This is a genomic window from Amycolatopsis ponsaeliensis (assembly GCF_030182635.1).
Classification (GTDB): Bacteria; Actinomycetota; Actinomycetes; order Mycobacteriales; family Pseudonocardiaceae; genus Amycolatopsis; species Amycolatopsis ponsaeliensis.
This window is the reverse complement of sequence record NZ_JAPZLD010000018.1, coordinates 1-112475: the sequence shown is the minus strand read 5'-3', so window position 1 is coordinate 112475 and position 112475 is coordinate 1. Positions and strand designations below refer to the sequence as shown.

General features: G+C 71.8%; 110 protein-coding genes (1 of these 110 running past the window's edge). 56 read left to right on the top strand and 54 right to left on the bottom strand.

Annotated features, from left to right (window positions below; genetic code table 11):
• From QQ657_RS26230 to QQ657_RS26185, 10 genes are all read left to right on the top strand, one after another.
• On the top strand, window positions 1–777 hold the final stretch of the coding sequence (locus QQ657_RS26230; RefSeq protein ID WP_284744908.1) for a hypothetical protein. The gene continues 2775 nt to the left of window position 1, outside the view; the window shows 777 of its 3552 coding nt (coding positions 2776–3552); its start codon lies beyond the left edge, outside the window; it ends in the stop codon at window positions 775–777.
• Entirely contained in the window at window positions 774–3482 is a 2709-nt protein-coding gene (locus QQ657_RS26225; protein ID WP_284744907.1) for a glycoside hydrolase family 78 protein, read from the top strand. The genes QQ657_RS26230 and QQ657_RS26225 overlap by 4 nt, the downstream gene beginning before the upstream one ends.
• Window positions 3483–3517: 35 nt before the next feature.
• Complete coding sequence (locus QQ657_RS26220) at window positions 3518–4303, top strand: DeoR/GlpR family DNA-binding transcription regulator (protein ID WP_284744906.1); 786 nt, start codon at window positions 3518–3520, stop codon at window positions 4301–4303.
• Window positions 4304–4420: 117 nt separating this feature from the next.
• Window positions 4421–5866, top strand: coding sequence for an FGGY family carbohydrate kinase (locus QQ657_RS26215; protein WP_284744905.1), 1446 nt, complete (start codon window positions 4421–4423; stop codon window positions 5864–5866).
• Window positions 5863–7302, top strand: a complete 1440-nt coding sequence (locus QQ657_RS26210) for an FGGY-family carbohydrate kinase (protein ID WP_284744904.1) — start codon at window positions 5863–5865, stop codon at window positions 7300–7302. Before QQ657_RS26215 ends, QQ657_RS26210 begins: the two co-directional genes overlap by 4 nt.
• A gap of 2 nt (window positions 7303–7304) precedes the next feature.
• Window positions 7305–8312 carry a 2-hydroxyacid dehydrogenase gene (locus QQ657_RS26205; protein ID WP_284744903.1) on the top strand — a complete coding sequence of 336 codons (1008 nt, stop codon included), beginning with the start codon at window positions 7305–7307 and terminating at the stop codon, window positions 8310–8312.
• The gene (locus QQ657_RS26200; protein ID WP_284744902.1) at window positions 8309–8911 is read left to right on the top strand and encodes a histidine phosphatase family protein; all 603 of its coding nucleotides are present in this window, start codon (window positions 8309–8311) and stop codon (window positions 8909–8911) included. Before QQ657_RS26205 ends, QQ657_RS26200 begins: the two co-directional genes overlap by 4 nt.
• A gap of 22 nt (window positions 8912–8933) precedes the next feature.
• Complete coding sequence (locus QQ657_RS26195; protein WP_284744901.1) at window positions 8934–9983, top strand: ABC transporter substrate-binding protein; 1050 nt, start codon at window positions 8934–8936, stop codon at window positions 9981–9983.
• The gene (locus QQ657_RS26190; protein ID WP_284744900.1) at window positions 9983–10756 is read left to right on the top strand and encodes an ATP-binding cassette domain-containing protein; all 774 of its coding nucleotides are present in this window, start codon (window positions 9983–9985) and stop codon (window positions 10754–10756) included. Before QQ657_RS26195 ends, QQ657_RS26190 begins: the two co-directional genes overlap by 1 nt.
• Complete coding sequence (locus QQ657_RS26185; protein ID WP_284744899.1) at window positions 10753–11997, top strand: sugar ABC transporter permease; 1245 nt, start codon at window positions 10753–10755, stop codon at window positions 11995–11997. The genes QQ657_RS26190 and QQ657_RS26185 overlap by 4 nt, the downstream gene beginning before the upstream one ends.
• A 356-nt stretch (window positions 11998–12353) precedes the next feature.
• On the opposite strand, the gene QQ657_RS26180 is transcribed toward QQ657_RS26185, so the two are convergent.
• Complete coding sequence (locus tag QQ657_RS26180; protein ID WP_284744898.1) at window positions 12354–13742, bottom strand: KamA family radical SAM protein; 1389 nt, start codon at window positions 13740–13742, stop codon at window positions 12354–12356.
• Window positions 13743–13874: 132 nt separating this feature from the next.
• On the opposite strand from QQ657_RS26180, the gene QQ657_RS26175 reads away from it, so the two are divergent.
• From QQ657_RS26175 to QQ657_RS26165, 3 genes are read left to right on the top strand one after another with little or no spacing between them, the layout of a single operon-like run.
• Complete coding sequence (locus QQ657_RS26175; protein ID WP_284744897.1) at window positions 13875–15467, top strand: amidohydrolase; 1593 nt, start codon at window positions 13875–13877, stop codon at window positions 15465–15467.
• Window positions 15468–15478: 11 nt separating this feature from the next.
• Window positions 15479–17110 carry an apolipoprotein N-acyltransferase gene (gene lnt / locus QQ657_RS26170; protein ID WP_284744896.1) on the top strand — a complete coding sequence of 544 codons (1632 nt, stop codon included), beginning with the start codon at window positions 15479–15481 and terminating at the stop codon, window positions 17108–17110.
• A 26-nt stretch (window positions 17111–17136) separates the two neighbouring features.
• Window positions 17137–17904, top strand: coding sequence for a polyprenol monophosphomannose synthase (locus QQ657_RS26165; protein WP_284744895.1), 768 nt, complete (start codon window positions 17137–17139; stop codon window positions 17902–17904).
• Here the strand turns inward: QQ657_RS26165 and QQ657_RS26160 are convergent.
• Complete coding sequence (locus tag QQ657_RS26160; RefSeq protein WP_284744894.1) at window positions 17891–18637, bottom strand: class I SAM-dependent methyltransferase; 747 nt, start codon at window positions 18635–18637, stop codon at window positions 17891–17893. The two genes, QQ657_RS26165 and QQ657_RS26160, sit on opposite strands and share 14 nt — an antisense overlap.
• A gap of 35 nt (window positions 18638–18672) precedes the next feature.
• Here QQ657_RS26160 and QQ657_RS26155 point away from each other — a divergent pair, with 35 nt between their 5' ends.
• Window positions 18673–19467 carry a PIG-L deacetylase family protein gene (locus QQ657_RS26155; protein WP_284744893.1) on the top strand — a complete coding sequence of 265 codons (795 nt, stop codon included), beginning with the start codon at window positions 18673–18675 and terminating at the stop codon, window positions 19465–19467.
• Here the strand turns inward: QQ657_RS26155 and QQ657_RS26150 are convergent.
• Window positions 19400–20149 carry a DeoR/GlpR family DNA-binding transcription regulator gene (locus QQ657_RS26150; protein WP_284744892.1) on the bottom strand — a complete coding sequence of 250 codons (750 nt, stop codon included), beginning with the start codon at window positions 20147–20149 and terminating at the stop codon, window positions 19400–19402. The genes QQ657_RS26155 and QQ657_RS26150 overlap by 68 nt on opposite strands.
• A 48-nt stretch (window positions 20150–20197) precedes the next feature.
• On the opposite strand from QQ657_RS26150, the gene QQ657_RS26145 reads away from it, so the two are divergent.
• On the top strand, window positions 20198–20809 hold the full coding sequence (locus QQ657_RS26145) for an NUDIX domain-containing protein (RefSeq protein WP_284744891.1): 612 nt from the start codon (window positions 20198–20200) through the stop codon (window positions 20807–20809).
• Between the two features lie 185 nt (window positions 20810–20994).
• Here the strand turns inward: QQ657_RS26145 and QQ657_RS26140 are convergent, their stop codons facing one another.
• The 3 genes from QQ657_RS26140 to QQ657_RS26130 form a co-directional block, all read right to left on the bottom strand.
• Window positions 20995–21342, bottom strand: coding sequence for an RNA polymerase-binding protein RbpA (locus QQ657_RS26140; RefSeq protein ID WP_003081521.1), 348 nt, complete (start codon window positions 21340–21342; stop codon window positions 20995–20997).
• A gap of 226 nt (window positions 21343–21568) precedes the next feature.
• The gene (locus QQ657_RS26135) at window positions 21569–22333 is read right to left on the bottom strand and encodes a thymidine kinase (RefSeq protein WP_284744890.1); all 765 of its coding nucleotides are present in this window, start codon (window positions 22331–22333) and stop codon (window positions 21569–21571) included.
• Window positions 22334–22435: 102 nt separating this feature from the next.
• On the bottom strand, window positions 22436–23836 hold the full coding sequence (locus QQ657_RS26130) for an MFS transporter (protein ID WP_284744889.1): 1401 nt from the start codon (window positions 23834–23836) through the stop codon (window positions 22436–22438).
• 245 nt (window positions 23837–24081) lie between these two features.
• On the opposite strand from QQ657_RS26130, the gene QQ657_RS26125 reads away from it, so the two are divergent.
• A complete protein-coding gene (locus QQ657_RS26125) occupies window positions 24082–24750 on the top strand; it encodes a transglycosylase family protein (RefSeq protein WP_284744888.1) in 669 nt (222 codons plus the stop codon).
• Between the two features lie 3 nt (window positions 24751–24753).
• Here QQ657_RS26125 and QQ657_RS26120 read toward each other — a convergent pair whose 3' ends face one another.
• Window positions 24754–25545: a glycerophosphodiester phosphodiesterase family protein gene (locus QQ657_RS26120; protein ID WP_284744887.1), complete on the bottom strand. Its 792-nt coding sequence runs from the start codon at window positions 25543–25545 to the stop codon at window positions 24754–24756.
• A gap of 66 nt (window positions 25546–25611) precedes the next feature.
• Between QQ657_RS26120 and QQ657_RS26115 the strand changes: the two genes are divergently transcribed.
• Both QQ657_RS26115 and QQ657_RS26110 read left to right on the top strand, forming a co-directional pair.
• Window positions 25612–25992 carry a hypothetical protein gene (locus QQ657_RS26115; RefSeq protein WP_284744886.1) on the top strand — a complete coding sequence of 127 codons (381 nt, stop codon included), beginning with the start codon at window positions 25612–25614 and terminating at the stop codon, window positions 25990–25992.
• A gap of 140 nt (window positions 25993–26132) precedes the next feature.
• Complete coding sequence (locus tag QQ657_RS26110; RefSeq protein WP_284744885.1) at window positions 26133–27194, top strand: tryptophan dimethylallyltransferase family protein; 1062 nt, start codon at window positions 26133–26135, stop codon at window positions 27192–27194.
• Here QQ657_RS26110 and QQ657_RS26105 read toward each other — a convergent pair.
• Window positions 27140–28147, bottom strand: a complete 1008-nt coding sequence (locus QQ657_RS26105; RefSeq protein WP_284744884.1) for a tyrosine-type recombinase/integrase — start codon at window positions 28145–28147, stop codon at window positions 27140–27142. The genes QQ657_RS26110 and QQ657_RS26105 overlap by 55 nt on opposite strands.
• Before the next feature lie 569 nt (window positions 28148–28716).
• Entirely contained in the window at window positions 28717–29481 is a 765-nt protein-coding gene (locus QQ657_RS26100; RefSeq protein WP_284744883.1) for a MurR/RpiR family transcriptional regulator, read from the bottom strand.
• A 208-nt stretch (window positions 29482–29689) separates the two neighbouring features.
• On the opposite strand from QQ657_RS26100, the gene QQ657_RS26095 reads away from it, so the two are divergent.
• The 11 genes from QQ657_RS26095 to QQ657_RS26045 are packed head-to-tail and all read left to right on the top strand — an operon-like array spanning window position 29690 to window position 44130.
• Window positions 29690–30802 carry a C45 family autoproteolytic acyltransferase/hydrolase gene (locus QQ657_RS26095; protein WP_284744882.1) on the top strand — a complete coding sequence of 371 codons (1113 nt, stop codon included), beginning with the start codon at window positions 29690–29692 and terminating at the stop codon, window positions 30800–30802.
• Between the two features lie 11 nt (window positions 30803–30813).
• On the top strand, window positions 30814–32454 hold the full coding sequence (locus QQ657_RS26090) for an ABC transporter substrate-binding protein (protein ID WP_284744881.1): 1641 nt from the start codon (window positions 30814–30816) through the stop codon (window positions 32452–32454).
• Between the two features lie 3 nt (window positions 32455–32457).
• The gene (locus QQ657_RS26085; protein ID WP_284744880.1) at window positions 32458–33408 is read left to right on the top strand and encodes an ABC transporter permease; all 951 of its coding nucleotides are present in this window, start codon (window positions 32458–32460) and stop codon (window positions 33406–33408) included.
• Window positions 33405–34256 carry an ABC transporter permease gene (locus QQ657_RS26080; RefSeq protein ID WP_284744879.1) on the top strand — a complete coding sequence of 284 codons (852 nt, stop codon included), beginning with the start codon at window positions 33405–33407 and terminating at the stop codon, window positions 34254–34256. Before QQ657_RS26085 ends, QQ657_RS26080 begins: the two co-directional genes overlap by 4 nt.
• Before the next feature lie 3 nt (window positions 34257–34259).
• A complete protein-coding gene (locus tag QQ657_RS26075) occupies window positions 34260–35060 on the top strand; it encodes an ABC transporter ATP-binding protein (protein WP_284744878.1) in 801 nt (266 codons plus the stop codon).
• On the top strand, window positions 35053–35895 hold the full coding sequence (locus QQ657_RS26070; protein WP_284744877.1) for an ABC transporter ATP-binding protein: 843 nt from the start codon (window positions 35053–35055) through the stop codon (window positions 35893–35895). The genes QQ657_RS26075 and QQ657_RS26070 overlap by 8 nt, the downstream gene beginning before the upstream one ends.
• Window positions 35892–36725: an alpha/beta hydrolase family protein gene (locus QQ657_RS26065; protein WP_284744876.1), complete on the top strand. Its 834-nt coding sequence runs from the start codon at window positions 35892–35894 to the stop codon at window positions 36723–36725. Before QQ657_RS26070 ends, QQ657_RS26065 begins: the two co-directional genes overlap by 4 nt.
• Window positions 36722–37882: a DUF4149 domain-containing protein gene (locus QQ657_RS26060; RefSeq protein WP_284744875.1), complete on the top strand. Its 1161-nt coding sequence runs from the start codon at window positions 36722–36724 to the stop codon at window positions 37880–37882. The genes QQ657_RS26065 and QQ657_RS26060 overlap by 4 nt, the downstream gene beginning before the upstream one ends.
• The gene (locus QQ657_RS26055) at window positions 37879–40539 is read left to right on the top strand and encodes an aminotransferase class III-fold pyridoxal phosphate-dependent enzyme (RefSeq protein WP_284744874.1); all 2661 of its coding nucleotides are present in this window, start codon (window positions 37879–37881) and stop codon (window positions 40537–40539) included. Before QQ657_RS26060 ends, QQ657_RS26055 begins: the two co-directional genes overlap by 4 nt.
• The gene (locus QQ657_RS26050) at window positions 40529–41290 is read left to right on the top strand and encodes an SDR family NAD(P)-dependent oxidoreductase (protein WP_284744873.1); all 762 of its coding nucleotides are present in this window, start codon (window positions 40529–40531) and stop codon (window positions 41288–41290) included. The genes QQ657_RS26055 and QQ657_RS26050 overlap by 11 nt, the downstream gene beginning before the upstream one ends.
• Window positions 41287–44130 (top strand): aminotransferase, encoded by a 2844-nt coding sequence (locus tag QQ657_RS26045; RefSeq protein WP_284744872.1) that lies wholly within the window; start codon window positions 41287–41289, stop codon window positions 44128–44130. The genes QQ657_RS26050 and QQ657_RS26045 overlap by 4 nt, the downstream gene beginning before the upstream one ends.
• 6 nt (window positions 44131–44136) lie before the next feature.
• Here QQ657_RS26045 and QQ657_RS26040 read toward each other — a convergent pair whose 3' ends face one another.
• Genes QQ657_RS26040 through QQ657_RS26025 form a run of 4 tightly spaced genes read right to left on the bottom strand, consistent with a single transcriptional unit; the run spans window position 44137 to window position 45918 of the window.
• Window positions 44137–44577 (bottom strand): SRPBCC family protein, encoded by a 441-nt coding sequence (locus QQ657_RS26040; protein ID WP_284744871.1) that lies wholly within the window; start codon window positions 44575–44577, stop codon window positions 44137–44139.
• Between the two features lie 12 nt (window positions 44578–44589).
• Window positions 44590–44922, bottom strand: coding sequence for an ArsR/SmtB family transcription factor (locus tag QQ657_RS26035; protein ID WP_284744870.1), 333 nt, complete (start codon window positions 44920–44922; stop codon window positions 44590–44592).
• The gene (locus QQ657_RS26030) at window positions 44919–45368 is read right to left on the bottom strand and encodes an SRPBCC domain-containing protein (protein WP_284744869.1); all 450 of its coding nucleotides are present in this window, start codon (window positions 45366–45368) and stop codon (window positions 44919–44921) included. Before QQ657_RS26030 ends, QQ657_RS26035 begins: the two co-directional genes overlap by 4 nt.
• A gap of 31 nt (window positions 45369–45399) precedes the next feature.
• Window positions 45400–45918, bottom strand: a complete 519-nt coding sequence (locus tag QQ657_RS26025; RefSeq protein WP_284744868.1) for a GNAT family N-acetyltransferase — start codon at window positions 45916–45918, stop codon at window positions 45400–45402.
• A 53-nt stretch (window positions 45919–45971) separates the two neighbouring features.
• On the opposite strand from QQ657_RS26025, the gene QQ657_RS26020 reads away from it, so the two are divergent.
• Complete coding sequence (locus QQ657_RS26020; RefSeq protein ID WP_284744997.1) at window positions 45972–46529, top strand: helix-turn-helix domain-containing protein; 558 nt, start codon at window positions 45972–45974, stop codon at window positions 46527–46529.
• 49 nt (window positions 46530–46578) lie between these two features.
• On the top strand, window positions 46579–47220 hold the full coding sequence (locus QQ657_RS26015; protein ID WP_284744867.1) for a DUF1345 domain-containing protein: 642 nt from the start codon (window positions 46579–46581) through the stop codon (window positions 47218–47220).
• On the opposite strand, the gene QQ657_RS26010 is transcribed toward QQ657_RS26015, so the two are convergent.
• Window positions 47207–48172, bottom strand: a complete 966-nt coding sequence (locus QQ657_RS26010) for an SDR family NAD(P)-dependent oxidoreductase (RefSeq protein WP_284744866.1) — start codon at window positions 48170–48172, stop codon at window positions 47207–47209. The genes QQ657_RS26015 and QQ657_RS26010 overlap by 14 nt on opposite strands.
• A 54-nt stretch (window positions 48173–48226) precedes the next feature.
• Here QQ657_RS26010 and QQ657_RS26005 point away from each other — a divergent pair, with 54 nt between their 5' ends.
• The 3 genes from QQ657_RS26005 (at window position 48227) to QQ657_RS25995 (ending at window position 51123) form a co-directional block, all read left to right on the top strand.
• Window positions 48227–48682, top strand: coding sequence for a P-loop NTPase family protein (locus QQ657_RS26005; RefSeq protein WP_284744865.1), 456 nt, complete (start codon window positions 48227–48229; stop codon window positions 48680–48682).
• 229 nt (window positions 48683–48911) lie between these two features.
• Window positions 48912–49517, top strand: coding sequence for a TetR/AcrR family transcriptional regulator (locus QQ657_RS26000; protein ID WP_284744864.1), 606 nt, complete (start codon window positions 48912–48914; stop codon window positions 49515–49517).
• Window positions 49501–51123, top strand: a complete 1623-nt coding sequence (locus tag QQ657_RS25995) for an acyl-CoA dehydrogenase family protein (protein WP_284744863.1) — start codon at window positions 49501–49503, stop codon at window positions 51121–51123. The genes QQ657_RS26000 and QQ657_RS25995 overlap by 17 nt, the downstream gene beginning before the upstream one ends.
• Here QQ657_RS25995 and QQ657_RS25990 read toward each other — a convergent pair.
• Complete coding sequence (locus QQ657_RS25990) at window positions 51120–51653, bottom strand: TetR/AcrR family transcriptional regulator (RefSeq protein ID WP_284744862.1); 534 nt, start codon at window positions 51651–51653, stop codon at window positions 51120–51122. The genes QQ657_RS25995 and QQ657_RS25990 overlap by 4 nt on opposite strands.
• Window positions 51654–51730: 77 nt before the next feature.
• On the opposite strand from QQ657_RS25990, the gene QQ657_RS25985 reads away from it, so the two are divergent.
• Window positions 51731–52945, top strand: coding sequence for an FAD-dependent monooxygenase (locus QQ657_RS25985; protein WP_284744861.1), 1215 nt, complete (start codon window positions 51731–51733; stop codon window positions 52943–52945).
• Here QQ657_RS25985 and QQ657_RS25980 read toward each other — a convergent pair.
• Complete coding sequence (locus tag QQ657_RS25980; protein ID WP_284744860.1) at window positions 52929–53489, bottom strand: TetR/AcrR family transcriptional regulator; 561 nt, start codon at window positions 53487–53489, stop codon at window positions 52929–52931. The two genes, QQ657_RS25985 and QQ657_RS25980, sit on opposite strands and share 17 nt — an antisense overlap.
• Window positions 53490–53579: 90 nt before the next feature.
• On the opposite strand from QQ657_RS25980, the gene QQ657_RS25975 reads away from it, so the two are divergent.
• Complete coding sequence (locus QQ657_RS25975; protein WP_284744859.1) at window positions 53580–54587, top strand: aldo/keto reductase; 1008 nt, start codon at window positions 53580–53582, stop codon at window positions 54585–54587.
• Here the strand turns inward: QQ657_RS25975 and QQ657_RS25970 are convergent.
• From QQ657_RS25970 to QQ657_RS25950, 5 genes are all read right to left on the bottom strand, one after another.
• A complete protein-coding gene (locus QQ657_RS25970) occupies window positions 54584–55159 on the bottom strand; it encodes a DinB family protein (RefSeq protein ID WP_284744858.1) in 576 nt (191 codons plus the stop codon). The genes QQ657_RS25975 and QQ657_RS25970 overlap by 4 nt on opposite strands.
• A gap of 196 nt (window positions 55160–55355) precedes the next feature.
• Window positions 55356–56453: an SWIM zinc finger family protein gene (locus QQ657_RS25965; protein WP_284744857.1), complete on the bottom strand. Its 1098-nt coding sequence runs from the start codon at window positions 56451–56453 to the stop codon at window positions 55356–55358.
• A complete protein-coding gene (locus QQ657_RS25960; RefSeq protein ID WP_284744856.1) occupies window positions 56450–58966 on the bottom strand; it encodes an SCO1167/SCO6262 family helicase in 2517 nt (838 codons plus the stop codon). The genes QQ657_RS25965 and QQ657_RS25960 overlap by 4 nt, the downstream gene beginning before the upstream one ends.
• Before the next feature lie 44 nt (window positions 58967–59010).
• Window positions 59011–59793 carry an ABC transporter permease gene (locus QQ657_RS25955; protein WP_284744855.1) on the bottom strand — a complete coding sequence of 261 codons (783 nt, stop codon included), beginning with the start codon at window positions 59791–59793 and terminating at the stop codon, window positions 59011–59013.
• Window positions 59790–60719: an ATP-binding cassette domain-containing protein gene (locus tag QQ657_RS25950; RefSeq protein WP_284744854.1), complete on the bottom strand. Its 930-nt coding sequence runs from the start codon at window positions 60717–60719 to the stop codon at window positions 59790–59792. The genes QQ657_RS25955 and QQ657_RS25950 overlap by 4 nt, the downstream gene beginning before the upstream one ends.
• Before the next feature lie 79 nt (window positions 60720–60798).
• Here QQ657_RS25950 and QQ657_RS25945 point away from each other — a divergent pair, with 79 nt between their 5' ends.
• Window positions 60799–61575 (top strand): TetR/AcrR family transcriptional regulator, encoded by a 777-nt coding sequence (locus tag QQ657_RS25945; protein WP_284744996.1) that lies wholly within the window; start codon window positions 60799–60801, stop codon window positions 61573–61575.
• On the opposite strand, the gene QQ657_RS25940 is transcribed toward QQ657_RS25945, so the two are convergent.
• A complete protein-coding gene (locus QQ657_RS25940; protein WP_284744853.1) occupies window positions 61558–62727 on the bottom strand; it encodes a cytochrome P450 family protein in 1170 nt (389 codons plus the stop codon). The two genes, QQ657_RS25945 and QQ657_RS25940, sit on opposite strands and share 18 nt — an antisense overlap.
• Before the next feature lie 86 nt (window positions 62728–62813).
• Here QQ657_RS25940 and QQ657_RS25935 point away from each other — a divergent pair, with 86 nt between their 5' ends.
• The 5 genes from QQ657_RS25935 (at window position 62814) to QQ657_RS25915 (ending at window position 66854) form a co-directional block, all read left to right on the top strand.
• Window positions 62814–63857 (top strand): TetR/AcrR family transcriptional regulator, encoded by a 1044-nt coding sequence (locus QQ657_RS25935; protein ID WP_284744852.1) that lies wholly within the window; start codon window positions 62814–62816, stop codon window positions 63855–63857.
• A 143-nt stretch (window positions 63858–64000) separates the two neighbouring features.
• Window positions 64001–65275: an RNA polymerase sigma factor gene (locus QQ657_RS25930; protein ID WP_284744851.1), complete on the top strand. Its 1275-nt coding sequence runs from the start codon at window positions 64001–64003 to the stop codon at window positions 65273–65275.
• Window positions 65272–66036 (top strand): alpha/beta fold hydrolase, encoded by a 765-nt coding sequence (locus QQ657_RS25925; protein WP_284744850.1) that lies wholly within the window; start codon window positions 65272–65274, stop codon window positions 66034–66036. Before QQ657_RS25930 ends, QQ657_RS25925 begins: the two co-directional genes overlap by 4 nt.
• Window positions 66037–66369 carry a YciI family protein gene (locus QQ657_RS25920; protein WP_284744849.1) on the top strand — a complete coding sequence of 111 codons (333 nt, stop codon included), beginning with the start codon at window positions 66037–66039 and terminating at the stop codon, window positions 66367–66369. It begins immediately after the preceding gene.
• Window positions 66369–66854 (top strand): GyrI-like domain-containing protein, encoded by a 486-nt coding sequence (locus QQ657_RS25915; RefSeq protein ID WP_284744848.1) that lies wholly within the window; start codon window positions 66369–66371, stop codon window positions 66852–66854. The genes QQ657_RS25920 and QQ657_RS25915 overlap by 1 nt, the downstream gene beginning before the upstream one ends.
• 1 nt (window position 66855) lies before the next feature.
• On the opposite strand, the gene QQ657_RS25910 is transcribed toward QQ657_RS25915, so the two are convergent.
• On the bottom strand, window positions 66856–67305 hold the full coding sequence (locus QQ657_RS25910; RefSeq protein WP_284744847.1) for an anthrone oxygenase family protein: 450 nt from the start codon (window positions 67303–67305) through the stop codon (window positions 66856–66858).
• A 17-nt stretch (window positions 67306–67322) separates the two neighbouring features.
• Window positions 67323–68144, bottom strand: coding sequence for a Rossmann-fold NAD(P)-binding domain-containing protein (locus QQ657_RS25905; protein WP_284744846.1), 822 nt, complete (start codon window positions 68142–68144; stop codon window positions 67323–67325).
• 82 nt (window positions 68145–68226) lie between these two features.
• On the opposite strand from QQ657_RS25905, the gene QQ657_RS25900 reads away from it, so the two are divergent.
• The gene (locus QQ657_RS25900) at window positions 68227–69153 is read left to right on the top strand and encodes an AraC family transcriptional regulator (protein ID WP_284744845.1); all 927 of its coding nucleotides are present in this window, start codon (window positions 68227–68229) and stop codon (window positions 69151–69153) included.
• Here QQ657_RS25900 and QQ657_RS25895 read toward each other — a convergent pair.
• The 6 genes from QQ657_RS25895 to QQ657_RS25870 all read right to left on the bottom strand — a co-directional run bounded on the left by QQ657_RS25895 (window position 69125) and on the right by QQ657_RS25870 (window position 73143).
• The gene (locus QQ657_RS25895) at window positions 69125–69523 is read right to left on the bottom strand and encodes a YybH family protein (RefSeq protein WP_284744844.1); all 399 of its coding nucleotides are present in this window, start codon (window positions 69521–69523) and stop codon (window positions 69125–69127) included. The two genes, QQ657_RS25900 and QQ657_RS25895, sit on opposite strands and share 29 nt — an antisense overlap.
• Window positions 69520–69951, bottom strand: a complete 432-nt coding sequence (locus tag QQ657_RS25890; RefSeq protein ID WP_284744843.1) for an SRPBCC family protein — start codon at window positions 69949–69951, stop codon at window positions 69520–69522. Before QQ657_RS25890 ends, QQ657_RS25895 begins: the two co-directional genes overlap by 4 nt.
• On the bottom strand, window positions 69948–70292 hold the full coding sequence (locus tag QQ657_RS25885; protein WP_284744842.1) for an ArsR/SmtB family transcription factor: 345 nt from the start codon (window positions 70290–70292) through the stop codon (window positions 69948–69950). Before QQ657_RS25885 ends, QQ657_RS25890 begins: the two co-directional genes overlap by 4 nt.
• Before the next feature lie 40 nt (window positions 70293–70332).
• Complete coding sequence (locus QQ657_RS25880; protein ID WP_284744841.1) at window positions 70333–71421, bottom strand: coiled-coil domain-containing protein; 1089 nt, start codon at window positions 71419–71421, stop codon at window positions 70333–70335.
• 184 nt (window positions 71422–71605) lie between these two features.
• A complete protein-coding gene (locus QQ657_RS25875) occupies window positions 71606–72802 on the bottom strand; it encodes an RNA polymerase sigma factor (RefSeq protein WP_284744840.1) in 1197 nt (398 codons plus the stop codon).
• A complete protein-coding gene (locus QQ657_RS25870; protein ID WP_284744839.1) occupies window positions 72799–73143 on the bottom strand; it encodes a YciI family protein in 345 nt (114 codons plus the stop codon). Before QQ657_RS25870 ends, QQ657_RS25875 begins: the two co-directional genes overlap by 4 nt.
• A 174-nt stretch (window positions 73144–73317) precedes the next feature.
• Here QQ657_RS25870 and QQ657_RS25865 point away from each other — a divergent pair, with 174 nt between their 5' ends.
• Window positions 73318–74361 (top strand): site-specific integrase, encoded by a 1044-nt coding sequence (locus tag QQ657_RS25865; protein ID WP_284744838.1) that lies wholly within the window; start codon window positions 73318–73320, stop codon window positions 74359–74361.
• A gap of 1 nt (window position 74362) precedes the next feature.
• On the opposite strand, the gene QQ657_RS25860 is transcribed toward QQ657_RS25865, so the two are convergent.
• Window positions 74363–74524, bottom strand: coding sequence for a hypothetical protein (locus tag QQ657_RS25860; protein WP_284744837.1), 162 nt, complete (start codon window positions 74522–74524; stop codon window positions 74363–74365).
• Between the two features lie 25 nt (window positions 74525–74549).
• Between QQ657_RS25860 and QQ657_RS25855 the strand changes: the two genes are divergently transcribed.
• The gene (locus QQ657_RS25855; protein WP_284744836.1) at window positions 74550–75059 is read left to right on the top strand and encodes a CGNR zinc finger domain-containing protein; all 510 of its coding nucleotides are present in this window, start codon (window positions 74550–74552) and stop codon (window positions 75057–75059) included.
• On the opposite strand, the gene QQ657_RS25850 is transcribed toward QQ657_RS25855, so the two are convergent.
• Both QQ657_RS25850 and QQ657_RS25845 read right to left on the bottom strand, forming a co-directional pair.
• Window positions 75056–76420: a methyltransferase domain-containing protein gene (locus tag QQ657_RS25850; protein WP_284744835.1), complete on the bottom strand. Its 1365-nt coding sequence runs from the start codon at window positions 76418–76420 to the stop codon at window positions 75056–75058. The two genes, QQ657_RS25855 and QQ657_RS25850, sit on opposite strands and share 4 nt — an antisense overlap.
• Window positions 76417–77301: an alpha/beta fold hydrolase gene (locus QQ657_RS25845; protein ID WP_284744834.1), complete on the bottom strand. Its 885-nt coding sequence runs from the start codon at window positions 77299–77301 to the stop codon at window positions 76417–76419. Before QQ657_RS25845 ends, QQ657_RS25850 begins: the two co-directional genes overlap by 4 nt.
• A gap of 42 nt (window positions 77302–77343) precedes the next feature.
• On the opposite strand from QQ657_RS25845, the gene QQ657_RS25840 reads away from it, so the two are divergent.
• The gene (locus tag QQ657_RS25840; RefSeq protein ID WP_284744833.1) at window positions 77344–78120 is read left to right on the top strand and encodes an SGNH/GDSL hydrolase family protein; all 777 of its coding nucleotides are present in this window, start codon (window positions 77344–77346) and stop codon (window positions 78118–78120) included.
• Here the strand turns inward: QQ657_RS25840 and QQ657_RS25835 are convergent.
• From QQ657_RS25835 to QQ657_RS25810, 6 genes are all read right to left on the bottom strand, one after another.
• Window positions 78100–78699: a TetR/AcrR family transcriptional regulator gene (locus tag QQ657_RS25835; RefSeq protein ID WP_284744832.1), complete on the bottom strand. Its 600-nt coding sequence runs from the start codon at window positions 78697–78699 to the stop codon at window positions 78100–78102. The two genes, QQ657_RS25840 and QQ657_RS25835, sit on opposite strands and share 21 nt — an antisense overlap.
• Window positions 78689–79156 carry an SRPBCC family protein gene (locus QQ657_RS25830; protein ID WP_284744831.1) on the bottom strand — a complete coding sequence of 156 codons (468 nt, stop codon included), beginning with the start codon at window positions 79154–79156 and terminating at the stop codon, window positions 78689–78691. Before QQ657_RS25830 ends, QQ657_RS25835 begins: the two co-directional genes overlap by 11 nt.
• Window positions 79153–79473, bottom strand: coding sequence for a metalloregulator ArsR/SmtB family transcription factor (locus tag QQ657_RS25825; RefSeq protein WP_284744830.1), 321 nt, complete (start codon window positions 79471–79473; stop codon window positions 79153–79155). The genes QQ657_RS25830 and QQ657_RS25825 overlap by 4 nt, the downstream gene beginning before the upstream one ends.
• Window positions 79473–79859 (bottom strand): VOC family protein, encoded by a 387-nt coding sequence (locus QQ657_RS25820; RefSeq protein WP_284744829.1) that lies wholly within the window; start codon window positions 79857–79859, stop codon window positions 79473–79475. Before QQ657_RS25820 ends, QQ657_RS25825 begins: the two co-directional genes overlap by 1 nt.
• 26 nt (window positions 79860–79885) lie before the next feature.
• Entirely contained in the window at window positions 79886–81409 is a 1524-nt protein-coding gene (locus tag QQ657_RS25815) for an FAD-dependent monooxygenase (RefSeq protein WP_284744828.1), read from the bottom strand.
• Between the two features lie 71 nt (window positions 81410–81480).
• Entirely contained in the window at window positions 81481–82095 is a 615-nt protein-coding gene (locus QQ657_RS25810; RefSeq protein ID WP_284744827.1) for a TetR/AcrR family transcriptional regulator, read from the bottom strand.
• A 152-nt stretch (window positions 82096–82247) separates the two neighbouring features.
• On the opposite strand from QQ657_RS25810, the gene QQ657_RS25805 reads away from it, so the two are divergent.
• Window positions 82248–83594 (top strand): MFS transporter, encoded by a 1347-nt coding sequence (locus tag QQ657_RS25805; RefSeq protein WP_284744826.1) that lies wholly within the window; start codon window positions 82248–82250, stop codon window positions 83592–83594.
• A gap of 56 nt (window positions 83595–83650) precedes the next feature.
• Here QQ657_RS25805 and QQ657_RS25800 read toward each other — a convergent pair whose 3' ends face one another.
• The 7 genes from QQ657_RS25800 to QQ657_RS25770 all read right to left on the bottom strand — a co-directional run bounded on the left by QQ657_RS25800 (window position 83651) and on the right by QQ657_RS25770 (window position 89228).
• The gene (locus QQ657_RS25800; RefSeq protein WP_434056775.1) at window positions 83651–85078 is read right to left on the bottom strand and encodes an SPFH domain-containing protein; all 1428 of its coding nucleotides are present in this window, start codon (window positions 85076–85078) and stop codon (window positions 83651–83653) included.
• A 16-nt stretch (window positions 85079–85094) separates the two neighbouring features.
• Entirely contained in the window at window positions 85095–85583 is a 489-nt protein-coding gene (locus QQ657_RS25795; RefSeq protein WP_284744825.1) for an SPFH domain-containing protein, read from the bottom strand.
• Complete coding sequence (locus QQ657_RS25790; protein ID WP_284744824.1) at window positions 85580–86014, bottom strand: NfeD family protein; 435 nt, start codon at window positions 86012–86014, stop codon at window positions 85580–85582. The genes QQ657_RS25795 and QQ657_RS25790 overlap by 4 nt, the downstream gene beginning before the upstream one ends.
• Before the next feature lie 84 nt (window positions 86015–86098).
• Window positions 86099–86911: a DUF3097 domain-containing protein gene (locus tag QQ657_RS25785; RefSeq protein ID WP_284744823.1), complete on the bottom strand. Its 813-nt coding sequence runs from the start codon at window positions 86909–86911 to the stop codon at window positions 86099–86101.
• A 51-nt stretch (window positions 86912–86962) separates the two neighbouring features.
• Window positions 86963–87850 (bottom strand): aminoglycoside phosphotransferase family protein, encoded by an 888-nt coding sequence (locus QQ657_RS25780; RefSeq protein ID WP_284744822.1) that lies wholly within the window; start codon window positions 87848–87850, stop codon window positions 86963–86965.
• Window positions 87835–88650 carry an SCO1664 family protein gene (locus QQ657_RS25775; protein ID WP_284744821.1) on the bottom strand — a complete coding sequence of 272 codons (816 nt, stop codon included), beginning with the start codon at window positions 88648–88650 and terminating at the stop codon, window positions 87835–87837. Before QQ657_RS25775 ends, QQ657_RS25780 begins: the two co-directional genes overlap by 16 nt.
• A 2-nt stretch (window positions 88651–88652) precedes the next feature.
• Window positions 88653–89228, bottom strand: coding sequence for a DUF3090 domain-containing protein (locus QQ657_RS25770; RefSeq protein ID WP_284744820.1), 576 nt, complete (start codon window positions 89226–89228; stop codon window positions 88653–88655).
• A 76-nt stretch (window positions 89229–89304) separates the two neighbouring features.
• On the opposite strand from QQ657_RS25770, the gene QQ657_RS25765 reads away from it, so the two are divergent.
• Genes QQ657_RS25765 through QQ657_RS25750 form a run of 4 tightly spaced genes read left to right on the top strand, consistent with a single transcriptional unit; the run spans window position 89305 to window position 92826 of the window.
• The gene (locus tag QQ657_RS25765; RefSeq protein WP_284744819.1) at window positions 89305–91224 is read left to right on the top strand and encodes a prolyl oligopeptidase family serine peptidase; all 1920 of its coding nucleotides are present in this window, start codon (window positions 89305–89307) and stop codon (window positions 91222–91224) included.
• On the top strand, window positions 91221–92120 hold the full coding sequence (locus tag QQ657_RS25760) for a S66 peptidase family protein (protein ID WP_284744818.1): 900 nt from the start codon (window positions 91221–91223) through the stop codon (window positions 92118–92120). The genes QQ657_RS25765 and QQ657_RS25760 overlap by 4 nt, the downstream gene beginning before the upstream one ends.
• Window positions 92117–92521: a TIGR03668 family PPOX class F420-dependent oxidoreductase gene (locus QQ657_RS25755; protein WP_284744817.1), complete on the top strand. Its 405-nt coding sequence runs from the start codon at window positions 92117–92119 to the stop codon at window positions 92519–92521. Before QQ657_RS25760 ends, QQ657_RS25755 begins: the two co-directional genes overlap by 4 nt.
• Window positions 92522–92562: 41 nt before the next feature.
• Window positions 92563–92826, top strand: coding sequence for a hypothetical protein (locus QQ657_RS25750; RefSeq protein WP_284744816.1), 264 nt, complete (start codon window positions 92563–92565; stop codon window positions 92824–92826).
• A 91-nt stretch (window positions 92827–92917) separates the two neighbouring features.
• On the opposite strand, the gene mptB is transcribed toward QQ657_RS25750, so the two are convergent.
• The 5 genes from mptB to QQ657_RS25725 form a co-directional block, all read right to left on the bottom strand.
• Window positions 92918–94453 (bottom strand): polyprenol phosphomannose-dependent alpha 1,6 mannosyltransferase MptB, encoded by a 1536-nt coding sequence (mptB, locus tag QQ657_RS25745; RefSeq protein ID WP_284744815.1) that lies wholly within the window; start codon window positions 94451–94453, stop codon window positions 92918–92920.
• A 73-nt stretch (window positions 94454–94526) separates the two neighbouring features.
• The gene (gene nikE, locus QQ657_RS25740; protein ID WP_284744814.1) at window positions 94527–96182 is read right to left on the bottom strand and encodes a nickel ABC transporter ATP-binding protein NikE; all 1656 of its coding nucleotides are present in this window, start codon (window positions 96180–96182) and stop codon (window positions 94527–94529) included.
• Window positions 96179–97075, bottom strand: coding sequence for an ABC transporter permease (locus QQ657_RS25735; protein ID WP_284744813.1), 897 nt, complete (start codon window positions 97073–97075; stop codon window positions 96179–96181). The genes nikE and QQ657_RS25735 overlap by 4 nt, the downstream gene beginning before the upstream one ends.
• Entirely contained in the window at window positions 97072–98097 is a 1026-nt protein-coding gene (locus QQ657_RS25730) for an ABC transporter permease (protein ID WP_284744812.1), read from the bottom strand. Before QQ657_RS25730 ends, QQ657_RS25735 begins: the two co-directional genes overlap by 4 nt.
• Before the next feature lie 2 nt (window positions 98098–98099).
• A complete protein-coding gene (locus QQ657_RS25725; RefSeq protein WP_284744811.1) occupies window positions 98100–99932 on the bottom strand; it encodes an ABC transporter substrate-binding protein in 1833 nt (610 codons plus the stop codon).
• Window positions 99933–100102: 170 nt separating this feature from the next.
• Between QQ657_RS25725 and QQ657_RS25720 the strand changes: the two genes are divergently transcribed.
• Window positions 100103–100930, top strand: coding sequence for a M55 family metallopeptidase (locus QQ657_RS25720; RefSeq protein ID WP_284744810.1), 828 nt, complete (start codon window positions 100103–100105; stop codon window positions 100928–100930).
• Window positions 100923–102230 carry a M20/M25/M40 family metallo-hydrolase gene (locus tag QQ657_RS25715; protein WP_284744809.1) on the top strand — a complete coding sequence of 436 codons (1308 nt, stop codon included), beginning with the start codon at window positions 100923–100925 and terminating at the stop codon, window positions 102228–102230. The genes QQ657_RS25720 and QQ657_RS25715 overlap by 8 nt, the downstream gene beginning before the upstream one ends.
• A gap of 260 nt (window positions 102231–102490) precedes the next feature.
• Here QQ657_RS25715 and QQ657_RS25710 read toward each other — a convergent pair whose 3' ends face one another.
• Together QQ657_RS25710 and QQ657_RS25705 are read right to left on the bottom strand one after the other, a co-directional pair.
• Window positions 102491–103129, bottom strand: a complete 639-nt coding sequence (locus QQ657_RS25710; protein WP_284744808.1) for a class I SAM-dependent methyltransferase — start codon at window positions 103127–103129, stop codon at window positions 102491–102493.
• A 41-nt stretch (window positions 103130–103170) separates the two neighbouring features.
• Window positions 103171–104799 (bottom strand): tannase/feruloyl esterase family alpha/beta hydrolase, encoded by a 1629-nt coding sequence (locus QQ657_RS25705; protein ID WP_284744807.1) that lies wholly within the window; start codon window positions 104797–104799, stop codon window positions 103171–103173.
• A gap of 146 nt (window positions 104800–104945) precedes the next feature.
• Between QQ657_RS25705 and QQ657_RS25700 the strand changes: the two genes are divergently transcribed.
• Together QQ657_RS25700 and QQ657_RS25695 are read left to right on the top strand one after the other, a co-directional pair.
• A complete protein-coding gene (locus tag QQ657_RS25700; RefSeq protein ID WP_284744806.1) occupies window positions 104946–109256 on the top strand; it encodes a GH92 family glycosyl hydrolase in 4311 nt (1436 codons plus the stop codon).
• A 71-nt stretch (window positions 109257–109327) separates the two neighbouring features.
• Complete coding sequence (locus QQ657_RS25695; protein ID WP_284744805.1) at window positions 109328–109861, top strand: YciI family protein; 534 nt, start codon at window positions 109328–109330, stop codon at window positions 109859–109861.
• Between the two features lie 167 nt (window positions 109862–110028).
• On the opposite strand, the gene QQ657_RS25690 is transcribed toward QQ657_RS25695, so the two are convergent.
• Window positions 110029–110775, bottom strand: a complete 747-nt coding sequence (locus QQ657_RS25690) for an alpha/beta fold hydrolase (RefSeq protein WP_284744804.1) — start codon at window positions 110773–110775, stop codon at window positions 110029–110031.
• Between the two features lie 57 nt (window positions 110776–110832).
• On the opposite strand from QQ657_RS25690, the gene QQ657_RS25685 reads away from it, so the two are divergent.
• On the top strand, window positions 110833–112475 hold a 1643-nt coding region (locus QQ657_RS25685; RefSeq protein WP_284744803.1), incomplete at its 3' end, for a glycoside hydrolase domain-containing protein.

Below are 112475 nucleotides of genomic sequence, written 5' to 3'. Positions count from 1 at the left end.
CGGCTGGTCAGCGGTCCGGACTGGGGCGAGGTGCGCCGTACGCACAAGCGCGACCCGCGCTTCCTGTGCCTGCACCCGCGGCCGCACCCCCTGCCCGGCGCGCACTGGCTCGAACCCGCGGCCGCGCCCGGCGACGTCGTCGTGCCCGTGGTCCCGGACGTCGAACCGGCCGGGGAGCGCACCGAAACGTTGACCTTCCCGGCCCCGCTCGGCGCGGTGGCGCTGCGGATCCCGACCGATCTCGAGGTGCTCGTGCGAGTCGGGGAGAGCGAGTGCAAACCGGTCGACCAGCGCGTCCGGTTCCCCGAACCGCTGCCCGGGGGCACTCCGGTCCAGCTGCGGTTCCGCGCGGTCGACGGGCGCCGCGGCGGCGCCCTGCTCGACGCCGGGATCGAGGTGGAGACGGCCGAGGTGCCGGTCGAGCTGCGCAGCTGGGAGGACCTCGGGCTGCGCGCGCTCGGCGGTCTGGTCCGGTACCGCACGACGATCGAGGCCCCGCCCGGTCGCGTCGTGCTCGACCTCGGCGAGGTCCGCGGCACCGCGGACGTCGTGGTGAACGGGCACCTGGTCGACCGGCTGGTCTGGGGACCCTGGCGGGCCGAAATTTCGGACGCGCTCCGGCCGGGAGCCAACGAACTGGAGGTCGTCGTCCGCGGGACCCTCGCCGGGTACCTCGACGACGCGTCACCGACGTCGGCCGTGGCAGCCGGACAGGTCCGCACCGGCCTGTTCGGTCCGGTGCGGCTGGTACAGCACGAAAAGGAGAGCGACCGTTGACCGTCACCGCCGTCCGGTTCGAGCACCTGGACACCGCATTCGGAATCGGCACCGGCACGCCACGGCTGTCGTGGCAGGTGCGCACCGACGATCCGGACTGGGCGCAGACCGCCTACGAGATCGAACTGGACGGTTCGCGCACGGCCCGGGTCGCCTCGGCCGAGCAGGTGCTGGTGCCGTGGCCGTTCGCACCGCTGCCGTCGCGGACCCGCGCGACGATCCGGGTCCGCGTCGAGCCTGGAGGTGATTGGTCGGAGCCCGCGACGGTGGAAACCGGGCTGCTAGCCGAAGACTGGTCGGCAAAGTTCGTCAGCCCCCGCACGATCGGCGGCATCGGGCAGCGCGCCCCGATCCTCACCCGGTCCGTCACGCTGCGGCCCGGCATAGTCTCCGCCCGGCTGTACGCGACGGCGCACGGCGTCTACACCGCGACGATCAACGGCACACGCGTCGGCGACGAGGTCCTGGCTCCCGGGTGGACGAGCTACCGGCACCGGCTGCGGTACCAGACCCACGACGTCACCTCGCTGCTGCGCGAGGGGACCAACGACCTGGAAGTGCTGCTCGGCAACGGCTGGTACCGCGGCCGGCTCGGCTGGACCGGCCGGCGTGCGCTCTACGGCGACCGGCTCGCCCTGCTGGCGCAGCTGGAGGTCACCTACGCCGACGGCTCGACCGAGGTCATCGGCACCGACGAGCGGTGGTCGGCCCGCGAGAGCCGGATCGTCGCCGACGACCTCTACGACGGGCAGCACACCGATCTGACGGCCGAGCCGTCCACTGTGGACGACGTCGAGGTGGTGGACGCCGACTTCGGCCGCCTGGTCGCCCCGGAGGGCCCGCCGGTGCGGGTGACCGAGGTGATACCGGCGGTGAAGGTGTGGACGGCACCGTCCGGGACGACATTGGCCGACTTCGGGCAGAACGTCGTCGGCTGGGTGCGGCTGCGCGTGCGCGACGCGCGGGAGGTCACCGTTCGGCACGCCGAGGTGCTGGAGAACGGTGAGCTGGGCGTGCGCCCGCTGCGGTCGGCGAAGGCGACCGACACCTACGTCCTGTCCGGCGCCGCGGAGACCGTGCTGGAGCCCAGCCTGACGTTCCACGGTTTCCGGTACGCCGAGGTGTCCGGAGTGGACGATCTGCGGGCCGATGACCTCGAGGCCGTCGTGGTGCACAGCGATCTGCGGCGCACCGGCTGGTTCAGCTGTTCGGATCCGGACCTGGAGAAGTTCCACGAGAACGTCGTGTGGGGCATGCGCGGGAACTTCCTCGACGTGCCGACCGACTGCCCGCAGCGTGACGAGCGGCTCGGCTGGACGGGGGACATCCAGGTCTTCTCACCGACGGCGAGCTTCCTCTACGACAGTGCCGGGTTCCTGCGCTCGTGGCTGGCCGACCTGGCGGCCGACCAGCATCCGGACGGCGCGGTGCCGTTCGTGATCCCGGACGTACTGGGCGACGACGACCCGACGGCGACCGCCTGGGGCGACGCGGCGGTCGTCGTGCCGTGGGTGCTCTACCAGCGGTTCGGAGACGCGGAGGTGCTGGGGCGGCAGTTCGGCAGCATGCGCGGGTGGGTCGACAAGATCGCTTCGCTGGCCAGGGGCGGCGTCTGGTCCGGCGGGTTTCAGTTCGGCGACTGGCTCGACCCGGCCGCACCACCGGACAACCCGTTCGCCGCGAAAGCCGACTCCGACGTGGTCGCGACGGCGTACCTCGCGCGGTCCGCGGATATCGTGGCCGCTGCCGCCGAGGTGCTGGGCCGCGATGGTGCGGAATACCGGAGGTTGGCCGAACGGACGCGGGAGGCGTTCGCGCGGGAGTACGTCACCGGCTCGGGCCGGGTGCTCTCGGACGCGCCGACCGTCTACGCACAGGCCATCCAGTGGGCGCTGCTGCCGACGCCGGAGCAGCGGTCCGTAGCCGGCCGGCGCCTGGCCGACCTGGTGCGCACCAGCGGTTTCCGCATCGCCACCGGATTCGTCGGCACCCCGCTGATCACGGACGCGCTGACCAGCGCCGGGCATCCGGAGCTGGCGTACCGGCTGCTGCTGGAGCGCGGGTGCCCGTCGTGGCTGTATCCGGTCACGATGGGGGCGACAACGATCTGGGAGCGCTGGGACAGCATGCTGCCGGACGGGACGGTCAACCCGGGCGAGATGACCTCGTTCAACCACTACGCGCTGGGCGCGGTGGCCGACTGGATGCACCGCACGGTGGCCGGCCTGGCGCCGTCCGCGCCGGGCTACCGCGAGCTGACCGTGCACCCGATTCCGGACGCCGCGCTCACGCACGCTTCAGCCCGGCACGAGACGCCCTACGGCGAGGCCTCGGTGGCGTGGCGGCGGCGCGACGGGCAGTTCAGTTTGGACGTCGTGGTCCCGCCGGGGGTGACGGCGAAGGTGTATGTCCCGGGTGAGGAGCTCGTCGAAGTCCGGCACGGCCGGCACAGCTGGACGGTGCCCGATCCGTGTCTCTCGCCGCCTCCCGTGCGGACCGTCCGCGACCTCATCGGCTCCCCGAAGTGGGCGGACGCGGTGTCATTGCTGGTTTCGAAAGGGATCGCCGACGATGCGGCCGACGTCGCCGAACGGGCCGGGCGCCACCTCGACCGGCCGGCGTCCGAACTGGCCGGCTTCCTCGCCATGAAGACGCTTTCGGACTCTGCGGACGCCACCCGGGAGTTGGAAAAGCTCATGGAGTGAGCGGATCGCGCGGGGGCTGGTGCATGCTGGGCGGCGTGAACATTCCCGACGGCGCACGGCGTAACCCCGAGCTTCGGCGTGGCGCGATGCGCCGGCAGGTCGCCGAGGCCGGGTTCGTGCGGGTCGACACGCTGGCCGAGAACTACGGCGTCAGCATCATGACCGTCCACCGCGACCTCGACGAGCTGGAGCGGCTCGGCTTCCTGCACAAGGTGCGCGGGGGCGCAACCAGCGCGCCGACCACGACTTTCCACGGCGACCTCGAACACCGCATGCAGGCGCAGGTCGACGCGAAACTGGCCATCGCCCGCGAGGTCGTGCGCACCGAGGTCCAGCCCGGTCAGGTCATCGCCCTGGACGACAGCACGACGTCGCTCGTGCTCGCCCGGCTGCTGCCCGCGAAGGCGCCGCTCACCGTCGTCACGCACTTCCAGCCGGTGATCCGGGCGCTCGCCGCCCAGTCGGGTATCGAGCTGATCGGGCTCGGCGGCCGGTACGACGCCGCCTACGACTCGTTCCTCGGCCAGGCCACCGCCGACGCCGCCGCCGGCCTGCGCTACGACCTGCTGTTCCTCTCGACGACCGCGGTGTCCGACGGCGTCTGCTACATCCAGTCGCTCGACACGGTGATCACCCGCCGCGCGCTGATCGCGTCTGCGGCCCGCAGCGTGGCGCTCATCGACCACACCAAGTTCGACCGGCGCGCCCTGCACCGGCTGGTCAGGCTGGCCGACCTCCACCGGGTGGTCGTGGACGAAGCGACCCCGGACCAGGTGGTCCGGCGGGAGCGGGCGCGGGGCGCCACGGTCGACCTCGCGTGAGAACTTATGTGAAGTTCGACGGTTCCTGAATCGTTCTATCCCTGCGAAATGTGCCACGCAGACCAAGATCAATGTTAAGAGTTGCGAAGTTGTGGGCAACGCGTCTCTAATGTCGCCGTGGCAGCCAACGAAGTCGCTATCTGCGTCGACGCCGGAACGACCGTCATCAAGACCGTGGTGTTCGACAAGGACGGCCGCGAACTCGCGGTCACGCGGCGGGAAACCACCGTGCGCCACCCGAGCCGCGAACGGTGCGAGCAGGACATGCACGAGGTGTGGGACGCGGTCGTCGCGACCGTCGGTGAGGCGGTCGCACGGGTCGCGCGCCCGGTGCGGCTGCTCGCGGTCACCGCGCAGGGCGACGGCGCCTGGCTCGTCGGGCCCGACGGCCGGCCGGTGGGACCCGCCGTCCTGTGGAACGACGGCCGGGCCACCGACGTCGTCCGGGACTGGCGCGCCGACGGAACCCTCGAGCGCGCGTACCGGATCAACGGCTCACTCACCAACGCTGGTCTGCCCAACGCGATCCTCCGGTCCCTGCAGGGCGACGCACCCCGCACCGTCCTCACCTGCGGCGGCTGGCTGTTCCTCAAACTGACAGGCGTCCTCGGCATCGAGAAGTCCGAGGCGTCCGCGCCCTGGCTCGACATCCACCGGGGCACCTACTCCACCGAGCTCACGGACCTGTACGGCATCGACCCCGCCGTGCTGCCGCCTCTGCTCACCGAGCAGGTCCAGCCGCTCACCGCGACCGAACTGGGCCTGCCGGCCGGGACGCCGGTCGTGCTCGCCCCCTACGACATCGTGACCACCGCGTTCGGTGCCGGCGCGACGACAGTCGGCCAGGCGACCTGCATCCTCGGCACGACGCTGTGCACGGAGGTACTGGTGGCGGCGCCGGACACGACGGGGGAGCCGTCCGGGCTGACGCTCGACTTCGGCACGGCCGGTCTGATCATGCGCTCGTTCCCCACGCTCGCCGGCACCGGTGTCGTCGACTGGCTCATCGACCTGCTGGGCCTCGCCGACCACGACGAGGTGACCACGCTGGCCGCGCAGGCCCCGCCCGGCGCGGACGGCTTGCGCGTCTGGCCGTACCTGTCGCCGGCGGGGGAGCGGGCGCCGTTCCTCGACCCCGTGGCGAGCGGGTTCGTCGGCGGCGTGCTGTTCGGCCACGGCCGCACGCACCTCGCCCGCGCGGTGCTGGAAGGTCTCGCGCACGTCATCCGCGACTGCCTCGATGCGGCGCCGGGCCGGCCGGTCGAGCTGGGACTGTGCGGTGGCGGCGCGGCGAGCCCGTTGTGGTGCCGGTTGATCGCCGACATCACCGGCGTCCCCGCGGTGTCCACCGAGGACTCGCAAGTCGGCGCGAAGGGCGCGCAGGTGTTCGCGCTGACGGCCCTCGGCGACTACCCGGACCTGGCGGCCGCAGCGAGCGCGCTGGTCCGCCCCGCGGCCCGCTACGAGCCGGACACCGCGACGCGCGACCTGTACGAGGATGCGCACGCGGAGTTCCTGCAAACCCGCGCGCTGGCGGCGACCCGATGGGACCGCTGGCGATGAGCGAACCCGTGTGGATCGGCATCGACCTCGGCACCCAGAGCGTCCGCGCACTCGCGGTCGACAGCGCGGGGGAGACCGTCGCGTCCGCGCACCGGCCGCTGGGCGGCACCCGGTCCGGGAACCGGCACGAGCAGGACCCCGCCACCTGGTGGACCCGGACCGCGGAAGCGCTGGCGGCACTGGACCTGAGAGGTCGCGAGGTCGGCGCGGTCGCCGTCTGCGCCACCTCGGGAACCGTGCTGCTCACCGGAACCGACGGCACGCCGCGCACCCCCGGCCTCATGTACGACGACACCCGCGCCGGCGCGTTCGCCGACGTCGCCCAGGAAGCCGGCGAAGCGTTGTGGAGCCGGCTCGGCTACCGGATGCAGCCGGCGTGGGCGCTGCCGAAGGTGTTGTGGTGGCGGCAAGAGGGGCTGCTCGGCCCGGACGTGCGGCTCGCGCACCAGCCGGACGTGGTGACCGCCGCGCTCGTCGGGCACCCGGTCGCCGGCGACGCCAGCCACGCGCTCAAGACCGGGTACGACCTGATCGAGGACCGCTGGCCGTCGGACATCCTGTCGGCATTGGACATTTCGGCAGACGTGTTACCGGAGGTGGTACGGCCGGGGACCGTGCTCGGTGAGGTGTGCGCGGATGCCGCGTCCTCGACCGGGATACCGGCAGGCACCCCGGTGGTCGCCGGCATGACCGACGGGTGCGCGGCGCAGCTCGCCGCCGGCGCGCTCGACGTCGGCGAGTGGAACTCGGTACTCGGTACCACGCTGGCGCTCAAGGGGGTCAGCACGACGCTGCCGCACGACCCGACCGGCGCCGTGTACTCGCACCGCGCGCCGCACGGGGACCTGTGGCTGCCGGGAGGCGCGTCCAGTACGGGGGCGGGCGCGATCAGGGCGCTGTTCCCGGATGCCGACCTGACCGCGTTGACGGCCGCCGCCGCTCGCGTCGACGACGTGCCGCTGTGCTACCCCCTGATCGGGCACGGTGAGCGCTTCCCTTTCGTGGCAACGGAAGCACGCGGCTTCCTCGACGGCGGGCCCCTGGAAGCCCCGGGCGACCCCGCTCGGGTGTTCGCCGCTGTGTGCACGGGTGTCGCGCACCTCGAGCGGTTGTCGTTCGAGCTGCTCGCGTCGGCCGGCGCGGACGTCGGCGGCCCGGTGACGTTCACCGGCGGCGGTGCCCGCAACGAGTGGTGGAACCAGCTGCGGTGCGACGTGCTCGGCGTGCCCGTGCGGCTGCCGGTGAACCCGGAACCCGCGCTGGGCATGGCCGTCCTGGCGGCGGGCGCGCTCTCCGGCGACATCCCCGCCGCGGCGAAACGGCTCGTGCGGGTGCGCCGCACACTCGAACCGGACAGGAAGCGGCACGACGAGCTGACGCCCGCGTACCACGCGTTCACCGCGGCGCTCGCCGACCGCGGCTGGTGGAAGGAATGACTGTGGCGGAACCGATACTCCTCGCCGGCGACCAGTTCGTGCTGAACCGGCTGCTGGCGGCCGAACTGGCCTCCGGCGCGTGGGACGTGCGAACCCTCGAACTGCCGTGGCCGCACGTGCCCTTCGGCAAGGTCGCGGAGGTCGACGAGGCGTCCGATGTGGAGGCCGAGCTGATCGAGGCGCTGCAGGGGGTCCGGGTGTGCCTGACGCAGATGGCCCCGCTGACCCGCCGCGTGCTCGAGGCGTGCCCCGGCCTCGAGCTGTTCGCGGTGTCCCGAGGCGGGCCGGTGAACGCGAACCTGGCCGAGGCCACCGCACACGAGGTGGCGGTGACGTTCGCGCCGGGCCGCAACGCCGAGTCCACCGCCGAGCACACGATCGCCGTGATGCTGGCCGCGATGCGCAGGATTCCCGTCGCGCACGACAGCGTCGTGGCGGGACGCTGGGAAAGCGGCATGTACGCCTACGCGGAAACCGGCCTCGAGATCGCGGGCAGCACTGTCGGCCTGGTCGGGGCCGGGGCGATCGGCCGCCGGGTGGCGGCGGTCCTCGAGGCGATGGGCGCGACGGTCCTGGTCTCGGATCCCTACGCGGACGTCGATTCGGTACCGCTCGACGAACTGCTGTCCCGGTCCACGGTCGTCTCGCTCCACGCCCGGCTGACCGGGGAGACGCGCGGACTGATCGGCGAGCGCGAGCTGGCGCTGATGCCGCCGGGATCGGTACTGGTGAACTGCGCGAGGGGCGGGCTGCTGGACTACGACGCCCTGGCGAGAGCCCTGACGGACGGCCATCTCTTCGCCGCCGCACTGGACGTCTACGACCAGGAGCCGTTGCCGGCCCACCACCCGCTGCGGAGCGCACCGAACGTGGTGATGACTCCCCACCTGGCGGGCGCGAGCCGCGCGGTCGCCGGGCGCGCGGCCCGGATGGTGTGCGTCGAGGCAGCCAGGTGGCTGGCGGGCGAACCGCCACTGCACTGCGCGAATCCGGAGGTGGTGCGGAAATGACCAGGCTGCTCCTCGCCCGGCACGGCGAGACGGTTTGGCACGCGGAAAACCGGTACGCCGGTGGGCGCAGCGATCCGGCGCTGACCGACCTCGGGCTGCGGCAGGCCGAGCAGCTCGCGAAGACGGCCGTGACGATGGGGGTCGACGCGGTCGTCAGCTCGCCGCAGCAGCGGGCCGTCGCCACGGCGACGCCCACCGCCGAAGCACTGGGCGTGTCCCCGCACCTGCGAGCCGGGCTGCGGGAGGTCGACTTCGGTGAACTGGAGACCCACACCCTCGCCGAGATGGACCCCGAGGCGGTCCGGCGGTTCCGGGAAGACCCCGAGGCCAACGCCTTCCCCGGTGCCGAACCGACGGCCGGCGCCGGTGCCCGGGGCGCCGCCGCGCTCCGCGAACTCGACGGACAGCACGACGGAACCGTGCTCGTCGTCGCCCACAGCACACTCCTGCGGGTCACGCTCTGCGTGCTCCTCGGCCTGCCACTGAAGCACTACCGGCGGATCTTCCCGGCGCTGGACAACGTCGCGCTCACCGAGATCCGCCTGCCCGCCGATCCGGCCGACCCGGCCGCCCTCGTCTCGCTCAACCGTGCGCACTGACGCGTACTCGAAAGGAATCGCCATGCGTCGACTCGCCGTTCTCGTCGCAACTCTCGCGCTGGTCGTGTCCGCCTGCTCGTCCGCTCCGGGTGGCGGTGGCGGCGCGAGCAACGCCAAGATCGCGTTCCTCATGCCGGATATCGCCTCGACGCGGTACGAGCTCTACGACAGCCCGCTGTTCAAGGCGAAGGTGAAGCAGCTGTGCGCGGACTGCGAGGTGCTCTACCAGAACGCGAACGCGGACGCGTCCCGCCAGCAGCAGCAGGCGAACTCGGCCCTCGCACAGGGCGTGAAGGCGATCGTGATCGACCCGGTCGACTCGACGGCCGCCGCGAGCATCGTCAACACCGCCCGGTCCCAAGGCGTGCCCGTCATCGCCTACGACCGGCCCATCCCGGGGACCCCGGCCGACTACTACATCTCCTTCGACAACGAGAAGATCGGCAAGTCCATCGGCGACGACCTGGTCAAGCACCTGAAGGAAACCGGCGCGCAGGGCGGGATCCTCGAAGTCAACGGATCGCCGACCGACGCGGCCGCGGGGCTGATCAAGAAGGGCATCCACTCTGCCGTCGACACCAGCGGGTTCGCACTGCTCGCCGAGTACGACACGCCGGACTGGCAGCCGGCCAAAGCCCAGGACTGGGTGTCCGGCCAGATCACCCGGTTCGGTGGCCGCATCGCGGGCGTGGTGGCCGCCAACGACGGCACCGGCGGTGGCGCGATCGCGGCGTTCAAGGCCGCCGGCGTCACTCCCGTGCCGCCGGTGACCGGCAACGACTTCGAGGTCGCCGCCGCCCAGAGGATCGTGGCCGGCCTGCAGTACAACACGATCTCCAAGCCCATCAAGATCGTCGCGGAGGCCGCGGCCGAGATCGCCTACCAGTTCGCGAAGGGGGAGAAGCCGGCAGGCAAGACGACGCTCTTCGACACCCCGACGCAGCTGTTCGACCCGACGGTGGTGACCCAGGCCACCATCGCCGGCGTGCTGGCGAAGTCCGATCAGATCAAGCCGGCCGACGTGTGCACCGGCGAGTACACGGCGGCGTGCAAGCAGCACGGGATCGCGTGATGCAAACCGACACCGCGGTCCTGTCGCTGCGCGGAATCAGCAAGAACTTCGGCGCGGTCGCCGCGCTGACCGACGTCGACCTGGACGTGTCCGCCGGTCAGGTAGTCGCGATCGTGGGCGACAACGGTGCCGGCAAGTCCACTTTGGTCAAGGTATTGGCCGGCGTGCACCGCCCGGACACGGGCACGATCACCTTCGCCGACCAGGTGGCGGCGATCGACAGCCCCGCGGCCGCGCACTCGCTCGGCATCGCCACGGTGTTCCAGGATCTCGCGCTGTGCGAGAACCTCAACGTGGTCGAGAACCTGTTCCTCGGCCAGGAGATCCGCCGGAAGCGGCTGGACGAGGTCGCGATGGAGACCCGGTCGTGGGAGCTGCTCCGGCAACTGTCGGCGAAGATCCCGACGGTGCGGATCCCGGTCGCGTCCCTGTCCGGCGGGCAACGCCAGACGGTCGCGATCGCCCGCTCCCTGCTGGGCGACCCGAAGATCATCATCCTGGACGAGCCGACGGCCGCCCTCGGCGTCGAGCAGACGGCCGAGGTGCTGAACCTGATCGAGCGGCTGCGCGAGCGCGGCCTCGGCGTGATCATGATCAGCCACAACATGGAGGACGTCCGCGCCGTCGCCGATCGCATCGTGGTCCTGCGCCTCGGCCGCAACAACGGCGTCTTCGACGCGGCCGAAGTGTCCACTGAAGACCTGGTCGCCGCGATCACCGGCGCGGCGGACAACGTCGCGACGCGCCGGGAACGCGAGAGGAAGAACCGATGACGCAGACAAAGGGCGCCCCCGCCCTGGACCTCCTCGACGAGCGGCTGCGCCACGGCGAGGGACTCAAGCCCGCGCTCAGGGCCATCGCCGACCGGATCCGGTCCGGCGACCTCGGCGCGCTGCCGATCGTCGTCGGGCTGGTGGTGATCTGGACCGTCTTCCAGATCCTCAACCCGGTCTTCCTGTCGAGCGCCAACCTGGTGAACCTGCTGATGGAGAGCGTCTCGGTCGGCATCATCGCGCTCGGCATCGTGTGCGTGCTGCTCGTCGGGCAGATCGATCTCTCGGTCGGCTCGGTCAGCGGGCTGTCCGCCGCGCTCACCGCGGTCACGTTCGTGGGCAGCGGGTGGCCCGTCTGGCTGTCGATCCTCGCCGCGATCGCGGCCGGTGCGCTGATCGGCTGGGTCTACGCGCAGATGGTCACCCGGCTCGGGGTACCCAGCTTCGTCGCGACCCTCGCCGGGCTGCTCGGGTTCCTCGGCCTGCAGCTGTGGCTCCTCGGCAGCAGGGGCGCCGTCAATCTGCCGTTCGACTCCGGGCTGGTGCGCTTCGCCCAGCTCGACTTCGTGCCGGCGTGGCTGTCGTACGTGCTGGCCGCTGTGGCCGCGACGGCACTGTTCCTCACCGGGTACTCGCTGGCCCGGGCGCGCCGGGCGGCTGGCCTTTCCGGGCGGTCGACCTCGTTGTTGCTGGCCCGGAGCGTGGCCGTCCTCCTGGGGCTCGGCTTCGCGGTGTGGTACCTGAACCAGGCTCGCGGCGTGGGCTGGCTGTTCGTCGCCTTCGTAGTGCTGGTGCTGGTCTTGCACTACATACTGACCCGCACGGCGTGGGGCCGGGCCGTGTTCGCGATCGGCGGCAACGTCGAGGCCGCCCGCCGGGCCGGGATCAACGTGAAACGCATGTACATCAGCGTTTTCATGCTGTGCAGCTCGCTCGCGGCGCTCGGCGGACTGATTGCGGCGGCGCGGCTCGCGGCGGCCAACCAGGCCAGCGGCGCCGGCGACGTCAACCTCAACGCGATCGCGGCCGCGGTCATCGGCGGCACCAGCTTGTTCGGCGGGCGCGGCAGTGCCTTTTCGGCGCTGCTGGGCGTTCTGGTGATCCAGTCCATCTCGAGCGGGCTGACGCTGCTCGACCTCGACTCGTCGTTCCGGTTCATGGTGACAGGACTGGTCCTCGCGCTGGCCGTCGCACTCGACTCGGTGGCCCGCCGATCACGAGCGGCACACGGTCGCGCCTGAGGGATGTCTCGTAACCGAGGATGTGGCCGGCAGGCGGCGCCGGCGAGCTCGCTCAGCACCTGGGTGACGGCTCGTTGCCAGCTCGCCGGTAGTTCCACATTCGTGATGCGAAGTCGGTCCGGGACCACTCGAACGGAGCAAGTGAGCCCCATCCGGTCGTGGCGTCAGGTATAGGAAGAGCGCGTCGGCGGCAATGGAATTTCTGGGCCGTTTCCGGGCCGTACGGTGATCGTCGCAACCGGCCCACACCGGCCCTGACCAGCCGAAACGTCCGAGTGGACCGAAGGGATGCGCGCGGCCCCGATCAGGTTCCGCGGCACCCCCTCGGCATGCCTCTGAAGGCTGATGCGCTGGCGTCAGCTGGAGCGGTTCGCCCACCACTGCTGGCCGGCTTCGGGCAGCGTCGAGATCGGGTCGTAGTACGGGTAGCGGCGGTTCAACGCCTCGGGGTCCTCCAGTTCGATGCCGGTCCGGTAGTTCTTCGTCCAGTAAGAAATCCCCAGCTCACGGTCGTACTCGGCCAGCTGGTGCACCCACCGCTTCCCGACATAAGGCACGTCGCACACGATCCGCGGTGTCGCATACCCCGGCAGATACCCCATGATCGAGTGCTGCAGCTCCTGCGCCTCGTGCACCGAAACCCGCCAATGCTCCGCGTTCGGGATCATGTCGCACATGTAGAAGTAATACGGCAGGATGTTCGCCTCGCCCTGCAGTGCGAAGCACAGGTCCAGCAGCTGCGCCGGCGTCGCGTTGACCCCGCGCATCAGCACGCCCTGGTTGCGGACGTCGCGGACACCCACGTTCAACGCCGTCTGGGCCGCCTCCGCCACCAGCGGGGTCACTGACTGGGCGTGGTTCACGTGGGTGTGGATCGCCAGGTTGACGCCGCGGCGCTGGGCCGTCACCGCGACGCGCTCCAGGCCCTCGACCACCTTCGGCTGGAGCCAGTGCTGCGGCAGCGCCGCCAGGGCCTTCGTCGCCAGGCGGATGTCGCGGACGGTCTCGATGTCCATCAAGCGCATCAGGAACGACTCCAGCTGCGGCCACGGCACGTTGGCCACGTCGCCGCCGGAGACCACCACGTCGCGCACGCCCGGGGTCTTCTTCAGGTACGCGATCATCGCGTCCTGGCGGTCGACCGGCTTGAGCGTCAGCTTGTGCTTCTCGACCGTCTCCGTCGAGTTGCCGACCAGGTCCATGCGGGTGCAGTGGCCGCAGTACTGGGGGCAGGTCGAGATCATCTCGGCCAGCACCTTGGTCGGGTAGCGGTGGGTGAGACCCTCCACGACCCACATCTCGGCCTCGTGCAGCGAGTCGCGTTCCGAGTGCGGGTGGCTCGGCCACGTCGTGTCGCGGTCGCTCTTGACCGGGAGCATGTAGCGGCGGATCGGGTCGGCGTAGAACGCCTCGGTGACCTTCGCCGGGTCGGTGCCCGCGGTGGGCGCCATCGTGTTGAGCATCTGCGGCGGCAGCAGCATCGACATCGTCGCCATCTCGCGCTGGTCGGCGGCGAGATCGTCGTAGAAGCGCTCCTCCAGCAGGTCGCCCATCAAGGCGCGCAGCTGCTTGGCGTTGCGGATGCAGTGCACCCGCTGCCACTGGGCGTCACGCCACTCGGCCTCGGTCACGTCGTGCCAGCCGGGGAAGCGGCGCCAGTCGGGTTCCACGAGCTCGGCGCGGGCGTACTCGTAGGGCTGGTCGAAGGCGGCGGCAGGCGTCACAGGTTCCTGGGTCGCAGTCACTTGTACTCCTAGTCGTCGGGAACGCGTTAAAATATCCTGTCATAACGTTCTCACGGAGTAAATCTTCCTGCCTGCTGGCGTGCCTTCACCCAGGTGCCGAGGGCCTCGCGTCCCGGGGGCAGACTCAAGGGCGTGACGGACGAACACACGACGCTCCTGCTCGGCGGGCGCATCTACACCCCCGCCGGACCGGACGCCACGGCCATGGCGATCACCAGCGGCACCGTGGTCTGGGTCGGCCAGGACGGCCCGGCGCGCACCCTCCACCCCGGCGCCGAGATCGTCGACCTCGACGGCGCGTTCGTCGCGCCCGCCTTCGTCGATGCTCACGTCCACGCCACCGCCACCGGCCTGCACCTGAGCGGCCTCGACCTCACCGGCGTCCGCAGCGGCACCGAACTGCTGGCCCGCGTGCGCGACGCCGTCGTCCCCGGGCAGGTCCTGCTCGCCCACGGCTGGGACGAAAGCGCCTGGACCGACGCCCGGCTGCCCAACCGCGCCGAACTCGACGACGCCGCCGGCGGCACACCCGTCTACCTCAGCCGCGTCGACGTCCACTCCGCGCTGGTCTCCACCGCGCTGGTCGAGCTGGCCCCGGCGGCCCGCGACGCCGACGGCTGGTCGCCCGACGGCCCGCTGACCCGGGCCGCCCACCACGCCGTCCGCGCGGCCGTGCGCGCCGCGATCACCCCCGAGCAGCGCGAACGCGCCCAGCGGGCGTTCCTCGCCGAAGCCGCGGCACAGGGCATCGTCAGCGTCCACGAATGCGGTGGCCCCGACATCTCCGGCCGCGACGACTTCGCCGCCCTGCTCGCCCTCGCCGGCCCGGACACCCCCGAGGTCGTCGGCTACTGGGGCGAGCCCGGCGCGATCGGCACCGCCCGGGAGCTCGGCGCCCGCGGCCTGGCCGGCGACCTGTTCGTCGACGGCGCCCTCGGCTCCCACACCGCCGCCCTGACGACGCCGTATGCCGACCACGCCGGCTCCGGCACGCTCTACCTCGACGCGCACCGCATCGGCGAGCACCTGGCCGCCTGCACCGAAGCCGGGCTGCAGGCCGGCTTCCACGTCATCGGCGACGCCGCCGTCGCCGAGGTCGTCGAAGGCTTCCGGCTCGCCGAAAAGGAGGTCGGCCAGCGCGCCCTCGCGGCCCGCCACCACCGGCTCGAGCACCTGGAGATGGTCACCGCCGACCAGGCGAAGCTGCTGGCCGGCTGGGGTGCGGTCGCTTCGATGCAGCCGCTGTTCGACGCGCTCTGGGGCGGCGAAGGCGGCATGTACGCCGAACGCCTCGGCGACCGCGCGGCCGGGCTCAACCCGTTCTCGACGCTGGCCGCCGAAGGCGTCCTGCTGGCCTTCGGCTCCGACGCGCCGGTGACCCCGCTCGACCCGTGGGCGAGCGTCCGCGCCGCCGCCTACCATCGCACCCCGGGCGCCGGCCTGTCCCCGCGCGCCGCGTTCACCGCCCACACCCGCGCCGGGCACCGCGCGGCCGGCGTCAACGACGGCGTCACCGGCAGCCTCGTCCCGGGCGCGCCCGCGCACTACGCGATCTGGGACGCGACCGACCTCGTCGTCGCGACCCCGGACAGCCGCGTGCAGCGCTGGTCCACCGACCCGCGCGCCGGCGTGCCACCGCTGCCGCGGCTCGAACCGGACGCCGCCCTGCCACGCTGCCTGCGCACCGTCCGCGCGGGTGAAGTCCTCCACGACGCCATCACCTAGAGTTGTCACCCGTGGCAGTCACCGTGGCGGACCCCGAACCGGGCGCCCCGCACCAACCCGCCCGCACCCGGCGGTTCCCGCGAGCCGGGCTGCTGCGCCTGGCCGGCGCGCTGGTGTCCGGGTTCGCCTACTACCTCAGCTTCGCCCCGCGCCCGCTGTGGTGGCTCGCGCCGCTGGCGTTCGCCGGGTTCGCGCTCGTGCTGCGCGGCCGCCGCAGCTTCCGCGGCGCGTTCGGCTACGGCTTCGCGTTCGGGTTCGTGTTCTTCCTGCCGCTGCTGACGTGGCTGCTGGACTTCCTCGGCCCCGACTTCGGGCCGTGGCCGTGGCTGGGCCTGTCGTTCGCGCTGGCGCTCTACTACGGCCTCGCGGGCGGCCTCATCACGTGGGTGTCGCGCCTGCCTGCCGGGCCGCTGTGGGCCGCGCTGGTGTTCATCGCGCTGGAGACGCCCCGCGCGTGGTTCCCCTTCGGCGGCTTCCCGTGGGGCCGCGTCGCGTTCAGCCAGCCCGAAGGCGCGTTCCTGCCGCTCGCCTCGATCGGCGGCGCACCGCTGGTCGGCTTCGCCGTCGTCCTCAGCGGCTTTTGCCTCGCCGCCCTCCTCGGACGGCTCTGGGACGGCCGTGAGGCGCTCACCGCGGCGCTGCGGACCCGCCCGGCCGTCTTCGCCGCCACCGGCACGCTGCTGCCCGTGGTGGCCGGCCTGGCGCTGTGGCCCACCGTCGGCACCGGCGCGCAGGACGGCGAGCTCACCGTCGCGACCGTGCAGGGCAACGCGCCGGACATCGGCCTGGCGCTGCAGGGCGAGCGTGACGTGCTGCGCAACAACACCATCGCCGAGAGCGAACGGCTCCTCGACGCCATCCACGCCGGCAAGGTCCCGAAGCCCGACCTGGTGCTGTGGCCGGAAAGCGCGACGACCGTCACCGGCCCGGATCCGCAGGTCGACCAGCTCGTCGCGAACTTCGGCGTGCCCGCGCTGATCGGCGCGATCTACGAGCTGCCCGACCGGCACCTGCAGAACTCCGTCATCGCCTGGGACCCGCACACCGGGCCCGGGCAGCGCTACGCGAAGCAGCAGCTGGTGCCCTTCGGCGAGTACGTGCCCGCGCGCAAGCTTGCCGAGCTCGTCACGCCGTTCCTCGACTCCGAGACCGTCGACATGGTCCCCGGCGACGGCACGAACCAGACCATGACCGTCGCTGGCACCAAGGTCGGCATGTTTGTCTGTTACGAGGCCGCGTTCGACTACCCGGCCCAGGACGCCGTGCGCGACGGGGCCGAGCTGCTCGTCGTGCCGACCAACAACGCCTGGTACGGCGAGAGCGAGATGAGCGTCCAGCAGCTGGCGATGTCGCGGCTGCGGGCGGTCGAGCACGGCCGCTCCGTCGTGGTGTCCGCCGTCTCAGGAGTGAGCGCGATCGTCGCCCCCGACGGGACGGTTACCAGCTCAACCGGCCTTTTCACCGCCGATTCCCTGGTCGGGCGCGTCCCGCTGCGGACGCAGACTACGCTGTCGGATCGACTCGGTGCGTGGACGGAGTACGGGCTGCTGGCACTGGCGATCGCCGGGGTGGCCGGCGGGCTCGTGCTCCGTTTTCGCACCCGGCGCGGCAGCGCCGGCACGGCAGGGGAAGCGGCGGACTGACCGCCGCGGATATCGGAGGAGCACGGATGTCGCAGGCGCCGCGGGGGGCCCGGGAAATCGAGCCGGTGCTGGTGGTGATCCCGACGTACAACGAGCGGGAGAACCTCGGCCCGATCCTGGATCGCCTGCACAAGGTACTCCCGGACGTGCACGTACTGGTAGTGGACGACGGCAGCCCGGACGGCACCGGCGAACTGGCCGACGAGCGCGCGGCCGCGAACGAGAACGTCCACGTCATGCACCGGACCGAGAAGGCGGGGCTGGGGGCTGCCTACATCGCCGGGTTCCGCTGGGGCCTGGCGCGGGAGTACAACACGATCGTCGAGATGGACGCCGACGGCTCGCACGCACCGGAGGACCTGCCGCGGCTGCTGGACGCCGTCGGTGACGCGGACCTGGCCATCGGGTCGCGGTACGTGCCGGGTGGCGCGGTGGTGAACTGGCCGCTGAAGCGCCAGGTCCTCTCGCGCGGCGCCAACGTCTATTCGCAGCTCGCGCTGGGCATGCGGACCCGCGACATCACGGCCGGTTTCCGCGCCTACCGGCGTCCGGTGCTGGAGAAGCTGGCGCTGGACGAAGTCAACTCGCACGGCTATTGCTTCCAGATCGACCTGACGATCCGCACGGCCGAAGCCGGGTTCGAGATCGTCGAGGTGCCGATCACCTTCACCGAGCGCGAGATCGGCGAGTCGAAGATGGACGGCTCGATCATCCGCGAGGCGTTCCTGCGGGTGGCGAAGTGGGGCGCCGAGCGCCGTTGGCAGCAGGTCCGGCGGCTGCTCAAGCGCGGCTGACCCGCGCGGTCACGATCCACGTCCGGGCGCCCAGCAGCACACCGTCCGGGGTCTCGTACGCCGTGAACGCCTCCCGCAGGCGGGTCGCGGCCTCGTCGGTGGGCCGCAGCTCCTGGACGTCCTTGAGACCGAGGGCGAACTCGCACGCCGTCGCGGCGTCGGGCCCGTAGCAGACGGGTTCGCGCAGCTCGGTGAACTCGACGTCGCCGAAGCCCGCGGCCCGCAGCAGGGCGTCGGTGTGGTCCCGGTCGCCGAGGGAGAAGTGCGGCCCGCCCGGTGGCGGGGTGGTGCCGGGCGCGACGGCGTCGTGCAGCACCGAGTACCACTCGTTGCGGGCCCGCTCCTGCCACACCAGCAGCACCAGGCGCCCGCCGGGCCGCAGCGCGCGGGCGAGGTTGGCGAACGCCGCGGGCGGGTCGGCGAAGAACATCGCCCCGAAGCGGCTGAGCACGACGTCGAACGCCGCGGCCGGGAACTCGCGGGCCTGCACGTCGGCGACCTCGAAGCTCGCCCCGCCGAGCTCGCGGGCCTTGCCGATCGCCTGCTCCGAGACGTCGACGCCCAGCGCGTTCGCGCCCGCCTGAGCGGCTTCGCGGGTGGACTCGCCGGTGCCGCAGCCGACGTCGAGGACGTCCTCGCCCGGCTGGACGGCGGCCGCGGCGCGGAACCGCTCGTTGTGCGGCCGGACCTCGGCGTCGAACAGCGCCGCGAACCGGACCCGGTGCTCACTCACGTCGTTTTCTCCCGTCATCGGCCATCATGGGGCCGATGACGACCATCGTGGCCTTCCACGCCCACGCCGACGACCCCGTCCTGCTGAGCGGCGGCACTCTCGCCCGCGCGGCGGCCGACGGGCACCGGGTGGTGGTCGTCGTGGCCACCGACGGCATGGACACCGAGCACCCCACGGCCCGCTGGCGGGAGCTGGAGGCGAGCGCGGCGATCCTCGGCGTGCGGCGCGTCGTGCACCTCGGGTACGCCGACAGCGGGCACGGGCCCGAGCTGTACCCGGATCCGCCCGGCCGGCAGCGCTTCGCCCGTGCGGACACCGAGGAGGCCGCGCACCGGCTCGCGGCGCTGCTGCACGAGGAAAAGGCCGATCTCCTGCTGGGTTACGACCCCAACGGCGGCTACGGCCACCGCGACCACGTCAAGGTCCACGAGGTCGCCCGGCGGGCGGCCCGGCTGACCGGGACGCGGCTGCTGGAGGCGACGATGCCGCGCGACACCGTCGTCCGGCTCGTCCGGGTGGTCCGGGCGCTGCGGATCCCGTTCCGGTACGACCACGCCGCTTTGGGCGGGCTCTACAGCCCGGCCTCGGCCATCACCCACCGGTTCGACGTGCGGCGGTTCGCCGGGCGCAAGCAGGCGGCGCTGGCCGCGCACGTGTCCGACGTACGCGGCAGCGGGCGGTTTTCGGCGGTGCTGCGGGTGCTCGTGTGGCTGCCGGCGCCGGTGTTCGCGCTCGTGGCGGGCAGCGAGTGGTACGCCGAGGTCACGGGAACGCGACCCCGATCGCTGCAAGTTTCTGCACGTTCTGGTCGGAGCGGTCGGCGTCGGTGATGACGCCGGCGATGTCGGCGAACGGCAGCACGGTGAAGCGTGACGCCGCCCCGAGCTTCTCGGCGCTGGCCAGCACGTAGGTGTCGGCGGCGCGGCGGGCCAGGGTGCGTTTCATCGCGGCTTCCTCGGCGTCGCCGGTCGTGAGCCCGGCGTCGGGATGGACCCCGGTGACGCCGAGCAGGAAGACGTCGGCGCTGATCGCCTGGGCGGCCTCGGCCGCGGCGGCGCCGCAGGTGACCGCGGAGTGCCGGAACAGCCGCCCGCCCAGCAGGAAGACCTCGATCCCGGGGTGGTCGAGCAGGGCGACGGCGACGGTCGGGCTGTGGGTGACGACGGTGGCCTCGAGGTCGGTCGGCAGGGCTTTGGCGACGGCGAGGGTGGTGGTGCCGCCGTCGAGGATGACCGTCGAGCCGGGCCGGACCAGGCCGGCGGCGAGCGCGGCGACCCGGTCCTTGCCGTCGACGGCGATCGCCGTCCGGCTCGCGTAGTCGGCGACGGCGGGGGAGACGGGCAGCGCGCCGCCGTAGACGCGCTGGCAGAGCCCGGCGGCGGCCAGGTCGCGCAGGTCGCGGCGGATGCTGTCCTCCGAGACGCCGAGCTCGGCCGCCAAGTCCTTCGCCAGCACCTTGCCGTCGGCCGCGAGCCGGGCGAGCAGCAGGTCACGACGTTCGCCGACCAGCATGCACAGTCCTCCTTGTTTCTGCCGAATCCTGCACATTATGGTCGGGTCATGACCTCTTCGACAAGCCTGTCCCGCAACCCGCGCGTCCGGGTCACCGACGTGGAGCTGCTGTCGTCGGCCTGGTACGTACTGCGCCGCACGACGTTCGACTACCGGCACGCCGACGGCCGCTGGACGACCGAGCAGCGCGAGACCTACGACCGCGGCAACGGGGCGACCGTGCTGCTCTACGACGCGGCCGGCGGGACGGTGCTGCTGACCCGCCAGTTCCGCTACCCGGTCTACGTCAACGACCACCCGGACGGGATGTTCATCGAGGCGGCCGCGGGCCTGCTGGACGCCGACGACCCGGAGACGGCGATCCGCCGCGAGGCGCAGGAGGAGACCGGCGTCCGCATCGGGGAGCTGGAGCACGTGTTCGACGTGTACACGAGCCCGGGCTCGGTGACCGAGCGCCTGCACTGTTACGCGGCGCCGTACGACCCGGCCGACCGCGGCGAGGGCGGCGGCATCGCCGAGGAGGGGGAGGACATCGAGGTGCTCGAGCTGCGCTTCGACGACGCCCTGAAGATGATCGAGACCGGCGAGATCGCCGACGCGAAGACGATCATGCTCCTGCAGTGGGCAGCCCTGCACGGCCCGTTCCGCCCGCGCGGCTGACCCGGACCAGCCCGCCTCAAAAGTCTTGAATGAGTCATTCAGGACCTCCGAAGACCTGAATGACTCATTCAAGACACGGCACTCGGGGCACCTGCCCGGGCATGCGAAAGGCCCCCGCGGGGGGAGGTCGCGGGGGCCTTTCCGTTGTGGTGGGAGCGGTGGCTACGGGCCGACGCTCTCGGGGCTTACGCGGACCGGGAGGTCCGCCTGCCCTTCAGCTCGGCGAGACGTTCGTTCAACAGGTCCTCGAGCTCGGGGATCGTGCGCCGCTCGAGCAGCATGTCCCAATGCGTGCGCGGCGGCTTGACCTTCTTCTGCTCGGGCTGCCCGCCGTCCACGATCTCCGACTCGCTGCCGTGCAGGCGGCATTCCCAGACCGTCGGGATCTCGGCGTCGTCGGAGAACGGCACCTCGAACTCGTGGTTCTTCGGGCAGGCGTAGCGCACGGTGCGGCGTGGTGCGAGGTCGTGGTTGCGGTCGGTCTCGTAGCTGACCGCTCCCAGCCGGCTTCCACGAAGAACACGGTCGGCCATGATGGGGGTCCTTTCAGTCAGCTCCGGGTGGAGCCTGGGTGATGCTCACCCTATGCAACGACTTGGGGCCCCCGAGGATTCCCGGGATGCCATGTCGTTGCTCACGATGAGCTGCGTCACCCAACGGCATCAGCTTCCTCTAGTAGGAGGCGTTTCGCGCTTCGGCGTGACGTCAATACGGCCTTCTTAGTGCTGATATCCCCCGGATGGGCTACTGGCACCCATGTCAGGTCAACCGTAACTGACCGTGATGGCCAGTAACGGGCCCCAAGTCACCCGATCGGAAGTGGCGGCGACACAATACCTGATAACGCACAGTAGCGTTTTCGACCTCAAAACCGGCCAAAGCTGAAGATTCAACTACGGATTGTTCGGTATCTGCCACCACAACGGTGTCACCTTCCCGCACCACCTCGCCGTCGAGCACCCGCGCGTTGAACCGTCCTGACAGTCCGCACCAGCACAGCACCTCCACCTGAACCGGCTGCAGCTCGTCCGCCAGTTCGAACAGGCGAGCGGCCCCCGGGAACAACCGGCTCCGGAAGTCCGTCGCGATCCCGAAGCAGTACACGTCGATCTCGACCTCGTCGGCCAGCTCCGCCAGCTGGTCGACCTGCCCGGGGGAGAGGAACTGCGCCTCGTCCACCACGACGTAGTCCACGTGCTGCCCGCGCGCCCACTCCTGCCGCACCAGGTCCCGCACGTCGGTGTCCTCGCCGACCTCCACCGCCTGCCGGCTCAGCCCGATCCGGCTCGAGATCTGCGGCGCGCCCGACCGGTCGTGGCGCACCAGCACCAGCCCGTGTCTGCCCTGCCGCGCGTGGTTGTGGTCGATCTGCAGCGCCAAGGTCGACTTCCCGCAGTCCATCGGCCCGTAGCAGAACTTCAATCTGCCCACCGGCGGTGTCCCGCGGCGCGAGCCGGCCGCGGGAACCGACGAGAGGGCGTCGGTCGGATCGGGGCCGGCGGCCCGGTCGTTCAACAAGGTCACGACACCCGACCCTATCGGTGACTGGACACTCGTCCAGGACACCCCGGCACAACACGGCACGAGACCGTCACGGCACTCCGCGTGACAGTCGGCCGAACGCCGTCACAGGACCTCCGGCGGGGTGTTTCCCGCCGCCACGATCGCCCGCCGCACCGGCACCAGCCACACCAGGACCAGCCCCGCCGCGAAGAAGATCACCAGCGCGATGATCGCCAGCCGGAACGACCCCGTCGCCTGCCCGACCCCGGCGAACAGCAGCGGACCCAGCCACGACGTCCCACGCTCGCCCACGACGTAGAGCGAGTAGTACTGCGCGTCCTTGCCCGCCGGGATCATCTGGCTGAACAACGACCGCGACAACGCGTTCGTTCCTCCGAGCACCAGCCCGATCCCCACCGCCACGGCGAGGAACTGCACCAGCTGCTTCGGCTGGACGAAGTACGCCCCGGCCAGCACCACCACCCACAGCACCAGGCTGCCCAGGATCGTCCGCTTCGCCCCGATCCGCCGCGCCACCAGCCCGTGCAGCGTGCCACCCAGGTACGCCACGAACTGGATGACCAGGATCGTCACGATCAGGACCTCGTTGCCGAACTCCAGCTCGTCCTTCCCGTACTGCGCCGACACCGTGACCACGGTGTTGATCCCGTCGGTGAAGACCAGGTAGCTGCCCAGGAACGCCAGCGTCAACGGGTACGCCTTCGCCGCCACGATCGTCTGCCGCAGCTCCGTGAAGCCCGCGCGCAGCACCGACGCCCCTGGCGCGACGTCGACCGGCGTGTGCCGGCGGGGGAGCGCCCGCACCGCCGGGAACGTGAACAGCGCCCACCACAACCCCGAGGTCAGGAAACAGATCTGCACCGCGAGGTCCTTGCTGACCCCGAACGTGTCGTGCCCGAGGTAGAACCCCAGCTGCAACGCCAGCGCCAGCCCGCCGCCCAGGTACCCGAACGCCCAGCCCTTCGCCGAGATGTCATCCCGCTCGTCCGGCCCGCCGATGTCCACCAGGAACGAGTAGTAGACGACCAGCGAACCGCCGTAGCCGATGTTCGCGATGATGAACAGCACCACACCCAGCTGCCAGTCCGAACCGGCGAAGAAGAACATCGCCGCCGCGGCCGCCGCCCCCAGGAACGCGAACCCGGCCAGGATCCGGCGCTTGTTGTGGCTGCGATCGGCCACCGCGCCCGCGATCGGCAGCACCAGCACCTGCACCACCGTCGCCACCGACAGCAGGTAGCCCCACACCGAACCCGCGGGGAAGTGCAGCCCGAACAACGTCACGTCGCAGTTGTGGAGCGTGTCGGCCTTGCCGGCCGCGTCGAGGCAGGCGCGGTCCCCGTTAAGGGTGAAGTTCGACTTCGCGTCCTCGGCCGCGATCGTGCTCATCGAGAGGGCGCCGAACACCGTCGTCGTCGATGAATAGAACGGCGAATTAGCCCAGTCGTAGAAATACCAGCCCCAGCGCTCGCGCTTGGTCGAGCGCGTCCCGGCCAGCGTCATCCACGGCTCCTTCACCTCGAAAACCAGCAGGTCAGCGCGGAGACTACTGGGGGCGTCGCGACACGGGGGACCGGACCACCCGAACCGTGTCCGCTTTGTCGCTTCGTGCTCATCCGCCACTTCCGGGGCAATCACCTTCCGCGCGTGACCGCGTGTCGCTGACTCGTGTGAACAGTGTTTCGTGTGAGACTCAGGCGGGCAGTGTGTCCCTTGTGGTCAGTGGGACACGCTCCTACTGTGCTCCCATGATCCAGAACCGGAGACGCACCACCGCGAGAATCCTCCTTCTCGCCATCGCCGCCTTGGGTCTGCAGCTCACCGTCCCCGCCGTCGCTTCCGCGGACCCCGCGCCGACGGCTTGGGCCAAGCTCCGCATGTGCGAGTCGAGCGGCCGCTACGCCACCAACACCGGCAACGGCTACTACGGCGCCTACCAGTTCGACCTGCCCACCTGGCGCAGCGTCGGCGGCGCCGGCCGCCCCGACCAGGCCGCACCGTCCGAACAGGACTACCGGGCCCTCTACCTCTACCGCATGCGCGGCTGGCAACCCTGGCAGTGCGCCGGCATGCTCAAGCTCGCCGGCGACGCCGACGCCCGCAGCAAGCGCGTCCCCACCTACGCCGACTCCGCCTACATCGGCGGCGGACCCGCCCCCGCACCCACCCCGCCGCCCCCGAGCGGCAAACCGGCCTGGCCCGGCGTCGTCTACCAGTACGGCGACTGCGCCGCCCCGCTCAAGACCTTCCAGCTGCGCATGAACGCCTTCGGCTACGGCTTCACCGGCACCGGCTGCTACTACGACAAGACCCGCACCGCGGTCCTGGACCTCCAGCGCGCCAACGGCATCAAGGACAGCGGCCTGCTCGGCCCCAAGACCTGGGACGCCGCCTGGAACGGCAAACCACCCCGCTGACCCTCACGGCTCCGGCGACCGCTGCCAGGAGCCGCGCTCGATCAGCACCTCGCGCAGCAGATCCGGCCGGTCCGTCACGATCCCGTGCACACCCAGGTCCAGCAACATCCGCATCTCCGCCGGATCGTCGATGGTCCACGTGTGCACCTCGATCCCGGACCGGCCGGCGATCGACAGGAACGCCTTGTCCACCACCCGCAACGCACCCTGCCGCACCGGCACCTGCGCCATCGCCCCCAGCACCAGCCGACCGAGGGGGAGCAGCGGCAGCTTCCCCCGCGCCCACAGCGCGAACGCCGACCGCGGCCCCATCGCCGTCACCAGCTTCGGCCCCGCCAGCTTCCGCAACCGCACCAGCCGCGCGTCCGAAAACGCCGCCGCGGCCACCCGGTCGTGCGCCTTCGTCCGCTCCAGCACCTCCACGAACGGCGTCACCGCCTGATCCGCCTTCACGTCGATGTTGAACCGCGCGTTCGGCAGCTCCTCCAGGACGTCCTCCAGCCGCGACAACGGAGCCTTCCCGCCGATCTTGACGTTCTTCAGCTGCTCCCACGTCTGCGTCGCGATCGGCCCCGACCCGTCCGTCGTCCGGTCCAGGCGCGCGTCGTGGTGCACGACCACCACACCGTCCGCCGTCGCGTGCACGTCCGTCTCCACGTACCGGTAACCCTCGTCGCACGCCCGCCGGAACGCCGGCAACGAGTTCTCCAGCCCCTCGAGCTCATCGAGGTGCCACCCCCGGTGAGCGAAGGCACGGGGGAGCGGATCGGCCAGGTACGGAAACGACGCCTGCATCCCCCAAGTGTGCCCTTCCGCCATGACCCCGGCATGAGCAATCGGTGGCCAGCTAGGGTCTCCGGGGTGAGGGAAGCCGCCGAACTGACCCAGCCCGCCCCGGTAGAGCTCGTTCCGGGACGCCGCGGCGCGCCCCGGCACTGCGGCTGGTGTGGCCGGCGTCTCCCCGAAGGCGGCAACGTCGGCCGCCGGCGCCGCTACTGCGGGCAGTCCTGCCGCCAGCGCGCCTACGAGCGACGGACCGCACTGCAGCGCAGCGGCCTGCCCGAGGACGCCGTCGTGCTGTCCGACACCGAGGTCGCCGCGCTCCAGGACCGGCTGTTCCAGCTCCGGTGCGCCGCCGAAGACATCGTCACCGCGGTCGACGACGGCGCCGACGCGGGGGAACTGCGCGGACTCGCCGACGAAATCGCCCGGGCCGCGAAGGACCTCGAACAGCTCCGCTGACCGGCACCGCCGAGCACATTCGTGCAGATCTTGCACACGCTGTCACCTTGCCCGTACGCAAAGGATCGCCCCCGGCCACCCGCGCCTGAAACCCTGACGCTAAGTGCCCGATCGTGAGCTGAACGTGGGGGTTGATGCGGATGACCGGACGTGCCCGGGCCTGGGCGAGCGTCGACAGCGCGGACACGGCCACGTACCGCGACGTCGTCACGGCACACCTCGCGGCCGCGTTCCGGGCCATCGGCCTCGATCGCGACCCCACCACCTCGCTGATGGGCGACTGGGCGGACCAGCCCGTCACCGAGTTCGACAACCACCACTCGTTCGCCGCGAACGACGGCTCACCCGTCGAGTTCTCCTTCGCGATGACCCGATCCGGCGCCGAAGCACGGATGGGCTTCGAACCACTCGACACCCCCGCGCGCCTGACAGAGCACCACTTCGTCCAGCAGCACACCGGCGACACGACCAGGCTCCACCTCATCGAGGACCTCTTCGCCCCGGCAGGCGGCTTGTTCTCGATATTCTGCGCGACCGCGTTCAGAGCCGAGGGCGATCCGCTGATCAAGGTGTACCTGAACCCCTCCGCCGGCGGGCGGCCCCACCAGGCCGTCGCCGAAGCGATGGACCGCCTGGGACTGACCGCACCCTGGGCACGGCTCGACGACCGCCTCGGTACCGGGTGGTCCGATTCGCCGCACCGGGAGATCGCCGTCTTCGCGCTGGACCTCGACGCCTCGCCGGAAGCCAGGGTGAAGCTCTACCTCCGCCACAGCGGCTGCGAACCCACGGAGGTCGAACAAGTCGCGGCCCTGGCCGAGGACCACCAGCCGGACCTCTTCACCAAGATCCTCACGCGCGTCTACGGCGACTCCACGACCGGTCTCGCGAAAGCGCCCATGACCTGCCTGGCGTTCCGGGGGAGCCGCCCACAACCCGCCTCGGCCACCCTGTACTGCCCGCTCGACCCGAACCTCGGCAACGACGCCGAAGCCGCCACACGCGTGCTGGACCTGCTCGAGATGTCCGGCATCGCGCCCGAGCCCTTCCACGCCCTCGCCACCGCGATCTCCGGACCCGACCTCACCCGCGGACGCCGGCTCAGCTGGCTCAGCTACAAACAGCCCGCCGACCCCGTCGTGACGATCTACGCCGGCCTCGACGGATCACCCGCAGGACCCAACCCGTCCAACGCCCGGTAAGTCCGGTTGCTCGCCGCCGCCGCGCGCTGCTCCCGCCCCGTCGCCTCGATGTAGTTCTGGCTCGTCGCCAAACTCGCGTGCCCCAGCAACGCCATGATCTCCGACGCCGTCGCCCCGTCCTCCGCCAGCCGCGTCGCGAACGTGTGCCGCAACGCGTGCAGATTCGCCCCCGCCGGCACCCGGTCGTGCAACCCCGCCCCCCGATAACACGACTTCACCAGGTACTCCAGCGCACCCCGCCCGATCGGCTCACCCGCCCGGTCCAGCAGCAACGGCGAACCAGGGGAGAACCGCACACTCGAAAACCGCACCCGGCACGACTCCCGGTACCGCTCGATCAGCTCCGCCAGCACCGGCTGCACCGGAATCGACCGATCCCGGCTGCCCTTCCCCTTCACGTGCAACCGCAGCTCACCCGCGCGCCCCACCAGCGACCGCGCCGTCAGCGCCCGCATCTCCGCCGCCCGCAACCCCGCCACCAGCCCCAGCGCGATCACCAGCACGTCCCGCTCCGGCCACGGATCCCGCGCGCGCCGCGAACCCGCGGCCGCCGCCGACAGCAGCTGCTCCGGGGTTTCCTCACCCCGCAACGGTTTCGGCGTCAACGCCGGCGTCCGCGGCCGTGCCACCGCACCCATCGGATTGCCCTCCAGCAACCCGTCCGCCACGCAGAACGTCAGGAACTGGTTCCACGTCGACCAGGCACGCAGCACCGAGCTCTTCGCGTGCCCGTCGGCGAACGCGCCGAACACCGACCGCAGCGCCGGCCCGGTCAGATCGGCGACGTCCAGGTCTTCGGCCGGGCGGCCGAGCTCCGAAACCAGGAGAGTGGTGATCCCGGCGATGTCACGGCGGTAGGCATCGGTGGTGTGCGGGGAGTCCTTGCGGGGCCGGCGGGCCGCGAAGAAGGCTTGCTGGGCCTCGGAAACCTTCATGTGGATCTTGTACAGCACACCACCGACAGTTTCGCTCTTCGGGTCACTTCCGGTTTCATGCATAATGGCGATTATGCATGAAATGTCGGTTTAGTCCGGAACGACCTCCCGGGGGATCCGGGACTCTCTCGGAGACGATTCCAAGCCCGAATCCGCCCTTCGGGCGCGCGTGCCGGGGATGCGCACATATGTTCGACCCGCCACGAGGCTGCTTGAGCCGGCGCCTCACGTCGGGCGGTCGGCCTGTCCGGAGGTCGCCAAAGCAGTCAACTTCGCTGGCTGCCACCTGACGACGCCGCATCTGACTTCCGTAGTTTCGTCACCGTGACGTTTTGAGGTCGGGTGGCGGCGCATCGGTTCCACGGCTTCAGGGGATGCTCCTGCAGCCTCTGAAGGCGCCCTCAGGGCCGCTTGTAGCCCGATGCGGGAGAACGCCGGCGGAGAAACCTCAGCAGGAGCCGTCCTGGCGAACTCGACGCACCTCCCGGGAACCCGGCTTCAGCACCCCTCCCGGCTCTCTGCCGCAGCATGTCCCCAAGTGCCGATAATGTACATTATGTCAAGTAGTCGGCTGGACGGCCTCTCCCTCAGAACCCCATCTGCTGACGCAAGGTCGTGAGCGTGTGCGAGTACTCGACCGTGCTCTCCACGTCCGATACCGCGACCCCCTGGATGAGCGCGTCCGCGACCACCATCGCCGTCGCCGCGTCACCGGTCAGTCCCGTCGGCGAGTGCGGCGCGATGAGCACGACCGAGACCGCGTCCTTGAGCACGTCGGCCAGTTCGGCCGTGACGAGCACGCACTGCGCGCCGACCGTGCGCACGCGGTCCAGGAGCACGTCGAGGTCGATCAGCATGCGGCCGGGGTCGAAGGCGATGACGACGTCGCCGCGTTCGAGGCCGAGCAGGTCGTCGGGCAGGCCGAAGCCGGATGAGCGGATGGTGCGGGCGCGGCGGCCGAGGCGGCGGAGCTTGAAGGTGAGGTGTTCGGCGACGACGAAGGACGCGCCGAAGCCGAACGGCACGATTTCGCGGGCGCCGAGCATGAGTTCGACGGCTTGGCGGTAGGCGTCGGCGGAGAAGCCGTCTCGCATGAGCTTGATCCGATCGAGCCATTCGGCGGTGACCATCTCCCAGACGTTCGGCAGGTCCCCCTTGGTCGCTTCGACGCGGCCGCGGGCGCGGACTTCGGGTGCGGTCTGGTCGGTGAAGGGCCGGGCGATGGCGGATTTGAGTTCGGCGAGGCCGGCGTAGCCGAGGGTTTGCAGGGTCCGGACGACGGTGGCGTTGCTGGTGCGGGTTTCGGTCCCCAGTTCGACGGCGGATCGGTAGAGCAGCTGCTCGGGGGTCATCTCCCCCAGCAGCCGGCAGACCTCTTGAGCTGCTGGGGACAGGTGGTCCCAGTGCTCGCGGATGCGGGCGCGGAGATCGGTGATGCCCTGATTTCGCGTTAACTCTGTTACAACGTGCCCGCTTGACGTATGGTCTCGTTCCATCACGAACGTAATCGTACATCATTACCGCGTTCCGTAATGGGATCTACACGCCAGGAGTAAGCCGATGCCGAGTCCCAGAGTCATCGAGGTCTCGAGCGCCTCCGCGCTCGACCGCGGCAAGCAGTACGGTGCCGAGGCCGCCGACCTCATCGCGGCCGCCATCGCCTACTACCGGGAAAGCTTCGCCCGCCAGGCCGGCCTGAGCTGGCCCGAAGCGCTGGCGCACAGCGCGCCGTGGCGGCTGCTGATCGAGCAGGACTTCCCCGAGATCCTCGAGGAGATGGCGGGTGTCGCCGAGGGTGCGGGCGTCGAGCTGGCCGAGATCGTCGCCCTCAACTGCCGTGGTGAGATCGCCTACGACAACTGGTTCGCCCAGCCCGGTGCCCGGCCGGAGATCGACGGCTGCACCTCCTTCTCCCTCACCGACGGTGCGGCGGGCGACGGTCACGTCTACGCCGGGCAGAACTGGGACTGGCGCCACGCCATCCGCGACACGGTCGTCGTGCTGAAGGTCGTCCAGCCGCCGAAGCCGACGCTGGTCATGCAGCTGGAGGCCGGCCAGATCGGCCGCCACGGCGCCAATTCGCGGGGTCTCGCGCTCAACGCCAACGGGCTGGGCGGGCGGATCGACGACTCGATCGGTGTCCCCCAGACCGTGATCCGGCGCGCGGTCCTCGACTCGGAAAACATCGCCGACGCGCTCAAGACGCTCACGTGGACCAAGGCCCACATCCCGAGCAACGCGCTGCTGACCCACCGGGACGGTTTCTCGATCGACGTCGAGACGACCCCGGCGGGGCACGGCTGGGTGTACCCGGAGGACGGCCTTCTGGTGCACGGCAACCACTACGAGGCCACCGACCCGCCCGAGGCGGACCGCCGGCTGATGTCGCCGGACTCGCTCGTGCGTGTCCCCCGGGCTCGCCGTGGCCTGCGGAAGGCGGCCGGCGCGGAGAAGTCGGTGGACGTGCGCACCGCGATCCACGCGGCGATGTCCGACCACCTCGGCCGGCCCGACTCCGTCTGCGCACACCCCGACGAGCGGGTCCCGGAGCTGGATCAGTGGTCGACCACCCTGTCCAGCTGCGTCGACCTCACCACCGGCGACTACTACATCGCGCCGGGCTCCCCCTGTGAGCACCCCTACGAACTCGTTCCGTTCAACCTGTACCGATGAGGAGCACCACGATGTCCGCATCCTCCCCCAGACACCGGATTCCCGCCGCTGCCGCCTTGTGCGCGGTCGCCGTGCTCTCCGCCGCGTGCGGTGGCTCCGGTCCGTCCGGCGCGGCCGCCGACGCCAAGGCGAACGTGAAGCTGGTCGACGCGACCCCGGCCGCCGCCGGGCAGCTCGACCGGGCCACCTGGCTGGTGGCCAAGGAACCGACCGACCTCGATCTGTCCAACTCGGACGCCAACGACCAGTCCGACCTCGTCATGGCGAACGTCTGCGAACGACTGAACCAGCTGCGGCCGGACATGAGCGTCGGCCCGGGCTTGGCGTCGAAGTACGAGTGGAAGACGCCGACCCAGCTCGTCTTCACGCTCCGGGACAACGCCACCTTCCACGACGGCGCTCCGGTGACCATGGACGACGTCGTGTGGAGCATGCGGCGCAACGCCACCGACGGCAACGCCGAGTCCGACGAGTTCCCGAACGTCGCCTCTTTCGCCCAGACCGGCCCGCACGAACTGACCTTCACGATGAAGCAGCCCGACGCGGTGTTCGTCGAGGCGCTGGCCGGGGACGCCGGGCTGATCCAGGAACGCAAGGTCGTCGAGGCCGAGGGCAAGGCGTTCGGGACGCCGTCGAGCCCGGACGCGTGTTCGGGTCCGTTGCAGCTCAAGGAGTGGAAGCCGGGCACGAGCATCGTGCTGACCCGGGCCGAGCACTACTGGGATCCGGCGAGGGCGTCCAAGGTCGGTGAGGTCACGTTCAAGTGGGCGGCCGACGACGCGATCGTCAACTCGCTGGTCACGGGGTCCGCGCAGGGCGCCTACATCGACAACATCGCCTCGGCGTCCCGGCTGGTCAAGACGTCCGGGATCACCGTGAGCCAGGGGCCGGACACCCGCGTGTGGAGCTACATGGTCACCGAGCGCGGCGGGCTGGCCGATCCGGCGGTCCGGAAGGCGCTCTCGCTGGCCGTCGACCGTGACGGCGTCAACCGCGCGGCCTTCGCCGGGCTCGGGCAGCCGTGGAAGGAACCGGTCGGTTCGGGGGCGTGGGGTTATGAGAAGGCCGCGTTCCAGACGGCCTACGACCAGTTGACCGGCTCCCCCGCCAAGCCGTCCGACGCCGACATCGCCGAGGCGAAGAAGCTGCTCGGTGCAGGCAGCCACCAGCCGATCGTGGTGGCCAGCGACGGGTCGTCGATCCGCGACACCCTGGCCAACGCCCTGGTCGCCGCGGCGCAGCGGATCGGGCTGCAGGCGTCGATCACGCAGATTCCGACCGTGCAGTACGGCGACTTCTACGACAACACCGACCTGCGTGCTCGCGCCGACGTCTACATGGACGACTACTTCGTGTCCAAGAGCGACCCGGTGGGCTTCTACAAGAACGGTGCTTCGAGCTCGAAGGTGCAGTGGGTGCTCAAGGATCCGGCCTACGACAAGCTGGTGCTCGACGGCCGGGCCGCGCTCGACGACGCCGCGCGCGCGAAGATCGCCACTCAGCTCGCGCAGCGGTGGTCGGACGCGAAGCCGTGGATCAGCGCGATCCTCAGCCCCAGCACAGTGGCGCTTTCCGGAAAGGTGACCGGGGTGCCGGCTTCCGGTTCGTACCGCTACTACCCGTGGGCGGCCGACCTGGGCACGAAGGGCTGAGCCGTGGTGACTCTGGCCCGGCGGCTCGGGGCCCTGCTGCTCACGCTGGCCGTCAGCTCGTTCGTGATCTTCGCGGGGATGTTCGCCGCCCCGGGTGATCCGCTGACCTTCCTGATCAAGAACCCCGAGGACCGGACGCCGGACCGGATCGCCGCGGTGCGGGCGGCCTACCACCTGGACGACTCGTTCCCGCAGCAGTACTTCCTGTGGGTCAAGGGTGTCGTGCACGGTGACCTGGGTACGTCGTTCGTCTACAAGCAGCCGGTGGCGGACCTGATGAGCAGCCGGCTGCCGGTCACGGTGCTGCTGGTGGCGATGGCCGCCCTGCTGTTCGTGGTGGCCGGCGTGCTGCTCGGGGTGGTGTCGGCGCTCAGGCGTGGCGGTGTGGCCGACTCGGCGATCACCGGGGTCACGACGTTCCTCACGTCGGTGCCGCACTTCGTGGTGGCGCTGGTGCTGGTGTCGGTGTTCGCGGTGCAGCTGGGCTGGTTCGAGGTGTCCGGCAGCGGCGACGGGTTCGCCGACCGGCTCTACCACCTGACGCTGCCGGCGATCGCGCTGGCACTCGGGGCGCTCGCCGTCGTGTCGCGGGTGACCCGGCAGACGATGGTGGAGCAGCAGAGCCTGGAGCACGTCGAGGTGGCACGCAGTTTCGGGCTGCCGCGGCGCAAGGTCGTCCGGCGGCACGTGCTGCGCAACTCGCTCGGCCCGGTCGTGACGATGTGCGGGCTGATCATCGCGAGCATGCTCGCCGGCACCGTGGTGATCGAGTCGGTGTTCGGCCTCAGCGGTGTCGGCAGCATGCTCGTCGACTCCATCAACGCGCACGACTTCCCCGTGGTGCAGGCGATCCTGCTCTACATGGTGCTGGCGTACATGGTCGTGACGATCGTCGTCGACGTCGTGTACCCGCTGATCGACCCGCGCACGCGGGAGAGGAGTGAGGCGGCATGACCCTCGACGCCCTCGCCGCGCCCGTCTTGGCGGCCCCGCGCCGGCGCCGGGACTGGGCCTTCTACCCCTGCTTGGCGATCCTGGCGCTGGCGGTCGTCGCCGCCGTGCTTTCGCCGTGGGTGACGCCGTACGACCCGGCCGCGACCAGCTTCGACGCGATCTGGGTGCCGCCGGGGTCGGCGCACTGGCTCGGCACCGACCAGCTCGGCCGGGACCTGTTGTCGCGGGTGATCGACGGTGCGCGTCCGACGCTGCTGGGTGCCATCGCCCTGCTCGCGCTGGCCACGGCGCTGGGTGTCCTCATCGGACTGACCGCGGCCTGGCACCGCGGCTGGGTCGACGTGCTGCTCGCCCGCGTCACCGACGTCATGTTCGCGTTCCCCGGCCTGCTGTTCGTGATCATGATCATCGCGGTGTTCGACAGCGGGACGGTCACCGCGGTGCTGGGCATGGGCTTGGCCTACGCGCCGGTGATCGCGAAGTTCACCCGGGCCATCGCGCTGGAAGAGCTGGCCCGGCCCTACGTCGACTCCTATCGGCTGCAGGGTGCGGGCGGGTTCGAGCTGTGCCTGCGGTACGTGCTGCCGAACATGGTGCCGACGCTGCTCGGGTACCTCGTCGTGTTGTTCGGCGACGGCCTGATGAGCCTGGCGACGTTGAACTTCCTCGGGTTCGGTTCGCAGCCGCCCAGCTCGGACTGGGGCCTGATGGTCGAGGAGAGCCGCACCGGCGTGATCCAGGGCGTGCTCGGGCCGGCGCTGGTGCCGGGGCTGACGATCGCGATCGTCGTGGTGGCGACCAACGTCGTCGGCGTCCGGCTGTCCGACAAGCTCGCGGTGAGGAGGTAGGCCGTGCTGCTCTCCATCCGGGACCTCGGTCTCACGGTGCCGCTCCCCCACGGCCCGCGCCGGATCCTGCGGGGTGTCTCGCTCGACGTCGAAGCCGGCGAAACCGTCGGCCTGGTCGGCGAGTCGGGATCCGGCAAGTCGACCACCGCGCGCGCGGTGCTGCAGCTCGTCCCCGAGGGTGCGCACACGACGGGGTCGATCTCCGTCGGTGGGGTCGACGTCTCCCCCGACGACCCCGCCGGTGTCCGTGCGATCCGCACCGAGCACGCGGCGATGATCTTCCAGGACCCGCGCTCGTCGCTGAACCCGGTCCGGCGGATCGGGGACTCGGCGACCGAACGGCTCGTCCACGTGCACGGGATCGCCCGCGCCGAGGCGACCCGGCGGCTGCTCGACCTGATGGCCGAGGTGGGCCTGCGGGAGCCGGACCAGCTGCTGCGCAAGTACCCGCACCAGCTCTCCGGCGGGATGCTGCAGCGCGTCTCGATCGCCGCGGCGTTGAGCACGAACCCTCGGCTGCTGCTGGCCGACGAGGCGACCAGCGCCCTGGACGTGACGACCCAGGCGGAGGTGCTGGCCCTGCTGCGGCGGCTGCGGCGCGAGCGGGGGCTGGCCGTCCTGTTCATCACGCACGACCTGCTGCTCGCCGGGGCGTGCTGCGACCGCGTGTACGTCATGCGGGAGGGCTCGATCGTCGACGAACAGCCGGGGAAGACGGTGTTCGTCGACCCCGCCAACCCCTACACCAGGGCACTGGCCGACGCGACGCCGCGCCTGCCGGAACGGGAGCACGGTCATGCCTGACGCACTCGTGGTGAACGGCCTCACCAAGACGTTCCCGGCGCGTCGCGGCGGGAAGGCGGTCGCGGCCGTCCGGGACATCGGGTTCTCCCTGCCCGCGGGTGGTTCCCTCGGTCTGGTCGGCGAGTCGGGGTCGGGCAAGACGACGCTCGCCCGGATGATCGTCGGCCTGGCACGCCCCGACGCCGGCACTGTCACCTTCGGCGGGCGCGACCGGAGCTGGACGGCCCGCGGCGGCAAAGCCCGGCTGGCCCGGGCGCGCGAGGCACAGATGGTGTTCCAGGACCCGTACGGCTCACTGGATCGCCGGCTGACGGTCGACCACGCCCTGCGGGACGTCCTGCGCAGGCACCAGCCGGGGCTGTCGCGGGCCGCGACAGCCGAGCGCGTCCAAGGGCTGCTGGACCGGGTCGGGCTCGATGACGAACTGGCCGGTTCGCGGCCGCACCAGCTCAGCGGCGGGCAGCGGCAGCGGGTCGCGATCGCCAAGGCACTGGCCGTCGACCCGGCCGTGCTGGTCCTGGACGAGGCCGTGTCCGCTTTGGACGTCTCGGTCCAGGCGCAGATCCTGGCGCTGCTGAACGAAATCCGCCGTGACTCGGGCGTGAGCCTGGTGTTCGTCAGCCACGACCTGGCCGTCGTCGCCGAGGTGACCGACCGGACGCTCGTGATGTACCGGGGCGAGGCCGTCGAGCACGGCGACACCGCCGAGGTCCTGCGCCGGCCCCGCCATCCCTACACCGAAATGCTGCTGTCGTCGGCTCCCGGGCCCGACTGGCAGCCCGAGCGGGTCGCCGAGCTGCGAGCCGCGTTCGAGCAGAGGAGTGCGCTCGCATGAGCACCGACAGACCATCCACCGCCGACTTCTGGAGCCGGGGCCGCACGCCCGTGTTCGCCTCGAAGTACGACCAGCGATTCAGCTACTGCCTCTACGTGCCGGAAGAGCTGGGCCCGCGGGCGCCGCTGGTCGTCGTCCAGCACGGGACCGAACGCAACTTCCTGCTCTACCGCGACCACCTCCGGTCCTTCGCCGACGAGCACGGCGCCCTCGTGCTGGCCCCGCTGTTCCCGGCCGGCATCGACGATCCCGCCGACCTGCACAACTTCAAGTTCCTCGAGTACCGGGGCATCCGGTTCGACCGGGTGCTGCTGGCGATGGTCGAGGAGGTCGCGCAGCGCTACCCGGTCGACCCCGAGCGGTTCTACCTGCACGGCTTCTCCGGCGGCGGCCAGTTCGCACACCGCTTCGGCTACCTGCACCCGGAGCGGCTGGCGGGCCTGTCCATCGGTGCCCCCGGCCGGATCACGCGGCTCGACGACACGCTGCCGTGGTGGCTGGGCACGGCCGACTTCGAGAAGCGCTTCGGCCGGGCGATCGACCTCGACGCGCTGCGCCGGGTGCCGGTCCTGATGGTCGCCGGCGAGGACGACGTCGAGACCTGGGAGATCACCAACCCGGGCGAGCCGAACTGGATGGACGGTGCCGAGAAGACCGGCGCCACCCGGGTCGAGCGGCTGCGGACGCTCGAACGCGACTTCGCCGCCCACGGCGTCGACGTGCGGTTCGTGCTGGTTCCGGGGGTCGCGCACCAGGCTTCGCCGGTGCTGCCGGTGGTCCGCGAGTTCTTCGGTGAGCTGATCGCGGCCCGTCGAGGTGAGAGCGCATGAGCGCGATCCTCGCCGCGGCCGTCGACGCCGACGTCGTCCCGCCGCTGTGGCGCCTGGTCACGAAGTTCGGCTACTTCGCCGGGCTGGCCGCCGTGATGGGGTCGACGCTCGTCCACTGGACGGCGGTCCGGCCGGCCCTGCGCGACGCCGATCCGGCCGACCGGACCGTCCTCACCGGACGGTCCACCCTGGTCATGGCGTGGTCGGGGGTGGTGCTGCTGGCCGCGCTCTACCCGCAGCTGGCGGGCAAGGCGGCCCGCGCGACCGACGGGATGTCCTTCGGTGACGGCCTCGCGCCGTCGGCGATCTGGGCGTACCTCACCGTGCCCGCGAAGCACGGCGCGTGGGTCTCCCCCGGCTGCCTGGTGCTCGTCACCTACGTGCTGTTCGCGGCGTCGGCGGTCCTGCCGATCCTGCTGTTCCGGCGGTCGCTGCGTGACCGCGCCGGGACGATCGCCGCGGTCACCTTCCCGCTGCTCGTCGTCGCCCAGCTGGTCACCGCGATCCCCGGCACCCTCGACGGGCAGACCGCCGACACGTGGACGATGACCGTGCTGAGCTACGCGCACCCGATCGCGGGCTGCACGTGGGTGGGCGGCATCGTCGCGCTGGTCGCGCTCGCCAGGGCCCGCGCCCGGCTGAGCGAGGCGGCCGGGCTGGTCTGGGGCCGGATCTGGCGGCGGTTCAGCGTGGCAGCCGAGGTCTGCGTCGGCGTCGTGATCGTCTCGGGCCTCTGGCTCGGCTGGAAGTCCGTCGGCTCGCCCGCCCAGCTGTGGGAGACGCCCTACGGCCGGTTCCTGCTGCTCAAGATCGCGTTGGTCGCGGTCCTGATCGGGTGCGGCGCGGTGAACGAGTTCGTGCTGCTCCCCCGGATCGCGCGGCTGCGGGCGGCCGGGGACACCCGCTCGGTGTTCGCGATCGCGGTCGGGCACTTCCCGAAGATCGTGACCCTCGAGGCCGTGGTGGGGGTCGCGGTGCTCGCCGTGGTGCCGTTCCTCAACGGCTCCGCCCGCGAACAGGCCGGCGGCACAGCCGAACCGCCGGCGACGGGCGCGCTGTTCACCGCGGTGTTCGTATTGCTCGCGACGGTCGTCGCGGCGTTCTTCGCCAACCTCAAGCTGCACGAGCGCATCGACCACCCCGAGGTGACGCGGTGAGCGTGCTCGAAGAGCGCTACGGCCTGCACGGTCTCGACACGACGGCGCTCGGCGGCGAGCTCGACGAGAACTCGGCGGTGCTGCTGTCCGACGGCTCCCGGGTCGTCGTCAAGGTCTCGCCGCCCGGCGCCGACGTGGCGCGGATCCGCTGGCAGCACGAGCTGATGCACCTCGCCGCCGCGGCCGGCCTCCGGGTGCCGCGAGTCCTCCCGGCGCTCGACGGCGACACCGTCGTGGTCCGGGACGGCCGCACGATCTCCGTCCAGACCTGGCTGGACGGCCGCACACTGTCCGAACTGGACACCCACTCGCCGGAGCTCCTGGAAGAACTCGGGGCTACGGCGGCAGGGCTGGTACGCGTCTTGGCCGACGCGCCCAAGCCACCCGATTCGGCGCCCCGGTACTGGGACGTGCTCCGGGCGGCGGAAGCGATCGGCGTCGAGGAACTTCCCGGGGCGTACGCGCGGGTGGTGGAGCGGCACGGGCCGTCGTTGCCGCGGGCGGTGGTGCACCAGGACCTCAACGACTTCAACGTCCTCGTCCGGCGCGGCCCGGACGGCCGGCACCACGTCAACGCGGTCCTCGACTTCGGCGACGCCCTGCACACCGCCCGCGTCGGGGAACTCGCGGTCGCCGTCGCGTACGCGATGCTGCGCAAGCCCGATCCGCTGGCCGCGGCCGCGGCGGTGGTGCGCGGATACGCGGCCGAAGGCGACCTCGAGGACGCGGAACTGGCGGTGCTCTTTCCGCTGGCCGCGGCCAGGCTGTGCGTCAACGCCGTCACCTGGACGCGGCGCGGCACCGCCTACGGTAACGAGCGGATGCGCCACACCCGGCCGACCATCGACGCCCTCGCCGCGATCCCGCCGGAACTGGCCGAGGCGGTGTTGCGGGAGGCCGCCGGGCGTGACGACGCTGTGCCCGCCGTCGTCGGGGCACGACCGGCGTTCCCGGACCCGCCCGCCGAAGTGTCCCCGCACCTCGCGCCCGAGGGCCGGGTGCGCCGGACGACCGTGCATGGGGAGTCCGCGACGCTACGGCTCGGTCTCGCCGTCGAGTCACCGGAACCGTTGACCGTCTGCACACCCCTGGACGCGGTGGTCGAGAGCGCCGAAGGAGCCTTGATCCTGCGTCACGGCGATGTCTGGTCGCGCTGGACCGGCGTCTCCGCGCCGGCCCGGGACTCCCTGGCCGCGGGCGAGCCGATCGGCCGCGGCACCCGGGTCCAGGTCGCCCTCTTCCGTTCCCTGGAGACGGCGTCGCGAGCGCCGGCCGGTCCGGTGACGCCGTCGCTGGCGGGAGCCTGGTCGCGTGTTTCCCCCGACCCAGCCGGGTTCCTGGGCTTGCCGCGAGGAGAGTCCACCTGGGACACGCGCCGGGTCCTCGCCGCCCGCGAAACCCACATCGCGCGGTCCCAGCGGTCCTACTACCGGCGGCCGATGACCCTCGTCGGCGGCGAAGGCACCTGGCTCTACGACGACCGGGGCCGCGCCTACCTCGACGCGATCAACAACGTCAGCCACGTCGGGCACGCCAACCCCCGCGTCGTCGCCGCGGCCACCGCCCAGCTGCGCAAGCTCAACACCAACAGCCGGTTCCTCTACCCCGGCATCGCCGAGTACGCCGAGCGGCTCACCGCGACCCTGCCGGCTCCCCTCGACGTCGTGTTCCTCGTCTGCAGCGGCAGCGAGGCCAACGACCTGGCCGTCCGGATGGCCCGGCAGGTCACCGGCCGTCGCGACGTCCTCGTCGTCGACGGCGCCTACCACGGCAACACCGGCGTGCTGACCGGGCTGAGTCCCAACCGGTACCAGGGGCCGGGCGGCACGGGACCCGACCCCACGACCCACGAGGTCGAGCAGCCCAACGGCTACCGCGGCCGCGTCGGCTACGACGACCCGGCCGCCGGAACCGCCTACGCCGCCGATGTCCGGCGTCAGGTCGAGCGGCTGACCGCGGCGGGCACCCCGCCGGCGGCGTTCCTCGCGGAGTCGGTGCTGGGCACGGCCGGCAGCGTCTTCTACCCCGGCGGCTACCTCGCCGAGGCCTACGCCGCCGTCCGCGCCGCGGGCGGGCTCTGCGTCGCCGACGAGGTCCAGGTCGGCTTCGGCCGCCTCGGCGACGTCTTCTGGGGCTTCGAAAGCCAGGGCGTCGTGCCGGACATCGTCACGATGGGCAAGCCGATCGGCAACGGCCACCCCCTCGCGGCCGTGGTGACCACCCGCGAGATCGCCGACACCTTCGACACCGGCATGAAGTACTTCAACACCTTCGGCGGCAACCCCGTCTCGTGCGCGATCGGCCTCGCGGTACTCGACGAGATCGCCGAACAGGACCTGCAGCGGCACGCCGCGGACACCGGACGGCACTTCAAGGACGTCCTCGACGCGGTCGCCGCCCGCCACGACCTGATCGGCGACGTCCGCGGGCACGGCATGTACCTCGGCGTCGAACTGGTCCGGGACCGGGCATCCCGGGAACCGGCCGCGGCCGAGGCACTGCACGTCAGCGAGCTGATGAAGGACGAAGGCGTGCTCGTCCACCCGACCGGCGCGGCCGGGAACGTCCTCAAGCTCAAGCCGCCGCTGACGTTCATCGCCGCCGACGCGGACCTGTTCGGGACCGTGCTGGACGAGGTGCTCGGCCGTGCCTGGTGACCCCTTCGGTCTCGGCGGCCGGGTGGCCGTGGTGACCGGTGCCGGCAGCCCGCGCGGGATCGGCTTCGCCGCCGCGTCGGTGCTGGGCGGACTGGGTGCGTCGCTGGTCGTGTCCGGCCACAGCGACCGCGTCCACGACCGGGTGGAGGAGCTGCCCACCGGCACGGCCGCTGTGGCGGGCGACCTGACCCGGCCCGAGACCGCGGAGGACCTGGTCGCGACGGCGCTGTCCCGGTTTGGCCGGCTCGACGTCGTGGTCCACTGCGCGGGCATGACCTCGGTGGTGGCCCCGGCACCTGATGGCTGCACGTTCGACGCCTGGCGCGCGGTGCTCGCCCGCGACCTCGACGCCGCGTTCCTGCTCGCCCAGGCGGCGTTGCCGGTGCTGAAGGCGAGCGGCGCCGGGCGGCTCGTCGTGGTGGCCAGCCTGACCGGGCCTGTGATGGCCATGCGGGGCGAAGTCGCCTACGGCGCCGCCAAAGCCGGTGTCGTAGGGCTGGTCCGCGGGCTGGCCCTGGCCGCCGCGGCCGACGGCGTCACCGTCAACGCCGTCGCGCCCGGCTGGATCGCCACCGGCTCGCAGACCGCCCGCGAACACGCCCAGGGCCTGCGCACCCCGCTGGGCCGCAGCGGCACGGCCGCCGAGGTCGCCGGCCTGATCGCCTACCTGTGCACCCCGTCCTCGTCCTACGTCACGGGGCAGTGCCTCGTCGTCGACGGAGGCAACTCGATCGCCGAGGAGCGCGCATGAGCACCTTCCACTTCGCCGAGCAAGAGGCGCTGGCGACGCCGAAGATCTCCGCCGCCGAAGCCGAAGCCCTGGCCCGCGAGCGCTACGGCGTCGACGGCATCGCCGAGGAGCTGGGCAGCCAGCAGGACGCCAACTTCCGGATCGTCGCCTCGGGCGGCACTTTCGTGTTGAAGGTGTCGAACCCGGCGTTCACGGCCGACGACCTGGACGCCCAGGACCGCGCGGCCGCGCACGTCGCCCGACACTGCGGGATCCGGGCGCCCGAGCCGGTGCCGGGGATCGACGGCCGCACCATCCAGCCCGCCGGGGAGTCCACTGTGGCCCGGCTGGTGACCTACATCGACGGCGACTCCCTCGGCGCCGCGCGCTACCTCGCCCCGCCGGTCGTGGCCGCGCTCGGTGAGCTGGCCGGGCGCACGTCCGCCGCGCTCGCGACGTTCGAGGGCCCGCTGCCCCGGCGTGAGCTGCAGTGGGACCTGCGCCACGCCCATGAAGTGGTGGCGAAGCTGGCCGAGTTCGTCACCGTCCCGGGTGGACCGGACGCCGCACGCCGAGCGGCGGACGCCGCCGCGACGGCGCTGGTGCCGGTCGCCGGCCGGTTGCCGGTGCAGGCGGTCCACGGCGACCTGACTGCGGACAACGTGATCGCGGCTCCCGGCGACGACGGCAGGCCGTACCCGGTCGGCGTCATCGACTTCGGCGACCTCACCCACAGCTGGGCGATCGCCGAACTGGCCGTGACGTGCTCGGCGCTGCTGCCGGACGCGGGCACCGACCTCTCGGCCGTGCTGCCCGCGATCCGTGCGTTCGGCCGCGTCCGGCCGGTCTCCGACGACGAACTGACCGCGCTGTGGCCCCTGATCGTGCTGCGGGCGGCGTCGCTCATGGTCAGCGGGCGGCACCAGGCGAGCATCGACCGCGCCAACGCCTACGCCGCTGCGAACCTCGAACGCGAATGGCGGATCTTCGCGGCCGCGACGTCGATCCCGCTCGCCGTCGGCACCGAGCTGGTCCGGTCGGCCTTGCGGCCCGCGACTTCCCGGCCCGCCGCCGTCGGCACGCCGATCGTGACCGGGCACGCCGCCCTCCTGGACTTGTCGGTCACGAGCCCACTGCTCCACAATGGACGGTTTCTCGCCGAGGACGCCGAGTCGCGCCCGCCCTCGGGTCTTTCGGTCATCCCGTACCTGCAAGCCCGGCTGACCCGCACCCAGCTCAACTCCCCGGTCGCCCCGGCGACGACCGGGCTCGGCGCCGAACTGCTGTCCGAGACCCCGTTCGAGATCCGCGCGCCGTGGCCGGGGACCGTCGAGGTGCACGACGACGCCGTCGCCCTCGGCGGCGCCGAGACCCTGTGGCTGACCGGATCGCTGCAGGACGTGGCCACCGGGACCGTGACCACGGGAGACGTCCTCGGCCGCGCGACCTCCGTCCGGGTCCAGGTCACCCGGCTCGCCGAGCGGCCACCGTTCTTCGTGACCCCGGCGATGGCCGAAGCGTGGGCACGCGTGTGCCCCGACCCGACGCCGCTGGTCGTCCCCGGCGGGCACGAGCCGACGGCGGACGACCTGCTCGCGCGCCGGGACCAGGCGTTCGCGCCGGTGCAGGAGCACTACTACGCCGAGCCGCCGCGGATCGAACGCGGCTGGCGGCGGCACCTGTTCGACGTCGGTGGCCGGTCCTACCTGGACATGGTCAACAACGTCTCGATCCTGGGCCACGGCCACCCTCGCCTCGCCGAGGCGATCGAACGGCAATGGCGGCTGCTCAACACCAACTCCCGGTTCCACTACCGGGCCGTGGTCGAGTTCTCCGAACGCCTCGCCGCGCTGCTGCCCGCGCCCCTGGACACGGTGTTCCTGGTCAACAGCGGCACCGAGGCCGTCGACCTCGCGTTGCGCTTGGCCTGGGCGAACACCGGCCGCCGCGACGTCGTGACCGTGCGGGAGGCCTACCACGGCTGGTCCGACGCGACGGACGCCGTCTCGACGTCCGTCGCCGACAACCCCAACGCCCTGGCGACCCGGCCGGGGTGGGTGCACCCGCTCGCCGCACCCAACACCTACCGCGGCCGGTACCGCGGCGCCGACGCCCACCGGTACGCCGACGACGCCGTCGCCCAGGTGGAACGGATGGCCGCCCTCGGGCACCCGCCGGCGGCGTTCCTCGCCGAGCCGTTCTACGGCAACGCCGGCGGAATGGCGCTGCCCGACGGCTACCTCGCCGCGGTCTACGCCGCCGTGCGCCGCACCGGCGGGCTGTGCGTCGCCGACGAGGTGCAGGTCGGCTACGGCCGGCTGGGCGAGCACTTCTGGGGCTTCGAACAGCAGGGCGTCGTCCCCGACGTCGTCACCGTCGCCAAGGCGATGGGCAACGGGCACCCGCTCGGCGCCGTCATCACGTCACGGGAGATCGCCGAGGGCTACCGCGAGCAGGGCTACTTCTTCTCTTCGGCCGGCGGCAGCCCGGTCAGCTGCGTCGCCGGCCTGACCGTGCTCGACGTCCTGCGCGACGAGGACCTGCAGGGCAACGCCCTCCTGGTGGGTGCCCAGCTGCGCGGGCGGCTGCTCGACCTCGCCGACCGGCACCCGCTCATCGGCGCGGTGCACGGCATGGGTCTCTACCTCGGCGTCGAACTGGTGCGGGACCGCGAGACGCTCGAACCGGCGACCGCCGAGACCGCGGCCATCTGCGAACGGCTGCGCGAGCTGGGCGTGATCATGCAGCCGGCGTCGGACCGCCTGTGCGTACTGAAGGTCAAGCCACCGCTCGGACTGACCGCCGCCGACGCCGGCTTCTTCGCCGACGCGCTCGACCACGTGCTGACGGAGGGCTGGTGACGGTGGTCAGTGCCAGTCGCCGATCGCCACGTCCTGCGGGTCCGGGGCGCCCTCCCCGGTCTCCAGGAGCTGTTTGAGGCTCATCAGGAAGATGGCCCACTTGGTGCTGCAGTGGTGCATGAACTCGCCGGCCTCGCGCCAGCCTTCGTGCTTGAACAGGACGATCGTGTAGTCGCCGCGCTGCTCGATGTCCCAGCGGATCGTCGTGCCGACCCATTCGGGCGGTCCGTCGACGACCTCCCAGCGGACGACCCGGCCCGGGTCGAGCTCGGTGACCTTCATGTCGAAGCCGCCGGCGGTGAACCGGAACGCGATGACGCCGCCGAGTTCGGTGTCCCCGACGGTCTTCCGGGCCCACCACGCGGACAGGCCGTCGAGGGTGGTGACCGCCTCGTAGACCTTCTCCGGCGACGACTTCTCGATGCCGATGCGGTGCAGGATGTCCATGGTCGTGCCTCTCTAGAGGTTCTTCTGGATGGTTTCGGCGATGCGCTTGATCCGGCGGAGCCGGGCGTCCCAGGCGGCGCCGACGTCGGCGAGCTGCGCGACGGCGCGGGCCAGCTGGGCTTCGTCGACGCGGTAGTGCTTCTCGCGGCCGGCGGTGCTCGCGTGCACGAGGCCGACGCGGTCGAGGACGGTGAGGTGCTTCGCGACGGCCTGGCGGGTCACCGGGAGGTGCTCGCTCAGGCTGGTCGCGGTGGCGCTGCCTTGGCTGAGGAGCAGGTCGAGCATGCGGCGGCGGGTGGGGTCGCCGATGGCCGACCAGAGGTCGTCGTCCACGGCGGTGCTCACGCGGTCGTCGTTCCGACCTTGACCGCGTAGCCGGGCAGGCGGGGCAGGAAGTGGTCCCAGCCGCTGACGTGGTCGGCGTACTCGGCGGCGATCTTGGCCTCGTCCCAGCCTTGTTCGCGGAAGCCGGTCTCGGTCATCCGGAGGCGGGTGCCGGTGGCGGTGGGTTCGAGCTCGAAGACGACGAGGAACGAGTTGCCGGTCGCGGCGGTCTCCCCGTCGGCGTGGGTCCAGCGGAAGGAGAACAGTTTCGGCGGGACGGCGTCGACGACGGTGAACCGCACCCAGCTGCCGCCGAAGCCGATGCGGCCTTCACCGCCGGGCTCGACGGGGTACTCGGCTTCGTCAGGCCACCACTCGCGCAGGTGCTCGGGGCTGCTGACGACGTCGAAGACGACCTCGGGGGTGGCGTCGATGTGGATCTCGCGGTCGAGCGTTCCGTATTCCATGCCTGCTCCTTGTGCAACGTTTGGTTGCGTGTCACGTTAGCCGTCCCGGCGGCGATGCGCAACCATTGGTTGCGTTCAGGTCCTTCTGGACCCAGGCGACGTCACGCCACGCGCCGTGCTTCCACCCCACCCGGCGATAGACGCCCGCCGGCTCGAACCCGAGGGCGCGGTGCAGGCCGGCGCTGGCGTCGTTCGGGAGCGTCATCCCGGCGAACGCGCGGCAGAAGCCGTTGTCCCGCAACCGTTCGAACAACGTCTCGTACAGCGCGCGGCCCGCGCCGGTGCGACGGCGGCCGCGTTCGAGGTAGATGCTCGTCTCGCAGGACCACCGGTAGGCGGCGCGTTCGGCGAACGGGTGGGCGTAGGCGAATCCGGTGATATGGCCGTCGTCTTCGAGGACGAACCAGGCGTGGGCGTCGTCGATCCGCCGGGCCATTTCGGCCACAGGGGGCGGTTCGGTCTCGAACGAGATGACGGTGTCGGTGACGTAGGGCGCGTAGAGGGCGGCGCAGGCGGCCGCGTCGTCGGAAGTGGCGTCTCGAATCGGCATGGCTCATATGGTAGCCAGAAGTGGTCGTATAGTATCAACCCATGACCGACCCCCTGACCGACCCCCTGACCGCTCGCCTGGCCACCACCGTGCACGCCGCGCGGACGTCCCACGGGCTCTCGGCGGCCGCGCTGGCCGAGACGTCCGGGGTGTCGCGGGCGATGATCGGCAAGATCGAGCGGGGCGACGTGCAGCCGACGGCGGCGTTGCTGGCGAAGCTGTCGGCGGCGCTCGGCATGACGCTCTCGGAGCTGATCGCGCGGGCCGAAGGTGACGAGCGGCGGCTGGTGCGCGCGGCCGAGCAGCCGGTGTGGGTGGATCCGGACACGGGCTACCGGCGGCGCGCCATCTCTCCCGCCGCCGGCCGCCCGCTCGAGCTGGTCGAGATCGAGCTGCCGCCGGGTGCGGAGGTGCCGTTGCTGGCGAGCGCGTTCCTGCACCAGCAGATCTGGGTGCTGGAGGGGCACCTGCGCTTCCGGGAAGGCTCCGAGGTGCACGAACTGGACGCCGGGGACTGCCTGCAGCTGGGGACCGCGTCCGAGCGCGTGTTCGCCAACCCGGGGTCGCTGCCCTGCCGGTATCTGGTCGCGCTGGTGCCTCGCGCCACCTGACCAGGTGATCCGGCGTGCCGTCGCACGCGGGGGCCGTTAGCTTCGCGCGGTGCGTCGTCTGCGGAGGATCTGGTACCAGTGCGCGGAGTTCCTGCTGGTGCTGCTGGGGTTGGGGTGGCTGCTCGCGCCGGACACGGGGCTGGACGTGGTGTTCCTGCTGGCGTGGGACGTGCTGGCGGTGGCGGTGATCGCGACCCGGTTCCTGCGGATCCGCCGCTATCGGCTCGCGGCCGACGCCGAACCGACGTGGCTGCACAGCCTGCTGGGACGCCGCTCGAGCTTCGCGGCGACGCTGCTGGTGAGCGTGGTCGGGATGTCGGCGGGCCTGCTGATCCTGGCGGCGAACGTGATCGCCGAAGAGGACGGCGAATACGCGACGGTGCTGCAGATCAGCGCGGTGCCGGCGGTGCTGGCGGCGTGGATCCTGCTGCACTTCGGGTACGCCGACCGCTACGCGCACCTGCACTACCGGGCCGCGCCGGCCCCCGGACTGCGATTCCCGGCGACGGAACGGCCGAACCTGCTCGACTTCGCCTACTTCGCCTTCACCGTGGGGACGTCGTTCGCGACGTCCGATGTGGAGGTTCAGGCGCGGCCGATCCGCTACACCGTGCTGACGCACAGCGTGGTGGCGTTCGTCTACAACACGGCCATCCTCGGCATCGCGGTCGGCGTGATCACCGGGAAGTAGCGTCGACGCCGGTGAGCTCGGCCGACAGCGCCCAGAGCCGCGCGGCCTGCTCGGGGTCGACGGCGTAGCCGCGGACGCCGACGCGGTGGCGGACGTCGGCGACGCCGTCCTCGTCGGGGGCGGGCTCGGCGACGTCGCAGTCTTCGAGGTAGACCCCGCCCAGGCCGTCGAGCCGGGGCGAGGTGGCGGCCCAGACCTGCGTGGCGGCACCGGCTTCGGGCGTCTTGAAGTAGCCGGTCGGGGTGCCGTGCTCGTCGACCCAGCCGTTGGCGCGCCACTCGTCCTGGGGGATGTGGCGCAGGAGGTTGGTCATGATCGAGCCGGGGTGCAGGGCGAAGGCCCGCACGCCGCGGTCGCGTCCGAGCCGGTCGAGGTGCACGGCGAACAGGACGTTGGCGGTCTTGGCCTGCCCGTAGGCGAGCCACCGGTCGTAGCCGTGTCCGAAGTGGACGTCGTCCCAGCGGATCGGCGAGAAGTGGTGCCCGCGCGAGGACACGGAGACGACGCGGGCGCCGTCGGCGATGGCCGGCCAGAGGTGGTTGACCAGGGCGAAGTGACCGAGGTGGTTGGTGGCGAACTGCGCTTCCCACCCGGGGCCGACGCGGGTCTCGGGACAGGCCATGACACCGGCGCTCCCGACGACGAGATCGAGACGGCGGCCGGTGCCGAGGAAGTCGCGGGCGAAGGCGCGGACGCTGTCGAGGTCGGCGAGGTCGAGTTCGCCGACCTCGGCGTTCGCGGTCTCGGCAAGGGCTTCCTCGGCCGCGCCGCGCCGCCGGGCGGGGACGACGACGTGGGCGCCGGCGTCGGCCAGGGCGCGGGTGGTCTCCAGGCCGATGCCGGAGTAGCCGCCGGTGACGAGGGCGAGCTTGCCGGTCAGGTCGATGCCGGCGAGAACCTCGGCCGCGGTGCTGGTGGCGCCGAAGCCGGAGCCGATCTTGTGCTGCGTCATGACGTCGACGGTAAGAGCTGGAGTGCGCTCCAGCGCAAGCGCGAGAATGACGGTGTGGAGCGGGTGCTGGTGCTGGGGTGCGGCGGGTCCGGGAAGTCGGTGTTCGCGCGCCGGCTCGGGGCGCGGACCGGGCTGCCCGTGGTGGAGCTGGACAGCGTGTTCTGGCCGGTGGGGTTGTCCCGCCCGGCCTGGGTGGCCCGGCAGCAGGAGCTGGCGGCGGGACCACGGTGGATCCTCGACGGCGACCTCGGGCCGTACGACGCGCTGGAGGTCCGGGCCGCGGCAGCCGACACGGCGGTGCTGCTGAACCTGTCGCCGCTGCGGTGCGGGTGGCGGGCGCTGCGCCGGGGTCGTGAGCGGTGGGATTTCTGGTCGTGGTTGCTGACGTATCGCCGGCGGTACCTGCCGAAGGTGCGGCGGGTGCTCGCGGCGTCCGATGTGGACGTGGTGGAGCTGCGGTCGCCGCGGGCGGTGGAGGGGTTCCTCAGTCGCGCAGGTCGAGCGCTTTGACGGAGGAGCCGAGCCAGGCGGCGCGGCCTGAATGTCGGCGACGGACCTCGTGTCCGAGCCGTCGACCGCAAGCTGGGCCGCATCGACTGGGTGCACCGGGACGGGAACGTCACCGAATTCCGGTTCCGCTCGGCACTGCGCGGGCGCCGACGTCGAGGCTGAGGTCCGGGGCGCCAAGCGGCTCCTGGAGCGTTGACTGAAGCAATGAATCAGTGCTTCACTTCTTGACGTGCCCTACCGTCGCACCCCGAAGGTCCAGGAACGGCTCGATGCCCAGCGCGAGACGATCGTCGCCGCGGCGACCGAACAGCTCGCCGAGCACGGCTACGGCGGCTGCTCCGTCTCCGCCGTCGCCGAACGGGCCGGCGTGGCCGTCGGGAGCGTCTACCAGCACTTCCCCACCAAGGCCGACTTGGTCGTGCACGTGTTCCGGCAGGTCGTGACGCGGGAGGTCGACGCCGTCCGGGCCGCGTCCGCCCAGCCCGGCGAACCCGCCGAACGCGTCCTGGCCGTCTTCGAGACCTTCGCCCAGCGCGCCCTCAAAGCACCCCGTCAGGCCTACGCCCTGCTCGCCGAACCGGTCGACGCGCGGATCGATGCCGAACGGCTCGAGTTCCGGCGGGCGTTCACCGACGTCGTCGCCGAGCACGTCGCGGCCGGGGTCCAAGCCGGCGCGCTGCCGCCGCAGGATGGCCGGCTGACCGCCGCCGCGCTGGTGGGTGCCGCCGCCGAAGTCCTGATCGGCCCGTTGACCAGCGGCAACGCCGGTGACGTCGCCGAGCTCCGCACGTTCGTCATCCGCGCTCTAGGAGGTTCCGATGTCCACCACGCATGAGGTCACCAACCAGGTCCCGCCGCTGCAGGGCCACGACGTCGCCGACGACCCCACGCTGCTGGCCGGGCTCGAGCGGGCCGGCGCGGACTGGGCCTCGGACGAGCTGCACGAGCTGGGCCGCCTCGCCGGGAGCGAGCAGGCCCAGGAGTGGGGCCGCGTCGTCAACGAGAACGAGCCGGTCCTGCGCACCCACGACAGGTACGGCCACCGCATCGACGAGGTCGAATTCCACCCGTACTGGCACGACCTGATGACCGTCGCGGTCTCGCACGGCCTGCACGGCACGCCGTGGCAGGACCCGCGCGAGGGCGCGCACGCGGCCCGGGCGGCGAAGTTCTACGTCTGGGGCCAGGTCGAGGCCGGGCACAGCTGCCCGATTTCGATGACCTACGCGGCGATCCCGGCACTGCGGGCCAACCCGGAGCTGGCCGCGCGGTACGAGCCGCTGCTGGCCGCGACCGAGTACGACTTCGGGCTGCGGGAGCCGAGCACCAAACGCGGCCTGATCGCGGGCATGTCGATGACCGAGAAGCAGGGCGGCTCCGACGTCCGCGCCAACACGACCACCGCGACCCCGAGCGCCGACGGCAGCTACACCCTCGTCGGGCACAAGTGGTTCACCTCGGCACCGATGTCGGACATGTTCCTGACGCTGGCCCAGGCACCCGGCGGGCTCTCCTGCTTCCTGCTCCCCCGCGTCCTGCCCGACGGCTCGCGCAACCCGATCCGGCTGCAGCGGCTGAAGGACAAGCTCGGCAACCGCTCCAACGCGTCCTCGGAGATCGAGTACGACCACGCCGTCGGCTGGCTCGTCGGCGAGGAAGGCCGCGGGGTGCGGACCATCATCGAGATGGTCAACAACACCCGCCTGGACTGCACTCTCGGCAGCGCGTCCGGCATGCGGCTGGGCGCGGTCCGCGCGATCCACCACGCGACCCACCGGCACGCCTTCGGCAAGGCGCTGGTCGACCAGCCGCTGATGGCGAACGTGCTCGCGGATCTCGTGGTCGAGTCCGAAGCTGCGACGACGGTGGCGATGCGGCTGGCCGCGCCCGGCGACCGGCGCGACGACCAGCAGGAGCAGGCGTTCCGGCGGCTCGGCCTGGCCGTGTCGAAGTACTGGGTGTGCAAGCGGGCCCCGATGCACGCGGCCGAAGCCCTCGAATGCTTCGGCGGCAACGGGTACGTCGAGGAGTCGGGCATGCCGCGGCTCTACCGCGAGGCGCCGCTGTCGTCCATCTGGGAAGGCTCAGGCAACGTCGCCGCGCTGGACGCGTTGCGCGCCATGGGAAAGCAGCCGGAGTCGGTCGCGGCGTTCTTCGCCGAGGTCGAGCGGGCGGCCGGCGGCGACGCGCGGCTCGACGACGCCGTCGACCGGGTCCGCAAGGAGCTGACCGACCTCGACGCGATCGAGTACCGCGCGCGGCGGGTGGTCGAGGCGATGGCGCTGGTGCTGCAGGGATCGCTGCTGGTGCGCCACGGCCACCCGGCGGTCGCGGACGCGTTCTGCGCGTCCCGCTTCGGCGGCGACTGGGGCATCGCGTTCGGCACCCTGCCGGCCGGGGTGGACACCGGCGCGATCATCGACCGCGCGGCGGTGCGTTAGCGCCCGAGTGCGTCCAGTGCCCCAGCGACCGCCGCGGCCTTGAGCTCGTCGACCGGGGCGTCGGGGAACTGCATGCAGACGTCCTGCAGGCCGCCCAGCGCGAGGATGGCGCGCGCCTGCTCCGCGAGGGTGGGCTCGGGGCTGCAGATCAGCTCGGTGAGCCGGGTCCGCCAGGCCAGTACCCGGTCGATGAGTCCCAGGTCGGCCAGCGTGGGCATCTCGGCCAGCAGCATGATCACGTCCGCGCGGTGGCGGTAGTTGAAGTCGAAGAACCCTTCGATCAGCTCCCGCACCGGCGCGTCCCCGCGCGCTTCCTGGGCGAGGAGGAAGTTCTCGCCGTCGTCGAGCATGGGCTGGACGATGCTGCGGACGAGGTCGTCGCGCGAGGGGAAGTGGTAGTAGAGCGCGGGCTTGGTGATGCCCAGCCGGTCGGCGATGTCCTGCAGGCTGGTGCGCTGCACCCCTTGGGTCGTGAAGAGGTCGCGCGCGACGTCGAGGATGCGCTGCTTGGTGTCGGAGGGTTTCGGCACACCCCCAGCATAACTGACTTAACGATAGGTAAGGATCCGTGGTACAACTTACCTACCGTTAAGTCAGGGAGGTACTCATGCGGATTCTCGTCTCGGGCGCCAGCATCGCGGGACCGGTGCTCGCCTATTGGCTCACCCGGCACGGCTTCGACGTCACGGTCGTCGAACGCGCCCCGGCGCTGCGCAAGACCGGCGGCCACGCCGTCGACCTGTTCCGGCCCGCCATGGACATCACCGAACGGATGGGCGTGCTCCCGCGCGTCGAAGCCCTCAAGACCGGCACCACCCGGATGACGCTGCACCGCGAAGGCGTACGCCGCCCGCTGCGGGTGGACCTGTCGAAGATCTACCGCGCCACCTCCGACCGGCACGCCGAGATCATGCGCGACGACCTCAGCGAGATCTACTACGACGCCGGCCGCGACGACGTCGAGTACCTCTTCGGCGACTCGATCACCGGCATCTCCCCCGACGGTGACGTCACTTTCGAGCACGCCGCGCCGCGCAGGTTCGACGTCGTCGTCGGCGCCGACGGGCTGCACTCGAACGTCCGGCGCCTGATCTTCGGCGAAGAAGCCGGCCTGACGAAGTTCATCGGCGCGTACCTGGCCGTGCTCTCCCTGCCGGACACCACCGGCCTCGGCGACGGCGAAACCGTCCTGCACCTGGGCCCCGGCCGCACCGCCGGCATCTACAGCGCCCGCCAACTCGACGAAGCCCGCGCGGTGTTCCTCTTCCGCCGCGACGAGCCGCTCGACTACCACCACCGCGACGTCGCGAGGCAGCAGGAGCTGCTGCGCGAGGCCTACGCGGGGATGCACCCGCAGGTCGACGGGTGGCTGGCCGAACTGGACGGTCCGGGCCCGTTCTACTTCGACTCGATCACCCAGCTCGGGCTCGGCTCGTGGTCACGCGGGCGCGTCACGCTCGTCGGCGACGCCGGCTACTGCCCCGGCCCGGCGGTCGGCGGCAGCACCAGTCTCGCGGTGCTGGGCGCGTACGTCCTGGCCGGCGAGCTGGCCGCGGCCGGCGGCGACCACGAGCGCGCCTTTGCCGCCTACGAAAGCGAAATGGGCGAGCTGGTGCGCAAGAGCCGCGCGTTCGCCGTCGGCGCCGCCCGCAGCCTGATCCCGAGTTCCCGCGCCGGAGTGTGGGCACTGGCCCGCGGTGGTCAGCTCGTCTCGGCCCTGCCGGCCCGCGTCACGACGGCGCTGGCGAAGCTCAACACCGGCGGCGTGCGGATGCACGACTCGATGCGGGTCAAGGACTACGCGGTCACGCCCGTGGGCTGAGCCCGTCGGCGAGGACCGCGACCATCCGCTGGTTGAACTCCAGATCCTCGCCGCGCACGGGCTGGCAGAGCAGGGCCACGGCGTTCAGGAGGTCCTTCGCGCTGACGTCGGTGCGGACCTCCCCCGCCGCGGCCGCGGCGTCGAGCAGCGCCGCCAGGACCGGTTCCATCCGCTCCATGAAGTAGCCGGGCAGGGCGTCGAACGCCGGGTCGCCCGAATGCAGAGCCGCGGCGAACCCCCGCTTCGTCCCGACGAACTCGGTGTAGCGGCGCAGCCACCTTCGCAGCGCTTCGCCGGGCTGGTGGCCGGCACTCAGCTGCGGTCCCGTCTGCGCCACGACGTCGATCTCGCGCTGCAGCACGGCCGCGACCAGCTCCGCGCGCTGCGGGAAATGCCGGTAGAGCGTCCCGACGCCGACCCCGGCCAGGTCGGTGATCTCCTTCGCGGGCGCGTCCACCCCCGAGGTCGCGAAGACGCTCTTCGCCGCCTCCAAGAGTGCGTCGATGTTGCGCTGGGCGTCGGCGCGCCGACGTCGCGGCTCCACGGTCACAGTCCTCCTCCGGGTAGCTAAGCGGAAAGCCTTTCCGTATAGTTGTGGAAAAGCTTTCCGCTTAAGGTTACCCGAGGAGTCCTCATGCAGTACCGCACCCTGGGCCGGACCGGCATCAAGGTCAGCCCCTACGCCCTGGGCACGCTGATGTTCGCCACGTCCATGGGCAACGCCCCCGAGGACTCGGCCAGCGTCCTTCACAAGGCCCTCGACGCCGGCATCAACTTCCTCGACACCGCCGACGCCTACGGCGACTCCGAAGACGTCGTGGGCAAGGCCCTGGAAGGCCGCCGCGACGACGTCGTGCTCGCCACCAAGTTCGGCCGGCCGACCGGCGAGGACCCCAACCACCAGGGCGCGTCACGCCGCTGGATCGTCACCGCCGTCGAAAACTCGCTGCGCCGCCTGCGGACCGATCACATCGACCTCTACCAGCTGCACCGTCCCGACCCGGGCACCGACATCGAGGAGACCCTCTCCGCGCTCACCGACCTCCTGCGCAGCGGGAAGGTCCGCGCGATCGGCGCGTCCGGGACGCCGGTGGCCGACATCGTCGAGGGCCAGTGGGTCGCGTCCCGGCGCGGGCTCACCGGGTTCCACACCGAGCAGCCGGTGTACTCCCTGCTCAACCGCGGCATCGAACGCGAACTCCTGCCCGTCACCCAGCGCTTCGGCATGGGCACCCTCGTCTGGGGACCGCTCGGCCAGGGGCTGCTCACCGGCCGCCGGCACGACGAGCTGCGCCGCGCCGGCCTGGTCCGCCACCTCAACGACGAGCGCCGCCTCGACGTCGTCGAGAAGCTCGCCGCGCTGGCCGCGGAAGCCGGGCTGCCGATGACCCACCTCGCGATGGCGTTCACCATCACCCATCCCGGCGTGACCAGCGCCCTGCTGGGCGCCCGCACTATGGCCCACCTCGACGACCTGCTGGCCGGCCTCGACGTCACCCTCTCCGACGACCTGCTCGACCGCATCGACGAGATCGTCCCGCCGGGCACCGACGTCGGCACGCTCGACCAGACCTACCAGCCGCCGGCGCTGGAACAGCCGGGGTTGCGGCGGCGGCCGGCCGCCGACCGCGCCGCGGCCTAAACCGTGCGGAACTCGTCTGCCGCGCCCTGGACCCGCGCTTTGTAGGCCTCCCACCAGGCGGTGTCGCCGATGTCGTCGTGGTCGCCGCCGGCGCGCCCGTCGATCAGCTCGCGGACGATGTCGGCGTGGCCCGCGTGGTGCCCCGCCTCCGCCGTCACCCGCACGAGCAACGAGCCGAACGTCGTCTTCCGCCGGTCCTCCGGCCACCACGGCACCGACGCCGGCGCGTCCAGCGGCAGTACCTCGATCGACTCGTCCGTGTGCCGCCACGCCGTCCGGTACAGCTCGACCAACTCTTCGCGGGTCTCGCTCGGCGCGGCCCACATGTCGGCGCTGTCCCAGATCGACCCGTCCTCGACCCACGGCAACGGGACCGGGGCCGGGCGGCCGACGCAGTCGCCCAGGTAGCCGAGCTCCCCGCCGGCCAGGTGTTTGACCAGGCCCAGCAGGTTCGTGGCCGTCGGGGTCATCGGGCGGCGGATGTCGTACTCGCTCAACCCGGACAACGACGCGAGCACGCTGTCGCGCTTCTCCTGGAGGTACCGGTGCAGATCGGCGGCAATGGCGTCCATGGTCGGCACGTTAGCGGCGGGCACCGACAAAACAGGGCGGGCGCGCGAGGAGGAGGCAGCCTCCCGCGCGCCCGCACCCCCAGTGGCCCGGCGAACTTCCCGCCGTTGCAGACAGGAGACGACGGGGATCAGGCTGGATACCGGGTAGTTCCACGAAAATCCCTGGCCGGACCCGGTTTCACCCCGTGAAGAAGCGTCAGCCGAGCAGCAGCCCCGGATCGGATTCCGGTGGGCCCGCGGGCCACCACTCGCCGCCCTCCCGCCGGTACGGGTGCCACCGGCCCCGGCGATCCAGCCGGACCTGCACCTCCCCGGCCGTGCACCGGTTGCGGTCGAACACCGGCTCCTCGTCGGTGACGTCGGCGAGCGCGGCCCGCGCGGCCGCCAGCGCCGCCTTCGGCGGTGTCCACGGCGAATCCAGCACCTCGAGCCCGGCCCGCCCACCGTGTGTCCAGGCCGCGACCGCCCGCTCGAACTCGGGCCCCCCGCCCAGCCGCGAAGCCGCCGCGGGGAACTGCGCGGCCAGCCGGACCGTGTCGGGCCGCCGTCCCGGCCACGGCTCGCCCGCCAGCACCGCCCGGGCCTGAGCCGACGCGTTCGCGGCCAGCAGCGCGAAGGCCTCCGCGGGCACCCCGGGCGCGGCCGGGATCGACGGCGCCCCCGAGGGATGGAACTCCGCCAGTTCCGGCAGGTCTCCCGGCGTCCGGTCCTCGACGACCAGGTCCACCCGCGGCGCCGTGCGGCTCTCCAGCTCCTCGCGGATCTCCCGCTCACCCTTGCCCCGCATCAGCAACAGCACGAACGGGTCGGCGTCCAGCAGCCACGACGCCTGGAACGACAACGCCGCCGCGTGCCGGCACGGCAGCTCCCAGCCCGCGCAGTCGCACTCCGGGTCCAGGTCGCCGATCCCGGGCAGCAGGTGGACGCCGGCGTCGTCGGCCGCCGTCACCAGGTCGTGCGGCATGTCCCGGTCCAGCAGCGCCGCCAGGTGCCCCGCCCGCGAGGCGACCCGGTCGAGGAACCGCGTCCAGTCCGCTTCGGACAGCTCGGCCAGCCGCAGCTCGGTGTGGAACGGTCCGCCGTCGACGTCGTCGACCGCCGCCGCGATCCGGCCCGGGCTCACCGTGATCGGCCCGACCAGCCCGGCCGCGGCGTACTTGCGGCCTTTCTTCAGCTGCCCCAGGTCCAGCGCGGTGTCCTCCATCGCGCTCACCCAGGCGCGCCCCCACCAGGAGCGGGCCGAGCGCCCGGCCGCTCCGAACGCGGGGAACCCGCGCACCGCCTCGTCGCTCATCCGCGGCTCCTCAGCTCGACGAGCTCCGCGAGCTCGGTGTCGGTCAGTTCCGTCAGCGCCGCCTCGCCACCGGTCAGCACGGCGTCGGCCAGCGCCCGTTTCTCCCGCAGCATCGCCGCGATCCGGTCCTCGACCGTGCCTTCGGCGACGAGCCGGTGCACCTGCACCGGCCGGGTCTGCCCGATCCGGTAGGCGCGGTCGGTCGCCTGGTCCTCCACCGCCGGGTTCCACCAGCGGTCGAAGTGCACGACGTGGTCGGCGCGCGTGAGGTTCAGCCCGGTGCCGGCCGCCTTGAGCGACAACAGGAACACCGGCACCTCACCGGCCTGGAACCGTTCGACGAGCTGTTCGCGACGCGCGACCGGCGTGCCGCCGTGCAGCAGCTGCGTCCCGATCCCCCGCGTGGCCAGGTGCTGCTCCAGCAGCCGGGCCATGGCGACGTACTGGGTGAACACCAGCACCGCGCCGCCCTCGGCGAGGATCGTGTCCAGCAGTTCGTCGAGCAGCTCCAGCTTGCCCGAGCGGCCGCCGGGCTCTTTGAGGTACTGCGCGGGATGGTTGCAGATCTGCTTGAGCGCGGTCAGCAGCTTGACGATCCGGCCGCGCCGGGCGATCCCGTCGCTCGCGGCGATGTCGGCCATCATCTCCCGCACGACCGCCTCGTACAGCGCCGCCTGCTCCGGGCTCAGCGCCACCGGCCGGTCGGTCTCGGTCTTCGCCGGTAGCTCCGGCGCGATCCCCGGGTCGGACTTGCGGCGCCGCAAAAGGAACGGCCGCAGCAACCGCGAAAGCCGCTCGGCCGCGGCGGGGTCCCCGGCTTCGATCGGTTTCGCCCACCGCGCCCGGAAATCGCTCAGCGAACCCAGCAACCCCGGCGCCGACCAGTCGAGGATCGCCCACAGCTCCGAGAGCGTGTTCTCCACCGGCGTGCCGGTCAGCGCCACCCGCGCGGCCGCGGGCACCAGCCGCAGCGCCTTCGCCGTGCCCGATCGGTGGTTCTTGACGTGCTGGGCCTCGTCGGCCACCAGCAGCCCCCACCGGATCCCGGCGAGCGGCGCGGGATCGGTGCGCAGCGTGCCGTAGGTGGTGAGCACGAACCCCTCGACGTCCTCGAGCGAACGCGCGATGCCGTGGAAGCGCCGGACCGGCACGTCCGGGGCGAACCGGCGGATCTCGCGTTCCCAGTTGCCCAGCAGCGACGCCGGGCAGACCACCAGCGTCGGCCCGGACGCGCGGTGCAGGTGCAGCGCGATCAGCGTGACCGTCTTGCCCAGGCCCATGTCGTCGGCGAGACAGCCGCCGAGGCCGAGCCCGGTCACCGTGGCCAGCCACTGCAGCCCGCGCAGCTGGTAGTCCCGCAGCGTCGCGGCCAGCCCGGCCGGCGGTGCCTGGGGTTCCGGCGGCGCCGACAGCCGTTCCTTCAGTCGCGCGAGCCAGCCTTGGGTGACGACCTCGACCGGCTCGCCGTCGACCTCGGTGGTCCCGGTCAGCACCGCACCCAGCGCGTCGACCGGTGTCAGCGGCTTCAGCGTCCGCTCGCGCGCCTTCGCCGCCAGCGCCGGATCGACCAGCACCCAGCGGTCGCGCAGCCGCACCACCGGACGGCGGGCCTCGGCGAGCGCGTCCAGCTCCGCCGCGGTCAGCACCTCGCCGCCCAGGGCGAGCTGCCAGTCGAACTCCAGCGCCCGGCCGCCGCCGAAGAACGACGGCAGATCACCCGGCGCGTCCCCGGCGTTCACCACGGCCCGCGCGGTCAGCGACCCCGCGAGTTCCGCCGGCCAGTGCACGTCGATGCCCACCGCCGCCAGCCGGGGAGCCGCGGACGCGAGCAGCTCGGTCACGTCGTCCTCGCCCAAGGCCAGCTCGTCCGGCACCGCCGAAGTGAGCAGCGGGCTCAGTGCCGGCCACACCTGCGCGCCGCGCCGCAGCGCCAGGACGACGTCGATGCGTGCCCGCGGCCCGAACCGGCCCGTCTCCCACAGCTGCGCCGCGTCGGCGACCTGGCCCGGCTCGGCGAGGCTGTGCACCTGCACGACGGCGTGGAACCGGCCGGTGTCGAAGCCGTCCGGGGCTTCCACCCGCAGTGAGACGCGGATGCCCGAGTCGAGGCCGGCGGCCAGTTCGTCGGCCCAGTCGCGCACGGACTCCGCCCGCTGCGGCGCGACCGCGGCGAACAACCGTGTCCCGGCCGCCTTCGCCGCGGCCGGCGTGCGGGGCAGGGTGTCGGCGACGGCGTCGAGGAACGCCCGCAGCAGCGGCCCCGGCGCCCGTTCGTCCACCGGCATCGCGGCCGCGAGATCCCGCAGCCACGCGGCTTCCGCCGGTTCGAGCGGTCCGACGCGCCAGGCGTCGTAGCCGGCCTCGGTGACACCCGGCAGCAGCCGGCCCGCCGCGACCAGCCGCAGCGCGGCTTTCGCCGCGGTCGCCCAGAACGCCGTGGCGGGATCGGGATCGGTGGCGGTCAGCAGGTCCGGCAAGCCGTCCACCAGGGACAGCCGGCGCCCGTCGAGCACCAGCCGTCCCGCGCGTGGGGGTTCCCCCGGTTCGAAGTCGGCGTTCAGTTCCCCATCCTCCTGTATCGACGCACGGACAACGGCACGAACACCGCGAGCAGCACCAGCGGCCACACCACCGCCATCGCCACGGAGTGCGCGCTCACCCAGGACGTCCCCGCCGCGCCAGGGTTGCCGAACAGCACCCGCGCCGCCGTCACCGTGGAGGACAACGGGTTCCACTCCGCCACGGTTCCCAGCCACGCCGGCATCGTCGCGGTCGCCACGAACGCGCTGGAGAGGAACCCGAAGGGGAACTCCAGGGTCTGGGCGAGCGTCACCATCGACGGGTCGGTGGTCAGCAGGCCCAGGTAGATCCCGGCCCACACCAGCGCCGTGCGCAGCAGGAGCAGCAGCCCGAACGCGGCGAAGGTCTCGGCCAGGCTCCCGTGCGGCTGCCAGCCGACCGCGAACCCGCACCCGAGCAGCACGGCCAGGGCGAGGACCGCGTTCACCAGGTCCGCCGCGACCCGCCCGGTGAGCACCGCCGAAGGCGCCATCGGCAGCGACCGAAAGCGGTCGGTGACGCCCTTGGTGGCGTCGTCCAGCACCGCGATCATCGTCCCCGACAGCCCGAACGCCATCGTCATCGCGAACATCCCCGGCATCAGGAACTCGCGGTAGGACCCGCCGCCGGGCACGGTCATCCCGCCGCCGAGCAGGTAGGCGAAGATCAGCACCATCAGGATCGGGAACGCGACCACGGTGACCAGCCGGGCCGGGCGCCGCGCGAGGTGGGCGAGGTAGCGCCCGGTGAGCGTCCAGCCGTCTTCGAGGGCCCATCTCATCGCGACACCTTCCCCGTCAGCTCCAGGAACACTTCGTCGAGCGTCGGATGCCGCAGCGCCACGTCGGCGACCGCCAGTTCGGCCGCTCCCAGCTCGCGGACGACGTCGGTCAGCATCGACGCCTCGGCCGGTGCGCTGACCCTCAGCTCCTCGGTGACCGGCTCGGCGCCGGTGACGCGGGCCAGCAACGCCGCCGCCGCGCCGACGACGTCCGGGTCGGTCACCATCAGCTCGATCCGGGTCGCCCCGAGCGAGCCCTTCAGCTCGGCCGGGGTGCCTTCGGCGATCACGCGCCCGTGTTCGACCAGCGAGATGCGGTCGGCCAGCCGGTCGGCCTCCTCCAGGTACTGCGTGGTGAGCAGCACGGTCGTGCCGTCGGCGACCAGCGACCGCACCGCCCGCCAGACCTCGATGCGGCTGCGCGGGTCCAGCCCGGTCGTCGGCTCGTCGAGGAACAGCACCCGAGGAGCGGCCAGCAGCGACGCGGCCAGGTCCAGCCGCCGGCGCATCCCGCCGGAGTACGCCGAGACCGGCTTCGAGCCCGTGTCCGCGAGCCCGAACCGCTCCAGTAGGTCGTCGGCGCGGCGGGTGGCTTCGCGCCGGCCCAGGTGGTGCAGCCGGCCGAACAGCACCAGGTTCTGCCGTCCGGACAACAGCTCGTCGACCGCGGCCTGTTGCCCGACCAGCCCGATCGAGGCGCGCACTTTCGCTGATTCAGTGGCGACGTCGAAGCCGGCCACCCGCGCGGTACCGCCGTCGTGGCGCAGCAGCGTGGAGAGCACGCGGACGGCCGTGGTCTTGCCCGCGCCGTTGGGGCCCAGCAGGCCGTGCAGCGACCCGGCCGGGACCGAAAGATCGAACCCATCGAGGGCGTACGCGTCGCCGTAGCGCTTGCGAAGTCCCTCGGCATGGATCTGCGGAGTCATCCTCCCCCTTAACTCTGTACAGTGTACGAAGTAGAGGTTAGCACAACTCTGTACGGCGTACGAAAATCGGGTGAGCAGAATGAGCGGCGTGAGCACGGAGGACAACGGCGGCGGCGACCCGCGACGGGCGATCGAGCTGCTCTGGGGCGTCTCGGCGCCTGCGCGGCGCGGCCCGAAACCGAAGCTGGCCACGGCCGACGTCGTGCGCGCCGCGGTCGCGCTGGCCGACGCCGACACCATCGACGCCGTCACCATCCGCCGGGTCGCCGAGCAGCTCGGCGTCTCCCCCATGTCGCTCTACACCTACGTGCCGGGCCGGGCCGAGCTGCTCGACCTGATGATCGACCACGCCCATGGCGAACTGCCGGCCCCCGATCCGGATCTCGGCTGGCGCGAGGCACTGACGGCGATCGCCGACGGCCAGTGGGCGCTCTTCCACCGCCACCCCTGGCTGCTGCAGGTCACCACCAGCCGCTCGGCACTCGGCCCGCACAGCTTCGCCAAGTACGAACACGAGCTGCGCGCGGTCGAGGGCATCGGGCTCGACGACGTCGAGATGGACGCCGCCGTCGGCCTGGTCACCGGCCTGGTCCGGACGACCGCGCGCAGCTCGCTCGACGCCGCCCGCCTGGTCCGCACCAGCGGCATGACCGACGCCCAGTGGTGGGAGCGCGCCGCGCCGGTGCTGGCCGGCATCCCGGCCGCCGACGCGGCGCACTACCCCCTGGCTTCACGGGTCGGCCAGGCCGCGGGCGAAACCCACAACGCCGCGGAAGACCCGGCCTACACCTTCCGCTTCGGCCTCGCCCGCGTCCTCGACGGCATCGAGGCGCTGGTGTCAGAGCGTCAGCAGTAGCTCCGCCGGACGCCAGGTCCCGCCGTCGGGTGCGCGCGGCACATCGCCGGTCAGCGCCAGGTCCGGGAAGCGGGCGAACAGCGCCGAGAGCGCCACCTCCGTCTCGACCCGCGCGATCGACGCACCCAGGCAGAAGTGCGGGCCGTGCGAGAACCCGAGGTGCGCCGGCCCGGCCCGCGTGACGTCGAGGCGGTCGGCGTCGGGGAACGCGCGCGGGTCGCGGTCGGCGGCCACCATCGCGGCCGTCACCCGCTCGCCTTCGCGGATCACCTGACCGTCGATCTCGACGTCTTCGCGCGCGAACCGCGGCGTGGTCAGCAGCTGCGGGCTGCAGAAGCGCATCAGCTCCTCGACCGCGCCCGGCCACAACGCCGGATCCGCGCGCAGGGCCGCGACCTGGTCCGGGTGCCGCAGCAGGGCTTCGACGGCGTTCGCGATCAGGTTCACCGGCGTCTGGCCGGCCAGCACGAGGTGCCAGACCAGGGTAACCAGCTCGGTGTCGGTGAGCCGGTCGTCGTCCTCGGCCCGCACGAGGTCGCCGATGAGGTCGTCGCCCGGTTCGGCCCGGCTGCGCGCGACCGCGTCCTTCGCCCCTTCGATGATCTCCGGGATCGCGGCGGCGAAGCCGGGGCCCACGCCGCCGGCGACCGCGGCGCCGTACTCCCGCCAGCGCGGCCGGTCGGCCTCGGGAATGCCGGTCATCTCGCAGATGACGTCCATCGGCAGCGGCCGCGCGAAGTGCGGCACCAGGTCGACGACGCCGTCCTCGGCGTGGGCGGGCAGCTCGTCGAGCAGCCGTTCGGTGAGCGTCACCAGCCTGGGCCGCAGGTGCGCGGCCCGCTTCGGGGTGAACGCCGGCGCCACGAGCCGGCGCAGTCGCAGGTGCTCGGGCCCGTCCTGTTCGGCCATCGTCCGCATGTACTCCAGGCAGTGCTCGGGGATGCCGGGCGGGCGCATGAAGCTTTCGGCCCGGACCTCGAACCGCGGGTCGGCCAGCATCGCGCGGGCCTGGGTGTAGCGGGTCAGCGCCCAGAACGGGCCGAAGCCGGGGATGACCAGCTTGGCCACCGCACTCACCTCCCGGGCCTGGTCGTAGGCGGTGAACGGATCAGTCAGGACCTTCAGGTCGGTGAGGTCGATCTCGGGGGTCATCCGCAACTCCAAATGCTCACATCAGATGTTCTAATCATCTCAGTGGTCACGGTATCTTGATCCACGACACCGCGGCAAGGAGGACGATGGTCAGGCTCAGCAGGACGGAGACCCAGGAGCGCAACCGCGCGAAGGTCCTCTCCGCCGCCCGCGACGAGTTCGCCGGGCGCGGCTTCCGCGACGCGAAGATCGACGTCATCGCCGAACGCGCCGAGCTCACCCGCGGCGCGGTCTACTCCAACTTCCCCGGCAAACGGGCCCTGTACTTCGCCGTCCTGGCCGACCTCGCCGAACGCGCGCCCCGGTTCGCCACCCCACCACCGGACGCGAGCGCGGCCGACGTCCTGGCCGCGTTCGCCCGCGCCTGGGTCGCGCGCCTGCCCTTGGCCACCGACGACGACAGCGGCGACGCCCGCCTCGGCCGCGACCTGCTGCCCGAGATCCTCGCCGACGAGCACACGCGCCGGCCGTTCGCGCAGCTCATGCGCGTCGAGGCCATCCTGCTCGGGCTCGCCCTGGAACGGGTGCGCCCGGGCCGGCGCCTGGTCCGCGTCGCCGAAGCCGCCCTCACCACGCTGCACGGCGCGAGCCAGCTCGCCGCCGCCGCGCCCGGCTTCGGCGAGCCCTTCCACATCGTCGCCGCCTGCAGCGCACTGCTCGACCTGCACCTCAGCGACGACTGGCCGGAAGTCCCGCCGATCACGAACCAGGCCCGCCCAGCCGGCGAACCGTGGAACCCGCCGGCCGCGACCGACCTGCTGACCGGCGAACCGTTCCGGCCCGGCGACGGCGTCGTCACCATCCTCGGCCTGCACCGCGCCGCCGCCTTCGAAGAAGCCGTGCGCACCGGCGCCGACGTCACCGCCGTGCTCGTCACCAGCGACCCCGGCGAGCTCGCGCCGCTGGCTCGGCTCGCCGTCGCCGACCTGCGCGGCTGCCTCGACCAGGCGATCGCGCCCCCGGAGCGGCCCCGGCTGCGGCTCGTCTGCGACGCGACCGGCGAACTGGCCGCGGCCGCCGGCGTCACCGCCGTCAGCGACGCCACCGAGACGGCCGTCCGCGTCGAAGCCGGCCGAATCGTCGTGCGCGCCGAGGGGTTCGGCGCTTGCCACGCGGCAGCGACCGGGTAGGAGCGCCGGCCCCGGAAGGTCTTGAATGAGTCATTCAGGACTTCCCACGACCTGAATGACTCATTCAAGACACCGGCTCCGGGTGACTGTCGGTCCTGGGCCCGGCCGTTCGTCGGGTGGGTGAACCGGCGGAAGGAGCGGTGGTGGACGTCGAGACCGCGGTCGCGGAGGCGTTCCGCGAGGAGTGGGGCCAGGTCGTGGCCACGCTCATCCGGATCACCGGCGACTGGGACCTGGCCGAGGAGTGCGCCCAGGAGGCGTTCGCCCTCGCGCTGCGCACCTGGCCGCGCGACGGCATCCCGAAGCGGCCCGGCGCCTGGCTGACCACCGCCGCCCGCAACCGCGCCACCGACCGGCTGCGCCGCGAGACCGCCGGCGCCGCCAAGCTCCGGGAGGCCGCCCTGATGCACGTCCGCGAAGAACCCGAGAGTGACGACAGCGGCGTCACCGACGACCGGCTGCGGCTCATCTTCACCTGCTGCCACCCGGCCCTGGCCACCGAAGCCCAGGTCGCGCTCGCGCTGCGCACCCTGGCCGGGCTGTCCACGGCCGAGATCGCCCGCGCCTTCCTCGTCCCGGAAGCCACCATGTCCCAGCGGCTGGTGCGGGTGAAGCGCAAGATCCGCCACGCCGGCATCCCCTACCGCGTCCCGCCCGCGCACCTGCTGCCCGAACGCACCGCCGCCGTCCTCGGCGTGCTGTACCTGACGTTCAACGAGGGCTACTCCGCCAGCGCCGGGCCCGACCTGCAGCGCCCCGACCTCGCCGCCGAAGCCGTCCGGCTCGCCCGCGTCCTGGCCCGGCTCATGCCCGATGAACCCGAGGTCCTCGGCCTGCTCGCGCTGCTGCTGTTCCAGCACGCCCGCCGCGCCACCCGAGCCGGCCCCGACGGCGAACTGGTCCCGCTCGAGGAACAGGACCGCACCCGGTGGGACGCGGGCGAAATCACCGAAGGCACCCAGGTCCTGGAGACCGCGTTGCGCCGGCGACGGCCGGGGCCGTACCAGATCCAGGCCGCCATCGCCGCCTGCCACGCCACCGCCGCGACCCCCGCCGACACCGACTGGGCCCAGATCGCCGGGCTCTACGGCGAGCTGCGCAAACACGTCCCGAGCGCCGTCGTCGAGCTCAACCGGGCCGTCGCGGTCGGCATGGCCGACGGCCCGCTCGCCGGGCTCGCGCTGCTCGACGACCTGAGCATGGACGGCTACCACCTGCTGCCCGCCACCCGCGCCGACTTCCTCCGCCGCCTGGGCCGGGGCGCCGAAGCCGCCGACTGGTACGCGAAAGCGCGCGACCTCGCCCCCACCGAGGCCGAGCGCGCCTACCTCACGCGAAGAATTTCGGAACTGGTGTCGGTCCCGGGCGGGCCCGTTCGTCGGTCGGGCGAACCCCGACCACCGGAGGAAAGCCCATGACCACCCTCGCCGTCCCCGGCGCCACCCTCACCTACGACGTCACCGGCCGCGGCCCGGTGCTGCTGCTGGTTCCCGGCGGCCCCGCCGACGCCGCGGTGTTCACCCACATCCGCCCGGTGCTGGCCGAGGACCACACGGTCGTCACCTACGACCCGCGCGGCCTCGGCCGCAGCCCACTCGACGGCGAACCCGGGGACGACGTCCTCCGCGAGCACGCCGACGACGTGCACCGGCTGCTCGCCGAGGTCGGCCCCGCGGACGTGTTCGCCAGCAGCGGCGGCGCCATCACGATGCTCGACCACGTTCTCCGGTACCCCGGGGATGTCCGGACGGTCGTGCTGCACGAACCGCCGGTCAGCCGTTACCTGCCCGCCGGGGCCCTCGACGGGCCCGACATCCCCGCGCTGTTCCGCGACCAAGGCCTCGGCGCCGCCTTCGCCGCGTTCATGGCGCTCGTGGGGGTCGACCCCGCGCCGCCGCTCGACCCGCGTGGCGAAGGCAACTTCACCTACTTCTTCCGCCACCTGATGGCGGCCACCGGCGCCTACGAACCCGATCTCGACGCGCTCCGGGCGACGTCCGCGCGGCTGGTCGTCGCCGTCGGCGGGAAGTCCGCCGGGTCGACGGCCCACGAAACCGGCCTCGGGCTCGCCACCGCCCTCGGCCTGGGCGTGGTGGAGTTCCCGGGCGACCACGGCGGGTTCGCCACCGAACCGGAAGCCTTCGCCGCGCGCCTGCGCGAAGTACTGGAAGGACGCTGAATGCGGTACCTGCTGATGATCGCCGGCGACGAGACCGCCGAAGAACACCAGTACGACGGCTGCGACGGCTGGGGCGAGGACCTGGCCCGCCGCGGCAAGATCCACGGCGGAGGCGGCCTGCGCCCGCCGTCGGAAGCCACCACGATCCGTGTTCGCGACGGGGAAGTGCTGCTCACCGACGGGCCGTTCACCGAGGCCAAGGAACAGATCGGCGGCTACGTCGTCCTCGAGTGCGACGACCTCGACGAAGCCCTCGAGATCGCGGCCAAGCACCCCGCCGCGGCCTACGGCAGTATCGAGGTCCGCCCGATCTTCGTCCCGGAGGAACCCTGATGCCGTCCATCGTGGACCGACCGGCCCAGCGCTACGTCGCCGAGCGCGCCACCCTCGGGATCGAGGAGTTCCCGCGCATCGCCGACCGGCTGCCGCCGCTCATCGGCACCCTGGCCGGCGACGGGGTCGTCCCGGCCGGGGCGCCGTTCTTCCGCTACCTCGTGCTGCACCCGGGCATGCGATTCACCGTCGAGGCCGGCGTCCCGATCGAGGGCGAGTTCAGCCCTGAGGAACCCGCTTTCATCGGTGAGGTGCCGGCCGGGAAGTACGTCCTCGAAACCTACGTCGGCGCCCCCGACGGCCTGGCCGCCGCCACCGTGGAAGTCCTGGCCTGGGGCGCCGCCGAGGGCGTCACGTGGGATGTCACCGAAGGCGCCGACGGCGAGGAGTGGGGTGGCCGCCTGGAAGTCCTGCGCACCAACCCCCTGGAGGTGCCCGACCCCACCCAGTGGGTCACCGACCTGCTCTTCCGCCTCGCGGACTGAATCACCTGTCGGTGAGCACGGCCGCGACCAGGCAGCCGAACCCGGCCGTGCTCACCACCGCGCGCAACACGTTCCAGCGCACCCACGCCGCCTCGAAGTTCGCGCGCACCGCCGCGTAGTCGTCGCCACCGGACTCCAGCGCGTTGTTCAGCGGGATGTTCAGCGCCCCGGTGATCAGCAGCGTCGCCACCAGGCAAGCGAACCCGGCGATCACCCACGGCCGCGGCCCGGGGTTGAGGAAGATCGCCACGCCCGCCAGCAGCGGCGCGCCCAGGAACGTCAGCATGAAGACGGGGTTGACGATCGCGATGTTGATCCCGCGCATCGCCTCCACGAACGTCTTGTCGTCGCCGCGTGCGAGCCCCGGCATCACCGAGCACGCGTAGGCGTAGAACAACCCGGCGAGCAAACCGGCCGCGACCAGCGCGGCCACCAGCACCACAGTCGACATCGGTCTCTCCTTTCCCTTCACCGGGCCCAGACCCCGGTGGCTGCCGCGTCCCGCGCGAAGCCGGCGAAGTCCGTCGCCGGCCGCCCCAGCACCCGCTCGACATCGTGGGTCACCGACTCGTTGCGGCCGTCGAGCACTCGAGCGAACAGCTCGGTCAGCGCTCCGGCTTCTTCTTCCGGAACGCCGTACTCGACCGCCGCGGCGGCGTACTCCTCCGCGGAAACCGGAACATAGCGGACATCTCGTCCCGCCGCGGCGGAAATATCCGCGGCGGCGTCGGCGAAGCTCAGCAGCCGTGGCCCGGTCAGCTCGTACAGCTGCCCGGTGTGGCCCTGCTCGGTCAGCACCTTCACCGCGACGTCGGCGATGTCGCGGACGTCAACGAACGGCTCGGTGACCGTGCCCGCCGGCAGCGCGATCTCCCCGCCGCGCACGGCTTCCAGGAGGAAGTGCTCGCTGAAGTTCTGCGCGAACCAGCTGCACCGCAGGACCGTCCAGCCGATCCCGGCGCCGGCCACGATCCGTTCGCACGCCTCGGCTTCCTCCTCGCCGCGGCCGGACAGCAGCACCAGGTGCCCGATGCCGTGCGCGACCGCCAGTTCCGCGAAGGCACGGATGTCGGCGGCCGCCCCAGGCACCACCAGATCGGGGTAGTAGGTCAGGTAGACGGCGTCGATGCCCTTCAGCACCGGCGCCCAGGTCTCGCGGTCGTTCCAGTCGAACGGCGGCGCCCCGCGCCGCGACGTGATCCGCGCCGCCAGGCCGCGTTCCCGCAGCCGATCCGCCACGCGGCGCCCGGTCTTACCGGTGCCGCCCACCACCAGGAAGTTCGTTGTCATGGCAGTGAGTCAACCGGCTTCCGGTAAGACTCTCCATAGTTCAAAGCCTCGATCGCATGTTCCAGCGTCTACACTCGGCGTCATGGACCCGCTCGCCGCGCTCCTCGACGGCCCCCGCGCCCACGGCGCGTTCCTGCTCCGCTCGGTGCTGACCCCGCCGTGGTCCCTGCGCATCGAGGACGAAGCACCGCTGACCGTCGTGTCGGTCGTGCGCGGCGAGGCGTGGATCGTCCCCGACGCCGGCGAGAGCGTCCTGCTCGGCGAAGGCGACGTCGCGATCGCCCGCGGCCCGGACCCGTACCTGGTCGCCGACCACCCGTCGACGCCGCCGCAGGCGCTGATCCTGCCTGGCCAGGAGTGCCGCACCCCCGACGGCGGGCACCTCACCGACTACGCCGACCTCGGCGTCCGCACGTGGGGCACCGGCGGCCCGGTCGTGCTGCTCACCGGCACGTACGGCATGGAAGGCGAGATCAGCAAGAAGCTCCTGGCCGCGTTGCCGGCGCTGATCGTCCTGCGGGCGGCCGACTGGCCGACGCCCCTGGTCGGGCTGCTCGCCGCCGAGATCGGCCGGGACGTGCCGGGGCAAGAGGCCGTCCTCGACCGGCTGCTCGACCTGCTGCTGATCGCCGCGCTGCGCACGTGGTTCGACCGGCCCGACACGAGCGCGCCGGCCTGGTACCGCGCCCACGACGACCCAGTCGTCGGGCAGGCCCTGCGGCTGCTGCAGCACCAGCCGGGCGAGCCGTGGACGGTCGCGAAACTCGCGGCCAACACCGGCGTTTCGCGGGCCGCGCTGGCCCGGCGCTTCGCGACGACAGTCGGCGAGACACCGATGGCCTACCTCACCGGGTGGCGGCTCGCGCTGGCCGCGGATCTGCTGCGCCAGCAACCGGAAGCGACGATCGGCGCGGTCGCCCACCAGGTCGGGTACGGCAGCGCGTTCGCCCTCAGCGCGGCCTTCAAACGGGAGTTCGGTGTCAGTCCCCAGCGGTACCGGACGGCGTGAACGGCACCGAACTGTGCTCGTGGACGATCTTCCAGCCGTCCTCGCCCCGGCGGAACCCGACGGTGGAGCGCACCCACATGTCCACGTCCGTGCCGTCGACCATGGTGCCCTTGACCTGGAACAGGTAGTGCGCGAACGCGACGTCACCGTCGGCGATGACCTCGAGGTCCTTGATCTTCAGGTCGATCGTGGAGCGGTAGCCGCCGAACCATGCCCGCAGCCGGGCGCGTTCGACGTCCTGGCCGGTGTCGCGCAACGGGCCGAGCGCGTCGAACAGCGTGACGTCCTCGGCGTACTGGGCCACGAGCGTCTCGACGTCCTTCGCGGCCACGGCCGCGACCCGGGCTTCGACGAGCAGTTCGGGGGTCATTTCAACGCCTCGCCCAGCCGGTCCAGCCACTCGCCCGTCCCCTGCTCGCGCCACTCCGGTTTCTCGGCGTCGTCGAGGAGGGTGTCCTGCTCGGTCAGGACCAGGCGGGTGCCGTCGCCTTCGCCGATCAGCTCCACTGTCGTGATCGAGACCGTGGCGAGCGCGTCGCCGCCGCTCAGCGTCGTGGAGTAGACGATCCGCCGCTCCGGCACGATGTCGTGGTAGATCGAGAGGACCGACAACGGCGTGCCGCCCGGGCCTGCGGCCTCGATGGTCTCGCGGCCGCCGACGCGGAAGTCCAGCTCGTGGGTCCCGTCGGGGACGAACCAGCGGGTCTTGGCGGCCGGGTCCGCCCAGGCGGCGAACACCCGCGCCGGCGGAACCGGGTAAGTGCGTTCGAGCGTGAACGTGGCGTGCTTGACGGTCATGTCGTGCTCCCTTCCGACGGGCCGGGCGGCTCGGCGAGGAAGTCACCGAGCCGGTCGAGCGTGCTTTCCCACGTGGTGCGCTGCCGGCCCAGCCAGTGCTCGCCGGCGCGCAGCAGCTCCGGCTCGATCCGGCAGGTGCGGACGCGGCCGCGCTTCTCCGATCGCACGATCCCGGCGGCTTCGAGCACCTGGAGGTGCTGCACGACGGCGGCGAGCGACATGGTCAGCGGCTCGGCGAGCTCACTGACCGATGCCGGCCCGCGCACGAGCCGCTCCACCAGCGCCCGCCGCGTCCGGTCGCCCAGGGCGCGGAACACCAGGTCCAGCTCATGGTCAAGCATGTACTTAAGTTATGCCCGGTGCCGACCAATAGTCAAGTAGCTACTTAAGCATTGCCGCGACGTCCTCGGGCAAGCTCACCTCCGCCTCCCGCAGGACGGCGAGAGCCCTGGCCAGCGCGCGCTCGGCGTTGTCGGCGCGGCCGGCGCAGGCGCGGAGTTCGGCACCGAGGTTCGTGGTGGTCTCGTGCATGGACCGGACGGTCTGCTCGTGCGCGGCCTGCGCGTCGGCCAGCCGGCGGTCGCCGTCCGCTCGGGCTTGGTCGAGAGCCGACTGGTGAGCAGTAGCTGCCTTGGTCAGCTCTTCGCGGGCGGTATCGAGCCGTCCGGCGGCTGCTTCGGCACGGGTTTCGGCCGTTGCCGCGCGCGTCTCGGCCGCGTCGAGGCGCTGGGTGGTGGTTTCCGCGCGGGCTTCGGCTGCTTCCGCGCGCGCCGACGCGGCTTGACTACGCCCGCGTTCTTCGTCGAGTGCCCCGCGTGCGGCCGCGAGTTCAGTGGTCAGAGTCGCGATCACCGAGGCGCGTTCACCGGCCAGGGCCGCGCTGGCATCGGCCCGCTCGGCGACCCGCCCGAGTTCGTCCCGTACGGCGGCCAGTTGCCCTTCGGCGCGCTGTTGCTCCTGCAGCGCGGCCTGCCGGGCGGCACTGCTCTCGTCCCGCTCCCGCCGCGCCGCGGCTGCCTCCTTCTCCGCAGCTGTGGCGACTCGGGTGGCGCCCTCGGCGGCTTCCCGGGCCTGTGCGGCTTCGGCTTCGGCGAGCCCACGCTGCCGGCGGTGGTCGTCGGCCTCGGTCAAGGCGGCGTCCCGTTCGGCGAGCGCGGTGGCCGTGGTGGCTTCCAGCTGGTGGCGCAGGGTCGTGAGCGTCTCGACGAGCCCTCGCGCGGGTTCGAGCACGCGGTCGACCTGCCCGGCGAGCGCAGTGACAGCGGTGTCGTCCAGCTGGGTGTCGCTCTCCCGCAGCGACTCGGCGTCCGACAGCACGGCTTCGGCGTCGCGGCAGGAGAGGTTCCGGCGCCCCCACGTCTTCCCGTCCTGGCAGAACCGAGCCCGGCTCCCCCGCCCCACCGCCGGCGGCAGCGGCGCCCCACAGCGCCGGTACTCGCAAATCCGCGGCTGACCTGCATCTTCCGTCATGATCGAGAGCCTATCAAACGTTCTAATCAGAACTAGAGGTAGCTGTTCAAAATTAGAAAATAGATAGAGTGATGCCTGGGTTTGGATAAGGTCACATATCCAAACCCAGAACACGACGAGAGAACGAGGCTGTCGCGAGGGGCAGATTGGGGCCGCGAAAACTAGGACCCCCCCCCCTTTGATGTCAACCCAGAGTTGACGCTGAGGCCCGCTTCCGCTCCAGAAGGGCCCGCTCGGCCGAGTTGTGCGTCAGCTCGATCGCCGTCGTGTAAGCCGCCACCGCTTCCCCGCTCCGGCCGAGCCGATCGAGGAGGTCCGCGCGGATCGCGTGGTACAGCGGGAACCGCGCCAGCTCCAGCTCCTCGACCAGGGCCAACGCCACACCGGGACCGTCGACCTCGGCGACCGCCACCGCCCGGTTCAGCGCCACCACGGGCGTCGGCGTCACGGCCAGCAGCTGGTCGTACAACGCCTTGACCTGGGACCAGTCCGTCGGCGCGTCGCTGTGGACCGCCTGGATCGCCGCCTGGATCTGGTACGGGCCCGGCTGGTTGCGGCGCAGGCAGCGGCGGACGATCTCCTGGCCCTCGGCGACCAGTTCCGCGTCCCACCCGGCGGGGTCCTGGTCGGCCAGCAGGACCACCGAGCCGTCGGCACCAGTGCGGGTCGCGCGGCGGGAGTCGATCAGCATCATCAGCGCCAGCAGGCCCCAGACCTCCGGCTCGTCGGGCATCAGCCCGGCCAGGACGCGGGCGAGCCGGATCGCCTCGCGGCACAGGTCGTCGCGGACCAGGTCCTCCCCCGCGCTCGCCGTGTAGCCCTCGTTGAAGATCAGGTACAGCACGCCGAGCACCGCGGACAGCCGCGCCGGCAGGTCGGCGTCCTGCGGGACGCGATACGGGATGCCCGCGTCCCGGATCTTGTTCTTCGCCCGCACGATCCGCTGGGCCATCGTGGACTCGGCCACCAGGAACGCGCCGGCGATCTCCGCCGTGGTCAGGCCGCCGAGCAGCCGCAGGGTCAGCGCGACCTGCGTCGGGCGAGCCAGCGCGGGGTGGCAGCAGGTGAAGATCAGCCGGAGCCGTTCGTCGGGCACGGCGCCCTCCTCCACAGGCTCGGTTTCGGCATGCAACAGGGCTGCGTGGGCGTGCTTGTCCTGCCGGGCGGCTTCCCGGCGCAGGCGATCGATGGCCCGGTTGCGGGCGGTGGTGATGATCCAGCCCGCCGGGCTCGGCGGCACCCCGTCGGCCGGCCACCGCCGGACCGCCTCGGCGAACGCGTCCTGCACGGCTTCTTCGGCGACGTCGATGCTCCCGAACACCCGCACCAGCACCGACACGGCACGGCCGTACTCCGCGGCGAAGACGTCCTCGACACTCATCCGGCGAACGGCCGCACCTCGACCGGCAGCGGCGCGACGGCGTCGGCGAGCCGGCCGCCCCAGGCGAGCGCCGCGTCGAGGTCGGGCGCGGTGATGATGGTGAACCCGCCGAGGTGTTCCTTGCCTTCGGTGAACGGGCCGTCGGTGATGAGCGTGTCGCCGTCGCCGGCCCGCAGCACGGTGGCGGTGGCGGGCGGGTGCAGCCCACCGGCGAACACCCAGGCCCCGGCCGCCTTGAGGTCGGCGTTGAGGGTGTCGAGCTTCTTCATGACACCGTCGAGCACCTCCGGCGGCGGGGTCGGGCCGTCGGGCTGGTAGATGCTGAGCAGGTACTGCTTCACGTGGGCTCCTTTCGCTGTCTCGCCGCTCATACGAACGGCGCCCGGCCGGATCGACAGCGTCGTGGGACCGATTCTGCGTGGACACCGTTGAAAGGATCAAGGCACCTCGAAGCGGTGGCCGACGCCCGGGGCCGGTTCCTGCCCGCGGAGATCGACATCCCGTAACCTCGGCGCGTGCCCGAGCTCGAACCGGTGACCGACGCCGCCCTCGCCGCCGCGAGCCCGCAGGATCGGCTCGCCCTGCTCGACGAAGCCGCCGCCCGGCACGTCGACGGGCAACGGCCGCCGAACACGCTCAAGGCCTACGCCCAGGACTGGCAGGTGTGGCAGGACTACACCGCCGAAGCCGGGATCCCGCCGCTGTCGGCGTCGATCGGTGCCCTGACCGGGTTCGTCGTCTGGCTCGAGCGCGGCCGCACGCTGCGTCCGGACGAGCGCGTCGTGCCGGAGGTGCCGGAACAGGCCGCCCCGGCGGCGCCGTCGACGATCGAGCGGCGGCTCACCGGCGCGCTCGCCGGGCTGCGGCACCACAAGGTCGTCGTCGATCCCGAGGCGAGCCGCGCCGCGTGGCGTGCGCTGAAGGGCTACCGGCAGCGGCTGGCCCGCGAGGGCGTCCAGCGCGGCCGCGGCAAGGCCACCATGGTCACGCTCCCGGACCTGCGGGCGATGTCACGGGCCTGCCCGGACACCCTTTCCGGCGCCCGCGACCGGGCGATGCTCCTGATCGGGTTTCCCATCGCCGCGCGGTGTTCCGACCTGGCGAACCTGCTGGTCACCGACGTCGAGCCGGTCGACGACCGGGGCCTGGCGGTGACCGTGCGGCACGGCAAGAGCACCGGCGACATGGTCGTCCCGCGGCGCGAGAGCCCCGACACCGACCCGGTGCGGGCGTGGCACGCGTGGCGCTCGGGCGCCGGGATCACCGAGGGGCCGGCGTTCCGCCGTGTCGACCGGCACGGCAATGTCGGCGAGCCCGCGCTGAGCACGACCGGCGTCAACCAGATCCTCACCCGGGCCGGCGTCCGCGCGGGCCTGCCGTACCCGGTGACCGGGCACTCCCTGCGGTCCGGGTTCGCGACCGAAGCCCGTCGCGCGGGGGCGGACGACCTCGCGATCGCCGACCAGGGGCGCTGGGTGCGCGGCAGCCGCGCGCTGTACGAGTACATCCGCCGGGTCGACCAGTGGGACGACAACGCGGCGGGCGTGCTCGACCTCTGAGTCACGGCGTCCGGGTGGCGCCGACGACTTCGCCGTCGAGGCGGGCGAGCCAGCTGCCGCAGAGGCAACGCACGTAGTCGAGCCGGTGGGTGGCGGGCCGGGCCGCGGTCGCCGGCAGTTCGGCGAGCGGCCAGCCGCAGCGGGGGCAACGGTTTCCGTCCATACCCCGATCGTGCTGTAATGGCTTTGTGCACTTCAACCCTTACGGCGGCCCGGCCGCGCTCGTGGCCGCCGACCTGGTGAACGCGGGGTCCGCGAGCGAGCTGCTGCACGGGATGGTCCGCAACGGCATGTCCATCGCAGCGCTGACCGACGACGAAGCCACCCGGATCGCGGCCTGGGCCCACCGGCTGCGGCCGGTGTTCGCCGCCGATCCTTCGCTGCGTCCGGAGTTGGTCAACGACCTGCTCGCGGAAGCGGCGTGCCGGCCGTACATCGCCACCCACGACGGCAAGCCCGCCCACCTGCACTACTCGGCCGAGGACGCGGGCCCGGTCGGCCGCGTCCGGGCGTTCACCGCGGGCGGGCTCGCCCACCTGGTGTGCGAAGCGCCGGACCGCCTCGGGATCTGTAGCCGCGAGGGTTGCGGGACGGCGTACGTCGACACGTCCCGCAACGGCCGCCGCCGCTTCTGCTCGACCCGCTGCGCGACCCGCGTCCACGTCGCCGACCACCGGGCCCGGCAGCTCACGGCCTAGCCGAAGACCTCGGCCAGCCAGGCGTCCCAGCCTTCGGCATCGGCGTCGACCTCGGCGAAGTGGTGCCGGCCGACGCCGATCGGCCAGCCGAAGGCGTTGCGGCCGTAGAAGCGGTAGAGCGCGTCGGCGGTCCGGACGCCGAGGAACTCCGGCGTGACGTAGTCCACGACGCCGTCGTGGCCCCGGACGGCCAGCCGATCCCCGGCCTGGACGTCGTCCGGGACACCGAGCGCTTTCTTCAGCTTGGCGAAGCCGCCGGGCTCGGCGGAGGACTCGGGCGCCTCGGTCATCGCGTAAGTGGCGCTGCGGCCGGGGAAGTGCGCGAGGTACTCCCCGAGCGAGTGGTAGTAGAACGCGGTGTGCTTGCGGCAGGCGTCGTAGTTGGTGTCCCAGTCCTCGAGGAAGACGCCGCGGTGCACGAACTTCAGGTGCGTGGCGTCGCCGCGGGGTTCGAAGGTGTAGTCGAGCTCGTTGAACCAGCCGTCCTTCTCGCACCGGGTCGCGAAGTGCTCATCGGGCTGCCAGACGGTGACCTCACCGCCGTAGAAGGTCAGCCCGGTTTCGCGGCCGCCGGCCCGCGGCTCGTAGGAGATCGGCCACGACCAGCTCCCGGCCTCGACGGTGACGGCGCGCCAGCACTGGTCCGGCGTTCCGGCCAGCGTGCCCTCGAACCCGACCTCGAACTCTTTCGTCATGGCTGCCTCCTCGATGACCTCTTGCCAAGGCGTCAACCGGGGAAGGCCGGATTCGACAACTACGGCGAAGCTTTTCGCGCCCGCCAGGCGAGGACCGTCGGGCTGGGCTCGCCTGGCGGGCAGCGGCAGGTGGGCGGCACCGACTTTGTCGCGCAGGCCTCGGTCGGTCCAGGACGCCGTGGTCCAGCCGGGGTCCCGGTAGCCGGGCCGGATGACGACGGCCCGCTCGTCCGACCGGTCGGCGAACCCGCCGCAGAAGCACGGGTGCACGCCGACGTGCACGAACACCCCGCCCGGCGCCAGGACGCGAGCCGCTTCGCGCAGCACCGCCGGGTACGCGGGCATGTCGGTGTGCACCATGACCGCCACGACGGCGGGCAGCGATCCGGTGGCGACCGGGAGCGCCTCGGCGTCGCCCCGCGCGACCGGCAGCCGTCCTGTCGCGTGGCGCAGCATCCCGGCGGAGACGTCGATGCCGAGCGGTCTCCGGCCGAGCTCCCGGATCGTCCCCGCGTGAATGCCGGTGCCGCAGCCCAGCTCGAGGCAGGAGCCGGCGCCCGGACCGAGGAGTTCGTGCAGGGTCGCCTCGATGCCCAAGGGGTCGTCGCGCTGCCCGGTGAGGAACGTCGTCTCGTACCAGTCCGCGATCGTGTCGTAGGCCGTCATGCTTCCTGTGTACCGGCCACCGCCAGCACGGCATCCGCGAACTGCGCGGGCGCTTCCTGCGGCGCGTTGTGCCCGACACCCGGCAGGACGCGATGCTCGTACGGGCCGGTGAAGTACTCCCGGTCCTCGGCCGCGCCCGGGCCGCCGATGCCGTCGGCGTCGCCCTCCAGCACCACCGACGGCACGGCGATCGACGGCCCCGTGGCGATCAGCTCCTCCAGCTCGTCGTAGCGCGGGTCTCCCGCGGCCAGGCCGAAGCGGTGGCGGTACGAGTGGATCACGACGTCCACGAAGTCCGGGTTGTGCAGGCTCGGCGCGCTCGCGGGGAACGTCGAGGCCGCGCCCGCCCAGGTCGGGGACCATGTGCGCCACAGCAGCTCGCACAGCTCGTCGCGGTTGCGTTCAAGGCCGCGGCGGCCGCGCTCGGAGTGGAAGTAGTACTGGTACCAGTAGGTCCGCTCCCACTCCGGCCGCGTCGGCTCGGCCGCCGAAGCCAGGTGCTGGACGTTGTACCCGTCGACCGACACCAGCCCGCGGATCCGCGAAGGCCACAGCGCCGCCGCGATGCACGCCGCGCGGCCGCCCCAGTCGTAGCCCGCGACCACCGCCCGGTCGATCGCGAGCGCGTCCAGGAAGTCGAGCAGGTCCTGGGCCAGCGCCGCCTGCTGGCCGGAGCGGGGCGTGTCCGCGGACCGGAAGCGCGTGCCGCCGAACCCGCGCAGGTACGGCACCAGCACGCGGGCCCCGGTGAGCCGGGCGGCGACCTCGTCGTAGCACCGGACGTCGTACGGGAACCCGTGCAGCAGCACCACCGGAACGCCGTCCGGTGTGCCCGTCTCTTCGTACGCGATGTCGAGCAGCGGTGTCGTCGTGAAGGCCATGGGCAGTGATCCTTCCAGCCGGCGGCTGCTTAGACTGCAGACATGAGCAAGCGCTTAGTGGTCATGGGGGACTCGTTCACCGAAGGCGTCGGGGACGACGATCCGGCCGCCCCGAACGGCGTGCGTGGCTGGGCCGACCGCGTCGCCGAGCAGCTCGCCGCGCGCGAGCCGGAGTTCCGCTACGCCAACCTCGCCATCCGCGGCAAGCTGCTGCCGCAGGTGCTGGGTGAGCAGCTCGAGCCGGGGCTCGCCCTGGACCCCGACCTCGTCTCCCTCTACGCCGGCGGCAACGACCTCATGCGCCCCAAGGTCGACATCGACGCGATGCTCGTCGACTACGAAGCCGCCGTCGCCCGGGTCCGGGCCACCGGCGCCCGCCTGATCCTGTTCACCGGGGTCGACGGCGTCGAGGACCCGCTGTTCCGCGCCATCCGGGGCCGGGTGGCGATCTACAACGAGCTCGTGCGCGGCATCGCCGCCCGCCACGGCGCGCTGCTGGTGGACCTGTGGTCGATGCGGCAGCTGTGCGACCGCCGGTTCTGGGCGCCGGACCGCCTGCACCTCAACGCGCTCGGGCACACGGAGGTCGCCATCGAGGTGCTGCGCGTCCTCGGTGTCGAACACCCGCTGATCAGCCCGGAACTCTCGCCGCGCGAGGTCCTGAGCCCGGCCGCGCGCCGCAGCCAGAACCTGCAGTGGGCGCGGGAGCACGCGCTGCCGTGGGTGCGGCGGCGGGTGAAGGGCGAGTCGTCCGGGGACGCCATGGCCCCGAAGCGGCCCACACTCGAGCCGGTCGGCTCAGCGCCGCTCCCCCGCTGACGGCCGGAGCCCGTCGAAGAGGATCGTCACGGCCCGGTCGCGCAGCCGCACGTCCGGGCCCGCGTACTCGGCGGCCTTCGCCACGCCGATGATGATCGTGATCAGCTCACCCGGGACGAGGTCTTCACGGACCGCGCCCGCCGCCTGGGCGCGGGACAGCAGTACCCCGAGCGCGCCGAGCAGCCGGGCGCCGATGTCGGACTTGGCGTGCGGCACGCTCACCCCGGCGGCGGTGAGCGCCTCGAAGTAGGCGTTCTTCGCGCCGGACATCTCGATCCAGCCGGCGAGGAAGGTGAAGAACGCGGCGCCCGGGTCAGCGGAGTCGGCCGCCACGACGGCTTCGGCCTCGTCGGCGAACCGGTGCAGCCGGGCGATCAGCACGGCCTCGAGCAGGGCTTCCTTCGTCGGGAAGTGCCGGAACACGGTGCCGATGCCGACACCGGCGGCGCGGGCGACCTCTTCGGTCGGCGCCCCGGTGCCCCGGGCGGCGAACACGCTCTCGGCCGCTTCCAGCACGCGCGCCCGGTTGCGCCGGGCGTCGGCGCGCAGGGGTTTCGTCTCGGCGGGATCAGCGGTCACTTCCTGATCGTAACGGCGCCGGGTCGTCCAAGGCGTCCAGCAGCCGGGCCAGTGCGCGTGGCACGTGGGAGCGCCAGCCGCCGCCCATGATCCGCCGGGAGACGCGCTCGAACTCGTCGTCCGGGTCGAAGCCGGTGTGGCTGAGGAAGAGCCGGGTGCCGGTGCCTTCCGGTTCCAGCCGCCAGGTGACCGTCCACCGCGGACCCCAGCGGATGCTGAGCTTGCGTTCGGCCTCGACCTCCAGGACCTCGCACGCCACCGGTCCGCCGGCGAACCCGGCCGCGGGCGCCGGCTCGGCCAGCAGCTGGAACCGGTGTCCCACCACGGGTTTGATGTCGTTGGGCATGTTTATCCAGCGCTCGAGCAGATCCGGCTCGGTCAGCGCGCGCCAGACCTTGCGGGCCGGGTGGGCGAGGAACTGGTCGACGTGGATCGCGGTCAGGTCGTCGTCGGTCACAGGTCGTCCTCTTCGTCGAGCAGGTCACGCAGGTTGGCGAGCTTGCTCCGCCAGAACCGCTCGTAGGGCGTGAGCCAGTCGGCGACCTCTTCGAGCGGGGCCGCGTCGAGACGGTAGACGCGGTTGCGGCCCTGGCGCTGTTCGCTGACCAGGCCGGCCTCCCGAAGCACCCGAAGGTGTTCCGAGAGGCTGGGCCGGGCCATCTCGAACCGTTCGGCGATCGACCCGGCGGCCATCGGGCCGTCCAGCAGCAGCCGCAGGACCTCCCGCCGGGCCGGGCTGGCCAAGGCGGCGAAGACGTCGTCGTTGACCGGCATCAGTTCGGCACGTTGCCGAAGTCCGACGGCTCCAGCAGCCCGAGCGTGTGGCCGTCGAGGTCTTTGAAGGACGTCGCGCGCCCCCACGGCCGCTCGTCCGGATCGGCGATCTCGACGCCGGCCGCCCGCAGCGCGGCGACGTCGGCGTCGAGATCGGTCGTCTGCAGCTGGAAGTGCCGCGGACCCGGTTCGATCCCGGTGACCTGCTGGTCGGTCAGCACCACGCCCGTCTGCGCACCCTTCGGGGCGACCATCACGAACCGGCCGCCCTCGGGCGTGCGGCGGTCGACGAGCGCTGCGAAGCCGAGCTTGCCGACGTAGAAGTCCCGCGCGCGGGCGTGGTCGGCGACGGGCAGGGTCAGGAACTGCACGTGGGTGATCGTCATGCGAGCGACAATACGTAGGATATCTCCTACATGTCAACGGGGCTGCCGAACCACCGTTCGAGTGCCGCTCGCAGTGCCTTCCGCTCGGTGTCGTCCGGCTCGGCCGAGCCGCACGCCCAGGCGACGTACCCGTCCGGGCGGATGAGCAACGCGGTCGCGTCGACGTCCGCCACGCCCGCGACCAGGTCGACACGATCGGTCCAGCCGCGCAGCTCGTCCCCCAGCGAGCCGGTGAAGTCCAGCAGCAGCGGCCGCGCGGTCCGGGTCAGCTCGGCGAGCCGGGTTCCGTCGGCCAGCGTCAGATCCGGGGCCCACCGGCCGTCGAGCGGGTGGCCGGTGCCCGGTTCGTAGCGGACGTCCGCGCCGGACATCAGGTCGGCGATGAGCTGCGCGGTGGCCGGCAGCCGCAGCAGTTCGCCGAAGAGCTCCCGCAGCGCGGTGACGTCGCGGCCCGGCGTGATCAGCGCGGACTGGGCCTGGGTGTGCATGACGACGCGCTCGGCGACCGGGCGGCGTTCGCGCTCGTAGGTGTCGAGCAGTCCGGCCGGTGCCCAGCCGTGCAGCTCGGCGGCGAGCTTCCAGCCGAGGGCGACCGCGTCCTGCAGGCCGAGGTTCAGGCCCGGCCCGCCGATCGCGGAGTGGACGTGCGCCGCGTCCCCGACCAGCAGCACCCGGCCGTCGCGGAACCGGTCGGCCAGCCGGGTGTTGCGACCGCGCAGCCGTCGCAACAGGTGCGGCCCATCGCCTTCGGGCGGCCCGAGGGGCAACTCGAAGCCGAGTACGCGCTTGATGCTGGCGCGCTGGTCGTCGAGGGTCGTCGGAGGCTCGTCTCCGCGCTCCTCGTCGTCGGTCCACTCGATCGTGGTGACGAGGGTTCCGCCGGGGAACGGCGCGTAGACGAACAGGCCGATTTCGGTGCGGTAGTGGAAGAACGGCGGGATGACGCCGTGCCCGGGCACGCTCAGCCCGCCGGACGCGGTGTCGACGAACTCCGCGGGAACGGTGGCGTTCGCGGTGAAGGAAACAGTGCGGTCCTCGGTCACACCGGGGAAGCCGATGCCGGAGAGCTTGCGCGTGATGCTGTGCCCGCCGTCGGCGCCGACGAGATAACGGGTGGTGAGCCGGCCCGGTCCTCCCGGCCCGGTGAAGTCGAGGGTGACGGCGTCGGCGTCCTGGGTCAGGCCGGTGAGCTCGTGACCGCGCCGGATCTCGACGCCGAGCTCGGTCGCGCGTTCGGCGAGCATCGCCGCGAGGCGCCGCTGCGGCACACCGAGGATGTAGAGCGAATTGCGCTCGGGGAGGCTGAGGTCGAGACGCATCGCCCCGAAGACGAACCCGGGGGCGGGCGGGCCGATCGGGCCGGCGAGGCGGTCGTGCAGCCCGCGGCGGTCGAGCAGGCGCACGACCTGGCCGACCAGGCCGTTGGCGCGGTTCTCTTCGGTCGGCTCGGGCAGCCGCTCCAGCACGAGCGGGCGGATGCCGGCGAGGGCGAGTTCGCAGGCGAGCATGAGGCCGTTGGGCCCGGCACCGGCGATGACGACGTCTTCCATGGCGGAACTCCTTGCGATCAAAGGGCATGACGAACAAGCCCGGCGACCCTGCCGGGCGTGGTGCGGAGGGCTCAGCGCGGTTCGGGCAGGCCGGCGGCGAGCCGGCCGAACACGTCTCGGAGCAGGTCTTCCATCGGCTGCGGCTCGGTTCCGAGCCACTGCTGCGTGACGACGTTGAGCGCGGCGGCGACGACACTCGCGACGAGCTTCGGGTAGACGTCCGTCTCGGCGTCGGTGCCGGTGCGGTCGGCGACGACCCGGGCGATCTCGGCTTCGCCCGCGGCGCCGGCCTTGTGGAACTCGCTCTGCAGGGCGGGTTCGGCGACCATCAGCCGGATTCCGGCCAGCCACGACTGGTCGGGGATCCGGTCTTCGGGCACCGGCTCGCCGAGCGCGAACCCGGCCAGCGCGGCGGCGGTGACGGCTTCCCAGATCGGCTCGCCGGCCGGGCGTTCGCGCAGGGCCGCGGCGATCGCGCGGATCCGTTCGTGGTGGCGGGCCACGATGGCCTCACCCTTGGTGCCGAAGTAGTTGCTGAAGGTCCGGGTGGACACCCCGGCTTCGGCGGCGATGTCTTCGATCCGGACGTTGGCGTAACCGCGTTCGACCGTGAGCCGGATGGCCGCCCAGCTCAGCGCGATGCGTGTCTCCTGCTTCTTGCGCTCGCGCAGCCCGTTGGCGTCCATGGGTCCACCATAGCGGAACTTGCAGATTCTGCAAAGTTGCAGATTCTGCACTTTGTTCATCACCGACTGGACGAGATAGCGGTCATCGATCGCCGAAACCGTCGACGGGCGTCACACTGTTGTGTGACATCAGTCACCGGAGGTGTTGCGAGATGGTCTTGGGCGACAACGGAATCACTCACAAGGTGGAACCGGACAGCAAGTCCGGGAAGGTACAAGTACGGCGTGCGGCGCTGGCGAGCGCGATCGGCACGACCATCGAGTGGTACGACTTCTTCCTCTACAACACCGCGGCGGCCTTGGTCTTCCCGCACCTGTTCTTCCCCGCGTCGAGCGCCTACGCGGGCGCGATGCAGTCCTTCGCGACCTACGCGGTCGGGTTCGCCGCCCGCCCGGTCGGGGCCGCGATCTTCGGGCACTGGGGCGACCGGATCGGCCGCAAGACGACCCTGATCGTCACGCTGCTGCTGATGGGCATCTCCTCCGGCATCGTCGGGATGCTGCCCGGGACGTCGGCGATCGGGTTCGCGGCGCCGTTGCTCCTGGTGCTGCTGCGGCTGGTCCAGGGCATCGCGATCGGCGGTGAGTGGAGCGGTTCGGTGCTGCTCGCGATGGAGTGGGGCGACCAGAAGAAACGCGGCCTGCTCGGCAGCTTCGCGCAGATCGGCGTCCCGGTCGGCCTGGTGCTCGGCACCGGCGGCATGACGCTGCTGTCGGCGACCCTCTCCCCCGAGGACTTCGACTCCTGGGGCTGGCGGCTGCCGTTCCTGGCGAGCCTCATCCTGGTCGCGGTCGGCCTGGTGATCCGCCTGAAGATCCTCGAGACGCCGATGTTCGCCAAGCTCGTCCAGAGCGGGCAGACGGCGAAGACACCGGTGCTCGACGCGATCCGCCACCACTGGCGCGAGATCCTGCTCTCGTCCGGTGTGCGGTTCAGCGAGCAGATGCCGTTCTACCTGTTCACCAGCTACGTGCTGATCTACGTCGTGTCGCGGCACGAGTTCAGCAAGACGTTCGTGCTCAACGCGGTCCTCGTCGGCGCCGCGTGCGAGCTGGCGATGATCCCGTTCTTCTCGACGCTGTCGGACCGGATCGGCCGCAAACGGGTGTACCTGGCCGGGGCGGTGTTCACCGGCGTGATCGCGTTCCCGTACTTCACGATCCTGGCGCACGGCAACCACGCGCTGGTGTTCGTCGCGGTCGTGGTGTCGTTCATCCCGCACGCGCTGCAGTACGGGCCGCAGGCGGCGCTGATCGGCGAGAGCTTCCCGACGCACCTGCGCTACGGCGGCGCTGGACTGGGCTACCAGCTGGCGTCGGTGTTCGCGGGCGGGCCGGCGCCGCTGCTGGCGACGTGGCTGCTGCACCAGACCGGGACGCCGTACTCGATCTCGGGGTACATCATCCTGTCGGCGGTGGTCACGGTGGTGTGCGTGATCTTCCTGAAGGACCGCTCGAAGGCCGACATCGACGACGTGACCGTGTACCAGCGTTCCTGACAACGTAAAAGGGGCCTCCCACGGAAGTCCGGTGGGAGGCCCCTTTTACGTGCGTGTCAGCGGCGCGGGCCCTGGGGTCCGCCGAACGGGGGCTGCTGCGGGAACGGCCCGCTGCCCGGGTTCTGCGGGCCGCCGAACTGGCCCGGCGGCGGGGACTGCGGCGGCTGGCCCTGGTACCCGGCGCCCTGGTGCGGGCCGGCCGGGGACTGCGGCTGCGGCAGCGGCTGGCCGCTCTGCGGCGTCGGCGGCTGCTGGGGCGCGGGGGTGACCTCGGTGCCCCGCTCCTCGTCGGCCGGTTCCACCTCGGGCTGCTGCAGTTGCTGCTGCTGGATCGGGCGCGGGATCGCCGGCCGCGCGGGCGGCGCCGACGGCGTACCGAGGGCCGGGACCTCCTGGCGTGCCACGGCTTCGGCGGCCGCCACGGCCTCGGCGACCTTCGGGTCGCTCTTCGTCTCGAACCAGCTCGAAACCTCTTCGTCCTCGAGGTCGGGCTTGGCCGGGACGTCGTCGTCCTTCGGCGGCTCGTAGCGGAACACACCGTCGTCGCCGGGGGCGCCGAGTGCGCGGGCGAAGCCTTCGAGGGCCTTGCCGTAGTCGCTCGGGATCATCCAGACCTTGTTCGCGTCGCCCTGCGCCATCTGCGGCAGCGTCTGCAGGTACTGGTAGGCCAGCACCTCCGGCGTCGGGCGGCCGGCCTTGATCGCGGCGAACACCTTCTCGATCGCCTTCGCCTGGCCCTGCGCCTGCAGGTACCGCGCGGCGCGTTCACCCTGGGCCCGCAGGATGCGGGATTGCCGCTCGGCCTCGGCGGCGAGGATGGTGGCCTGGCGGGCACCTTCGGCGGAGAGGATCTGGCTCTGCTTCTGGCCTTCCGCGGTCTTGATCGCCGACTCCCGCTGGCCTTCCGCGGTGAGGATCATGGCGCGCTTCTCACGGTCGGCGCGCATCTGCTTCTCCATCGAGTCCTGGATGGAGGGCGGCGGGTCGATCGCCTTGAGCTCGACGCGGCCGACGCGGATGCCCCAGCGGCCGGTCGCCTCGTCGAGGACGCCGCGCAGCTGCGTGTTGATCGAGTCGCGCGAGGTCAGCGTCTGCTCGAGGCTCATGCCACCGACCACGTTGCGGAGCGTGGTGGTGGTCAGCTGCTCGACACCGACGATGTAGTTCGAGATCTCGTACACCGCGGCGCGCGAGTCGGTGACCTGGAAGTACACGACGGTGTCGATCGACACCGTCAGGTTGTCCTCGGTGATGACCGGCTGCGGCGGGAACGAGACGACCTGCTCGCGCAGGTCGATCCGGGCGCGCACCTTGTCCAGGAACGGCACCAGGAAGGTCAGGCCCGGTGACGCCACCGTGCGGAACCGGCCCAGCCGCTCGATCACGGCCGACTGCGCCTGCGGCACGACCATGATCGCCTTGGCTACCGTGATGATCACGAAGAGAGCCAGTAAGACGACCACGATGATCACAGTGGTGGTCAAGAGATCTTCCCCTTACCTAGTACCATTCTTGCGCGGTTGACGGAGTTCCGGGCGCCTCGGGCGGGCTCACCGCGAGCTTCAGCTCCTTCGCGGCCACCCCCCAGCGTCCGGTGGTGTCGTGCAGGACCGTCCACACTGTACGGTGCAGGTCCCCCGGTGCGGTGACGGCGCGCTCGGCCGTGGTCAGGCTCGCTTCCTGCCGCAGCGCCGTGGTGGTCAGCTGTTCGATCGCGATCGCCGGGTTGCCGATTTCGTACGTCGCCAGCTTCGGGTCGGTGACGGCAAAAGTGACCTCGAATCCGATGTGGACTTCCCGTCCGTCGCCGGCCTCGATGACCCGGGGCGGTGCGGACAGGATCTGGTCGCCGAGGTCGACGCGCGCCCGGACGGTGTCGGCGAACGGCAGCACGAAGTGCCGGCCGGGGCCGAGCACGGCGCGGAACCGCCCGCCGCGTTCGATCACCGCGGCCCGGCCCTCGGGGACGACGACGAGTCCCAGGCTCACGGCTCGGCCGACACGACAGCGGTGGCACCCGAGATTTCGACGACCGTGACGGACGTGCCGGGCTTGATCGGTTCGTGGTGTTCCGAGAGGCTGCGCGCGGACCAGACGTCGCCGGCCAGCTTCACCTGCCCGGCCTCGAAGTCCACTGTGGACACGACGACGGCGCGGGCGCCGATGAGGGCCTCGATGCCGGTGCGGTGCCCGGTGCCGGCGAGGAAGCGCCGCTTCAACGCCGGGCGGAGCAGCACGAGCATCCCGACCGAGGCGACGGCGAACACGGCGACGTCGATGAAGATGTTCCCGGTGAGCACGTCGGCTCCGGCGCCGAACAGCGCGCCGACGCCCAGCATGATCAGCACGAAGTCGCCGGAGAGGACTTCCGCGATCATCAGGGCGATGCCGACGATCAACCAGACCACTGCCCATGCCATGGCTTCATGCTCTCAGATCGCGCCGGTTCGCACCGGCACAGTGACTCGACGTGACCTACGCGTGACCTTGGACAAATCGGACATTCAGGCCTCTTCCGTCGGCTCGGTGACGAAGTCGATGAGCCGTTCCACGGCCCCGATGAGCGGGATCTCGAGGTCGCGGAAACTGCTCACCCCGCTCAGGACACGTTGCCAGCCTTCGTAAGGTTGCCCCCAGCCGAGCGCGTCGCAGATCCCCTGCTTCCACTCGGTGCCGCGGGGGATCTTCGGCCACGCCTTGATGCCGACTGCCTCGGGCCGCACGGCCTCCCAGACGTCGATGTAGGGATGCCCGGTGACCAGCACGTTCTCGTCGTGGACGGCCTCGACGAGGCGGGACTCCTTGCTGCCGGGCACGAGGTGGTCGACGAGCACACCCAGTCGCCGCGCGGCGCCGGTGCCGAACTCGGCGATCCGGTCACTCAGCACGTCGACGCCGTCCAGCGGCTCCACGACGACGCCTTCGACGCGCAGGTCGTGGCCCCAGACGCGTTCGACGAGCTCGGCGTCGTGCTTGCCCTCGACCCAGATGCGCGAGTCGCGGGCGACGCGGGCCTGCAGGCCCTGCACCTTCACCGACCCGGACGCCGAAACCTGCTTGACCGGCGCTTTCACCGTCTTGACCGGCACCAGCGTCACCGGTTTGCCCTCCAGCAGGAACCCGGCCGGTTCGAGCGGGAACACGCGGTGGCGGCCCTTGCCGTCTTCGAGCACGACGTTGCCGTACTCGATCTTCACCACCGCGCCGCAGTAGCCGCTGGCCGGGTCTTCGACGACGAGACCGGGCTCGGCCGGGACTTCGGGCACCTTCTTGCGGCGCCGGCCGGCCAGCACGTCGTCATAGGAATGGGAGCGCACGACCAGGCAACCTAGTGGCCGGAGGTACCCGGGTGGGTCATGCCACGCCGGTCAGCGCGCCAACTCCAGGACCGCGTCGGTGAACGGCGACCGCTCGCCGCGGCGCAAAGGCGACAACGCGACCAGCGGGGCCATCGCGACGCACCAGGCCCGGACGCGCTCGGCGTCGAAGCCGGCCACGTGCGGGGCGAGCGCGGCGAGGCCGTCGTCGATCGTGCCGCCCTTCGCCACGGGGACGAACATCCAGTCCAGGGCGTCGAGCGCCGGGTCGCCGAGGCCGGGTCGTGGGTCGATGGCGACCGCGCCGCGGCCGGGTCCGGCGTCCAGGACGTTCGCGGGGTGGAGGTCGCCGTGGATCAAGGTGACCGGCCCGCTGGTGGCGAGTGCGAGCGCGCGCTCACGGCCCCTGTGCAGGGTTTCGGCGCTCAGGTGGGCGGCGGCGGCCGGGGAATCGCGGCGGCGACGCTCGGAGAGAGTGAAGATGAACTCGATGCCGTCGGCCAGCCGGCCGAACTCGCCGACCGGTTCGGCGGCGTGCAACTGGTCGAGCAGTTCGCCGATTTCGGGCCACGGGACGTCGCCGTCCAGCTGGGTGCCCGGAACGAGCCCTTCGAGGAGGATCGCGTTGGCGTCGAGGTCGGCGTCGAGCACCTGGACGACGCGGGAGCAGCCGGCCCAGGAGCGCAGCCCGGTGACTTCGAGCCGGGCCACCTCGGGGTCCGGCGTCAGCTTGAGGACCCGCAGGTCACCGCGGGGACCGGTGCACAGCAGCGTGCGGCCGGTGTTGCCCGGCCGGGCTTCGCGGACCTCGAGGCCCCACTGGGCGCTTAGGCGGGTGACCAGGTCGGGCAGGGCGTCGCACCACGGTTCGGCCAGCTCCGCGCCGAAGCGGTCGACCAAGCGGGCGCGGGCGGCGTCGTCGATCAGAACAGGGGCCACGGGATGGCACGCCAGTCGTCGCCGGGTTCGGGGAAGATGCCTTCGCCCAGCAGCAGGTCGGTGCGTTCGGCCAGGGCGCGGATCTCGAACTTGGTGATGTGCTCGGCCAGGGTCTTGCCGAGGCCGCCGTCGATCTCCGAGCGCAGCTTCCGCAGCTTCTCGACGGTGTCCGGCGGGACCGGTTCGCCGATCCAGCCCCAGAGGACGGTCCGCAGCTTGGGGTCGGTGTGCAGGCAGATGCCGTGGTCGACGCCGTAGACGCGGCCGTCGAGGCCGGGCAGCAGGTGCCCGCCCTTGCGGTCGGTGTTGTTGACGACGATGTCGAGCACGGCGAGATCGCGCAGCCCGGGGTGGTCGGCGTGGGCCAGCACCGCGGGCTCGCCGAGCCGGTCGTGGGCGTGCAGCACGACGCGCCAGTCGTCGGGGAGGTCGTCGGGCGCGCGGACCTCGACCAGGTCGTCCTCGGTCGTCTCGATCCACAGCTGGACCATGCCGGGGCCGAACGGCCCGTCGCGCAGGACGGTCGGCGGGATCGCGCCGATGCCGGCGGCCTCGCTGATGATCGCGGTGGCGACCTCGCGCCCGGCGAGGGTGCCGTCGGGGAAGTCCCACAGCGGCCGCTCCCCCGACACCGGCTTGTACACGACGCGGCCGGTGACGCCGTCGAGCTCGATGGCGCAGAACAGCGTGACGTTGGAGGCGTCGACGAGCCGTCCTTCGACGTCGATGCGGCCGTGGGTGACGAGCTCGCGGGACGCCGGGTCGGCCGGATCCGGCTGTTCCGCCGGCGTGTCGGCCATGGTCAGTCTTCGTCCGCGTCGGTCTCGCGCCGGTAGCCGTTCTGCCGCGGGCAGATGTGCCCGGTCGGGTCGAGCGGCTCCCCGCACAGCGGGCACGGCTTGCGGCCGGCGTTGACGACGCGGTCGGCTCGCTCGGCGAAGGCACGGGCGGCGGCCGGGGTGAGGAAGACGCGGACGGCGTCCGGGCCCTCCTCGGTGTCGTCGAGCACGACCGTCTCGTCGACCTCGCCCTCGGTGATGGCGAGGAGCTCGATGACGACGGCGCTGCTGTCGGCGTCCCAGCCGAGACCCATGGTGCCGACGCGGAACTCCTCCTCGACCGGCACGGTGAGGGGGTCGACGTCGAGCTGGTCGTCGGGGACGTCGTCGGGCACGTCGGCACCGAAGCGGCTGGCGACCTCCTCGAGCAGTGAGCCGAGGCGCTCCGCGAGGACGACGACCTGCTGTTTCTCGATGGTGACGCTGATGGTGCGCACGTCCTCGGAGGCCTGGAGGTAGAACGTGCGATCGCCGGGCTCGCCGACGGTGCCGGCGACGAACCGATCCGGCTGGCGGAAGACGTGGATTACGCGAGACATAGCACTGTCGACCCTAGGCCACCGCCGCATGATCGGCATCCGCCGCCCCACCTTCGCGGGCCGCTAGCCTCTGGGGGTGTCTCGGATCTCGCCGTACGGAACCTGGTCCTCGCCCATCACCGCCGCGGAGGTGGCCGCCGCCGGCGGTGGCCCGCAGTGGCTCGACGTCGTCGGGGACGAGGTGTGGTGGGCCGAGGCGCGACCCGGTGAGCAGGGACGGGTTGCCCTGGTGCGGGCGGTTCCGGGCGGCACCGAGGACGTGCTGCCGGCGCCGTGGAACGTCCGCAACCGGCTGCACGAATACGGCGGGCGGCCGTGGGCGTTCGTCGACGGTGTGGTGGTGTTCACGCACTGGGCCGATCAGCGGGTTTACGCGGTGAGCGAAACCGGTGTGGTGCCGCTGACACCGGAGCCCGCGCAGCCCCAGAGCGTCCGCTACGGCGACCTGCGGGCCGGCCGGACCGGCGAGGTGTTCGCGGTCCGCGAACGCAGCACCGGACCGCGGCCCGCCGACATCGAGCGGGAGCTGGTGGCGATCGCCCTCGACGGCGGCTCGGAGCGCGTGCTCGCCGCGAGCCACCACTTCCTGACCGTGCCGAAGCTGTCGCCGGACGGGCGGCACGCGGCGTGGTTCGGCTGGGACCACCCGGCGATGCCGTGGGACGGGACCGAGCTGTGCGTGGCTCCGGTCGCCGAGGACGGCACCTTCGGGCCGCACCGCGTGGTGGCCGGCGGCGCGGACGTCTCGGTGTGCCAGGTCGAGTGGGAGACGCCGGAGACGCTGCTGGCGCTGCTCGACCCCGGCGGCTGGTGGAACCTGCACCGGATCGGGCTCGACGGGTCGCTGACGAACGTCGCGCCGGTCGAGCGGGAGCTGGGCGGGCCGTTGTGGAAGACGGGCTCGCGGTGGTTCGTCCCGCTCGGCGGCGGGCGGCACGCGGTGCTCGCGTCCGGGCGGCTGGCAGTGCTGGACGAGGCGGACGGCTCGGTGACGCCGGTGGCCGAGGAGCTGACGGCGTGGTCTTCGACGGGGTTCGCGGTGCACGACGGCGGGATCGCCGGGGTCGCGGGCGGCCCGGTCCGCGAAGCCGCGGTCGTGCACGTCTCCCTCGAGGGCGCGGTGACCGATCTGACGCCGCAGCCGGAGCTGCCGGCGGCGTTCCTGCCGGTGCCGGAGGAGCGGGTGTTCACGACGACCGCCGGCGAGACCGTGCCGGTGGTGCTGTACCGGCCGGCGAACCCGGACTTCGCGGCGCCCGAGGGTGAGCTTCCCCCGCTGCTGGTGCACGTCCACGGCGGGCCGACCGGGCAGCACCTGCCGATGCTGGATCTGGAGCTGGCGTACTTCACCAGCCGGGGCATCGCGGTGGCGGCGGTGAACTACGGCGGGTCGACCGGTTTCGGGCGGGCCTACCGGGAGCGGCTGCGGGAGCAGTGGGGCGTGGTGGACGTCGCGGACTGCGTCGCGGTGGCCGAGGCGCTGGTGGCGGCCGGGCTGGCCGACGGCGACCGGCTGGCGGTGCGCGGCGGCAGCGCGGGCGGGTTCACCGCGGCGGCGTCGCTGACCACGACGAAGACGTACCGGGCGGGCACGGTGATGTACCCGGTGCTGGACCTGGCCGGGTGGACCGGCACCGAGGGTGACACGCACGATTTCGAGTCGCGGTACCTGGACGGGCTGGTCGGGCCGCTGCCGGCGGCGAGGCAGCGCTACGTCGAGCGGTCGCCGCTGGCGAACTCGGCGTCGCTGGCCGGGCCGGTGCTGTTCCAGCAGGGGCTGGAGGACCGGATCTGCCCGCCGGAGCAGGCGGACCGGTTCGTGGCCGGGCTGGCCGGGCGCGGGATCCCGTACGCCTACCAGCGGTTCCCCGGGGAGCAGCACGGGTTCCGGCAGGCCGCGACGATCGTGGCGGCGCTGGAGGCCGAGCTGTCGTTCTACGGCCAGGTGCTCGGGTTCGAGACGCCGGGCGTCGCGCGGCTGGAGCTGTCGCGATGAGGCCGCCGCGCCTGCGGGCGGGTGACACGGTGGCGCTGGTGGCGCCGGCCGGGCCGGTGCCGGCGGACCTGCTGGAGAAGGCGATCCCGGTGCTGCGCGGCTGGGGTGTCGAGCTGCGGATCGGGCCGTGCGTGCGCGCCGAGCCGGGGTCGCCGCCCTATCTGTCCGGTTCGGACGCCGCGCGGGCGGCGGAGTTCACCGAAGCGTGGCTGGACCCGGGCGTGCGGTGCGTGCTGGCGGCGCGGGGCGGCTACGGCGTCCAGCGGATGCTGGACCTGGTGGACTGGGCCGCGTTGCGCGAGGCGGGTCCGAAGGTGCTGGCCGGGTCGTCGGACATCACCGCGCTGCACCGCGCGGTGAACGTCCACTTGGGACTGTCCAGTTTGTTCTCCCCGATGCCGGCGAGCGTGCTGTTCGACGACTTCGCGGTGGAGCACCTGCGGCGGTCCCTGTTCGACCCCGAGCGGAACCTGGTGGTGCGCGGCGGTTCGACGCTGGTGCCGGGCCGGGCCACGGGGACGTTGACCGGCGGGAACCTGTCGTTGCTGGCGGCGGGGATCGGGACGCCGGAGCAGGGGTCGGCGCGGGATTCGGTGGTGCTGCTGGAGGACGTCACGGAGAGCGTGTACCGGCTGGACCGGATGCTGACGCAGCTGCTGCGCAGCGGCTGGTTCTCCGGGGTCCGCGGGATCGTCCTGGGTTCGTGGGCGGCATGCGGCTCTGCGGCGGACGTGCGGGCGCTGCTGCTGGAGCGGCTGGGTCCGCTGGGGGTGCCGATGGTCGAGGAGTTCGGGTTCGGGCACGTGGCGACGTCGCCGACGTTGCCGCTGGGGGTGCCGGTGGCGCTGGACGCGGACCTGGGGACGTTGACGTTCGACTCCCCCGCGCTGACATGACTCCGGAAGAAGCGCGGGAACGGTTCGCGGCGGCGCGGGTCGCGCGGCTGGCGACGGTATCGGCTTCCGGGGTCCCGCACCTGGTGCCGGTGACGTTCGCGGTGCACGGCGACGAGGTGGTGTTCGCGGTGGACCACAAACCGAAGTCGACGACGTCGTTGCGGCGCCTGGCGAACATCGCGGAGAACCCGGCGGTGTGTTTCCTGGCCGACGGCTACGACGAGGACTGGTCGCGGCTGTGGTGGGCCCGTGCGGACGGTACGGCCGCCGTGGTGTCCACGCGGGACGAGCCGGTTTCGTGGCTGGTGGCGAAGTACGAGCAGTATGCGGAGCGGCCGCCGGAGCACGCGGTGGTGGTGACGGAGATCCACAAGTGGAGTGGTTGGTCGGGCTCGGCCTGAATTCGCTACCCGACAGTGGGCCGGCGTGGCATCGTCCGGCCATGGCTTACGAGGAGCGGGAGCACGCCGGGCGCTTCTACGGGGTGCAGTTCATGTACGCCGTGCCGGAAGACGCCTGGTTCGTCGAGCTGACCGACGTCACATCCGGTCGCATGATCATGACGGGAGTCGTGCCCGACGAGGATCCGTCAGTGGAGCCGACCGTGCGCGTGCACGCACCGGAGGAGCACAGCGTCCCGCACGAGATCATGGTGTGGTTCATGGCGAAGGTCGCCGAGGAGATCGCGCGCAGCCGCCCCGCCTAGGAGGAGTTGTCCCTGCAAGCCATCGGAGCCGGAGCATGATGGCGGCGGTGGTGAGTTCGGCCTGGCAGGAACTGCGTAGGCAGGCCGAGCCCTAGTCGCGGAGGAACTTCTCCGGCCGGCGCCACGCGTCGATCAAGCCGAGCGGGTCCGGCCGCAGCAGCGACGCCGCCGAGTACAAGCTCGCCACCACGACCAGCGCGATGAACCACCAGTCGTACAGGGCCTGCTCGCCCGTCGGGTAGTAGACCAACGTCACGAAGACCGACACCGCCACGACGAGCGCCAAGTGACGCGGCTGCCACTTGAACGCCGACAGGAGCACGAAACCCCAGGTCAGATACCACGGCAGGGTCGGCGGCATGAGGATCGCGACCGCGAGCAGCGAGATCCCGGCGCGGTAGACCGCCTCGGTGCCGCCGCCGCGGGCGAGCCACCACTGGCGGATGCCGAAGCCGATCAGGACGAGCATGCCGGCCGCGCGGGCGACCGTGACGAACGGCGATACCTGGACGTCCACGACGATGTGGACCAGGTTGTAGAAGACCTCGCCGATGCCGGTGGGGATGTTCAGCCAGTTCGCGATGAGCTGCGGGGCCTTGAGTCCGGACCACCAGCCGAGGTTGAGTGAGCCGAGCGAGATCCACGTGCCGGCGACGAACACCGGCAGGAACAGCCCCACCGACGCCGCTCCGGCGCGCAGGAAGTTGCGGACCTTCGACTCGCCTGCCATGTGGTTGGCCCACATCCAGACGATGAACGGCAGCGCGATCGCGGCCGTCGGCTTGATCAGCATGCCGATCGTGACCAGGACGACCGCGACGACGTGCTTGCGTTCCAGGGCGGCCAGGACGCCGATGGTGAGGAACGCGAGCATCATCAGGTCGTTGTGCGGGCCGCCGAAGAGGTGGATGACCATCATCGGGCTGGCCACCGCGAGCCACAGCGCGACCGGGAGCTTGCCGCCGAGGTGCTTGACCAGCCGCGGGAGCGCCCACAGCGTGCCGACCAGGCCGACGAGCAGGACCAGGCGCATCAGGATGACGCCGAGGATCATGTTGTCGCCGCTGACCGAGACGACGCCCTTGGAGATCAGCAGGAACAGCGGCCCGTACGGGGCCGGGGTCGTCTGCCAGAGCGGGTGGACGTTCTGCACGACGTTCGGCAGCACGTCGAGCTCGGCGGGGCCGTTGGCGTACGGGTCGAGCCCGTAGAGCAGCTGGGCGCCCTGGCCGAGGTAGGAGAAGACGTCGCGGGTGAACAGCGGCGGCGAGATGAGCAGCGGCGCCATCCAGCAGCCGGCGGCGACCAGGACGGGCCGGCTGCCGACGCGGCCGAGCAGCACGTAGCGGCCGAGCCGGACCCAGGCCCACACGACGAGGCCGAAGCCGGTGTAGAGGACGGCGTTGGCGAGCATGCGCCCGTGGCCGTAGCGGATCCACGAGAGCGGGCCGTGGCCGAGCACGGGGTCCTTGATCAGGATGCCGCCGGCGCCGAAGGCGGCGATCATGAGCAGGGTGCTCCCGACCGTGCCCATCGCGATCGTGCGGTAGGGGAATCGCGAGGGCGTGAGGAGCCGCTCGGCCAGCGTGGCCGAGGGCGTCTGCGCGGGGTCGGTGGTGGTCGCCATTTCCGTTCGGAGGTTACACACCGCGCTCGGGCGGCGTTCCTGCAGTGTCGGTTTTTCGGTGTCCCTGCGTGCTTCAGGTGCCGACGGTGCGGCGCTGGGCGGTGCCACCGGGCAGCGCGGCCAGCAGGGACTTCGTGTACTCGTGCTGCGGGTCGAGCAGGACCTGTTCCACCGTCCCGGTTTCGACGAGCTCGCCGCGGTACATCACGGCGACGCGGTCGGCGATGTTCCAGGCCAGGCCCAGGTCGTGGGTGATCACCAGCGCCGCCAGGCCGAGTTCGCGGCGCAGCCGCAGCAGCAGCCCGAGGATCTCGCCGCGGACCGACGCGTCGAGCGAGGCGACCGGTTCGTCGGCCACCACCACCGACGGCTCCAGGGCCAGCGCTCCGGCGATGACGACGCGCTGGCGCTGGCCGCCGGAAAGCTGGTGCGGGAGCCGGTCGGCGTACTTCTCGGCGGGCCGCAGCTCCGCAGCCTCCAACGCCCGGTGGACGACCGCGCGCTCGTCGGCCAGCTTGTGGATGCGGGGGCCCTCGGCGACGGCCTCGTAAACGGTGTGGGCCGGGTTCAGCGCGCTGGTCGGGTCCTGCAGCACGAGCTGGACCTGCCTGCGGTAGGCCTTCAGCCCGGCGCCGCCGTGCGGGACCGGGTTCCCGGCGTAGCGGACCACGCCGGAGTCGGGTTTCTGCAGGCCGAGGAGCGTCCGGGCGAGGGTGGTCTTGCCGGAGCCGGACTGGCCGACCAGGGCGACGATCTCGTCGCGGGCGACGGCCAGGTCGACCCCGGCGACGGCGTTGATCCGCTTGCCGGTGCGGTCGCGGAAGGACACCCGCAGGTTCTCCGCGGCCAGCAGCGGCTCCCCGCCCGCGACCCGGTCCTCGGGTTCGGGCGGCAGCGGGGTGCTGGTGGCCGGGGCGAAGCGCGACACCGGGTCGCCGACCGTCGGGAACGCCGCCGCGAGCGCCCGGGTGTGCTCGTGCTTCGGCGCGGCCATCACCTCGGCGCTGAGGCCTTCTTCGACGATCTGCCCGTCGTACATCACGGCGATGCGCTTGCAGGTGGCGGCGAGCACGGACAGGTCGTGGCTGATCATGATCAGGCCGATGTCCTGCTCGGCGACCAGCCGCGAGAGCAGGTCGAGGACCTGGGCCTGGACGATGACGTCGAGGGCGGTGGTGGGCTCGTCGGCGATGATCAGCCGGGGTGAACAGGCCAGCGCCATGGCGATCATGACGCGCTGCTTCTGCCCGCCGGAGAGCTCGTGCGGGTAGGCGCCGGCGCGGCCCGGGGGCAGGTCGACCTGGGTGAGCAGTTCGGCGACGCGGGCGTCGACGGCGGCGTCGGTGAGGGCCTTGCCGCCCTCGGGCGGGTGCAGCCGCAGCGGCTCGGCGATCTGGTCGCCGATCTTGCGGACCGGGTTGAGGGCGTGCATCGCGCCCTGGAACACCACGGACGCCTCGGCCCAGCGGACCGCGCGCAGGCGGCCCCAGTTCATGGTGGTGACGTCTTCGCCCTCGAGGAGGATCTCGCCGGAGATCTTCGCCGTGCGCGGCAGCAGGCGCAGGACGCTCATCGCGACGGTGGACTTGCCCGACCCCGACTCCCCCGCGACGCCGAGGGTGCCGCCGGGGTCGAGGGTCAGGCCGACCCCGCGCACGGCGGGGATGTCCTGCTCGCCGACCACGTAGGTGACGTTCAGGTCCTTGAGCTGCAGCAGCGGGCTGGTCACTTCTTCAACCTCGGGTTGAGCACGGTCTCCAGGCCCCGGCCGACCAGGGTGAAGAAGAGGACGACGAGCACGATCGCGATGCCCGGCGGGAGCACGTTCCACCAGGCGCCGCGGCTGATGGCGCCGTTGTTGAGCGCGCTCTCCAGCACCAGGCCCCACGTGACGGAGTTCGGGTCGCCGACGCCGAGGAACGACAGGGTCGCGTCGGCGATGACGGAGTTGCCGACCACGAGTGTGGTGTTGGCCAGCACGAGCGGCATGACGCCGGGCAGGACGTGTTTGCCGATCACGTGCAGGTGGCCGCCGCCGAGGGCGTGGGACCGCTCGATGTAGGGGCGGCTTTCGATGGTCAGCGTCTGCGCGCGGACCAGCCGGGCGGTGCTGGGCCAGGCGGTGAGGCCGATGGCGACGATGATCGTGCCGACGCCCTTGGGCAGCACCGCCGAGAGCGCGATGGCGAGGATCAGCGACGGCAGGACCAGGAAGAAGTCGGTGAACCGCAGCAGCGTCGCCGACACCCAGCCGCCGAAGTGCGCGGCGGCGATGCCGATGAGCGTGCCGATGAGGACCGACAGCAGCGCGGCGGAGAACCCGACGAGCAGGGAGATCCGGCTGCCCCAGACGGTCATCAGCAGCACGGACCGGCCGAAGTTGTCGGTGCCGAGCCAGAAGTCGCCGTTGGGCGGCGACAGCGGCTCGCCGGTCGCCTTGGTGACGTCGAGGCCGCTTTCGTCGCTGATCAGCGGCAGCAGCAGCGCGACGACGACGGTGGCGCCGAGCAGGATCAGCCCGACGAGCGCGGCGCGCTGCCCGGCGAACTCGCGCCAGGTCCGGGCGATCGACGCGCGCCGGCGGCCCCAGGCGATCTGCCTCGGCGTTTCAGCGGTGGTCATGAGGTACGCACCCTCGGATCGAGCACGCGGTAGAGCAGCTCCGCGAGCAGGTTCATCAGCACCACCGCGCTCGCCAGCACGGTGAACACGCCCTGGAGCACCGGCAGGTCGGGGCCGTGCAGCGCGTCGTAGGTCAGCTGGCCCAGGCCGGGCCAGCTGAACACGGCCTCGACGGTGACGGCGCCGGCCACGACCTGGCCGAACTGCATGAACACCAGCGTGGTGGTCGGCAGCAGGGCGTTGGGGACGGCGTGGCGCTTGCGGACGAGGTCGTCGCGCAGGCCCTTGGCGCGGGCGGTGGTGAGGTAGTCGGCGTTCATCTCCCCCAGCAGCGACGACCGCATGATCAGCATGTACTGGGCGTAGAACACCGCCAGCAGCGTCACGCACGGCAGCACCAGGTGGTGCAGGACGTCGACGGTCTGGGAGAGGACGTCGGGCGCGGCGTCCGGGGAGTGCATGCCGCGGCTGGGGAACAGGCCGTTGCTCACCACGAGCAGCATCAGGCCGAGCCAGAACTGCGGGACCGACCAGAGGGTCAGCGCGATCCCGGTCTGGGCGCGGTCGAAGAGGCTGTCGCGGCGCCAGGCGGCGCGGATGCCCAGCCAGAGGCCGAGGATGACGGCCAGGATGGTGGCGCTGCCGACGAGCAGGATGGTCGGCCAGAGCCGTTCGCCGATCATGTCGGCGACCGGGCGGCCGTTGTTGAGCAGCCGGGACTCGCCGAGGTCGCCGTGCAGCAGGTCCCAGAAGTACTGGCCGAACTGGACGAAGACGGGCTTGTCGACGCCCATCTGCGCGCGCAGCTCGGCGATCTGCTGGGGGCTGGTGGCGCGGTCGCGGGTCATGGCGGCGACCGGGTCGCCGGGCAGCATGCGGAAGAGGAAGAAGAACAGCACGACCACCAGCACGATGCTGATGACCGCTTCGAGGACCTTCTTGAGCACGAACCGGGCGGTGCCGGTCCCGCCGCGGTGCTCGTCGGGGTCGACGAGCACCGCGGCTTGTTCGGGGGCGGTCATCCTTACTCGCGGTCTTCCGAGGTCTTGTTGCGGCGGCTGATGATGACGCCGCCGACCACGATGATCACCACGACGATGGCGCCGACGACGATCCACACGACGGTGCCGCCGCTGCCGGAGTCGGCCGTGGCCTCGGTGCCGGCCGGGGTGGCGCCGTAGACGCCCCAGTAGCCGGTCTGCTCGAGGATCGCGCCCTTGGGCTGCGGCTGGGTGGTGAAGGCGGAGAACTTGTCGGAGCGGTAGGCCTCGAGCGCGTTCTGGTAGTCGAGCACGATCGTCGGGAACTGGCTGTAGAGCCGGGCCTGGGCCTGCTTGACGTAGTCGGCGCGCTTCGCGTCGTCGGTCTCGGTGAGCTGCTTCTTGTAGAGCTCGTCGTACGGGGCGTCGCAGAAGAACGTGTCGGTGCTGCCGCCCTTGCCGTCGGCGCTGGGCCGCGCGGCGCAGGTGTGCAGCGAGAGCGCGTAGTCCGGGTCGGGGTTGGTGCCGTAGCCGCCGATGGCGAGGTCGTACTTGCCGGTGGAGGTGCGGTCGGACAGCTCGTCGTCGGAGACGAGGTCCTGCTTGACGGTGATGCCGATGTCCTTGAGCCAGCCGGTGACGTACTGGGCGACGCCCTGGTCGTAGCTGCGGTTGGCGTGCCCGGTCAGGCGCAGTTCCAGCTTCGCGCCGCCGGGGGCGGTGCGGACGCCGTCCGGGCCCTTCTTGTAGCCGGCCTGCTCGAGGGTGGCGTTGGCGGCGGCGAGGTCGAACTTGACCTTCTCGGTGTCGCTCGGGTCCCAGTGGTAGGCGCTGTAGACCGGGGGCACGACGCCGCCGCCGACCTGGCCGAGGCCCTTGAGCACCTTGTCCACCAGCGACTGCGTGTCGACGGCCTGGGTGATCGCCTTGCGGACGTTGATGTCCTTGAGGACCGGGTTGCCGTCACCGATGGGGTTGTTGGAGCTGTCGGTGACGCCGAAGTTGAACGCGAGCTCATCGTAGCGGCGGCCGGGCGCGGCGTTGGTGGTGATGCCGTCCTGGCCCTGCAGCGCGGCGAACTGGTTGGGGTTGAGCCGGTTGATGACGTCGACTTCGCCCTGCTTGAGCGCGTTGACCGCGGCTTCGGTGTCCTTGAACTGCAGCAGCTGCAGTTCGTCGATCTTCGGGGCTCCGCGCCAGTAGTCCTTGTTGGCCTTGAGCTTGACGTACTCGTTCGGCTTGTACTCGGTGACCTGGAACGGCCCGTCGGAGACGCCGGCGATCTTGAGCTCGTCGGTCGCGGGGTCCTTGAGGTCCGTGACGCCTTCCCAGATGTGCTGGGGCACGATCGGCACGTCGAGCAGGTTCATGTTGACCTGCACGGTCTTCGTCTTGATGACGAGGGTGGTGTCGTCGGGCGCGGTGACCGTCTCGAAGTTGGCCACGTAGTTGCCGTTGGCGGTGCGGGCGTTCTCGTCCTTGAGCATGCGGTTGAAGGTGAACGCCGCGTCCTTGGCGGTCACCGGCTGCCCGTCGCTCCACTTGGCACCGCTGCGGATCTTGAACGTCCAGGTCAGCTTGTCCGGCGACGGCGTCCAGGACTCGGCGAGGCCGGGCGAGGCCTCGGCCTTCTCGGCGTTCGGGACCGTGAGGAACTCGTAGGTGAACCGGCCGATCTGCGTGGACGCGGCGAGCACGGCGGTGAACGGGTTCAGGTGGTCGATGCCGGTGGTCAGCGCGACCCGCAGCACCTTGGCCTGCTGGGCCTGGGCCGGGAGCGCGAGCGGGATCGCCGCCAGCGTCGCGGCCGCGACGACCGCGCCGACGCGGCCGAACCGGCCGATTCTGCGTGGGAAATGCACCAAAAACCACCCCATCGTTCTCGCTGTGAAGCCTCCCCAAGGACGAGAAGTAACCACATACCCGGACAACCGCGCAATATGTTGCCGCCTCGGCAGGTGTCCGATCGTTATCGATCGGGTTCGGTGACGCACCGTGATCGGGGATCGGTGCTGAGGGCCGCGGCGCCCTGGTTAGAGTGCCGGGCATGCGCATCCTGATCTCGGCGGACATGGAGGGCGCCACCGGCGTCACCTGGACCGACGACGTCGTGCCCGGTTCGCCGCAGTGGGACCGCTTCCGGCGGCTGTTCACCGGGGACGTCAACGCGGTGCTGGCCGGGCTGTACGCGGCCGGGGCCGGGGATGTGCTGGTCAACGAGGCGCATTCGTCGCAGCGGAACCTGCTGCTGGAGGATCTGGACCCGCGGGCCAGGATGCTGACCGGGCGGCACAAGCCGCTGTCGATGATGCAGGGCATCGACTCCGGTGTGGACGGTGTGGTGTTCCTGGGCTACCACGCCGGCGCCGGGTTCGACGGGGTGCTTTCCCACACCTACCTGGAGAACCAGATCACCGGGGTGTGGCTGGACGACGTCCCGGCGAGCGAGGGCAGGCTCAACGCGGCGATGGCCGCGGAGTACGGCGTCCCCGTCCTGCTCGTTTCGGGTGACGACAAAACGTGCGACGAGGCCCGTGACTACGCTCCGGAGGCGGAGCTGGTCCAGGTGAAGGAGTGCGTCAGCCGGTACGCGGCGATCTGCCTGCCGCCGGCGCGCACGGCGGACCTGCTCAGCGGCGCGGCTGCCGACGCGATGGCGCGGGCCGGGCGCGAGGAACGGCAGGTCGGGTCGCACCGGATCGAGGTGGAGTTCGACGCGAGCCACCTGGCGCAGGCGACGGCGGTGATCCCGACGGTGGAGCAGATCGGCACCCGGCGGGTCGGGTTCGACGCGGTGAACATGACCGAGGCGATGAAGGCGTTCAAGGTGGTCACGGCGATCGCGGGCGGGGCGGTGCAGGGCATCTATGGCTGACGTGACCGACGTCGTCGACGTGTGCGCGGACCTGATCCGGTTCGACACGACCAACCGCGGGAACAACGACGCCGAGCCGGAGCGCCCGGCCGCGGAGTACGTGGCGGCGTTCCTGGACTCGCTGGGCATCCCGTCGAAGATCCTGGAGGCCGCGCCCGGGCGGGCCAGTGTGATCGCGCGGGTGCCCGGTACCGATCCGTCGTTGCCCGCGCTGCTGGTGCAGGGGCACCTGGACGTCGTGCCGGCCGACGCCGCGGACTGGTCGGTGGACCCGTTCGCCGGCGAGGTCCGCGACGGCTACCTGTGGGGCCGCGGCGCGACGGACATGAAGGACTTCGTGGCGATGGTGCTCGCCGCGCTGGCCGGCGGGGTGCGGCCGCGGCGTGAGCTGGTGCTGGCGTTCGTCGCCGACGAGGAGGACCGCGGCGAGTGGGGCGCGCACTGGCTGGTCGCGTCGCATCCGGAGCTGTTCGAAGGCTGCGAGGCGGCGATCAGCGAGTCGGGCGGCTACACCTACCACGTGCCGGCGGCCGGCGGGCACGACGTGCACCTGTACCCGGTCGGGACGGCCGAGCGCGGCACGGCGCACCTGCGGTTGACCGCCCGCGGCCGCGCGGGGCACGGGTCGCGGCCCAACGACGAGAACGCCGTCACCCGGTTGGTGGGCGCGTTGCACCGGATCGCCGCGCACCGCTGGCCGGTGACGCTGACCCCGGCGGTGCGGGCGTTCCTGGAACGGACGGGCGCCGCGCTCGGCGTGCCGGTCGATCTGTCCTCTTCGGACGGCGTGGACGCGGCGGTGGCGGCGCTGGGCCCGGCGGGCGGGCTGGTGCTGCCGACGGTCCGCAACAGCACGACCCCGACGATGCTGGACGCGGGCTACAAGGTGAACGTGATCCCGACGACGGCGACCGCGCAGGTGGACGTGCGGGTGCTGCCGGGGACCGAGGAGTCGTTGTTCGCCGCCCTGGACGAGCTGCTCGGCGAGGGCGTGACGCGGGAGTTCGTGGCGCACCAGCCGCCGGTGCAGGCCCCGGTGGACTCGCCGTGGTTCTCGGCGATGGCGGCGGCGTTGCGGGCGGAGGACCCGGAGGCCGTGGTGGTGCCGTACTGCCTGGGCGGCGGGACGGACGCGAAGGCGTTCGCGCAGCTGGGGATCGCGAACTACGGGTTCGCGCCGCTGTGGTTGCCGAAGGGCTTCCCGTACCGGGCGATGGCGCACGGGGTGGACGAGCGGGTCCCGGTGGAGGGCCTGCACTTCGGGACGCGGGTGCTGTCCCGGTTCCTCGCCGACTGCTGAACGCGCCATGAGGGGCACCTTTATGGCGCTGATGGCCAGGGTTCCTGCAAAGTCGCCCGGCCTGGCTGTCCCGTCGCCGGTCTACGGGCGTGGTGGCCTCGGCAAACGTCTTGAATGAGTCATTCAGGACCTTGCACGCCCTGAATGACTCATTCAAGACACCGGCGACCCTGCGCCCGGAATCCGCCCGGAAACCCGACTTTGCCGGCCCCCTGGCGCTCGTGGCCATGAAGGTGCCCCTCATGGCCATCGGGGCGGTGTCAGCGGGTGAACTCGGCCCAGTGGCGGGCGCCGTCGCGGATGCGCTCCAGGGTCACCAGCTTGACGCCGTCCTGGGCGGCCGACTCGACCTCTTCGCGGCTGAACGGCCACGGTGGGCTCACCCACGTCGCCATGTCGAAGTTCTCCTCCGCGACCTCGGACACGATCAGCGTGCCGCCCGGTGCGAGGAACCCCGCCAACGACGTCAGCGCCGCCGGGCGGAAGTCGCGGGGCATCGCCTGGATGTTCATGATCTCCACGACCAGGTCGAACGCCTGGTGCCACTCCCCCGGCGGCTTCAGCAGGTCCGCCACCACGTAGTCCACCGCGGACTCCGGGAACCGGGCGCGGGCGGCTTCGACCGCCGTCGGGGCGACGTCGAAGCCCGTCACCGCCCAGCCCGCCGAGGCCAGCAGTTCCGAGTCGTCGCCCAGGGCGCTGCCCACCACCAGCGCACGGCGGCCCTCACCAGGCGTCGCCCAGGCAGCCAGGTCCGCGTTGGGCGTGCCGCGGGTCCACGGCACCTCGGCCTCGCCGCGGGCGGCGGCGGTGTAGAGCTGGTCGAACCACCGGGTGGGGTCGCCTTCGGCGAGCGAGGCTCGGGACAGGACGCGGTCGGCGGGCTCCGGTGTCGTCATGATCGTGACCTTAGCGACGACGCCGGAGCCGCGTGACCGCTTTACCGGGCCACCGGCCCGGGGATGGCGTAGAGCTTGTTCCCGGCCCAGTCGACGGCGTCCCGGACCGGCACGAGCGGCGGGGCCGAGCGGAAGTTGGCCGCGTCGTCGACGCTGCCGGTGCCGTCGTAGACCGCGCGCTGGGGATAGGTGAACACCGGCCGCGTGCGGGTGACGGTGCCGGCGGCGTCGCGGCCGGTCGCCGTCACCACGGTGGGCGCGGTGCCGCGTTCCACCCAGGCGACGAGCTGCCGCAGCGGGTCGAACTCGGTGAGCGTGGTGCCGCCGCCGCAGTGGTAGAGCGACGGGACCATGAACAGCCGCGCCCAGTCCTGGCCGCGGCCGTGGGTGAGCCGCTGGTAGTAGTCGAGCGTGCTCGACGGCGGGATCGCTTCGTCGGCCCAGCCGTGCCACAGGACGAGCTTGCCGCCGCGCTTCTGGAACGCCGAGAGGTCGAGGCTCATCGCGTTGTAGCGGGCGCCGACCGGGGTGAGCCGGTCGAACTCGCGCTTGGTGAAGGCGAAGGTGTCCACGGTCGAGGCCGGTGCGCCGATCGGGTAGCCGAGGTAGCGCAGGTAGTTGTCGGCGAGGCTGCGGGCGAAGGCGACGCCGCCGGTCTCGGGGGTGGGGATGATCCACCCGGCCCAGGACAGCTCCGAGCCGCGCTGCTCGCCGCCGGGGTAGAGGAGCGTGCCGTGGCCGTCGGTGGGCGGCGAGTAGATCTTGCGGGTCGCGGCGACCTGGGCCGGGGTGAGGCACGACGGCGTGTCGGCGCCGGCGCAGGTCAGCGTCGCCGGGTCGAAGCGGCACGCGCGGGGGTCGTCGAGCTGGCCGTCGGCGAGCCCGTCGAGCCGGTCGCAGGCGGCGAGGACGGCGCTGTGCAGGGCGGGCAGCTTCGCCGCGGTGAGGATCGGGCTGCCGTCGGCGGCGTTGTTCACCCGCGCGAGCCAGGCCTGGAACTCCAGCAGGGGGCTCCAGTACCCGGCTGGTGCGCCGGCGACGATGCCGTCGAAGTCCGCCGGATAGCGCTGGGCGAGCAGGAGGCCTTCGCGGCCGCCGTCGGAGCAGCCGGTGAAGTAGGACTTGCGCGGCGGCGCCCCGTAGAACGCCTGGATGATCGCCTTCGAGGCGCGGGAGACGACGTGGGGTCCGCGGAACTCGAAGTCGTCGCGCGCGGCCTGGTCGTTCGCGCCCCAGCTGCCGTCGTCGACGACGGCGGGGGTCGTGCCGACGTGGCCGTCGTCGGTGGCGGCGACCGCGACGTCGCCGCCGTGGGGCAGGTCGCAGTCGGCGAAGGGCGGCGGGTTGACGATGCCGCAGAAGCCGCCGCAGCCGTACTGCAGGTAGCGCCCGGCGTAGGTCTTGGTGGGCAGCCGCAGCTCGAAGCGCACGGCCGGTTCGACGTAGCCCCGCACGCCGCAGTACTCGGGGTCGGTGCCGGTCGCGGCGACGACGGCGGCCGAGGTGACGTGCGTGGCGGCGCCCGGGAGGGTGTACCCGCGGACCAGGTCGCCGCAGGTGGTGATCGGCCGGACGGGGGAACCCGTCGCGGCGGTGGCGGCCACCGGGGCGAATCCGGTGGTGGCGAGCAGGAGTGCGGTCAGTGCGGTGAAGATCCGGACTGGTCTCATCGGGTTCCCCGTTCCCTCGGTTGTCCAGTTCTGGCCAGGTTTGCCGACCGGTCTTGACATCGATGTCACCCGCGCGTTTCGCTCTCTGGGCGCCGCCGGTCCCCGTCCGTCGGTCCCCAGTTCACCCTCCAGAGCTTGGAGCAACGATGCCCCGAAGCGCCAGACCGCCGGTCGCTTTCCTGGTGACCGCCGCCGTGGTCGCCGCCGGCCTGGTCGCCCTCCCCGCCACGGCGTCCGCCGCGGACGAAGCCCTTCCCGCCGACTTCTCGTCCTCCTTCGAGGCCGGTGACGTCCAGCCGACGTGGACCGACACCGTCGACACCGACGCGGCGGGCAAGCCGCGTGCCTTCGGCGTGAACGGTGCGAACGGCACCGCGATCCCCGGTGACATCCGCGGCAAGGTCACCGAGAGCAGCGCCAGCAGCGAGAACACCGACGGTGGCGAAGTGGTGTCGAACCTCTTCGACGGCACCACCGACACCAAGTGGCTGTCGTGGGACCCGACGGCGTGGGCGCAGGTCTCGCTGTCGGAGGCCACGTCGATCACGCACTACGCGATCTCTTCGGCCAACGACTTCGACAACCGCGACCCCAAGGACTGGACGCTGCAGGGGTCGAACGACGCGCAGGCCTGGACCGATCTGGACAAGCAGACTGCCCAGGCGTTCACCGCGCGGTTCCAGCAGAAGGACTACAAGCTGGCTGCGCCGAGCGCGGCCTACAAGTACTTCCGGCTGAACGTCACGGCCAACAACGGCGGGCCGATCCTGCAGCTCTCGGAGCTGCTGCTGGCCAACGACGACCCGGCACCGCCGCCGCTGCCGAACATGCGCAGCTTCACCGATTCCGGCCCGACCAGCGGCTACACGAACAAGAACCGCGTCGGCTTCACCGGGCTCAAGGCGTTCCGCTACTCGGGCAGCCAGACCGAGGCCGGGCACGGCTGGTCGTACAACAAGATCTTCGACGTGAACGTCCCGGTCGTGGCTTCGACCGAGCTCTCGTACAAGGTGCAGCCGCAGTTCATCACCGGCGACCTGAAGTACCCGAGCACCAACGTCGCGATCGACCTCGCCTTCACCGACGGCACCTACCTGCGCAACCTCGGCGCGACCGACCAGTACGGCTTCCCGCTGACGCCGGAGGGCCAGGGTGCCTCGAAGGTGCTCTACGCCAACCAGTGGAACCTGGTGCGTTCGGCGATCGGGCAGGTCGCCAAGGGCAAGACGATCGACCGGATCCTGGTCGGGTACGACAACCCGAACGGCCCCGGCTCGCTGCAGGGCTGGCTGGACGACGTGAAGGTGTCGGCGACCCCGACGCCGCCGTCGAGCACCCGCCCGAGCGACAACGTGGTCACCACGCGGGGCACGATGGCCAACAGCACGTTCTCCCGGGGCAACAACTTCCCGGCCACGGCCGTGCCGCACGGGTTCAACTTCTGGACCCCGGTCACCGACGCCGGCTCGGGCAGCTGGCTCTACAACTACAGCACCCAGAACAACGCGCAGAACCTCCCGCAGCTGCAGGCGTTCAGCGTGAGCCACGAGCCGAGCCCGTGGATGGGTGACCGGCAGGCGTTCCAGGTGATGCCGTCCGCGGCCGCCGGGGTGCCCGACGCCAACCGCGACGCGCGGGCGCTGCCCTTCAAGCACAGCGACGAGGTCGCGCGGGCGCACTACTACGGTGTGCAGTTCGAGAACGGGATCAAGACCGAGATCGCGCCGACCGACCACGCGGCGATGATGAAGTTCTCGTTCCCGGGCGCGGACTCGAGCCTGATCTTCGACAGCGTCAACAACTCGGCCGGCCTGACGCTGGACCCGGCCAACGGCACGCTGTCGGGCTACACCGAGACGAACGTGTACGCCGGCGCGGGCCGGATGTTCGTCTACGCGACGTTCGACAAGCCGGTCACGGCGGGCGGCAAGCTCACCGGGCAGGGCCGCGACAACGTCACCGGCTACCTGCGGTTCAACGCCGGCGCCGACAAGACCGTGAACATGCGGATCGCGACGTCGCTGATCAGCGTCGACCAGGCGAAGAAGAACCTCGCCCAGGAGATCGCCCCGGCCGCGACCTTCGACACCGTGCGCGACGCCGCGCAGAGGGCGTGGGACGACCAGCTGAAGGTGATCGAGGTCGAGGGCGCGTCGAAGGACCAGCTCACGACGCTCTACTCGAACCTGTACCGGCTGTTCCTGTACCCGAACTCCCAGTTCGAGAACACCGGCACCGCCGACAAGCCCGCGTACAAGTACGCGAGCCCCGTGTCGCCGAAGACCGGCGCGGACACCGTGACCCAGACCGGGTCGAAGGTGGTCGACGGCCAGATGTACGTCAACAACGGCTTCTGGGACACCTACCGCACGACGTGGCCGGCGTACTCGCTGCTCACGCCGGACATGGCCGGGAAGATGGTCGACGGGTTCGTGCAGCAGTACCGCGACGGCGGCTGGATCGCACGCTGGTCCTCCCCCGGTTACGCGGACCTGATGACCGGCACGAGCTCGGACGTCGCGTTCGCCGACGCCTACCTCAAGGGCGTCAAGAACTTCGACGTCAAGTCGGCTTACGACGCGGCGCTGAAGAACGCCACGGTGACGCCGCCGAACTCGGCGGTCGGCCGCAAGGGCCTGGACCAGGGCATCTTCCTCGGCTACACGCCCAACACCGCCAGCGAGGGCTTCTCGTGGGCGATCGAGGGCTACGTCAACGACTTCGGCATCGCCAACCTGTCGAAGAAGCTGGCCGAGGAGGCGGCGCCGAACGACCCGCGCAAGGCGGAGTACCAGGAGAACTACGAGTACTTCACCAGCCGCGCCCAGCAGTACGTGAACCTGTTCGACCCGAGCACCGGGTTCTTCCAGGGCAAGGACGCGAGCGGGAAGTTCACCAAGACGAAGGACCAGTACGACCCGCGCTCGTGGGGTGGTGACTACACCGAGACCGACGGCTGGGGCATGGCGTTCACCGTGCCGCAGGACGGCAAGGGCCTGGCCAACCTCTACGGCGGGCAGGCGGGCCTGGCGACCAAGCTGGACCAGTTCTTCGCCGACCAGGAGACCGCCAACTACCCGGGTTCCTACGGGGGCGTGATCCACGAGATGCGCGAGGCGCGGGACGTGCGGATGGGCCAGTACGGCCACTCCAACCAGCCTTCGCACCACCTGCTCTACATGTACGACTACGCGGGTCAGCCGTCGAAGACGCAGGCGAAGGTCCGTGAGGCCCTCTCGCGGCTCTACAACGGTGCCGAGATCGGGCAGGGCTACGCCGGCGACGAGGACAACGGCGAGATGTCCGCGTGGTACATCTTCAGCGCGCTGGGCTTCTACCCGCTGCAGATGGGCAGCCCGAACTACGCGATCGGGTCGCCGCTGTTCAAGAAGGCCACGATCCACCTGGCCGGCGGCAAGAACCTGGTGATCAACGCGCCGAAGAACAGCGCGAAGAACGTCTACGTCCAGGGCGTGAAGGTCAACGGCAAGGCGTACTCCTCCACGTCGCTGCCGCAGGACGTCATCGCCAAGGGCGGGACGATCGACTTCGACATGGGCCCGAACCCGTCGAAGTGGGGCACCGGCCCGAACGACGCGCCGACGTCCATCACCAAGGACAACGCCGTTCCGACGCCGCTGCACGACGAGACCGGCGACGGCAAGGGCACGCTGTCCACTTCGGACGGCTCGAACGCGGGGGCGCTGCTCGACAACACCTCGCGCACCCAGGCCGCCGTCACCGGCGCCCTGCAGTACCAGCTGAACAACACCGACGAGGCCGTCACGCACTACACGCTGACGTCCCAGACCGGTGCGGGCGACCCGAAGAGCTGGACGCTGAAGGGCTCCTACGACGGCAAGACCTGGGCGGTGGCCGACCAGCAGACGAACCAGGCGTTCAGCTGGCGGCAGCAGACCCGCGCGTTCAAGGTGGCCAACCCGGCGCACTACGCCTACTACAAGCTCGAAGTGACCGCGACCAGCACCGGCGCCCCGGCGCAGCTGGCCGAGTTCGAGCTGCTGGGCAAGCCGGACGCGTCCTGCACGAAGACGATCACGGGTGCGTCGTCCGGGCCGCTCACGGTCTCGTCCGGCACGGTGTGCCTGCAGGACGCGACGGTGTCGGGCCCGGTGACGGTGGGCTCCGGCGCGTCGCTGATCGTCCGCGGCGGGGAGATCAAGGGCCCGCTCGCCGCGACCGGCGCGGCTCAGGTCGTGCTCAACCGCACGAAGGTGGACGGCCCGGTGGCGATCACCGGGGTGACCGGGCAGGTGTCGATCGAGCTGACGCAGGTGGGTGGCCCGGTCGCGCTGACCGGCAACCACGGGCCGGTGCTGACGTCGAGCACCATCGGCGGCCCGCTGGCCTGCGCGGTCAACTCGCCCGCCCCGACGGACTACGACCTCCCGAACACCGTCCGCGGCCCGTCCGCCGGGCAGTGCGCGAAGATCTAGGTCCGCAGTAGTAGTTCGGTGAAGGCCTCCTCGCCTCGGCGGGGAGGCCTTCACTCTTTTCGGGAGGCGAAGTGGAGTTCTTCTGCTACCACCGGGACCGGCCGGGCTCGGCTTCCTTGCGCCGGGAACTGCTGGCGGAGCACTGGTCCTACATGGACCGGTTCACGATGGTCGCGCGCGGCCCGACGTTCGACGGCGAGACACCCACCGGCAGCGTGCACATCGTGGACCTGCCGGATCCAGCGGCGGCGAGGGCGTTCGCGTTCGACGAGCCCGGCTACCAGGCGGGGGCGTACCGGGACGTGCTGCTGCGCCGGTGGCGGAACGAGCTGGGGCGCACGATGTGGGAGTTCCCGGGTGGACGGACCGGCGGGAACCGGTACCTGGTCCTCGGGTTCGGGTCGGGAGAGCCGGTCGAGGTGGGCGGCTCGCGGGACGAGCTGATCGCGTGTGGGCCGTTGCTGTCGGACGACGGCGTGGCGTGGCTGGGGACGGCGGTGCTGCTGCGGGCACCGGACGCGGAGGCCGCGCGGGCGGTGCTGGCTGTGGACCGGTACGACGGGGTCGAAGTGCACCGCTGGCAATTCGGCGGCCGCCCGAATTGAGCCGGCGCCGTGCCGCGAACGCCAGCCGGAGGGCGGCTGCGAAGTAAAGAACTCACGCAGGGCGCAGGTCGGTGGGTCTCGCCGGTAAACGTCTTGAATGAGTCATTCAGGGCGCGCGAGGTCTTGAATGACTCATTCAAGACCTCGCGCGACAGCCCCCGGACCGGTCAGAGGCGGCGGAGTCTCGCCAACGTCGTGCAGAGCGCCGGGGCGAAGGTGTCCGCGTCGGACTCGAATCCCTGGTGCCCGCCCGGGAACCGCGCGTACCGGCACGCCAGGTGCTCCGCCTGGATCCGGGCCGACCGCTCCAGGCACGTGTCCCCGCTGGTCTCGCCCGCCGCCGTCACCACCGGGATGCCCGTGCGGCGGACCGCGTCGAGGTCCGGGGTGTGCAGCACCACCGCCGGGAACTCGCGGGCCAGGAACAGCTCCGCGGCCGCGGTGTCCGGGAAGTCGGCCGCGGTCAGGCCGACCAGCGTCAGGGCCGCGTCGAGACCGTCCCGCTCGTGGGTGGTCCGGACCTGGCGGGCGCGGGACAGCCACGTCGGCGCGTCCGGCAGGAGGGTGATCGCCGGGGCTTCGTGGACCACCAGTTCCGTCACGGCGTCCGGCACCTGCGCGGCGAGCTCGAACGCCACCGAGCCGCCCCCGCCCTGGCCGAACACGGCCGCACGCGGCGCGACCGCGCGGATCACCGCCGCCGCGTCGCGGGCCTGCTGGCCCATGTCGAAGTCGGTGCCCGGGCCGCGCCGGTCGTAGGTGAGCACCGCGTACGACGCGGCGAGCCGCTGCGCGAGTGACGCGTACCGGGTGCGGTAGCCGCCGCGGCCGGCGATCAGCAGCAGGAGGGGGCCGTCGCCCCGCAGCTCGTAGCGCAGCTCGGCACCTTCGTGCCGGACGGTGTGCGTGTTCACCAGGACCTCCCCCCGCGTCGAGCACACGCTACGCCGTTCGGCCGATACGGTGTGCGCATGTCCGACGCCGTGTTCTCCTCCTCCTTCGAAGCCGGTGACCCGCAGCCAGCGGACCCCGCTCTCACGGTCGACAGTGGCCCGGACCGCTCCCCCACGGCCAAGACCGGCGTCGGCTTCACCGGGGCGAAGGCCCTGCGCTACACCGCGCGCCCGCGCGGCGTCCTGTTCGACCTCGACGCGCCCGTCACCGCGGCCACCGAGCTGTCCTATGTGGTCTTCCCGCAGTCCGACGGCGACATCCCCGCCTACCACGCCACCTGGGTGAGCCTCGACGTCGAGTTCGCCGACGGCACCTCGGCCGGGTTCGACCCCGTGGACGACAAGACGCTGTGGGTGGACCAGTGGAACCTCGTCCGGCGCCCGCTCGGGGCGTTCGCGGGCCGCCGGATCAGCCGGATCGTGCTCCGCACCGCGCCTCCCGAAGGCGAGATCACCGGGTGGATCGACGACGTCCGCGTCGCCGAACGCCCCGAGCCGCCGCGGGACCCGGTCGACTTCGTCCGCACGACCCGCGGCTCGCACTCCAGCGGCGACTACTCCCGCGGCAACAACTTCCCCGCGACCGCCGTGCCGCACGGGTTCAACTTCTGGACCCCGGTCACCGACGCCGGCGTCACCAACTGGATCTACTCCTACCACCGCCACAACGACGAGCGGAACCGCCCGGCGCTGCAGGCCATCGCCCTGAGCCACCAGCCGAGCCCGTGGATGGGCGACCGGCACACCTTCCACGTCATGCCCGGCACCGGCGCGGTCCAGCGCGACCGCCGCAAGCGCGCCCTGGCCTTCTCCCACGACGACGAAATCGACTCGCCGCACCACTACGGCGTCCGGTTCGCCAACGGCATGACCGTCGACCTGGCGCCGACGTCCCACGCGGCGATCCTGCGCTGCACGTTCCCCGACATGCACGGCTGGCTGCTGTTCGACAACGCCGCCAACCGCGGCCGCCTCCGACTGAACGCCGACACCGGCGAGATCAGCGGGTACACGAGGGTCCGCAGCCGCCTGTCCGCCGGCGCGCGCCGCATGTTCGTCTACGGCATCACCGACGCGCCGGCCACCCGCGGCGCCAAGGTCCGCCGTCCGCCGTGGCGGCGCGTCTCGGGCTACTTCGAGTTCGACGGCCCCGACGCGACGCTGCGGATCGCGACGTCGCTGATCAGCCTCGCGCAGGCCAAGCGCAACCTCGAGCTGGAGATCCCCGCCGGGACGACCTTCGAGCAGGTCCGCGACCAGGCCCGCGAGCTCTGGCAGGAGCAGCTCGGCCGGGTCGAGGTCGAAGGCGCCACCGAGGACCAGCGGACCACGCTGTACTCCAACCTGTACCGGCTGTTCCTCTACCCGAACGTCGCCCACGAGAACACCCCGGACGGCATCCGGCACGCCAGCCCGGTGGTGGGGGGGGGGGGGGGGGGGGCCCCCCCCGCCCCCCCCCCCCCCCCGGGCGGCCGCGCCCGGTGCGGCCCCACCCCCCGCGGGGCGGCCCACCCCCCCCCCCACCGAGGTCGAGGCCGCCCTGGGGCGGCGGCGGGACGCGGTGGCGGGGGCGGGGGCCCCCCCCACATCCGGGGCGGCCGGGCCGGTGGTCCTCGCGGTGGCGGACCGGATGCTGCCGGCCAACACGGGGCACTACGAGG

What these genes read in the sequence shown, in the direction of transcription:
- QQ657_RS26210 (WP_284744904.1), top strand. Translation starts at nt 5,863, where the DNA reads ATGAGCGAACCCGTGTGGATCGGCATCGACCTCGGCACCCAGAGCGTC.
- QQ657_RS26200 (WP_284744902.1), top strand. Translation starts at nt 8,309, where the DNA reads ATGACCAGGCTGCTCCTCGCCCGGCACGGCGAGACGGTTTGGCACGCG.
- QQ657_RS26195 (WP_284744901.1), top strand. Translation starts at nt 8,934, where the DNA reads ATGCGTCGACTCGCCGTTCTCGTCGCAACTCTCGCGCTGGTCGTGTCC.
- QQ657_RS26190 (WP_284744900.1), top strand. Translation starts at nt 9,983, where the DNA reads ATGCAAACCGACACCGCGGTCCTGTCGCTGCGCGGAATCAGCAAGAAC.
- QQ657_RS26185 (WP_284744899.1), top strand. Translation starts at nt 10,753, where the DNA reads ATGACGCAGACAAAGGGCGCCCCCGCCCTGGACCTCCTCGACGAGCGG.
- QQ657_RS26165 (WP_284744895.1), top strand. Translation starts at nt 17,137, where the DNA reads ATGTCGCAGGCGCCGCGGGGGGCCCGGGAAATCGAGCCGGTGCTGGTG.
- QQ657_RS26155 (WP_284744893.1), top strand. Translation starts at nt 18,673, where the DNA reads ATGACGACCATCGTGGCCTTCCACGCCCACGCCGACGACCCCGTCCTG.
- QQ657_RS26150 (WP_284744892.1), bottom strand. Translation starts at nt 20,149, where the DNA reads ATGCTGGTCGGCGAACGTCGTGACCTGCTGCTCGCCCGGCTCGCGGCC.
- QQ657_RS26145 (WP_284744891.1), top strand. Translation starts at nt 20,198, where the DNA reads ATGACCTCTTCGACAAGCCTGTCCCGCAACCCGCGCGTCCGGGTCACC.
- QQ657_RS26140 (WP_003081521.1), bottom strand. Translation starts at nt 21,342, where the DNA reads ATGGCCGACCGTGTTCTTCGTGGAAGCCGGCTGGGAGCGGTCAGCTAC.
- QQ657_RS26130 (WP_284744889.1), bottom strand. Translation starts at nt 23,836, where the DNA reads ATGACGCTGGCCGGGACGCGCTCGACCAAGCGCGAGCGCTGGGGCTGG.
- QQ657_RS26125 (WP_284744888.1), top strand. Translation starts at nt 24,082, where the DNA reads ATGATCCAGAACCGGAGACGCACCACCGCGAGAATCCTCCTTCTCGCC.
- QQ657_RS26120 (WP_284744887.1), bottom strand. Translation starts at nt 25,545, where the DNA reads ATGCAGGCGTCGTTTCCGTACCTGGCCGATCCGCTCCCCCGTGCCTTC.
- QQ657_RS26110 (WP_284744885.1), top strand. Translation starts at nt 26,133, where the DNA reads ATGACCGGACGTGCCCGGGCCTGGGCGAGCGTCGACAGCGCGGACACG.
- QQ657_RS26100 (WP_284744883.1), bottom strand. Translation starts at nt 29,481, where the DNA reads ATGACCCCCGAGCAGCTGCTCTACCGATCCGCCGTCGAACTGGGGACC.
- QQ657_RS26095 (WP_284744882.1), top strand. Translation starts at nt 29,690, where the DNA reads ATGCCGAGTCCCAGAGTCATCGAGGTCTCGAGCGCCTCCGCGCTCGAC.
- QQ657_RS26090 (WP_284744881.1), top strand. Translation starts at nt 30,814, where the DNA reads ATGTCCGCATCCTCCCCCAGACACCGGATTCCCGCCGCTGCCGCCTTG.
- QQ657_RS26080 (WP_284744879.1), top strand. Translation starts at nt 33,405, where the DNA reads ATGACCCTCGACGCCCTCGCCGCGCCCGTCTTGGCGGCCCCGCGCCGG.
- QQ657_RS26070 (WP_284744877.1), top strand. Translation starts at nt 35,053, where the DNA reads ATGCCTGACGCACTCGTGGTGAACGGCCTCACCAAGACGTTCCCGGCG.
- QQ657_RS26065 (WP_284744876.1), top strand. Translation starts at nt 35,892, where the DNA reads ATGAGCACCGACAGACCATCCACCGCCGACTTCTGGAGCCGGGGCCGC.
- QQ657_RS26060 (WP_284744875.1), top strand. Translation starts at nt 36,722, where the DNA reads ATGAGCGCGATCCTCGCCGCGGCCGTCGACGCCGACGTCGTCCCGCCG.
- QQ657_RS26045 (WP_284744872.1), top strand. Translation starts at nt 41,287, where the DNA reads ATGAGCACCTTCCACTTCGCCGAGCAAGAGGCGCTGGCGACGCCGAAG.
- QQ657_RS26040 (WP_284744871.1), bottom strand. Translation starts at nt 44,577, where the DNA reads ATGGACATCCTGCACCGCATCGGCATCGAGAAGTCGTCGCCGGAGAAG.
- QQ657_RS26030 (WP_284744869.1), bottom strand. Translation starts at nt 45,368, where the DNA reads ATGGAATACGGAACGCTCGACCGCGAGATCCACATCGACGCCACCCCC.
- QQ657_RS26025 (WP_284744868.1), bottom strand. Translation starts at nt 45,918, where the DNA reads ATGCCGATTCGAGACGCCACTTCCGACGACGCGGCCGCCTGCGCCGCC.
- QQ657_RS26010 (WP_284744866.1), bottom strand. Translation starts at nt 48,172, where the DNA reads ATGACGCAGCACAAGATCGGCTCCGGCTTCGGCGCCACCAGCACCGCG.
- QQ657_RS25995 (WP_284744863.1), top strand. Translation starts at nt 49,501, where the DNA reads ATGTCCACCACGCATGAGGTCACCAACCAGGTCCCGCCGCTGCAGGGC.
- QQ657_RS25985 (WP_284744861.1), top strand. Translation starts at nt 51,731, where the DNA reads ATGCGGATTCTCGTCTCGGGCGCCAGCATCGCGGGACCGGTGCTCGCC.
- QQ657_RS25975 (WP_284744859.1), top strand. Translation starts at nt 53,580, where the DNA reads ATGCAGTACCGCACCCTGGGCCGGACCGGCATCAAGGTCAGCCCCTAC.
- QQ657_RS25970 (WP_284744858.1), bottom strand. Translation starts at nt 55,159, where the DNA reads ATGGACGCCATTGCCGCCGATCTGCACCGGTACCTCCAGGAGAAGCGC.
- QQ657_RS25965 (WP_284744857.1), bottom strand. Translation starts at nt 56,453, where the DNA reads ATGAGCGACGAGGCGGTGCGCGGGTTCCCCGCGTTCGGAGCGGCCGGG.
- QQ657_RS25955 (WP_284744855.1), bottom strand. Translation starts at nt 59,793, where the DNA reads ATGAGATGGGCCCTCGAAGACGGCTGGACGCTCACCGGGCGCTACCTC.
- QQ657_RS25950 (WP_284744854.1), bottom strand. Translation starts at nt 60,719, where the DNA reads ATGACTCCGCAGATCCATGCCGAGGGACTTCGCAAGCGCTACGGCGAC.
- QQ657_RS25945 (WP_284744996.1), top strand. Translation starts at nt 60,799, where the DNA reads ATGAGCGGCGTGAGCACGGAGGACAACGGCGGCGGCGACCCGCGACGG.
- QQ657_RS25940 (WP_284744853.1), bottom strand. Translation starts at nt 62,727, where the DNA reads ATGACCCCCGAGATCGACCTCACCGACCTGAAGGTCCTGACTGATCCG.
- QQ657_RS25935 (WP_284744852.1), top strand. Translation starts at nt 62,814, where the DNA reads ATGGTCAGGCTCAGCAGGACGGAGACCCAGGAGCGCAACCGCGCGAAG.
- QQ657_RS25925 (WP_284744850.1), top strand. Translation starts at nt 65,272, where the DNA reads ATGACCACCCTCGCCGTCCCCGGCGCCACCCTCACCTACGACGTCACC.
- QQ657_RS25920 (WP_284744849.1), top strand. Translation starts at nt 66,037, where the DNA reads ATGCGGTACCTGCTGATGATCGCCGGCGACGAGACCGCCGAAGAACAC.
- QQ657_RS25915 (WP_284744848.1), top strand. Translation starts at nt 66,369, where the DNA reads ATGCCGTCCATCGTGGACCGACCGGCCCAGCGCTACGTCGCCGAGCGC.
- QQ657_RS25910 (WP_284744847.1), bottom strand. Translation starts at nt 67,305, where the DNA reads ATGTCGACTGTGGTGCTGGTGGCCGCGCTGGTCGCGGCCGGTTTGCTC.
- QQ657_RS25905 (WP_284744846.1), bottom strand. Translation starts at nt 68,144, where the DNA reads ATGACAACGAACTTCCTGGTGGTGGGCGGCACCGGTAAGACCGGGCGC.
- QQ657_RS25900 (WP_284744845.1), top strand. Translation starts at nt 68,227, where the DNA reads ATGGACCCGCTCGCCGCGCTCCTCGACGGCCCCCGCGCCCACGGCGCG.
- QQ657_RS25895 (WP_284744844.1), bottom strand. Translation starts at nt 69,523, where the DNA reads ATGACCCCCGAACTGCTCGTCGAAGCCCGGGTCGCGGCCGTGGCCGCG.
- QQ657_RS25890 (WP_284744843.1), bottom strand. Translation starts at nt 69,951, where the DNA reads ATGACCGTCAAGCACGCCACGTTCACGCTCGAACGCACTTACCCGGTT.
- QQ657_RS25885 (WP_284744842.1), bottom strand. Translation starts at nt 70,292, where the DNA reads ATGCTTGACCATGAGCTGGACCTGGTGTTCCGCGCCCTGGGCGACCGG.
- QQ657_RS25880 (WP_284744841.1), bottom strand. Translation starts at nt 71,421, where the DNA reads ATGACGGAAGATGCAGGTCAGCCGCGGATTTGCGAGTACCGGCGCTGT.
- QQ657_RS25875 (WP_284744840.1), bottom strand. Translation starts at nt 72,802, where the DNA reads ATGAGTGTCGAGGACGTCTTCGCCGCGGAGTACGGCCGTGCCGTGTCG.
- QQ657_RS25860 (WP_284744837.1), bottom strand. Translation starts at nt 74,524, where the DNA reads ATGGACGGAAACCGTTGCCCCCGCTGCGGCTGGCCGCTCGCCGAACTG.
- QQ657_RS25850 (WP_284744835.1), bottom strand. Translation starts at nt 76,420, where the DNA reads ATGACGGCCTACGACACGATCGCGGACTGGTACGAGACGACGTTCCTC.
- QQ657_RS25845 (WP_284744834.1), bottom strand. Translation starts at nt 77,301, where the DNA reads ATGGCCTTCACGACGACACCGCTGCTCGACATCGCGTACGAAGAGACG.
- QQ657_RS25840 (WP_284744833.1), top strand. Translation starts at nt 77,344, where the DNA reads ATGAGCAAGCGCTTAGTGGTCATGGGGGACTCGTTCACCGAAGGCGTC.
- QQ657_RS25825 (WP_284744830.1), bottom strand. Translation starts at nt 79,473, where the DNA reads ATGCCGGTCAACGACGACGTCTTCGCCGCCTTGGCCAGCCCGGCCCGG.
- QQ657_RS25820 (WP_284744829.1), bottom strand. Translation starts at nt 79,859, where the DNA reads ATGACGATCACCCACGTGCAGTTCCTGACCCTGCCCGTCGCCGACCAC.
- QQ657_RS25815 (WP_284744828.1), bottom strand. Translation starts at nt 81,409, where the DNA reads ATGGAAGACGTCGTCATCGCCGGTGCCGGGCCCAACGGCCTCATGCTC.
- QQ657_RS25810 (WP_284744827.1), bottom strand. Translation starts at nt 82,095, where the DNA reads ATGGACGCCAACGGGCTGCGCGAGCGCAAGAAGCAGGAGACACGCATC.
- QQ657_RS25805 (WP_284744826.1), top strand. Translation starts at nt 82,248, where the DNA reads ATGGTCTTGGGCGACAACGGAATCACTCACAAGGTGGAACCGGACAGC.
- QQ657_RS25790 (WP_284744824.1), bottom strand. Translation starts at nt 86,014, where the DNA reads ATGGCATGGGCAGTGGTCTGGTTGATCGTCGGCATCGCCCTGATGATC.
- QQ657_RS25775 (WP_284744821.1), bottom strand. Translation starts at nt 88,650, where the DNA reads ATGGCCGACACGCCGGCGGAACAGCCGGATCCGGCCGACCCGGCGTCC.
- QQ657_RS25770 (WP_284744820.1), bottom strand. Translation starts at nt 89,228, where the DNA reads ATGTCTCGCGTAATCCACGTCTTCCGCCAGCCGGATCGGTTCGTCGCC.
- QQ657_RS25760 (WP_284744818.1), top strand. Translation starts at nt 91,221, where the DNA reads ATGAGGCCGCCGCGCCTGCGGGCGGGTGACACGGTGGCGCTGGTGGCG.
- QQ657_RS25755 (WP_284744817.1), top strand. Translation starts at nt 92,117, where the DNA reads ATGACTCCGGAAGAAGCGCGGGAACGGTTCGCGGCGGCGCGGGTCGCG.
- QQ657_RS25750 (WP_284744816.1), top strand. Translation starts at nt 92,563, where the DNA reads ATGGCTTACGAGGAGCGGGAGCACGCCGGGCGCTTCTACGGGGTGCAG.
- mptB (WP_284744815.1), bottom strand. Translation starts at nt 94,453, where the DNA reads ATGGCGACCACCACCGACCCCGCGCAGACGCCCTCGGCCACGCTGGCC.
- QQ657_RS25735 (WP_284744813.1), bottom strand. Translation starts at nt 97,075, where the DNA reads ATGACCACCGCTGAAACGCCGAGGCAGATCGCCTGGGGCCGCCGGCGC.
- QQ657_RS25730 (WP_284744812.1), bottom strand. Translation starts at nt 98,097, where the DNA reads ATGACCGCCCCCGAACAAGCCGCGGTGCTCGTCGACCCCGACGAGCAC.
- QQ657_RS25725 (WP_284744811.1), bottom strand. Translation starts at nt 99,932, where the DNA reads ATGGGGTGGTTTTTGGTGCATTTCCCACGCAGAATCGGCCGGTTCGGC.
- QQ657_RS25720 (WP_284744810.1), top strand. Translation starts at nt 100,103, where the DNA reads ATGCGCATCCTGATCTCGGCGGACATGGAGGGCGCCACCGGCGTCACC.
- QQ657_RS25715 (WP_284744809.1), top strand. Translation starts at nt 100,923, where the DNA reads ATGGCTGACGTGACCGACGTCGTCGACGTGTGCGCGGACCTGATCCGG.
- QQ657_RS25710 (WP_284744808.1), bottom strand. Translation starts at nt 103,129, where the DNA reads ATGACGACACCGGAGCCCGCCGACCGCGTCCTGTCCCGAGCCTCGCTC.
- QQ657_RS25705 (WP_284744807.1), bottom strand. Translation starts at nt 104,799, where the DNA reads ATGAGACCAGTCCGGATCTTCACCGCACTGACCGCACTCCTGCTCGCC.
- QQ657_RS25700 (WP_284744806.1), top strand. Translation starts at nt 104,946, where the DNA reads ATGCCCCGAAGCGCCAGACCGCCGGTCGCTTTCCTGGTGACCGCCGCC.